Source organism: Mycobacteroides franklinii (assembly GCF_001853795.1).
GTDB classification, from domain to species: domain Bacteria; phylum Actinomycetota; class Actinomycetes; order Mycobacteriales; family Mycobacteriaceae; genus Mycobacterium; species Mycobacterium franklinii.
In genome coordinates this window covers 114,041-227,292 of sequence record NZ_MLIK01000019.1, presented here as the reverse complement: position 1 = coordinate 227,292, position 113,252 = coordinate 114,041, and the positions used below count along the sequence as shown (strand labels likewise).

Here is a 113,252-nt window from a genome sequence, read left to right as displayed (position 1 = left end):
TCTTTGGGGCCGCGATCGACGACGACGACACCGGCTTCGCGCTGACCGCCAAGCAGGTCAAGGATCAGCTCCCCAAGGCGGAGCTCGCCGATCCGGTGAGTACCGGCAGCTGCATTTCCGCGCCCGAGGCCAACAAGTCGCCGGAGCAGCCCGTCAACGGGCCGCAGTCACCGCCGCCCGGTAAAACGCCGTAGATGTTCGTTGACGGTCGCGGGGTCTTCCTCGTGGCCGTAATGACCCACCCCGCGTAGCGCCACGAACTGCCCGTTGGGTGCGTACGGCAGCGAGCGGTGTACCGGGTCGGCGAGTACGTACGGATCCGCCTCGCCGCGCATGTGCAGTACCGGGATGGACAGCTCACGATTCATCGACCGCATGAAGCGCCAACCTTCGCTGCGCAATTGGCTGCGTACCGCCCAGCGTTGGTACTCCAGCGCGCAGTGGGCCACACCGGGAATCGCGATAGCGGTGCGTAGGTGCTTGATGGTTTCTGCGAAATCCTCGGTGGTGGTCCACTGTGCGCCCGCGCGCGAGCGCATCAGGTTCTCCAGCTCGGCGGCGCGATGACGTGTCAGGGTGCGCTCGGGCAGGATCGGCACCTGGTAGCGCATCAGGGAAGGCAGCAGCGCACGGCCTTGGCCGGTCCCGCGGAATGTCGAAGTGCGCAGCGCGATCGGGTGCGGTGAGCTGACCACCGCGATGGCATCGACGAGGCGAGGATGCAGATTGGCGGTGGCCCAACAGACCAGTCCGCCCTCGGCATGGCCGACGAGTGTGGCCGAGGTGTGGCCCAGTGCGCGAATCAGTCCGGCGGTATCTCCGGCCAGCGTCCACCCGTCGTATCCGCGCGGGGGTTTGTCACTGCCCCCGTAACCGCGCAGATCCACGGCCACCACGCGGGCATCGGTAAGCGCCCCCAGCTGATGACGCCATGACCACCAGAAGGAGCCAAATCCGTGTAGCAGCAGTACCAGTGGCCTGCTGGTGACGGCCACGGTCCCCGCGTCGGGAGCCTCGGCTTCCACCACGTGGAACCGAATTCCGTTGGCGTGTACGTCAAAATGGCGCCATGGCCCGACGATGCGGACCACGGACGGATCAGGGTGTCGGGCCGTCTGGTCAAACAGCATGATGTGTCGGTATCGAGCCGACGGGGTCGGCTACCAGCCCGACGGGTCTGCGGGCTTGATGGCCTTGGGGCTCGAGGGTGCCTCGTCATCGCGGCTGAATACGTTGGCCGTTTCCTTGACGCTCTCGATGGTTGCCTGAGGCCCACGAATGCGTCTGACTTGGAGATAGCCGATCAGTACCGCGAGGATCGCGACGAACACCATGGCGCCGAAGATGATCAGGTACGCGGCCCAGGCGGGCAGCCAGATCTTGAGTACCTCGGCGGCGAAAAAGAAGAAGAAGAACGTCGAGTAGAACAGGACGACGAGAGCCGCGATGAAGAAGACGCTGCCCGCGACGCCCTTCTTGACGTCCCGGACGACCTCGGCGCGGGCGAGTTCCACTTCGGCACGCACCAGCGCGGAAACCTGGGCGGTGGCATCACGGACGAGATTGCCGATGGTGGGTTCGCCGGTGCCGGTCGCGTTCGGATCGGACAGCGGGATGGCGGCGACGGTGATCGGAACGCCATTGCTGTCCGTGCGGTAGTTGCGGCTTCCAGGGCTGCTCACTGTGCTCCCTCCGTGTCCCTTACGGGTCCGGTGTGATTCCGGTGAAAACTAGTGCGGCCTATGTTGCCACGTCGGCGGCGCGGCGGCTGCGGCGCGTCTGACCTGGGGGCGTTGTTACCCAATCGATAGCACTGTGACAGAAGTGACCAGTGTGAATCTTGATTAGAATGGGGATATGCGTGGCCGACGGGGGAGAGATGCGGCCGGAGTGAGAAAGGCTGCACCGATGAGCCGCATGTGCGGAGAAGCTAGAGCGCCGATGAGGTCGCCCCGGCGGCGGATCCGGTACGGGCTACCCATCCTGATAGCGCTGTTTGGCCTCGTCGCGGGCGCGATCCCGGCCACCGCGGCTCCCGCAGCCGGCGCCGATGACAAGGTGCCGATGGGCGGCGGCGCCGGGTTGATCATCAACGGTGACACCCTGTGCACGCTGACGACCATCGGTCACGACAACAAGGGCAATCTGGTGGGCTTCACCTCGGCGCACTGCGGTGGCGCAGGCTCGCAGGTGGTGTCGGAGGACTTCCCCAAGAAGGGTGTGCTGGGCAAGTTCGTCAACGGCAACGAGCAGTACGACTACGCGACCATCCAGTTCGATCCCGAGAAGGTCCAGCCGGTGTCGACCTACAAGGGATTCGCGATCACCGGAATCGGCCCGGATCCCCAGCCGGGCGACATCGCCTGCAAGCTGGGACGCACCACCGGCAACTCATGCGGGGTGACCTTCGGTGCCGGAGCCGAACCTGGCACGTTCATCAACCAGGTCTGTGGCCAGCCGGGTGACTCGGGTGCGCCGGTCACCGTGAACGGACAGCTGGTCGGCATGATCCATGGCGCCGCCACCAAGCTGCCCGTCTGCGTCATCAAGTACATCCCATTGCACACGCCGACCACCACGTACTCGATCAACACCGTGCTGGCCGATATCAACGCCAAGAACCGCACCGCCGGAGTGGGCTTCACCCCGGTCGGATAGGTCGGCTGTGGTGGGTCCTACTTGCTGGCTCTGATCGCCTCGAAGACGCTCGGATCGACCAGCGTGGAGGTGTCGCCCAAATCGCGGCCCTCGGCCACATCACGCAGCAGCCGCCGCATGATCTTGCCGCTGCGGGTCTTGGGCAGCTCCGGCACCACGTGAATCTCGCGTGGTTTGGCGATCGGCGAGATCTCCTTGGAAACCTGAGCTTTCAGATGCGACACCAGCTCGTCGCCCTCGACGGTGTGGCTGGCCTTCAGGATCACGAACGCCACGATGGCCTGCCCGGTCGTTTCATCGGAGGCGCCGACGACGGCGGCCTCGGCGACCCCGTCATGCCCGACGAGTGCGGATTCCACCTCGGCGGTGGAGATCCGGTGCCCAGAGATGTTCATGACGTCGTCGATGCGGCCCAACACCCAAATGGCGCCGTCGCTGTCATAACGTGCGCCATCGCCGGCGAAGTACCAGCCCTTCTCGGCGTAACGAGACCAGTAGGTCTCCTTGAACCGCTCCGGGTCACCCCAGATACCGCGCAGCATCGAGGGCCACGGCTTGTCGAGCACCAGGTATCCGGTGACCGGTTCGTCGCCGCTTGCGGGTTCCAGCTGATTCCCGTCGTCGTCAACGATTTTCGCGGAGATACCGGGTACGGCGCGCATGGCCGAACCAGGTTTGGTGTCGGTGACTCCCGGTAGCGGGGAGATCATCGCGGAGCCGGTCTCCGTCTGCCACCAGGTGTCGACGATGGGGGTGCGGTTGCCGCCGATGACCTCGCGGTACCAGCGCCACGCCTCGGGGTTGATCGGCTCGCCGACGCTGCCGAGTAGCCGCAGGCTGGACAGGTCGTGCGCGAACGGGATCTCGCGGCCCCACTTCATGAACGTGCGCACCAGGGTTGGGGCGATGTAATAGATGGTGACACCGTACTTTTCGATGATCTCGAAATGCCGGTGCTCGTTGGGCGATGTGGGCGTGCCCTCGTACACCACTTGGGTGGCGCCGTTGGACAACGGGCCGTAGACGATGTAGGTGTGGCCGGTGACCCAGCCGATATCGGCTGTGCACCAGTACACATCGCTCTCGGGCTTGAGGTCGAAGATGTTGAAGTGCGTGTATGAGGTCTGCGTCAGGAACCCGCCCGAGGTGTGCACGATGCCCTTGGGCTTGCCGGTGGTTCCGGATGTGTACAGCAGGAACAGCGGATGCTCGGAATCGAACGGTTCAGCGGTGTGCGTGGTGTCCGCCTTGTCTACCGTCTCGTGCCACCACAGGTCGCGGCCCTCGGTCCATTCGACGGGAATCTCGGTGCGGCGCACCACCAGAACATGCTCGACGGAGCTCGGCTCGCCGCCCAGCGCTTCATCTACACCGGCCTTCAAGGGGGCCGCGGCGCCGCGGCGCCATTGACCGTCGGAGGTGATCACCAACTTGGCCTGCGCATCGTCGATGCGGGCGCGCAACGCCGCAGCCGAGAACCCGGCAAAGACGACGCTATGCATCAGGCCCAGCCGCGCGCAGGCCAGCATCGCCACGATGGCCTCGGGCAGCATCGGCATGTAGATGGCCACCCGGTCACCGGAAACCAAGCCGAGTTCGGTCAGGTAGTTGGCGGCCTGGCTGACCTGAGCCAGCAGCTCGGCGTAGGTGATGGTGCGGGTGTCTCCGGGTTCGCCCTCCCAGTGGATGGCCACCCGGTCACCGTTGCCGGCCTCCACGTGCCGGTCGAGGCAGTTGTAGGAGACATTGAGCTTGCCGCCCACGAACCACTTCGCGAACGGTGCGTCAGACCAGTCGAGGACCTCTCCGAAGGGCTCGTGCCAGTGCAGGCGGCCCGCCTGTTGCGCCCAGAACCCGAGTCGATCTTCCTCGGCTTCCTGGTAGAGGTCGGCGGTCGCATTCGCTGTCGCTACGAATTCCGGCGACGGCGGATAGCTATCCGGCTCGATGCTGGTTTCGGTCATCTGATCTGGCCTTTCTGCCCTAGACAGGTCCGATGCAAAAGCCTAGTGGGCGCCCATGGTTACCGAGAAGTAATTGGGGCTGTCGTTCAGATCCGGGCACGCTGGTGTGTCGCTGGAGAGACATTGGCGCGTTCCCCGCCTATGGTTCGTCCTACCTGTTCAGCTACCGAGGGAAGGGTGAGGATGAGGTTTCGCCGACTGGCCGTCGCATTGCTTGTCGGCCTTGCCGCGATCCTGCCCGCCGGCTGCGGTGACCTTGTCACGCCGGCACCCCCGGGCTACTTCAGCATGTACATCACCGAACCCGAGCACACTCTGATACCGGGTAACACCACAGAGAATCAGGGTGGCCGAATCCTGCGCTCGCTGTTTACCGCGCTGGTCGAATTCAACAACGACACCGCCGCGGTGGAGTACACCGGTGTGGCTCAGTCGATCACCAGTCCCGACAACATCAACTGGACGATAAAGCTCAAGCCCGGGTGGACATTCCACGATGGTGAACCGGTCACCGCGCAGTCCTATGTGGACGCGTGGAACTACACCGCCTTGAGCACCAATGCCCAGGGATCGTCGAGCTTCCTGGCCAATGTCGACGGATTCGACGATCTGCAGGGAGATCCGAAGAACAAGATTCCGCCGCGGGCCACCCAGCTGCGCGGACTGCATGTCGTGGATGATGTGACGTTCACCGTGCGGCTCAACACCCCATTCGCGATCTATCCGATGACATTGGGGTACACCGCATTTCTGCCCTTGCCGAAGGCCTTCTTTCGGGATCCGGTCAAGTTCGGTGTGCACCCGATCGGCAACGGCCCGTTCAAGGCCGACGGTGATTGGGTGCGCGGTGTCGGGTTCACCCTGAGTCGGTACGACCAGTACGCCGGTGAGAAGAAGGCCAAGTCCAAGGGCTTGATCTGGCGGGTGTACACCGAAGGCCTGACCGCCTACACCGACATGCAGGCCGGGGCGCTGGACATCCAACTCGACCTGCCCGACGCTGCCTATGAGAACGCCAGGGCCGAGTTCGGCTCGGCGTTCCTGGAGCGGCCCCGCCCGGACATCACCTCGCTGGGTTTCCCGATGTATGACCCGCGGTATCGCGATGTGCGTGTGCGCCAAGCGATTTCCATGGCCATCGATCGAGAGGCGATCACCCAGGTGATCTTCTCCGGCACCCGCACTCCGGCCACCTCATACGGTTCGGCGGTGGTCTACGGGTACCGCAAGGGGGCGTGCGGCAAGCTTTGCGAGCTGCATGTCGACGAGGCCAACAAGTTGCTCGACGATGCCCACTTCGATCGGAGTAAGCCGATCGAGCTGTGGTACAGCTCGTCGAGCACCGGCGCACTGGCGTGGGTGCAGGCCATCGGCAATCAGCTGCAGTCGAACCTGAAGGTGCCGTACCTACTCAAGAGCCTGCCCTGGTCGCAGTTTCTCCCGCTGCAGGACAGTAAGGGGATGACGGGGCCCTTCCGGTCCGGCTGGGTGATGGATTATCCGTCGATCTACAACTTCCTGGAGTCGCTGTACGGCACGGTGGCCCTGCCGCCGAACGGCTCCAACTACGTCTTCTACAGCAACCCGGCGTTCGATGAGCTGCTGCGGCAGGGCAATAACCAGCCGACGGTAGAACTCGCCACCAAGGCGTATCAAAAGGCGGAAGACCTGTTGTTCAAGGATCTTCCGGCCGCGCCGCTGTTCTACGAGGTCAATCAGGCGGTGCATTCCAAGCGAGTGCGCAACGTCAAGATCGGCATCCAGGACTGCATCGAGTACGCCGACGTGGAGGTGGTGCAATGACCACCGCACTGGGCAATGTCCGGCGGTTCTGGCAGAACGCCGGGCTGTTCCGCTACGTCGTGAAACGGCTGCTGCTCGCGATACCGGTTCTTATCGGGACCTCACTGCTCATCTACAGCCTGGTGTATGCGCTACCGGGTGATCCCATCCGGGCATTGGCGGGTGATCGTCCCTTCACCCCCGAAGTGATGGCCCAGCTGCGCGAGCGGTTCCACCTCAATGATCCGTTCCTGGTGCGGTACGGCAAGTACATCGTGGGCTTCCTGCAGGGCGACTTCGGCACCGACTTCCAGCAACGCCCTGTCGCGCAGACTGTTTCGCAACGCCTGCCGGTGACCCTGCGGCTCACGGTGGTGGCCGTGGTGTTCGAGACCATTATCGGTATCACCGCCGGAGTGCTGTGCGCGGTGCGCCGGGGGTCGTTCTACGACAACCTGGTTCTGGTCACCACGACGCTTCTGGTCTCGATTCCGGTGTTCGTACTCGGGTTCCTGGCGCAGTACCTGTTCGGCTTCAAGCTGGGCTGGTTCCCCATCGCCGGAATCCGCGACGGCTGGTACAGCTTTCTGCTGCCCGGGCTGGTGCTGGCGTCGCTGTCCATGGCCTATGTCGCCCGCTTGACCCGGACCTCGATGCTGGAGACGATGGATGCCGATTTTGTGCGGACCGCTCGTGCCAAGGGCATCTCCGAATCGCGCATTCTGTTACGGCACACCCTGCGCAACAGCCTGATTCCCGTCGTTACCTTCATCGGTGCCGACGTGGGGTCACTGTTGGCCGGCGCCGTGGTCACCGAATCGGTGTTCAACATTCCCGGATTGGGCCGTGCGACATTCGACGCGGTGCGAAACCAGGAGGGTGCCGTCGTGGTGAGCATCCTGACGTTGATTGTGTTCTTCTACATCTTCTTCAATCTCGTCGTCGACATCCTGTACGCACTGCTCGATCCGAGGATTCGCTATGAGTGACCCCGTGCACGCACCCGGCCCGGTGTCCGGACCCGACGCCGCCGCCGAATCATTGGTGGAGCAGGCGGACCTATGGGGCAATGCCTGGAAGTACCTGCGTCGCAGCGGCTTCTTCATCACCGGGTCGATCCTGCTGACCGTCCTGGTGCTGATGACGTTGGCCCCGCAGCTGTTCACCTTCGGGAAGGACCCCCGCGACTGCGACCTCTACCAGGCGCGCAAGGGGATCAGCGCGGCCCACTGGCTGGGCACCGATCTGCAAGGGTGCGACTACTACGCCAACGTCGTCTACGGAGCGCGGGTTTCGCTGACGATCGGGCTCATCGCGATGGTGGGTGTGTTGATCATCGGGGTCATGGTGGGGGCCTTGGCCGGATACTTCGGTGGTATCACCGACTCCGCACTGTCACGCTTGACCGACGTGTTTTACGGCATTCCCACGATTCTGGGCGGCATGATCCTGCTGTCGGTGGTCGGGCATCGCACGGTGTGGAGTGTGGCGGGCGCGCTCATCGCTTTTGGCTGGATGACGGCGATGCGGTTGGTGCGCTCCAGCGTGATGACCATCAAGCAGAGCGACTACGTGCAGGCTGCCATCGCGCTGGGTGCGCCGACATGGCGAATCCTGCTGCGGCACATACTTCCCAACGCGCTGGCGCCGGTGCTGGTGTACGCGACCATCGCGATAGGCGGTTTTATCGCCGCCGAGGCCACGCTGACCTATATGGGTATTGGGCTGGAGCTGCCGGAGATTTCGTGGGGGTTGCAGATCAACGACGGACAATCCCGTTTCGCCACCACACCAAGACTGGTCATTGTTCCCGCCTTGTTCCTCTCGGCCGCCGTGCTGGGCTTCATCATGGTCGGCGATGCCCTCCGCGATGCCCTCGATCCGCGGAGGAGGTAGGCGGAGGTGTCCGTAGATTCTGTAGTCGAGATCAGGGATCTTTCTGTCGATTTCGAGGTTGACAAGCAGTGGATACCGGCCGTCAAGGGTGTATCGCTGACTGTCGCCAAGGGCGAGGTGCTCGCCATTGTCGGCGAATCGGGTTCCGGAAAATCCACTACCGCCATGGCGATACCGGCCCTGTTGCCGCCCAGCGTGCGCGTTGGCGGCAGCATCAAGCTCAACGGTGCCGAGCTGCTCGGCGCCACCAATGACGAGCTACGGGCGGTGCGCGGCAAGGATGTTGCCGTCATCTTCCAGGAGCCGATGACCGCACTGAACCCGGTGTACACCATCGGTTGGCAGATCGCCGAGGCCGTGTGTGCGCACAAGAAGATGACGCGCAGACAGGCGCGTGATCGTGCCATCGAACTACTTGAGCTGGTGGATATGCCAGAGCCGCAGAAGCGGGTCAAGCACTACCCGCACCAGCTTTCCGGAGGTCAGCGCCAGCGGGCGATGATTGCTCAGGCCCTTGCGCTGGATCCGGGGCTGCTCATCGCCGATGAGCCGACGACGGCGCTCGACGTGACCGTGCAGGCCGAGATTCTCGATCTCATGCGCGATCTGCGTCATCGCATCGACGCGGGAATCATTCTGATCACCCATGACATGGGTGTGGTGGCCGATATGGCCGACCGCATCATGGTGATGAAGGACGGTGAGGTCGTCGAAGAGGGAGACGCCGACGGCATCTTCCATCGGGCGCAACAGCCATACACCCAACAGCTCCTGGCCTCGGTGCCGCACCTGGGTGCGACGCTGCATGACGGCCACGAATCACCGGAACCAGCAACAGATCTGGCGTTGAACGTGGAACACGCGGTCATCGAGTATGCGGGCAAGGGTGGCAGCTTCCGGGCCGTCGACGATGTGTCCTTCACCATCGGCCGGGGCGAAGTGGTGGGGCTCGTCGGGGAGTCTGGGTCCGGGAAGTCCACCATCGGACGGGCTGCGGTCGGGTTGCTGAAGGTGGCATCTGGGGCCATTTATGTTGCTGGAAAGGATATTTCGACCGCAAACCGCAAGCAGCTGCGAGATATCCGGAGCAAGGTGGGGGTGGTGTTCCAGGATCCGGGATCCTCGCTGAACCCGCGGTGGCCGATTGGCCAATCGATTGCCGAACCGTTGACATTGCACACCGATATGGATCGCACCCAACGGGAGAGCAGGGTCAAGACGCTGCTGGAGCAGGTGCAGTTGCCTGCGACCATGCGAAACCGCTTCCCCCATCAACTCTCCGGTGGTCAGCGGCAGCGCGTCGGCATCGCGCGGGCCCTGGCGCTAGAACCCACGCTGTTGATCGCGGATGAACCGACCTCGGCGCTGGACGTGTCGGTGCAGGCGCGGGTGCTCGAATTGTTCGCCGAACTGCAGCGCGAGCACGGGTTCGCCTGCCTGTTCATCAGCCATGACCTGGCGGTGGTCGAATTGGTGGCGAGCCGTATCGCGGTACTCAACCACGGTCGATTGGCTGAATTCGGCTCGGATACACAGGTATTGACCGCACCGAAGGACGACTACACCAAGCGCCTGTTGGCGGCTGTTCCGGTTCCGGACCCGGAACAGCAGCGGATCCGTCGCGAGGAGCGTAAGGCGCTGCGATGAGCATGTGGGTACTGTTGATCGATCATGACTGACCCACTCGCGCCGTTGGCTTCCCTGCCGGGAGTATCCGAAGCCGCCGAATCTGCCCGCGATGCCTTGAGCAAGGTGCACCGTCACCGCGCCAATTTGCGCGGCTGGCCCGTGACCGCGGCGGAGGCAGCGGTACGTGCGGCCAGGTCTTCGTCGGCACTGGACGGCGGCACGATGAAGCTGAGTGCTGATGGGGCGGTGGAGGACCCGATACTGGCGGGGGCATTGCGTGTGGGGCAGGCGCTCGATGGCGACGCCCTGACTCAGCTGGCGGCGGTGTGGTCGCGTGCCCCGCTGCAGGCGTTGGCGCGTCTACATGTGTTGGCGGCCACCGGAATGGCGGACGAGGACACCCTCGGGAGGCCGCGCCCCGGTGTCGACACCAACCGGCTGGAGCTGATGGCGCAACTGATTTCAGGTGGCACTTCGGTGCCCGCGCCGATTCTCGCGGCGGTCACACATGGGGAGCTGTTGGCGCTTAACCCATTTGGCTCTGCCGATGGTGTCGTCGCGCGTGCCGCATCCCGTTTGGTAACGGTGTCACGAGGCCTCGACCCGCATGCACTCGGTGTTCCCGAGGTGATGTGGATGCGTCAGTCCGGGAGATATCGGGAGCTGTCTACCGCGTTCGCGGAGGGCACGCCGGACGCTATTGCCGCATGGATTGTCTTCTGCTGTCAGGCATTAACGGCGGGAGCGGCAGAGGCGGCGTCGATCGCGGACACCGCCGCCGGCTGACGAGAATACGGCTGGTTCGGGGCATAAAAACGGGCGACGGTCCGAATGAATCGGCCCGCCGCCCGTTAGCACGGATCCTCCGGTTACCAAGCGTGCATTATGGGTTGTGTGGGTGGCCTCGGCGCTTTCACGACGCTTCTAGCTCGGGCTTCACCCAAGAAGCCTGATGAGCTGTCTCTGTTCGCGATTACGCAGGCCCACAACGCTTCTGCCCTTGTCGCGGCGTGCTCCGCGTGGGTGCCGTGGTCCGTGCTGGGATTCCCGGTTCAGGAGATCGGTCCTTCTCTTCCGGATCGACCTTGGCCTCGTCGGGCTTCCGTACCTACTTTCTACACTGAGACAGCGGTCACATCAAGGGGTAATCGTCAAGGTCATTGCATTGTTACCTGCGCGCAGTAAGTGACACGTGTGCACTATTACGGGCGCAACTTGCGGATCAACGAATAGGTAAGTGCCCCAGCGGCTATCGCGCTCAGGCCAACGGCGGCCGTGGTGGCGGCCGCGGCGCCGGACGGAACGGGTATCCGGTCGCCGAGCGATACCGGCCGCGAGAAAGTCAGAACCGGCCACCCGCGCGCCATGGATTCCTTGCGTAGTGCGCGATCTGGATTCACGGCTGTCGGGTGACCGACAGATTCCAGCATCGGTAGATCGGTGATCGAATCGGAGTAGGCGTAGCAGTGTTCCAGCGGATAGCCCTCGCGTTTGGCGAGCTCCTGGATCGCGGCGACCTTGCCTTCTCCGTAGCAGTAGAAGGCGACATCGCCGGTGTACTTGCCGTCCTCCACGACCATGCGCGTCGCCATGGCGTGGGTGGCGCCAAGGGCACGCGCGATGGGCGCGACGATCTCCTCACCCGAGGCAGAGACCACCACCACATCGCGGCCGCAGAGCTTGTGATCGGCGATCAGATCCGCGGCCTCGGCGAACACCAAGGGGTCGACGATGTCGTGCAGCGTCTCTGCCACGATCGCCTTGACCTGTTCGACGTCCCAGCCCGTGCACATGTTGGTGATGTGCGTGCGCATGCGATCCATCTGGTCGTGGTCGGCGCCGGACAGCAAGAAGAAGAATTGGGCGTAACTCGATTTCAAGACGGCGCGTCTATTTATCAGGCCTTGGTCGAAGAAGGGCTTGCTGAAGGCGAGGGTGCTCGACTTCGCGATCACGGTCTTATCCAGATCGAAAAAGGCTGCCGTCCGGGGTGCCGACACGGTGTCCGTGGACTCGATGATGGCCTCGGTATCCCGGTCTTCAACAGACGGAGTGGATCCGGGTGCTGTTGCGTGATCGGTCACAGGTCGAGGATAGATCTCGCGGACACTATCGTCGGGTCCATCTGGAAAGTCCCAGTTCAGCCGGGGTAGTCTGGTAACACGGCTGCGCCAGAAGAAGGGTTGCCTTTCTTTCGCTTTTTTCGGCCGATTGGTCTTGCCACCCTCACCCGGTTCGTGTGTATAGTGGGGTTACTCGGCTATGCCGAGTGTGTCTCAGCCCGACCCCCCGGGGCTGAAGCACGACGACCCTCGCCTCCTCCCCCCCTGGCGAGGGTCGTCCTCTTTTCTGGGGACGTTTATCACCGATTTTTGCGGTTCACTTCGGATCTATCCACAGATTCGCGCCTATCCCCAATCTCAATGTGACCTCTGGCACCCCCGTGGCGCAACCTCGAGGGTGGAGCGCGTGGAGGGAAATGCGGGGGAGCCGATCGTGGTCGCCGTGGGCGATCGGCAGCTGAGCAACGAGATTGAACGGATCGTCGCCGCGACCGGCAGGCCGTTGATTCTCGCTACCGATGCCGGCTCGATCGGCCGGCAGGCCTGGACTCGAGCCGGCGCGGTGGTGCTCGATGGTGCGGACCCGTCAACAGATGCGGTGGCCGAGCTGCCGCGGCGACGGCGGGTCTTGCTTATCTGCAGGGCCGAGCCGACGAATGAGGTATGGCGCCGGGCGGTGGAGGTGGGCGCCGAGCTCGTTCTTGTCCTGCCCGAGGACGAGGGCAGGCTCATCGATGCCTGCTCGGCGATACCGCTCACCGCCTCGACGGGCCGCGCTCCGGTGATCGCCGTGATGGGTGGACGTGGTGGGGCAGGCACGTCTGTCTTGTGTGCGGCGATTGGTCTGTGCGCACCGAACGGCGCGCTGATCGTTGACGCGGATCCGCTTGGCGGCGGAATCGATCTGCTGCTCGGGTGGGAGGACGTCGATGGCCTGCGCTGGCCGGATATCGATATGCGCAGTGGTCGGGTGAGTTTCGATGCCCTCCGCCGCGCACTGCCGCACCGTCGCGGACTTGTTGTTCTGTCAGGGGATAGGACGGGTGGCGGAGGCAACGTTGAGACGATTGCCGGGGTAATCGACAGCGCTCGTGAGGCCGGAGTGCCTGTGGTCGTGGATCTTCCGAGGCGGCTAGGGGCGACAAGTGTGGCCGCGTTGGAGCGCGCTGACCTGGTGGTGGTGTTGACACCTGCGGAAGTCAGGGCCTGCGCCGCGGCAGCGCTCGTGGTGGCTGCGGTACAGGCCACCAACCCGAATGTCGGTGTTGTGGTGCGTGGTCCGGCTCCGGGCGGACTGCGTGCGGCCGAGGTGGCCGACATCGTCGGAGTACCCCTCATCGCCGCGATGCGGCCGGAACCGAATCTTGCCAGTCGCCTCGACAACGGTGGCTTGCGGCTATCGCGACGTTCCCCGTTGGTGGGCGCCGCGCAGTCGGTGCTGGCGCTTGTCTCGCATGAGGGAACGGCGACGGCGGCATGACCGGATCGTTGATCGACCGCGTCCGTGAGCGGCTTGCCATTGAGAATGTCGCGCTGCGCCCTACCGCGGTGGCCGCGGTGATACGTGCCGAATCCGGTGGAGTACTGGGTGATAGCGATGTGCTGCAGAACATAAAAGAACTCCAGAGTGAGCTGGCCGGTGCCGGCATCCTGGAACCACTGCTGTGCGCGGAGGGCACAACCGATGTCTTGGTCACCGCACCGGATCGAGTCTGGGTGGATGACGGTCAGGGATTGCGGCTCACCGCTGTGCGATTCGCCGACGAGGCCGCCGTGCGTCGCCTCGCGCAGCGCCTCGCTCTCGCGGTTGGGCGGCGCCTCGATGACGCGCAGCCCTTCGTCGACGGGCAGCTGACGGGTGTCGGTCCATCGCGCTCGGTGGTCCGTCTGCACGCTGTGCTCGCCCCCATCGCAGCAGGCGGGACATGCGTCTCGCTGCGTGTATTACTGCCTACCGCGAAGGGTTTGGAGCAGCTGATCGCCGACGGCACCGTCGCTGAAGAAGCCGGAAAGCTGCTCCACGGGATGCTGGCCGCGCGACTTGCCTTTCTGGTGACCGGAGGCACCGGCGCGGGCAAGACCACTTTATTGTCAGCCCTGCTCGGGGCCGTCGACCCGTCGGAACGCATCATTTGTGCCGAAGATGCCGCCGAACTCGCGCCGCGTCATCCGCATGTGGTCACGTTGGCCGCGCGCGCCGTCAACGTCGAAGGCGTGGGGGAAGTGACTCTGCGCCAGTTGGTACGTCAAGCATTGCGAATGCGTCCCGATCGAATCGTGGTGGGGGAGGTGCGTGGTGCGGAGGTGGTCGAGCTGCTCACCGCGCTCAACACCGGTCATGACGGTGGTGCGGGCACCGTCCACGCGAACGCCCCGGCGGAGGTCCCCGCGCGATTGGAGGCGCTCGGGGCGCTCGGCGGACTCGATCGCGCAGCACTGCATTCACAGTTCGCCGCGGCCATTCAATGTGTATGCCACATAAGGCGATTCGGAAATGTTCGGCGACTGACTGAGATTGCGGTGGTGCGCAAGGGTGAGGATGGGATCGCGCGGGTGATACCCGCGTGGAAGATCGACGGCGGGCAGTGTCCGGGCGCGGAGCAGCTAGCCGCGTTGATCGCCCGGAGCGTGGCATGACAACAGAGGCTCTGCTGCTGCTTTCCGCGGCGCTACTCATTGCACCGCAAAGGCGCTCGCGCCCGGGGCGGGGCGGAAAGAGTCCGATGCGGTGGAACTGGAAACTGGTGGCGACACCATTGGGCGGCCTGGTGCTGGCGGCCCTATGGCTGTTGCCCCTCTCCGTGGTGACGGCAGTGGGTGTAGTGGTCGCGACGATGGGCGTGCGCTGGCGCCGCCGTCGCCGATCGATCCTCGGATCGGAGGAACTGGCCAGCACGGAATCCGGACTCGATGTGATTGTCGGTGAACTCAGGGTCGGGGCGCATCCGGTGCGGGCGTTCGAGACCGCCGCCGCGGAGGTCGGCGGGCCGGTCGGCGAGGTATTCGCTGCCATCGCCGCTCGGGCCCGCTTGGGGGTGAATCTGGATCCGGCCGTGCCGAGGGCAGGGCCGGTGGTATCGCAATGGGATCGGATCAGCCGTGGGTGGACACTGGCGCAGCGCCACGGTCTTGCCGTTGCCGATCTTCTCGACGCATGTAGGACGGATTTGCAAGAACAACAACGGTTTACCGCGCGGGTGAACGCCGGCCTTGCCGGTCCGCGTGCGACAGCGGCCGTGCTGACGGGTCTTCCTGTTGCCGGAATCGGGCTCGGGCAGATGATCGGTGCCAAACCGCTCAGCGTGCTGTGTTCGGACGGTGCGGGTGGAGCACTGCTGGTCGTCGGCGTGATGCTGGCCTGCACCGGGTTGTTGTGGTGTGACGGGATCACCGGGAAGGCGTTGCGATGATCGCGGCCCTGCTGATGCTTGCGGCGGCGATATTGACCGCACCCGGGACATTGCGGGCACGAGCAGTGACACCACGTGGCAGACGGCCCGCGCCCAGGGATCGTGACGTCACCGAAAAGGGGCTGTTGGGAATGGCATTCAGCCTCGACATGCTCAGCGTGTGTCTGCGATCCGGGATGCCGGTTGCGACCGCGGCGCTGGTGGTGGCATCGTCGGCGCCGATTCAGCTGGCCCGGATTCTGAATCGCGCAGGAGAGATGCTTGCCTTGGGCGCACCGGCGTCGGCGGCCTGGACCGATACCGGCACACCGGATGATCCGGGATACGAACAGCGGCAAGCACTGACCAGATTGGCGCGGCGATCGGCTGATTCCGGGGCGATGATGGCCGACGGTATTGCCTCGTTGGCCGTGCAGTGCCGTCGGGATGCACTGGATTCCGCGGTGGCCACCGCGGAACGGGCCGGCGTGCTCATCGGTGCTCCGTTGGGACTGTGTTTTCTACCGTCATTCGTTTGCCTGGGCATCGTGCCCGTCGTCATGGGATTGGCGCGGGACGTGTTCAGTAGCGGTGTGCTGTGACCCGTGGACGAGCCGCGGGACCAATAGGGAGGGAATCCATTGATACGCAACATATTGACCAAGCTCCGTCGACAGCTGGTGGTGGTCGTCGAGTCGGAGGACGGCATGTCGACCGTGGAATATGCGATCGGGACGATCGCTGCGGCGGCGTTCGGGGCGATTCTCTACACGGTGGTCACCGGGGATTCGATTGTCAGTGCGCTCACCAACATCATCACCCGCGCGCTCAACACCAGCGTCTAGGCGACGACACCGGGGCCGTGACGGTCGAGGCCGCGTTCGGTATCGCGGCATTGGTGGCGGTACTGGTGATGTGTGCCAGCGGAATTCAGGCGGTGTCGATGCAGGTGCGTTGTGTGGACGCCTCTCGTGAGGCGGCACGGTTGGCGGCGCGTGGGGATGACGCCGACGCGCGATCGGCGGCGCACCGGATCGCTCCTCGGGGTGCAGTGGTTGAGGTTCGGCGCGAGGGTGGCTATGCGGTGGCACGAGTCACCGCGACGAGTCGGTTGTTGCCGACTGTTTCGATTGCCGCCGAGTCGGTTTCGGCGATGGAACCTGAGGGCTGATAACGGCTCGGCGACCATTGTTGCGGTGGCGATGATGGCGGTGCTGTTGGCGTTGACGGCTGGGGGCGCCGCGGTGGGCACAGCCGTGGTGGCGCGACATCGTGCTCAGGCCGTGGCGGATCTGTCGGCGTTGGCAGGGGCGCAACACGCTCTCTACGGCGTCGCGCCTGCGTGTGTGGAGGCTGCCGCGATTGCCCGGCGGATGGGTGCGGCCGTGACCCGCTGCGCGGTGGAAGACCTCGATGTTGTTGTTGCCGTGTCTGTTCCGGTGATGCTGGGCCGGTTCGGTGTGGGCTCGGCACGAGCGGCCGCCCGGGCGGGACCGGTCAGCTGAAGACGGTGACGGAGGTACTGATCAGCGTTTGGTTGTCGAGTGCGGTGCGTCGAGATAGGGCGCTACCGCGGCATAGAAGATTTCCACGTAGATGTTGACCATGTGTCGCCGGTCCAGGTCGGGACGGGATTGCCACCAAAGCCCAAGACGTTCCGCCGCCCCGGACATGGCGTGCGAGAGTCCTTCGGCGAACAGCTTGGGTATGCCGGGCTGATCCTTGGTGATCAGTGCGTAGATCGTCTCGATGTTGTCTGACCGCAGCGCGGAAAGCTCTTCACGCGACTCGGCGGGCAGCACCGCAGCGCTCCCATAGATGAGTTCCCACCGCTGCGGCTGAGTCTCCACGAGCGCAAAAAAGAGATCGGCGGCAGCGGCGAACTGCTCGCGCACCGTCAGCGAGGGATCCACGCGCTGCACCAGGGCCTGCGCGAAGTCGACATGGGCCCGACGGGCGCAGGCCACGTACGCCCCGTCCTTGGTTTTGAAGTGGCGGTAGGCAATCGGCTTGGTGACACCTGCGGCGTGGGCAATGTCACTCAACGACACAGCGGCGAATCCGCGCTCGAAAAACAGCTGTTCGGCGGCGTCCAACAGGTGCGCATGGCGCTCCACCCACGGTCGACGCGACCCTGCGCCGGACGTCGGGCTTGCCTCCATGAGTCAACAGCCTAGCCGACTTGTTACTGTTGGTAACAAGAGTTATGTTACCAACAGTAACAACGAGATGTGCGCTGCCAATCCTGAGGAGGATCGCGTGTTCGCTGTCCATGCCGTTCTAGCCAGGTGTGCTCAGTGACGAGCCGACGCAGACGGTCAAAAGGCCAGGCCGGGCGAATTCTCGGCACGTTGTGGATGCCGTTGGTGGCGCTACTTGTCATCGCGGTCGTTGGCTTCGGGGTGAATCGCATTCGGGAGAAGTCGCAGGCGATCAGCCACCCGCCGTCCACGCGGCCGATTCCGGCCACGGTTGTGCAGATCAATCCCAAGAACGTCACCTACGAGGTGTTCGGCAATTTGGGAACTAGCGGGAAGGTGTCCTATGCCAACCTCAATAGCGAACCTGTCGACGTCGTGCTGACGTCGCTGCCGTGGTCGGTCTCTGAAACCACGATGTCGTCGGCGGCCTCGCTGAGCCTGGTCGCTCAGGTCGACGGGGACTCGTTGGGATGCCGGATTCGGGTCAACGGCGAGGTCCGCGAGGAACAGGTCGTGAATCATCCCAGCGCCGCGGTTGCGTGCACGGTGACGGCAGCATGACATCGGGTCAGCAGCCGCCGGAGGACGAGACCACGGGTCCGGTACTGGTACCGCCCGCACCGCCGATAGCGAAGGAGCCCGAAAAGCGCCCTGGGCCAGTGCGATTGCTCCGCGTGCTGGCGATCCCGGTGGTGATTTTCTGGGTGGCGGCCGCCGCGGCACTGAACATCTTCGTGCCCACCCTGGAAGAAACGACGGCGGCCAACGCCAAGGCCATGATTCCGCGCGACGCGCCCTCGTCGGCCGCTGCCATCACGCAGGGCCAGGACTTCCAGGAGTCCGACTACACGAGCATGGCGGTGATTGTTCTCGAGACACAGGGCCGCACGCTCGGCGAGCAGGACCACAAGTACTACGACGAGATGGTTCGCCGTCTGCTCGATGACAAAGAGCACGTGCAGTCGCTGATGGATCTGTGGGGTGACCCGGTCACGAGGTCGGGTCAGCAGAGCGCAGACGCGCAAGCCGCGACGCTGACCGTGCGGCCCGCAGGCGATCTGGGCGACGCCGACTCGAACAGGTCGATCAAGGCCATCCGGGGCATCATCGACCAGCTGGACAAGGAGAAGCCCGAGGGGCTCAACGTGTACGTGAGTGGTCCGGCGCCGTTGGCCTCGGACACTCTCAATGCCGCCGACGAGAGCATGGTTACGTTGACGGTCGTCACGGTCGTGGTGATCATCGCGATGCTGCTCATCGCCTACCGCTCCATCACCCGGGCAATCATCCCGCTGTTCGGAGTCCTGATCACGCTGGCCACAGCCCGCGGTGTGGTCTCGCTGCTGGTCGAAAATCACATCATCGGGATCTCGTCGTTCGCGATGAACATGGCCGTATCGCTTGTCCTGGGTGTGGCCACCGATTACGGCATCTTTTACCTGGGCCGTTTCCAGGAGGCGCGGCGCGCCGGAGAGGATCGGGAGTCGGCGTACTACACCTCGGTGCGCAGTGTGGCCCACGTTGTTCTGGGCTCGGGTATTGCGATATCCGGTGCGTGCCTGTGCCTTAGTCTCACCACGCTCGACTACTTCCGGACCTTGGGCCCGCCGTGCTTCGTGGCGATGGTTGTCGCCGTTATCGCGGCGCTGACCCTGGGGCCTGCGCTGCTGACGCTGGGCAGCAAGGTGCCCTGGTTGTCTGCGCCGGCCAAGACCAGTCCGGTCTGGCGCAAGCTGGGCACGGCGATCGCCAAGTGGCCTGCCGCGATGATCGCCGTTGCGGCGCTGGTGATTCCGCTGTGTATCGCGAACCTGGCCAACTACACGGTGAGTTATAACGATCGCGATTACGCGCCGAAGAGTGTGGAATCGTCACGAGGCTATGACGCCGCGGACCGGCATTTTCAGCCGAGCCAGCTGTCCATCGACACGCTGTACATCAAGGCCGATCACGATATGCGCAACACCACCGACATGATCAGCCTGGATCGCGTCGCCAAGAATATTGTTCGTACGCCGGGTATTTCGATGGTGCAGAGCATTACCCGCCCGAACGGACGGCCGCTGGAACATGCCTCGCTTCCTTATGCGATGGGGTCGATGGGCACCAAGATCGGCCAGAACCTCGGGTTCTTGAAGGACCGGGTCGCCGATATCGACACCATGGCCGCGCGCATGGGCGACATGATGACCTCGACCAAGAAGATGGCCGAGATAACCGGCCAGCTCTCCGCGGGCACACAGATGTCCGTCGAGGCATCTCGTGGGTTGAAGGCCGCGATGGACAAGACCCGCGATAATCTGGCCAACTTCGACGACTTCTTCCGGCCACTGCGCAATTACATGTATTGGGAGCCACACTGTTTCGATATTCCCATCTGCTGGGCCATGCGCTCACTGAATGAGTCGATCGACAACATCGATGAAGCGACCTCACAACTGGGCCCGATGGTTGATGGGCTTAGCATGGTGGATGCGGCCACCCCGCAGATGATCACCCAACTCAATGCGATGGTGCAGAACATGGGTGTCATGCAGCAGTTGACGCTCACGATGCAAAGCCTGTTCCATGCCACCATCGCGCAGCTGGAGCCGATGATCGATCCGATGGTGGATATGGGGAAGGCCTTCGATAACGCCAAGAATGACGATTTCTTCTTCATGCCGCCGGAGTCGTTCAAGACCAAGGACTTCCAGACCGGTTTGAAATTCATGATGACCCCCGACGGCAAGGGTGCCCGGATCCTGATCTACCACCAGGGCGAGGCCATGAGCCCGGAAGGCATTGATCAGATCCAGCGCGCCGAAACCGCCGCGCATGAGGCCATCAAGGGGACGTCGCTGTCCAATGTTGATCTGCTGGTGGCCGGGGCATCTGCGAATTACCGTGATGTTCAGGCGTTTTCCATGAATGACATCTTGACGATGATGCTGGCCACGTTTGGGCTGGTGTTCCTTATCGTCATGGTCATCACCCGCACCCTGGCCGGTTCGGTGATTGTCTTGATCACTGTGGTGCTCTCTTTCCTGGGCTCCCTGGGATTGGCCGCCTTCATCTGGGAAACACTCATCGGCATTGAATTGCACTGGCTCACACTGCCGATCGCATTCATCGTGCTTGTCGGGGTGGGGTGCGACTACAACCTGCTGTTGCTTTCTCGGTATCGGGAGGAGTTGCACGCAGGTATCCGCACGGGCCTGATCCGCACCATCGCGGGTTCGGGCAATGTGGCGGTCACCGCGGCCTTCGTGTTGGCCGGCACCATGCTGGCGATGCTCTCCAGTGACGTGGTCAACATCGGGCAGGCCGGATCTACCATCTGCATCGGCTTGATCTTCGACATGATGATCGTCCGGCTGTTCCTGGTCATGCCACTGGCCAGAATCCTCGGACCATGGTTCTGGTGGCCCCAGAAACTGCCCGCACGGAAACACGCCACGTTCAGGGATGAGCCCGAACGGGGCCTGCAATCGGGCGAGTCGGAGACCACCCGGGTTTGACGGATTGCCCACATTCTTGACGTGATCACTTGCCGGTCGCGGGCCACAGGACGAACAGTGGCCCGCGACCGGCGAGTGTGGGGTAACCGCAAGGAGTTTCCTGCTTCATTGCCTACCAATGATGTATATGCAACAATGGTCTCATGGTCACAGGTGCTGTCGACGAGATCGCGAGTAACTGCCTGGCGGTCCGCGTCCGGCTGCTCGGCCGGGCCATTACGGGCGTCTACGATCGCGCCCTCGAGGGCCATGATGTGAGCATTGCGCAAATCAACCTCATGGCAGCTCTGGGCAAGATCGGTCCCTGCTCCCCGGCACGCATCGGCGAGGTCTTGCAACTGGAACGCTCGACCGTCAGTCGCAACCTGAGTCTGTTGATCAGGCGCGGCTGGGTAGAAGCCGTGTCGTCGGACGCCAAGGGAGTGCGCGAGGTCGCGTTGACTTCATCGGGTGGTGAAAAGGTCGAGACCGTGATGCCCGAATGGCGGCGAGCGCAAGAAGAGGCTGCGCAGCTCTTGGGATCCGGTGGGGTCAAAGCCGTCCGTACCCTGGCGACCAATATCGGTCTGCTGCCCGGCGATTAACGATCAACATGGTCCACCCATAGTCATCCCAAATGTTGCATATACACCATAAGGAGTACGTCGCAATGCCATCACATGCCACCTCAAAGATCTTCATGATCGGGGCCACGGGTGCCCAGGGCATTCCCGTCGCGCGGGCCCTCGTAGTCGACAAGCAGTATTCCGTCCGATTCCTCACCCGCGATGCCGCGAGTGCGCGGGCACGAGCGCTGCTGGAATTGGGAAATACTTCGGCCCTTGAGGGCACCTTTGCCGACGAAACCATTCTCCGAGAAGGGTTTCGCGGATGCGACGGTGCGTTCATCAACATCGACGGATTCAATACCGGCGAGAAAACCGAGATGTACTGGGCGATCCGCGCCTACGAGATCGCCATCGAGGAAGGGGTCAAGTTCCTCGTGTACGGAAATCTTGACTACGGGCTCAAGAAGGCAGGCTACGACTCCACGTACCGCGTCGGCCACTATGACGGTAAGGGGCGCATCGCAGAATGGATTCTGCTTCAGAATCAGACGAACGCCGAGCGGATGGGTGCGGCCATCTTCACGTCGGGTCCCTACATCGAGATGACGATCTCGCCGCTGACACCCATGGCGCCCACAGTGGAGGACGGCATCGTCACCTGGCGTGTTCCACTCGGCACCGGAGCGGTACCCCATGTCTCGCTTGAAGATTGCGGCTATTACGTCCGGTGGCTCTTCGACAACACCGACCGGTCCAATGGCATGGACCTCGAAGTGGCCATCGACCACATTCCGTACAGCGAGCTTGCCCGGGCGTTCGAAAAGGTCACCGGGCATCCCGCGCGGTACGTAGACACCGATCTGGACGCCTATTGGCAGGGGCCACTTGGCGGCATGGCTGATAGTCCCGCCGGATACAACGCGGACCCGCATGACCCAAGCACCATGACATTCCGCGACAACTTCACCGGCTTCTGGAATCTGTGGAAAGACGGAATCGTCACACGTGATTACGCACTGCTGGATGAAATCCACCCGAATAGGATCCGCACAGCTGAGCAGTGGTTCGCACGTGAGGAGGAATTGGGCAGGGAGCGCGGGCAGGGCAGCCTGTGGGAGCGGGTGCAACCGGAAAACTGGAGTCTGGACGCGGCCATTCTGAAGAGTAGTCAAGACCTGCGGACCGGCAAGCTGTGATAGTCATAGAACGTGATGGACTCTGTCGCGAAGATCTCGGATTCGACTGCACGATAAGAGAATCCCGACAGGCAGTAGCCCGTGCGGTAGCGACCGGTAAATAGGTTGTTCGCGCCCATAGGATGGCAACCATGGGTGAGATGGATGGTTGGCTAGGTGCCAATCGCGCCAACTGGAACGAGCGGGCCGCGATTCATGCGGCCCGTGACGGGTCCGGATACCAGGTTCAGGCGTTCGTCGAAGATCGGTTGTTGCTCTCCGAAGTCGTCCGTTTCGACCTGCCGGTGTTGGGCGATATCGCGGGCAAGAACGCGGTGCATCTGCAATGTCATATCGGTACCGACACCATTTCACTGGCCCGTCTGGGTGCCACCGTGACGGGGCTGGACTTCTCCGAAGATGCCATACGTGAGGCGCGGGTGCTGGCTGCTGAGGCCGGTGATGCCGTGACGTTCGTGCAGGCGGATGTCCATGATGCGGCAAAGGCATTACCGCGCAACAGTTTCGATCTTGTGTACACCGGAATCGGGGCACTGTGCTGGCTGCCGCGCGTCGCCGCGTGGGCCGAGGTGGTGTCGGCACTGCTCGCGCCCGGCGGATCTCTCGTCATACGTGAAGGACATCCCATCCTGTGGTCGATGGATGAATCCCCGGGCGACGAACCGCATCTGCGCTACCCGTACTTCGAGCAGGACCAGCCGCTGGAATGGGATGACGGTCAGACGTACGTCCCGACGGACAAGATCATTCAGTCATCCAAGACCTACGAGTGGAACCACTCGCTGGGTGAGATCGTGATGGCGTTGATCAATAGCGGACTTCGTATCGATCTTCTCCTCGAGCATGACAGTGTGCCGTGGGAGGCGCTACCCGGTCTGATGACAGCGCGGCCCGGTGGCGAATGGGCGCTGACCGAACGATCGGGGGTCATGCCCTTGACCTATACGATCCGAGCCACAAAGCCCGCCTAAGGTCTCCGAAATCTATTGCCCTGCAATCAAGATTAGACACCGACCGAGGTTGCGGAGTTGTGTCGCGATGCCAACCAGCGTGTGTAATTGCGCAATGCTCGGCGCTGGACGAGTTGATCCACTACCAGCGCTCAGGCTGGCCGCACCCGTGGAGACGGATTGTCGCCGTTGGCCATTCGGCGTAGCTGGTAGCGGACCATCGCCATGCTCGCGGCGGACGCCAGCTGCTTGTTTTTCCATGTGATGGGTCGTAATGCATCGGTGGCACCCTGCCCCTCGCGCCAGCGGAGCGGTAGGTCTGGGGTCACCGCGAGCGCCGTGCCCATCCCTACCGTTGCCACGTTGTTGGCCAGTACCTGTTCGGCAGTGTCACGCCGAGAGATGCCGCCGGTCAACATCAACGGAAGGGTGCTGGTCTTGGCCAAATCGGCGGCAAGGTCCAGGAAGTAGGCCTCGCGCGCGGCGGTACGGCCATCGGTGGGGCGGCCGGTCATCGCCGGGCTTTCGTAGCTTCCGCCGGATATCTCGATCAGATCGACGCCGACGGGCTCGAGCAATGCGATGACCTTGCGTGCGTCGTCGGCGTCGAAACCGCCACGTTGGAAGTCCGCGGAATTCAGTTTGACGGCGACGGCGAAACCGGGGGGCACCACCGCACGGATTGTTCGGACTATCTCGACCAGCAGGCGTGCCCGGTTCTCGAGCGAGCCTCCCCATTCATCGGTGCGGCTGTTGACCAACGGCGAAAGGAATTGCGAGAGTAGGTATCCGTGCGCGGCGTGGACCTCCACCCCGTCGAACCCTGCCTGCTCGGCACGCTGCGCTGTGGTGACGAAACGGGCGATGGTGTCTTCGATCTGGCGGTGGGTCATCGCGACCGGCCTGCCGAATCGCTTGGACTGGCTGCCGATGTCGACGGCGATATCGGACGGGCCCCACACCACACCCGGCATGTTCGCTTGAACCTGTCGGCCGGGGTGGTTGATCTGCATCCACATGCGGGCGCCCGCGGCTTTCCCCGCGTGTGCCCACCGCACGAAGGGATCCAGCGGCGCTTCGGCGTCGAGCACAATTCCGCCGGGACCGGTCAAGGCCTCCGCGTGCACCATCACGTTCCCGGTGATCAGCAGTCCTGTACCGCCGGCACCCCAGCGGCGGTACAGGTTGATCAGCCGATCGTCGGGGACCTGTCCGGCGCCTGCCATGCCCTCCTCCATGGCTGCTTTGGCGATCCGGGAGGGAAGGACCTGTCCGCTGCGCAGCTGAAGGGGTGCGAACAAGTCGTCCGCTCGAAGATTGCTTGTCACAAGAAATGCCCTCCAGGCCTGTAATGTAATCAGTGCTTACAATGTCTAGGCAATACGGTAGGCGTAGATGTAAGCACTGTCAACACTGGTTAGGTTTGAGGTATGGCCATCACGTCGGAGACGTACCACCATGGCGACTTGCCCAGTGCGCTGTTGCGCGCTGCCATGGAGCTCCTCGAAGAGAATGGGGCCAGTGAGCTTTCGCTACGCGCCGCCGCGCGTCGCGCCGGCGTATCGACCGCGGCCCCGTATCGGCACTTCGCCGACCGCAATGCCTTGGTGTCCGCGGTCGCGGCAATTGGCTACCAGCAGTTGGCGACTCAGCTTGCCTCGGCCAGTGCCGCACCTTCCACGGTGGATGACATTGCCGCCGTTGCGGTGGCATATGTGCAGTTCGCACTCGATCGGCCCGGGCTCTTCCGTGTGATGTTCGCCGAGCCCTGCGACCCGAACAATCCCGAACGGACCGCTGCTGCCGCGGCGATCGGTGAGTACTTGCAATCGATCGCCGGGAAGACGTTCCCGGCGTCAGATCCGGAGGCGGCGGCCACCGCGATGTGGGCGCTGGTCCATGGGCTGGCGTTCCTGCACCTCGACGGAAAATTCGAGACCCAGCCTCCCGAGCTAGTGGTGCAGCGCGTTCGCGCGGCCGTGCGCGCTGCGGTTGCGGCCGCCGATCACGAGCACTAGATCAGGCCAGCAGCTCGCAGATCACCACCGGGATTTCGCGCGAGGTCCGCCGCTGATAGCCGGCGTATCCGTTGTACGCCGCGACGATTTGCGGCCAGAGTTCTGCCCTCTCCTGCGTGTCGGCGGTACGGGCGCGCACGCGGTGCCGCCGTCCGTTGATGACCAGCTCGGCGTCGGGACGCGCCTGCAGGTTCAGGTACCACTCGGGGTTTCGGTCATCACCGCCCTTCGAGGCGACCAGGACGACGCGATCGGAGTCGTGGACCGGGGTGGTGAGGTAGCAGGATCGCGGCTGGCCCGACTTGCGTCCGACCGTGTGTAACTCCACCACCGGCATACCGAACGGTTCTGCCAGCAATCGGTTTCCGCTGACCGTGAGTACCACTCGATGAGCGAGATTCATCAACTTGGCGCCGCGGTCTTTCAACGCGTTCTTGCTCATTGCCTGCTCCTTGGGCTGAAGCTCACACTCGGGGACGGGCCTTCCGCGGGCGTGCCGCCAGGAACCGTGTTAACAGTGCAAACATACCAGCGGAGTGAGCGGTGTCAACATTGCATTCGGCACTGTTGAGCGGCCCCGCCGTGACCACCAAATACCTGGCGGTAGCGTGAACGGATGGTCGTCACCCTGCACCCCAAGTCGGGCCTCAAGGTCCGCTTGTCGTTCCTTTTTGTGCTGCTTTTCATCAAGCCGCTGCTGATCGTGTTCCCGGTCTTCGACTCGGCCCTCCGGCAGCTCAAGTGGCTGGACCGTGGCGCACTGCGCGGTCCTGACGCACCAGGCATCGAACGGACGCGGGTGGCATTGGCCAACAGGCCCACGGATCTGATGGTTTCGGCGGGGACGGCGGCTTCGGACTCCGACACCGCCATCCTCTATCTGCACGGCGGTGCGTTCATCGCGTGCGGGCCGGCCACACATCGCAAGATCACCGGCCTGCTGGCCCGCCAGCTCCGGGTCCCCGTCTATGTATTGGATTACCGGCAGCTGCCGGAGGTTGGTGTGGGTTCGTCGGTGGCGGACGCGGTGCAGGCCTACCGCGAGCTGCTGCAGGACTACGCCCGGGTGATCGTCGTCGGCGACTCGGCCGGCGGGTACCTGAGTGGCAAGGTCATCGAATACGCACATGCCCATGGACTGCCGAAACCCATTGCCTATGTCGGCTATTCACCACTGTTGGACCTTGACTTGGCTGCAAACCCGGCCAGCACCAGCCGTCACGACGCGTATCTGCCCAAGGGCAAGCTCAAGAAGCTGGCACCCAAGTTCGACAGGGGGCCAGTGGAATTCACTGGTGAACGACGGGTGATTTCGGTACCCGTCGAGGCGTATCCCCCCACGTTGCTCATCACCGCACAGGATGAATTCCTGGAGCCGGATGCCATCGAACTGGCCGAGAAACTCTCCGCCGCGGGTGTGGTCGCCAAGGTGCACAGCTACTCGTGGCAGTTGCACGCCTTCCCGGCCATCGCAGTCTCCCGCGATACGGCCGAGGCCGTGGTGCTCTCCGCCGATTTCATCCGCGAGGCGCTGTCCGCGGCCGATCAGGGGTCGGCGACCGAGCAGGCGGGCTAACCGGGCGCGGGAAGCATCCCGCGCGTGTATGCGTTGGATTGTGCCGGGCCCGCTCTGCTGGCCGTAGACCCGACGCGAGGAGCCTTCGCACCATGAGCCTGCTGTTCGAGCCATACCGGCTGCGCGACATCACCATTCCCAATCGGATCTGGATGTCGCCGATGTGCCAGTACTCTGCGGATCCGACTGGGCCTCTTGTCGGCGCCCCGAACGACTGGCACCGCACCCACCTGATCAGCCGCGCGGTCGGCGGAGCCGGATTGGTGTTCACCGAGGCCACCGCGGTGAATGCGCGAGGGCGGCTCTCGCCGTACGACACCGGGCTATGGAACGACACCCAGGAGCAGGCCTGGGCGGCCGTCGTGGAACGCATCAAGCATTTCGGTGCCGTGCCGGCCATACAGCTCGGCCATGCCGGGCGCAAGGCGTCGACCGTCGCGCCGTGGGACGGACACGCCTCCTTGGATCCGTCGGACCCGTTGAGCTGGGAGACAATTGGGCCCACCGACCTGCCCTACGGCGACTTCGTGCCGCCCGTGGAGGCCACCACCGCCGACCTCACGAAGATCGTCGAGGACTACGTCAGCACGGCGCAGCGCGCGTTGCGGGCCGGCTTCCAGGTTCTTGAGGTACACGCCGCGCACGGATATATCCAGCACCAGTTCCTTTCTCCGGCAAGCAATACCCGCACCGACGAGTACGGCGGCTCCTTTTCTGGACGGGCCAAGCTCACTCTCGACACCGTCGCCGCCGTTCGTACCGTCTGGCCCGAACATCTGCCGCTGTTCGTCAGGGTGTCGGCGACCGACTGGGTATCGGAGGAGCCGGGACTGGAGGCGGCCAGCTGGACACCCGATCAGACAGTCGAGTTGGCGCGGCTGCTGCAGCCACGCGGCGTGGACCTGATCGACGTGTCGACCGGGGGCAACGTGCCGCATGTGCGGATCCCGACCGGGCCCGGATATCAGGTGCGGTTCGCCCGGCGTATCCAGACGGAGACGTCGCTTCCCGCAGCGGCGGTCGGCATGATCACCGAACCGCACCAGGCCGAATCCATTCTTGCCGCGGGCGACGCATCCGCAGTGCTGCTGGGTCGTGAGCTGCTACGTGACCCGTACTGGCCCCGGCGGGCCGCGCGTGAGCTGGGCGCCGAACTGAGCCCCGCGGTACCCAGGCAGTACGCGCGGGCCTTCTAACCCGGTAGCCGGGACACCACCAGACGCAGCACCTTGACGGCCGCGGTCTTGTCCAGTGGAGAATTTCCATTGCCGCACTTGGGCGATTGCACGCACGACGGACATCCCGCCTCGCACTCGCAGGCATCGATGGCGGCGGCCGTCGCGCCCAGCCAGGTCGCAAGCTTCTCGTATCCCCGGGCCGCGAAACCCGCGCCGCCGGGATGGCCGTCGTACACGAAAACCGTCGGCAGATCCGTCTCGGGCTGAAGCGCGGTAGACACGCCGCCGATATCGCCACGATCGCAGCTGGCCACCAACGGCAGCAGGCCGATCGCGGCATGCTCGGCGGCATGCAGGGCCCCGGGGGTCGAGAGTGGATCGATATCGATGCCCGCCAATGCTTCCGGTGTGACGGTGTACATCACCGCCTTGGTGCTCAGTGTCGAGGAGGGCATGTCGAGCTCGACGAAGTCGAGGACCTCGCCGGTCGCCAGCTTGCGGAGATAACCGATCACCTGGTGGGTGACGTCCACCGGCACCAGCCCGATCTGCACGTCGCCGAGGTCGACCCGTTCACCCTCGCCGGTGATCGCGATATCGATGGTGGACCGGGCGAATGTCGAATAGTCGGGGCTGTCGTTGTGCACCAGGGCAATTCCGTCACCGAAATCGAGTGAATCGACAACATAGGTCTCGCCGGAATGCAGGTAGACGGCGCCCGGATGCACCGTCGCCGGTGCCCGGCCGGTATCGACGGTGCCCAGCACTCGTCCGGTGTCGGCCTCCAGGATCATGACCTGACCACCTATCGATCCACGGATATCCACCGCCGCATACGGATTGAGGCCCGGAGCCGCGAAATATCCGCCCGGACGCTTGCGTAGCAGCCCGTCGTCGACGAGATCGGCGACCACCTGTGCCGCGCCGAGAGAATGCACATCATCTTCGGTCAGGGGAAGTTCTGTTGCCGCGCAGAGCAGGTGAGGCCGCAGCACATGCGGATTGGTCGGATCGATCACGACCGCTTCGATCGGTTTGTCCAAGAGTGCGCCCGGATGGTGTACCAGATAGGTATCCAGCGGGTCATCGCGGGCGACCAGCACCACTAGCGAGCCCTGACCTCGGCGGCCGGAGCGGCCGGCCTGCTGCCAGAAGGAGGCCACGGTGCCCGGGAACCCTGCCACCACAACGGCATCCAGCCCGGCGATGTCCACGCCCAGCTCAAGAGCGTTCGTCGTCGCGGCGCCCGTCAATGTGCCCGTCGATAACGCCTGCTCCAGTGCCCGGCGGTCCTCTGGCAGATACCCCGCCCGATACGCGGCTACCTGGGATGCCAATGCCGGATCGACCTCGGCGAGCCGGTGGGCCGCACCAAGCGCTGTCATCTCGGCCCCACGCCGCGATCTGACGAAGGCCAGTGTCCGCGCGCCCTCCTGGACAAGATCGGCCAGCAGCCGGGAGGTCTCGGTGCTCACCGGGCGTCGTACGGGCGCCCCGTTCTCGCCGGTGATCGGCAGCAGTGGCGGCTCCCACAGCGCGACCGTGCGCATCCCGTGCGGCGATCCGTCGGCGATCACCTCTTGGACGGGCTGCCCGATCAGAGCCCGCGCGGCCGCGCCGGGATTTGCGGTCGTGGCACTGGCGAATACCACCGTCGGGTGCGAACCGTACCGTTCGCACAGGCGCAACAGCCGCTGTAGGACAAGTGCCACATTTGAGCCGAAAACGCCTCGGTAGTAATGGCATTCGTCCACCACGAGGTAACGCAGGCCGCGTAGGAACGCTGACCAGCGGGTGTGGTTGTGCAGCAGCGACACATGCATCATGTCGGGATTGGTGAAGATCCAGCGTGAGCTCTCGCGCGCGAACCGGCGCAGCTCGTTGGAGCTGTCGCCGTCATATGCGCAGGGCAGTACCCGCTCGAAATTGTCAATCCCCGTGATTAATTCGCGTACCGAGCGCAGCTGGTCATGGCCGAGCGCCTTGGTGGGCGCCAGGTAAAGGGCCCGTGCGCGGGACTCGGACGCCAGTGCGGTCAGGATCGGTAGTTGGTATGCCACCGACTTGCCGGATGCGGTGCCGGTGGCTACCACCACATGGCGCCCCGCGAAAGCCAGGGAAGCGGCGGCGACCTGGTGCGACCACGGAACGGTCACCCCCTGGGCCGCGAAAGCGGCTACCGCATCAGGATCGGCCCATCGCGGCCACGTACCCACCTCGGCATTTCGGGCAGGAATATCGCAAATATGCCGTACCGGGGTCTCGCCGCTGGGGGTGCCGGCCACGATCAGATCCAGTAGCTCACGGCCGTAGCCGACAGTCACCGCAAAACCCCTCGTGACCTGCACACTTGTGCCAAAACGGTGCCGAGTTCGTTACCGCATTTGGCCATAGTCCCAGGGTAAGGCAGGCCTAAAGGCGACCGAAGTTTCGCCACTGTTCACCGAACTTCCCGTCATTTATGTGGCACACCGCTATCGCCAACGCCCTAAACATGCTCTACTTAGGGCGGTCGCAGCTTCTGTGTTCGTGTTTTGCACTCGCAGGATCGACGTTGCGGTCGCGGTTCCTGCGAGGTTCATCTTCACGGGGTATGGCGGTCGGAACGGGGCCCGACGTACCGAACGGCGCGTCGCACCCGGTGTAAGAGAAGGAAAATCGAGAAATGCCACAGGGAACTGTGAAGTGGTTCAACGCGGAAAAGGGCTTCGGGTTCATTGCGCCCGAGGATGGCTCCGCTGACGTCTTCGTCCACTACACGGAGATTCAGGGCAACGGATTCCGTACCCTGGAAGAGAACCAGAAGGTTGAGTTCGAGGTAGGCCAGAGCCCCAAGGGCCCGCAGGCTACCGGCGTCCGCGCCGTCTGACCCACATCCGTCGTAGAAACGCCCCTGGCCATGTGCCGGGGGCGTTTCTCGTTCGATGAAATTGATCGCGGAGAAAGTACTGTCTGTGACTGTGAGCCAGCTGTCCTTCTTTTCCGCCGAATCGGTGCCTCCCGAGGTCACCGATTTGGCGGGGCTGCTGGCCGGACCGGGTCAGGTGGTGGTCAGTGGAGCGGGCGCGCGCATCTCGGTGGTCGTGGACCAGCCGTGGCGGGCGTTGGCGCTGGCCGAGATGATCACCGAGACCGGTCTGCAGGCGGAGGTTGGCCACACCGAGACCGGTACAGAGAACCATCCGCTGGTGCGTACTGCCGTGAGTCCGATTCTGCTCCCGGTGGCCGCAGCCTGGACCCGTGGCGCGGTGAAAACCGTGCCCGCACAATGGCTACCGGGTGCACGTGAACTGCGCGCCTGGGTACTTGCCGCGGGCTCGCCGGAGGCCGACAGATATCTGCTCGGGCTGGATCCCCACGCTCCCGATACTCATTCGGCGTTGGCTGCTGCGCTGATGCGTGTCGGCATTGCCCCGACCCTGATCGGAACACGCGGCGCCAATCCCGCGTTACGCATCAGTGGACGACGCCGGTTGGGGCGGCTATTGGAAAACATCGGAGAACCGCCCGGCGATACCGATGCATTCCGCGTCTGGCCGCGGGTCTAGCAGGGTTTTGACAGTGGGTGGGCGAGGACTCGGACACGCTTGTGGCCACCCTGACATCTGGAATACCGGCGCCTATATGCAAGGCTAGGTTTGCGCAATTGGCGTGGGGGTGTCATCTTGTGACCACGGTGAACCGCCCGTACACCGTACATATGCGGCTGAATGCGCAGGTAAGGAGACGAAGCAGTGCGACGGCTCGTCATCGTCGAATCACCGACGAAGGCCCGCAAGATCGCTGGCTACCTCGGCGACGGATACGTCGTCGAATCTTCACGTGGCCACATCCGGGACCTGCCCCGTGCCGCTGCCGACGTTCCGGCCAAATACAAGTCGGAACCCTGGGCTCGCCTCGGGGTGAACGTCGACGCGGACTTTGAGCCCCTCTACATCGTCAGCCCCGACAAGAAGGGCACCGTCACCGAGCTCAAGGGCCTCTTGAAGGACGTTGACGAGCTCTATCTCGCGACGGACGGTGACCGCGAGGGTGAGGCCATCGCCTGGCACCTGCTGGAGACTCTCAAGCCCAAGGTGCCCGTCCGGCGCATGGTCTTCCATGAGATCACCGAACAGGCCATCCTCGCCGCCGCTCAAGACCCCCGTGACCTCGACAACAACCTCGTCGATGCGCAGGAGACCCGCCGCATCCTGGACCGGCTCTACGGCTACGAGGTCAGTCCCGTGCTGTGGAAGAAGGTCGGGCGCAACTTGTCGGCCGGGCGCGTGCAGTCGGTGGCGACACGCATCATCGTCCAGCGCGAACGTGACCGCATGGCCTTCCGCAGTGCCGGGTACTGGGACCTGGGCGCCGAGTTGGACGCCGGGGGCGAGGCCAAGCCGCCGCGATTCAACGCCCGCCTGCTGAGTGTCGACGCCCTGCGGGTGGCCTCGGGACGCGACTTCGACTCTCTGGGACACGTCAAAAAGGCCGACGATGTGTTGGTCCTCGACGAGACCCGCGCCAACGCGCTGGTCGCCGGTCTGGCTCAGGCCACGCTGACGGTCGCCTCCGCCGAGGAAAAGCCGTACACCCGTAAGCCCTACCCGCCGTTCATGACCTCGACGCTGCAGCAGGAAGCCGGGCGCAAGCTGCGGTTCTCCTCCGAACGCACCATGAGCATCGCACAGCGGCTGTACGAAAACGGTTACATCACCTATATGCGTACCGACTCCACGACGCTGTCGGAATCCGCATTGACCGCGGCGCGCAGCCAGGCCGCGGAGTTGTACGGAAACGAATATGTGCACCCTTCGCCGCGGCAATACACGCGCAAGGTGAAAAATGCGCAGGAAGCGCACGAGGCTATTCGCCCGGCGGGTGAGACATTCAAAACTCCGGGTCAATTGCATTCATTGCTCGATAACGACGAATTCCGTTTGTATGAGCTGGTTTGGCAGCGCACCGTGGCCTCGCAGATGGCCGACGCGCGCGGCACCACGCTGAGCCTGCGGTTGGCGGGCACCGCCACCTCCGGCGAGCAGGTGGTGTTCACCGCCAGCGGTCGTACCATCACGTTCCCGGGTTTCTTGTCGGCATATGTCGAGACGGTCGACGAGCTGGCCGGTGGCGAGGCCGATGATGAGGAACGCCGTCTGCCGCAGCTCACGCAGGGACAGACGGTTACCGTCGCCGAGCTGTCCGCGGATGGACACACCACCAATCCGCCCGCCCGCTACACCGAGGCCTCGCTCATCAAGGCGTTGGAAGAGCTGGGAATTGGGCGTCCGTCCACCTACTCGTCGATCATCAGGACCATCCAGGATCGTGGTTATGTGCACAAGCGCGGCAGCGCGCTGGTGCCCTCGTGGACCGCCTTCGCGGTGATCGGGTTGTTGGAGCAGCACTTCGGCCGCCTCGTCGACTACGACTTCACCGCCGCCATGGAGGACGACCTCGACGAGATCGCTTCCGGCAACGAACGTCGTACAAACTGGTTGAACGCCTTCTATTTTGGTGGCGAGCACGGTGTCGAGGGCTCGGTTGCACGCGCCGGCGGACTCAAGCGCCTGGTGGGTGTGAACCTAGAAGAGATCGATGCGCGCGAGGTCAACTCGATCAAGTTGTTCGACGACGAGCAGGGGCGCCCCATCTACGTGCGGGTCGGAAAGAACGGGCCGTACCTGGAGCGCATGGTGGCCGATCCTGATGGTGAAGCCGGGACTCTCATCCCGCAGCGCGCCAACGTCAAGGACGGCGTCACCCCCGACGAGCTGACCGTCGAGATGGCCGAACAGCTGTTCGCGATCCCGCAGGAAGGCCGGACCCTGGGTGTTGATCCAGAAACCGGACACGACATCGTGGCCAAGGACGGACGTTTCGGTCCTTATGTGACCGAGGTGCTGCCTGCCCCGCCTGAGCCCGCCGAGGACGAGAAGCCCAAACGTGGCGCCAAGAAGGTCGAAGGTCCTAAGCCGCGGACCGGCTCGCTACTCAAGACCATGACGTTGGAGACGGTGACACTTGAGGATGCCCTCAAGCTGCTGTCGTTGCCGCGCGTGGTCGGTGTCGATCCGTCCAACAACGAGGAGATCACCGCGCAGAATGGCCGCTACGGCCCATATCTCAAGCGCGGCACGGATTCTCGGTCGCTGGCCACCGAGGATCAGATGTTTACCATCACCCTCGAAGAGGCCTTGAAGATCTACTCCGAGCCCAAGCGCCGTGGCGGACAGGCGGCTTCGGCCGCTCCGTTGCGCGAGCTCGGTGCGGATTCGGTCACCGGCAAGCCGATGGTGATCAAGGATGGGCGTTTCGGTCCTTACGTCACCGACGGTGAGACCAACGCCAGCCTGCGCAAGGGCGACGACGTGCTCTCGATCACCGACGAGCGGGCCTCGGAGCTGCTCGCCGATCGCCGCGCGCGTGGCCCGGTGAAGCGTGCCAAGAAGGCACCCGCGAAGGCGGCCAAGAAGGCACCTGCCAAGAAGGCACCTGCGAAAAAGGCTGCGAAGAAGGCGACTTAGCCGTGACGGGGGCGCGCCACCTGAGTTGACACGGTGCGCCCGCGCAGCTCAACGGTCTCGCCGACGTCCCAGCGCAATGCTTCCTCGTCGCGGGCTTCCATGACCGCGGAGGCCGACGCCAGCACGTTTCCGGGCTCGTTCTTGGCCAGCTCGGTCAGCCGGGCCGCTTCGTTCACGGGGTCGCCGATGACGGTGTACTCGAAGCGAGCCTGGGCGCCGATGTGGCCGGCGATGGCCCGTCCGGCGGAGACGCCGATGCCGAAGTCATTGGAACCCAAAACATTAGTGAGCGCGCCGGACAGCTCGCGGGCGGCCGCCAGCGCCGCGGCGGCACCATCGGGATGGTCGATGGGGGCGCCGAAGATGGCCAGCGCCGCGTCACCCTGGAACTTGTTGACGAAGCCGCCGTGCTTGTTGACGGTGTCGACGATGACCCGGAAGAACTCGTTGAGGACGCGTACGACCACCGCGGGCCCGCGGGTGGACGCGAGTTGTGTGGACCCCACCAGGTCCACGAAAAGCACCGCGACACTGCGCTCTTGACCTCCGAGCTCGGTGCCGTATTCGAGGGCCCGGCGTGCCACATCCTCGCCGACATAGCGACCGAACAGGTCGCGCAGGCGTTGCCGTTCGCCGAGATCGCGCACCATGTCGTTGAACCCGGCCTGCAACAGCCCTAGCTCGCTGGCGTCGTAGATCGGAACGTGCGCGTTGTAGTTTCCGCGCTGCACTTCGCTGAGGGCCCAACGCAACTGGCGCAGCGGATCGGCGATCGACGTCGCCACCAACAGCGTGCCCATCAGTCCGATGGCCAACGCGATGATCGCCAGGATCAGGATTGAACCGGTGAGGTTGTCGGCGTTGGACTTGAGATATCCGGCGCGCTGTCCCACGACGGTGAGCACGATCGCCAGGATCGGCACACCGGTACTCAGCGCCCAGGTGAGTACTTGGCGGACGATAACGCCTGGGGCGGTCACATTTTCGGGTACGCCACGGCGCAGGGCCTGAATGGCGACCGGGCGCAGGACGCGTTCGGACTGCAGGTACCCGATGATGCTGGTCGTGGTGGCGCCCAGCACGGTCGCGAACGCGGCGACCAGTACCGAGCTATGGGTGGACGACCAGGTGACGGCGACGAAGATCGCACCACCGACGAGCCATGTCGCGACGCTGATGACGGTCCGATAGAACGGCATCTGCAGGGCGCGGACGCGGACCCACTCAGAGCCCTCCGATTCGAAGTCGGGGGAGCTGTACTGCCAGCGCAGCACCGGCAGCAGCAGGTAGGTGCTGACGACGGCGCCGGCGATGAACAGGATGAACAGCGAGACGCCGAGGATGACGAGCCGCTCCGGGCCGAGCTCGGATAGTTCGACACGATCACTGGGCGGTAAGCCGAACCGCAGAAAACCCAACACGAACAGCGCGCCGACCAGGTTCGACTGGGCGATACCCATGATGAAGAGGGGCCATGGCGTCCGCATGACCCATCGGGAGTACCGGGCTGCGCGTGCGAGAGGGCGCTGGTCGGGCCTACCCTCCGCGCCAGTCACCCGTTAACCGTAGCTGTCGGCGGTGACGGAGGCGTTTCACACGCCTGAGCGGTGCCCTTGGGGTCGGTGCCGACGGCTAGGGTTGGGGACGATGAGCGGGGTTTTTGAGCGCCTGGTGGATCAGGGAGCGGTGGTTTCGACGCTCTCGTCCTCGGCATTGGCTGCTCGCGGTGGTGACGCGGGCCGGATGACCCATGCGTGGCTGTTTACCGGACCTCCGGGTTCGGGCAGGTCGGTGGCGGCTTTGTGTTTTGCCGCCGCCCTTCAGTGCGAATCCGACGGCGAATCCGTCGGCTGCGGCGAGTGTCGTGCGTGCACGACCACGATGGCCGGCACCCACGCTGACGTGCGCAGAGTCGTTCCTGAGGGATTGTCGATCGGCGTGGATGAGATGCGCGCCATCGTGCAGGCGGCGTGGCGCAGACCGAGCACCGGTCGTTGGTTGGTGGTGCTCATCGAGGATGCCGACCGGTTGACCGAGGGTGCCGGCAATGTGTTGTTGAAGGTCGTCGAGGAGCCGCCACCGCGGACGGTGTTCCTGTTGTGCGCGCCGTCGGTGGATCCCGAGGACATTTCGATCACCCTCCGATCGCGCTGTCGGCATGTGGCGCTCGTCACTCCCTCGGTGGCAGCCATCGCGCAGGTGTTGACGGACCGCGATGGCATCGATGCCGAGCAGGCCCAGTGGGCGGCTTCGGTGAGCGGTGGCCATGTGGGCCGGGCGCGCAGGCTCGCTACCGATGATCAGGCACGGGCCCGCCGGCTTCGGGCATTAGGGCTGGCCAGGGAGGCCGCGACCCCGACGCGGGCATACGCCGCCGCCGAGGAGCTGGTCATCAGCGCCGAGGCCGAGGCCAAGGAGCTGACGGCTGCCCGTAACGAGTCCGAAGAGGAAGAACTGAAGACGGCGCTGGGGGCGGGCGGCACCGGAAAGGGCGCCGCAACGGCGCTGCGGGGGTCCGCAGGAGTCTTGAAAGACCTTGAGCGGAAACAAAAATCCCGGCAGACCCGGGCGTCGCGAGATGCGCTGGACCGCACTCTTATCGATTTGGCGACCTACTTCCGAGATGCCCTGGTGCTTTCGTTCGGTGCCGCCGAGGAGGGGCGGGTGGCCTTGCATCATCCGGATATGGCCGACCGGCTGGAGCCGATGGTGGACAGGGTGCCGCCCGAACAGTTGTTGCAGTGCATCGAGGCGGTCCTGGCGTGCCGAGAAGCGCTGGCGGTCAATGTGAAGCCCAAGTTCGCAATCGATGCATTGGTCGCGACGGCAGGCCAAGCGCTGCGTCCGACGGAATGAGATTGGGCGTCGCGGCAGGGGTGCCGTAGACTCTCGGGCGCCGGGTTCGCCCGGCACGCTGCCCTAGCTCAGTCGGTAGAGCAATTCACTCGTAATGAATAGGTCGGGGGTTCGATTCCCCCGGGCAGCTCCATATCGATTACTCGGTAGCTTTCGCGGCGGCTTTTGCCATCGTTGCGTCCACCCGCTCGAACTCGGCACATGGGATACCTGCCATGGAGTTCTGATGCCCGCCGACCAGGGTGACTCCCGCGGAATCGAATCCCGGGCAGGCCGTGGATTGATCAAACCTTTGACATAAATCACGCTGGCGTCGGGGCCGTGGGCGCTCCTTCTGCTGTGCGCGATGTACCAGGTCGCTAGCATTACTGACCATGTGGTTTGCGCGACGCGGTGCCAGCGGTCATGGCGCGGTCGTTGCTGCTGTGGACCAGGTGCTCACTGTTAGCGGTGGTGGACAGGGATCGGTTGTCGACGTCGCGCGCAGTTGGGCGCAAGCCAATGGCCGCGTGATGGAGATCGAAGACGCGCCACTTGCGGCCGGTGTTTTTGGTCAGTGGGTCTCGTTTCCGGACCGCGACATAGTGCAAGTCGGTCATGGCGTTGTGGGCCGAGACCGCACCATCGCTCACGAGTTGGGGCACATGGTGCTGGGGCACCGGGGGCTACCGGTTGCTCAGTTTGCAGCAGAGCATGTCGAAGTCGTCGCACCGGAGCTTGTGGCCCGCATGTTGCAACGCAGTTGTGGCGGTGACGATCCGGCGCACGACGACAACCGTTGGCCGGAGGATGAACTGGCCGCCGAGCGTTTTGCAGGCTTGCTGATCCGCCGCATGCGATCTGGGCGGGGCGCGCATACGCGGTGGAGTCCGTACGTGGACGACGCACTGGGGTGATCAGTCCCTGGATCTGGCAGGTCATGCAGATCGCGCGCTTTGTGTTTCTGCTGTGCTTTCTGCCGGTTCTGGTGTACCGGATATGGCGATACCCGGCGACCGCTCCGGCGATTGCAGTCACCTGCTTCGGGGTGATCATGTGGTTCTGGCTGTTCACCTTCACCGACACGGTGTGGTCACTGATGCCGGTGCAGTTCCGCGCAGCCAGCATGGGTGGCTTGTTCGTCGCCACGGTGGCGATGTGCGCACAGGTGTTCATTCTCGGCGTTGCCGCGTCCGCTTCTCCGGATCGCATGCGGCGAGGAATGCGAATAATCCTTGGGGTAACCGCGGTGATCCTCGTCGTGGTCTCGGTGTCCGCGAGTCAGAGTCAAGTGCTGTTGGCTACCAAGGACTTACATGAGCTGACCAATGCGCTTCTGGACGGTGGGGACAGTAGCGCGATCGTTGCGTCGGTGGTGGGTAATGGATACCTGGCGGTGACGCTGGTCCAGTTGGCCTGGGTTGGGTTCCGGCATGCGGACCGCACACCGGTCGGTACCGGATTGGGGATATTGGCGGTGGCCTCGTCTTTCCAGTTTGTAGCGGTGGCTTCGGGGGGAATCTGGCGTCCGCTTACTGGGGGGCACGATCTCGTATCTGTTCGGTATGGGCTGGTGCTGCAGAGTCTGACGGGTAGCGTTGGTGTGACATTGTTGACCGTCGGTTTTCTTTGGCCTCCTGTCGTACTGCGTATTAAGGCGCGGCGGGATGAGCGGCGCCTCCGTCCGCTTCACGACGCGTTGGCGCGTGTGTTCCCACAGCTGTTTCCCCCTGAAGAGTCACGAATACGTCTATCCGACTTAGTTTTTGAATGGACGACGCATATTCAAGACGGGCTCACTCTCCTGGCGCAGCATCGGCAGACTCCGATGCATACCGAGGTTGAACTACCGCTGAGTAAGGCAGATCGTGCCGCGCAAGTTGCGAAATGGATGGCGGGAAAGGCACTTTCGGGATTTAGCTGCGAATGGCTCCTGGCCCCTGAGGGCCTCAGCGACGAGGAATGGGTGTTTGAGGTGGCCGACAGTTTCCGCCGGCTGGGTAGCCCGGGCGTCACGTGGCGGGATCAGGAGGCATCGCCTGTCCATTACACAAGTGGCGACGTAAATCGAACCCTCGAAACGGCTGATTGGGGTCGTCGTCGCCAGGGTGATGTCGGCGCACGATGAGCCACTCGTTCGGGGACAGTCTGCAAGTTCTGCGTATCGCGATTTTACTTTGCTTTCTGCCCGCCCTGTTGTACAGGATTTGGCGGCTGTGGCGGTATCCGACTTCGGTTCCGGCCGTTGCCGCCACGGGTTTCGCCGTGTTCGTGTGGTTGTGGCTGGTGGCGTTTACCGACTGGGCGTGGTCTGCGATGCCACCGGTGATACGAGCGATCAGCGCTGGTGGTTGGTGGATCGTTGCATTAGCGGGGTGTCTGCAAGTGTTCGTGGTTGGTATTCGTGGCGATGCATCTGCGGCGCGGATACGGCGAGGATTGCGAATTACGTTTGTAGTGACCGCCATCATTTCCGCCGTGGTTGCCGTGGCGGCCAGTCAGAGCGAGTTGCTGCTCACCACGAGGAACTTACCTGCGGTGATCGATGCACTTTTGGACGGTGCTGATCCTGCGAGTACTGGTGCGTTGGTGGTGAGCAGTGGATTCGCGGCCGTGGTGTTTGCACAGCTCTCGTGGGTGGGGATGCGGCATGCGGATCGCACACCGGTCGGCACCGGCCTGGGACTACTCGCGACCGCGTCGTTTTTCCAGCTCATTGCAACCGTTTGTGGGGGGATCTGGCGTCCCTTGGTCCATGGAGTGGGGTTCATGGGAAGCCGATATGGGCTGTGGATACAGACCTGGCCCGCGTGTGTCGCCGCGCTCCTGATGTTCATCGGATTTGTCTGGCCGCCTGTAGTACTCAACGTACAGGCGCGGAGCGACGTACGGAGGCTTCAACCGTTGCACGATGCTCTCGGTCAACTCTTTCCGAAGCTCTTTCCTCCAGAAGACCAACGAGTCCGATTATCTGACTTGGTCTTTGAATGGAGGACTCACATCCAAGATGGTCTTACTGTTTTAGCGCAGCATCGGCAGACTCCGATGCATACCGAGGTTGAACTACCGCTGAGTAAGGCAGATCGCGCCGCGCAAATTGCGGATTGGCTAGTGGGAGAGCTGGTTCCGGGCTTCAGCTACGAATGGTTGCGTTCACCAGATGGCGTGAGTGATCAGGACTGGGTACTCGCGATCGCCGACGCCTACCGGGGGCGTCAGGACGGCTTTGCGGCTCCGGCTTCTTTATCGGGTATGCCCTCTACCTTGCGAAGGTGATCGACCATATCGGCAATCGCCTGCCGACTGTGCTCGGATAGCGCGTAGCTGCGTTGCGCGATCTCACGCACCTTCGAGTCGCGCAACTGTACGAGCCAATCCAGATCGCGGTTCACCGATTCGGCGTAGTCGGCGTCATAGAAATAGGCGGGGCTCACCTGAAAAAACTCGGCCAGCGCTGTGACGATTTCGGGCGCGGGGTTCGACCGTTCGCCCTTGCGTAGGAGCGATAGATACGGCGACGACACCTCGACACCGCGCTCGCCGAGTGCGGCGACCACTTCATTTAGTGAGTAGGGGCCACGCCCGGCCGGATGCACGGTGGCAAACAGGTGGCTCAGTCGCCTCGAAAAATCTGGCATCACACCCCCTCGCGTACTTCCACTCTGCAGCCCAACCATACACGCCGATGCTGTGCTGCTCATCGTAGGTGCGCGGCTGTCTGGACGGTAGGCAACCTATCGAAAGGGTAAGTGATTGACAAGAGCTATTTACTGACAGTAATGTCTCGGGTGTTCGTTCGGCTAATCAAGTTGGTCGCGTTGGCTGATCACTCGTTGTGCTCATCGTGGGGTTGAGCACAGCGAGCGGTCAGCCGATTTTTAGAGGGGTCGCTGTCGCCTAGCGGAGTCCCAGTGCGCTGTGATGTACGAGAGCGCTGACGATGAGGACGACTCCGAGGCACAGGAAAATGACCCGGATCGCGGTGGGTCCGTAGCGCGTCACCGTACGCACCAGGCCGCGCTGCATTCGTCGTGCGAGTGGCGATCGCCGCGTCGAGAGCACCAGAATCAGCAGACTCGGAAGTATGGCAATCAGGCCGTAGCCGACCAGCAGCAGCGGCCACATTGTGGGCAGCGGGTGGCGGGAGGCCAGCATCGCCAGAGCGCTCAAATACGGCACCGACGTAGGGGCTTCGGCGTATCCCAGTGCGAGGCCGACAAAGGCGAGCAGCCACGGATGGCGCCGTGCCACGTTCCGGATCCATGGCGGTGTGACCGGCTCGGAGAACCATGTCAACGCCGCTACCGCGATCAGCAGGATTCCGATGACCAGCTGCGCCCAATACCGGGTCGACGGGGTGATATCGGATCCGGCGGCCACGTCGGTCAGCGAGCGCACACCCAGCACCGTCGCCAGTCCAAACGTGAACAGCGCCACAAACAATCCGGTGATGAAGCTCAGGCCACCGGGGAACACCGACCGGCGTTCCAGCCGGGTCACGTAGACGATCGTGGTGGCGATGCCGATGTTGAGCACGTTGAGGGCGTCCAGACAGGCGAATCCCGCGAACGCCAACAACAGGGTGAGCACGATTTCAGAACTTACGGGAAGGTCGATCGTGTTCCGGCTAACCCGGCCTTGTGGGCACTGCCACAGTGCCTTGGGCTCCGACGTGCAGGATGGCGCCATGACGTGGTCGGTACGACTGGATCACACTCTGAGCTGGGCTAACGAGAGCGCCGGTACTCTGGATCGGGTGCCTACTCAGACCACGGCCGCCGCTGCGCCGCTGCATGGATTGCGGGATATGCGCACGTACATCGATATCGCTGTCGTCGTCGCTGTTCTGGTCGCCACCAATCTGATTGCACACTTCACCACGCCGTGGGCCAATTTTGTCGTGGTCCCGGTTGCCGCTGCCGGACTGCTGGCTCTGATTCGCTATCGCGGTCACTCCTGGGCCGAGCTGGGGCTGGGTCGAGATCACTGGCGTTCGGGTGCCAAATATGCGGCCGTCGCCGTCGTCATCGTGGGTGCGGTGATCGGCATAGGGCTGTTGTTGCCCATTACCCGCCCGATGTTCCTCAACAGCAGTTACGCGACGACGGTTTCGGGTGCGCTGCTCGCCTCATTCGTCCTGATCCCACTGCAGACCGTGATTCCCGAGGAGCTCGCGTTTCGTGGCGTTCTGCACGGAACCATGGCACGGGCCTGGGGCTTCCGGGGTGTGGCGGCAGCCGGATCCCTGCTTTTCGGCTTCTGGCACATCGCTACCTCGCTGGGCCTCACCACCGGCAATGTCGGCCTCACGAGGCTCCTCGGAGTGGGCCTATGGGCGCAGATCGCGGGTGTCGCCGGAGCCGTGGTGGCCACTGCCCTCGCCGGATTTGTCTTCACCTGGTTGCGCCGCCGCAGCGGCAGCCTGTTGGCGCCCATTGCGCTGCATTGGTCGCTCAATGGGATGGGAGTGCTGGCCGCCGTTCTGGTCTGGCATCTGGTCTAGCTGAAAGCGACGGTTGTCGTCGCCGCGAGGAACAGCAGCTGTTCCGCGGTTCGCCAGCCCAGCGGCGTGGACAGCGGGTTGGACCGCTGGCTCGCGGCATACACGTTGGCCGGAAACATCACCACCAGCAGCACTCCCAGGCATCCCGCCGCCAACTCTCTCGTCGACGGAATCAGCACACCCAGCGCGCCGAGCAGTTCCAGTACTCCGGTCAGCGCCACCAGAAACCTGGGTGCCGGAATCTGCGGCGGCACGATCGCGATCATCGCCGCACGCATCGTGGGGACGAAATGCGCGACACCGGTCAGCGTGAACATTGCGGCCAGACCGACCGCCAGCGCGGCAGGCCAGGCATTGACGAGCGTGAGTCCCAGGGCGCCGGCAAGACGCGCCAACAGTGTCCCGACCACAAGGGCGATGAGCGGAGCCATGACGATTCTCCAATCTTGACAGTGACTAGATTGACGATACTCGAGAACTAGTCACTGTCAAGATCCGGGTTATGCTGGTGCGATGTCCTATCACCATGGCGATCTGCGGGCAGCGATACTGGCCAGCGCGGCCGATATGGTGGCCCGACGCGGCGCAACAGAACTGTCGCTACGGGAGTTGGCCCGCGAAGCCGGTGTCTCGCACGCCGCACCGGCCCATCACTTCGGCGACCGCCGCGGCCTGTTCACCGCATTGGCTGCCGACGGATTCAACCAACTTGCCGATGCCCTTGACGGCGCACACCCCGACTTTCATGTCGCGGCCCTGGCGTATGTGGAGTTCGCGCTGGCCAATCCGGGGCATTACTCGGTCATGTTCGAGCCGGCGCTGCTCGATGCCGCGGACGCGTCGCTGGCCACGGCACGTGATCGCGCCGGTGCCGCGCTCGACGCCGGGATAGCCACGCTGACACCCCGGCAGACATCGGCCGACAGGGTCACCGCCGCCCGCGCGGCGTGGTCGTTGGTACACGGGTTTGTGTCGCTGTGGACCAGTGGGGCGCTTGCCGATTCGCGCGATGACGCCGATCCGAAACAGATCGCCTCGCAGATCGCTTACGCGCTGTTTCCGCCTGTCGGCTAGCCGAGCAGCACCCGTGCGCCCTTGGAGTTGTAATCACTGTGAAGGTCGATCTCCTTGGGCACCGTGCCGTGCGGCACGTCGTAGACAAGCACCGACCGTTTCTGTGCGCCGGGCACAAGTTCTGCACCTGGTTCGAGCTGTTCGGCGTTGCGCGCCAAGATGTTCGCCATACTGTCGGGTGCGTATTCCTTGGCCGTCGCGTCCTTGAGCTTCTGCTCATCGCCGAGGAATGAATGCGTCGTCTGCCCGAGGTTCAGAACCTCGAGGTGTACGACGACGAACGTGCCGGACGCGGTGGCCTGCAGGGCGGGATTTGCTACGTCGCCGACGGTTCCGGCATCGCTCACCTGGGTGACCACGAACGCGAGATCGCCGTCATGCACCTGTTGGCCCATGGCACCGGGCTTGCCGTCTTCTGCCGTAACCACCTTGGTCTCGGCGCCTCCGCCGCCCGTGCCGCCGACATGGATGAGGGTCGGGTGACTTTCCGATGCGCCACCGCCCCCGCACGCGCTGATAAGCATTCCCGTAAAACCAAGGAAGCAAAGGTATTTCGTGATCATGAAGTGCGCAGCGCGGGAAGTGTCACGGAGGAGGGGCATTCCTTGTCATGACGTACCTCGAAGCGGATGGGAACCGTGCGGCTGGCGGTGGCAAGCGGCTCGCCGGAGCCGGTATTGCGGGCATGGTTCGGAAATCCGCCGCCGCTGACCTGCACTCGCAGCCGATGTCCTCGTGCGAAACGGTACCCGGTGGGATGCATGGTCACCTGCACGGGGGAATCGGTCGCGTCGCTCAGCTTAATGATTCCATCGGTGACATTGTGGGACAGTCCCTTTCGGTCAACATCGCAGAGCCTGACGAAGAGATCGCCCTGGCCACTGTCGGTGGTCACGTAGATGGAGGCCGAGACGGGGCCGATGAGGTCTAGGTCGCTCGTCAGCGCCTTGGTGGTGAACACCAGGACATCGGAGCGTTTCTCGATATGAGCATTGTCGCGCTGGCCGGCAGCCCTGGTGTCCAACAGCGGCCCGCCGACTGTTGGAGTGGGGTCGTTGGGGTCGTAGGTAAAAGTATCGACGGAGTTATCATCCTGCGGCGCTTCCCAATCCAGCTTGTGATCGGCCCGTAGATACAGCGGTGTGGGCGCGGAGTCCTTGGGCGGCCAATGCTCGAAGTCCAGCCATTGGCCGGCCTTCTGTAGATAGATGCGCACCGGAGCGCGGTGCGTCGATGAAGCGTCACCGTGCAGATGGGCCGCCAGCCACGAGAAGCTATCGGTGATCACCGCCTTGAGTGACTTCATGTGGTCCCACGGACCTATGGTGATCCGCCGCGGGCAGTCGGTTTTCTGCAGCTCTTCGTAGTCACGCAGCTGTCCGACGAGAAGCAAATCCCACCAACCGGTCACCATGCTCACCGGCGTCTTCAGCGTCGCCAGCGCCGGGGTGTGGTTGATCTCGTCCCAGTGGCCGTCGTCGGTGTGGTCGGTGACGGTGCGCCAGAAAGGCTCTGGCTTGCCGAGCGCGACGTTGTCGGCGTTGCCCAGGGGTAGGTGATCCATGGCCCGGCGCACCCGCTTGGCGTTGGTGCCGGCGCGCAGCAGCCCGGCCAGCTGCGAGGTCTCCGGTGAGCCGATCGAGAATGACCATGTCAGCAGGTTGTGAAGATTGAACGACCCGCCCGGATAGAAGAGCTCTTTGAAGTTACTGGTTGTGATGGCGGGGCACATGGCAGCCAACGGCGGTTCGATATAGGGCGCCACCGCCCACTGGGTATGCCCCAAGTACGACGGACCGGCGGTTGCCAGCGTGCCATCGCACCACGGCTGCTCCCGAACCCAGGTGGCGGTGGCCAGTCCGTCCGCGCGCTCCTGCCGAAACGCGTCGAATTTGCCCTGAGATGCGAACTGGCCGCGGGTGTCCTGCAGTACAACCTGAAACCCCTGACGTGCCAATAGTGTTGCCCATATTTGGCTCACCATGCCGCGCTTGTCGTACGGGGTGCGAAAGATGACGGCCGGCATCGGATCCTGCCCGGGTGGGCGGAAATGGTCGGTTGCGAGCCGTACGCCGTCGGGCATGGTGACCTCGATGTCCCGGCGCGTCTGGATCTCGGTGGTGAGTGGTTCCGGCAGGTCGAGCAGCTTTTCGAGGACGGGTGCAGAGAGTCGTCCGGTCCACGCCAAAGCCAGTTCTTCGAGCATGGCGCCCAATCTACCGGGGCGCGAGCGCCCCCACCGGCCCGACAGCGACGCACAGCGACAACGACTGGGTAATCGGTTGCAAGGTAAGCGAATTCCCCGAACCTGGGAGTCTGATGAACACCCGGTTGAGACCGGGGCGCACCGGCACTCTCACTTTCGGCCCGTTGGTGAATGATGCCCACACGGCGCCGTCGGTGTTGGCCAGATAGTTCAGCTCGACGATCCAGTCCGCGGGGAGCAGCGGCCCACTCAGCGGCATGGTGTGCGTGGACTGCACCAGATACCCGCAGCCGGGGACCGGCCCCTCGGTGATGGCACGCACCCACGTGACCTGGGCGTCCAGCAGGTGGCCGTAGCGGTCGAACATCCGTAACTGCGTTGTGGTGGAACCGATCTCTGGCCGGGGACGGACCAGGGCGAACATATGACTGAGCATGTTCTCCGGCCGCACTACATTCTGCAGAACCAGCGGGTCGACCTCCTGATCGAGTACCGCCGGGCCGGTCGCTACCGCGGCCAGCGACTCCTTCACATTCGCGATGTAGGGCGAGGCGGGATTGTTGCGCCAGCTGCGCAGATACGTGACCGTCGACACCATGCTGCTTCCCACGAACAACGTCAGGACCAGCGTGACGGCCGCGGTGCGCCGTGTAGAGCTGTCCAGGTACCCGCTACCCGGACGGTTGGGGGCGGTGAGTCCCACCGCCGCCAGCAGGGTGGCGACCACCACCAGATCCGGCAGATACCGCAGCGTCTGCGCGAGCAGCAATGCCGTGAAGGCCGATGAACGCATGAGATAGATCGGCACCTGGCTGGCCACCAAGTAGCCGAGCAGCGTCAGCCACACCAGCCCGAGCCGCTGCTTGCGGTAGCAGGTCAGCAGGATCGTCGCGCCCAGCCCGAACGCGCCCAGCCCGATCACCAACGACGAGGGCTCGGCCCAGGGCGAGCTCGGCACCCAGCGGTCCCACCGCCACGGCCCGCCCACCAAACCGGGCAGGACCCCGTGCGTGAAGGAACGTTGCAGCAGCGACCACGTCATGGACAGATCGGTGCTCCAGCGCTTCTGGTTCACCACCACCAGATACAACGCGATCCATGCCGCGGTGAGCGCCCCTGCCGGGATCCAGAGCATCGCGCCCCGCCACCATGTTCGGGTCACTGCCGACCAGCCGTCCCCACGCAGATAGGCCAGGAGCGCGACCACTGCGAACGCTACGAACGGAATGACCACCGACTTCTCGAAGAACAACAGCCCGCCCAGGAACGCCGCCAGTGCCGTGGCGGCGTATTTACGGTGTCCGGTTCGATCCAACAAGATCGCGTCGGCCACGAACCAGCACATCGCGGTCAGCATCGGCAGAGAGTTCAAGGCTGCCGACCACCAGGTGAAACCGGGCACGGCCAGTGGCGTGAACAGTGCGAACGTGAGCGGAACCAGCAGCACCGGCCGCCAGCCGACTATCGCCCACAACGCGCGCAGCAGCGCCAGTGATGCCAATGCCTGCAGTACCACCAGGCTCAGCGCGGGCCAAAACCAATTCAAGGGGGCGAGCTTGGTGATGATGCCTGCCAGCAGGAAGGCCGCCGGCATGACATGCCCGTCGTGATCGTCGAATAGGTACGACGGCGAGAACAGGCCCTGCGTCCCGGCGCGGCCCACCAGGATCAGGTCGTCCCAATAGAAATCGCCCCCGAACGCCAACACGCCACGGACTGCCAGCTGCACCGCGATGAGAACCGCCGCAGCAGCGGCAACGCGGTTCACCTGGGGGAGTTGGGCTCGCACTGCAGAAGACATTTGGGCCAGACCCTATCTGTAGGGTGGGGCCGAATGCCGTGAGCTATGCGAACACAGAGGGAGTAGCCAGGTGCGGGCAATGGTTACCGGAGCTGCAGGATTCATCGGATCGACGCTGGTCGACCGGCTGTTGGCGGACGGGCACGAGGTAACGGGACTGGACAACCTGGCCACTGGCAAGGTGGCCAACCTGGAGACTGCCGAGGTGCATCGCGCGTTCACCTTCGTCAAGGACGACATCGTCGAGGCTGATCTGGAGGCCGTTGTCGCCGAATACTCACCTGAGGTGATCTTCCATCTGGCCGCGCAGATCGATGTGCGTCACTCGGTGGCCGACCCTCAGTTCGATTCGTCCGTGAATGTCGTCGGTACGGTCCGGCTCGCCGAGGCCGCACGCAAGGCGGGCGTACGCAAGATCGTGCACACCTCGTCGGGCGGGTCGATTTACGGCACTCCGGAGCAAATCCCCACCAGCGAGGCCGTCCCCACCGACCCGCATTCGCCGTACGCGGCGGGCAAGGTGGCCGGCGAGATCTACCTCAATACCTTCCGGCACCTGTACGGGCTGGAGTGTTCCCATATCGCGCCGGCCAATGTGTATGGGCCACGGCAAGATCCGCACGGCGAGGCGGGCGTCGTCGCCATCTTCGCGCAAGCTCTGCTGTCGGGCCGCCCCACCAAGGTGTTCGGCGACGGCGGTAACACCCGCGATTACGTGTTCGTGGACGATGTCGTGGACGCCTTCGTGCGCGCCTCCGGTCCGGACGGTGGCGGACAGCGTTTCAATGTCGGCACCGGTGTGGAAACCAGTGACCGGCAACTGCATTCGCTAGTGGCCGCGGCCGCGGGAGCGCCGGATGATCCTGAGTTTCATCCACCACGGCTCGGCGATCTGCGTCAGTCCTGCCTGGACGTCGGCCTGGCCAAGAACGTGCTGGGCTGGGAACCGAAGGTGCAGTTAACGGCCGGAATTGGCCGGACTGTCGAGTTCTTCCGGAGGCTCGGCGCCGCGTAACGCGACGGCCCGGGCCAGTCTCGAGTAACGCAGTTCAAGGTCCTTGAAGCGCAGGTAGGTGCTCAAGGTGGTGAACGCGAACGCGATGATCAGCACGTACAGCATCAAGTCTGTGCCGCGGCCCAGGCCGAGCCAATGTGCCAGTGTGGTGGTGTCATTCGGGCGCAGGATGGCGTAGATACCGGCGATCACAAAGACCACGAACCCGAGCTTTACCCAGGCCTTGGCCTGTGCGGTGCTGCGCGAACGCAGCAGATACACCAACAGCAGCAGAACGGCGACGATCAGCAGCGGCTGTATCCAGGTGATCACGGCAACCTCCGGCGGAACGCGGTGTCGAACAAGATGTTGACCCCGTTGATCAGCGACTGGCCCTTGGCCATCGAATACTCGGTGTACAGGATGTCCACCGGCTGTTCGGCCACCCGCCAATGATTTTCGGAGATCATCGCGATCAACTCACTGGCGTGGCCCATGCCGTTCATGGTGATGTTGAGTCCATTGGCGACGGTCCTGTTGAACACACGCAGACCGTTATGGGCGTCGGTCAGATTGAGGCGGCGAGTCCGGGGGCTCAGCAGCACAACAGTTTTCAGCACGATACGCTTGATGAGGGGCACATGATCTGGTGTGGAGCCCGCACCGAAACGAGTGCCGACGATGATGTCGAGTGGTTCCAGCCGCAGCCGGTCCACCATCGCCACCACATCCTTGACCTGGTGCTGGCCGTCGGCGTCGAACGTCACGAAGATCTGTGCACCCGGTTGTGCGCGGGCGTACTCCACGCCGGTCTGAATCGCCGCACCTTGCCCGAGATTGACGGGATGGCGCACCACGTGCGCACCGGCGCCATGGGCGAGTGCGGCGGTTCGGTCGGCGCTGCCGTCGTCCACGCAAACGATGTTGGGGAAGGTGCCGAGCGCCGCGGCGATGACGTCGGCGATGACTGGCCCCTCGTTATAGGCGGGGATGACCAGCCAGGTATCAGCATTGGCGCTGTTGCTCCCTGGGATGCTCACTGGGATCAAGGTAGCACCGGCGCCACCTGTATGACTGCTGTGCGCGTCCTGTGTAGGTTCTACCGGCGTGACTGATACCCATGACCGTCAGAGTTTGGCGGAGATCTGGCAGCGACGGTTCGACTTCTTTGACCGATACGGCCTCCCTGCTTCCAGTCCCGAATCCAAGGCCGCCTTCAAGGCAATACCCTTCGGCAGCCGGTTTCGGCTGACTGCGAACTTCCCCGCGTTTTTCTTCGGTCCGATCTACTTCTTCGTCAAGGGCATGTGGCAGAAGGGCCTCACGTTGGTCGGTGTGTGGGTCGTTTTCTACGCGGTGTTCGCGCTGCTGAACCTCCCGGACGGTGCGGCCCGGGGTGCCGGTATCGGGCTGTCCGCGGCGATCATGAGCATCGCCAACTACGCGTACTACCTGCACTACGTCAAGGGCAGTCAGTCATGGAATCTGTTCGAGGGCTTCGGCAAGCGACGCTGATCGGATCAAGATCCAACGGTTCGCTGCATTCCTCACAGATGGAAAGCGGTCGGGGCTAGTGTTTCCGCCATGCAACGGCTGTCTGGGGTAGACGCGGCGTTCTGGCACGCCGAAACGGCGGGCTGGCACATGCACATTGGGGGACTGTCGATTTACGACCCCACCGATGCGCCGGACTACAGCTTCGAGCGGGTGCGTGCCCTCATCGTGGAGCGGCTCCCGTCGATGCCGCAGCTGCGCTGGCGGGTCACCGATGTCCCACTGGGACTGGACCGGCCGTGGTTCGTCGAAGACGAGGAGCTTGATCCCGACTTTCACATCCGGCGGATCGGCGTTCCCGCCCCCGGCGGCCGCAAGGAACTGGAAGAGCTTGCCGGACGGCTGATGTCGTACAAGCTCGACCGGTCGCGTCCGCTATGGGAGTTGTGGGTCATCGAGGGTGTCGAGGGTGGCCGGGTGGCCACGCTGACCAAGATGCATCACGCCATCGTCGACGGTGTCTCGGGCGCGGGGTTGGGTGAGATCCTGCTCGATATCGCACCCGAACCACGCCCCGCGCCGGATGACACCGTCGGTTCGCTGGTGGGGCTCGGGCTACCGAGCCGTGAGCGCATCCTGCTCAGCGCGCTGGTGAACGTCGGTGTCAAGACTCCCTATCGGGTGGTCCGGCTGGTGCAACAGACGGTGCGCCAACAGCTGGCGGTCTTCGGCATGGAACGCAAATCGCCCGGGTATTTCGAGGCACCGCACACCCGATTCAACGCGCCGGTATCGCCGCACCGGCGGATATCCGGGGCGCGTCTGGACCTGGCGCGTGTCAAGGCGCTCAAGGGCGCGTTTGGCGTCAAGGTCAACGATGTGGTGCTGGCGATCGTCGCGGGTGCGGTTCGTGACTATTTGGCCAAGCGCGACGAGCTGCCGGACAAGCCGCTGATCGTCCAGATCCCGGTATCGGTGCGCACCGAGGAAACCGACGGGGTGGTAGGCAATCAGGTCAGTTCGATGACCGTCTCGCTGGCGACCGATATCGACGATCCGGCCGAGCGGATCAGGGCGATCTACGAGGGGACGCAGGGCGCCAAGGAGATGGCGCGGGCCATGTCGGCGCATCAGATCATGGGGCTGACCGATACGACGCCGCCTGGGCTGCTGCAATTGGCGGCACGTGCGTACACCGCCAGCGGGCTATCCCGGAATCTGGCACCCATCAACCTGGTGCTGTCCAACGTTCCTGGGCCGTCGTTCCCGCTCTACATGGCCGGGGCGCGATTGGAGTCGATGATTCCGCTTGGCCCACCCGTCATGGATGTGGCGCTGAACATCACCTGCTTCTCCTACCTGGAGCACATGGACTTCGGGTTTGTCACCACACCGGAAGTGGCCGCGGACATCGACGAGATGGCTGACGGTCTCGAAGCCGCGCTGGTGGAGTTGGAGCACGCCGCGGGAATCTGAGCGCAGCTCAGTCGATGATGTCCTCGGCAGTCGCGGGGTCCCGCCACAACGCGAGAGCGGCCAAGTGCACCACGATTCCGACGACGGGTCCGCCGAGCAATGCGATGACCGTGCGCTCCTCCAGGCCGAGCGGCAGCAGTAGCAGAAGTGCCGAAACCACCGTCGCTCCAACCCATCCCGCGGAGTAGGCGAGGTGACGGGCGTGTGCCACGGTGGCCGCGCCGGTCAGCGTCAACAATGCGATCATGACCGCGCCGGCGGTGAGCCACCCCAGCAGCGGCCCGCCCGCCTGATACGCCGGATCGAACACCGTGCGCAGCAGCCAGGGACCGATGGATGCGGCGAGAGCGATCCCCACCGCGCCGACTCCGACGATGATCGCGGCGGGGGTGATCAGCGCGCTGAGACGCCGCTCCCGCTCGTCCACGAAATGGGCGATGAGATTGCCCTGCAACGCCGTCAGCGGAACCAGCAAGGGCGCACGGGTCAGCGTGACGGCCAGAATCACCACGCCGCCGGTGGTGCCCAGATCGCCCGCCGTCGACTGCAAGAGCACGGGGAATCCCATCACCAGGACGGCGCTGGCGGCCGCGGCAGCGATCGAATGCCGGGCGCCACGTAGGAACGCCATGGTGTCGACGAGCGCCGGCACCCTGAGCGCCTCGCGGGTCGGTTTCGAGAGCAGCGTGAGCAGTAGCCATGACATCGAGCCCGCCACCGTTGCCCAGAGATAGCCGACGAGCCCGAGGGTGGCCGCGAAGGTGACGACGGCGACCACCAAACGGATTCCCGCATCGGTCACCATCAGAACGCCGTACTGCGTCCAACGGCTCGACCCGGCGAGTGCGCCCAGGGTGGTCGCGTGCATGCAGAAGCCGGCAAGCCCGCCCGCAAGCAATGCCACGCTGAGCCAACGGAATTCGGTGAACACGTGCGATGCCCACAGTGGCGCGGTGCCGACGATCCCGACAGCAGATGCGATCGCGAAGGCGAACGCGATCCTGATCGGCAGGGAGGAGCCGCTTGGGTGAAGCCCATCGGGCAGGGGGGCGGACAGGGGGGATCGGTCGCGCTGCGCCAGTGACAGCCGCACTTCGCGGGTCGTCTCCTGCAGCAGCCCGTTGGCGGCCCCTGTCACCAAACCGAACGCGCCCCAGAAGACTCCGAACACCGAGAACAGGGCGGGGCCCAGCTCGCGGGCCGCCAGGTACAGCACGGTGTAGCCGCATATCGCGCTGACTGCGGTGGCAGCACCGATACGCGCGACGCTGGAGCGGGTGCTGGGTCCGGCGTCAGTCACTTCCGGTCCAAGGGAGGGAGCTGCTTCTCGTAGAGCCATGCTGTCCACAGCGGGCGCAGCGATTCGTCGGAGTATCCGGCGGCCAGGCCCGTGAAGTCATCGGTGATTACCGTGCTGTGCCGGTATCGGGTTGTCCAGTCTTGCAGTAGTGTAAAGAATTTCGTGTCGCCCAGGCGCAAACGCAAGGCATGCAGTGTCAGCGCTCCGCGCTTGTACACGCGATCGTCGAACATCAGCCGTGGGCCCGGATCGGCCAGAATCAAGTCTTGGGGAAGGTCTTTCAGTTTTTGGTGGTAGTGGCGCGCCCGGGCATCGGCCGAGGGACCGCCGGACTCCTCTGACCACAGCCATTCCGCGTAACAGGCAAATCCTTCGTGCAACCAGATGTCACGCCAGCGCCGCGCCGTGACGCTGTTGCCGAACCACTGGTGTGCCAGTTCGTGCGCCACCAGTCGCTCGGAGTGTCTCGCGCCATCGCAATGATTGGCGCCGAATACCGAAATTCCTTGTGCCTCAAGTGGAATATCGAGTTCGTCATCGGTCACCACCACGGTGTATCCGGCGGCGAATGGGTAGGGGCCGAACTGTTTGATGAACAACTTCATCATCTGCGGCTGTCGGCCGAAGTCGTGCTCGAACCGGTCACGTAGCCGTGAGGGCAGTGCGGCGTTCATGGCGATCGGGCTCTTGGCGAGTTTGACCAGTTGGTAGTCGCCGATCTGGAGCGTTGCCAGATACGGTGCCATCGGCTCGGGCTGTTCGTATGTCCAGGTCGTGTGTGCGGACCGGACTCGTCGGGATATCAACTCCCCATTAGAGATAACGCAGTACGGACTGTCGCTGCTGATGACAAACCGATAGCTCGCCTTGGAGCTGGGGTGGTCGTCGCAGGGGAACCAGGATGCCGCACCGTTCGGCTGCCCGGCCACCAGCACCCCGTTGGACAGCTCCTCGAACCCGACGTCCCCCCACATGCTGTTGATGGGGCGTGGTGATCCGCCGTACCGAATCGCGATGGTCATTGCCGCTCCCGCCGGAATGGCAGAGACCAATTTGACGGTGATCTTGCCGGCGCGATGCCCGAAATGTGTTGGACGCCGCCCATTCACCGTCACCTTCGAAACGCCGAGGGTATCGGCCAGATCGAGGGTGAACTCCTTGAGGGTGGCGAGGGTGACGGCGGTGATCGTCGCGCTACCGGTCAGCCGGTTGATGGCCACCTTGTATTCCAGGTCCAACTCATACCGGGACACCCGGTATCCGTAGTTGCCGTTTTGTGGCAGGTAGGGATCGATGATCGGAGGCCGTGGGGGGAGCCGTTTGGCTGCCTTCTTGCCTGGTTTGGTCATGCGGCCCCGGAACTCTTACTCGGGGAAACCTTGCCGCCTTTGGTCTTCTTCGGTGCCATCGGGTCCAGCTTGCCCCATGGCGAAATGGGATTGCCCTGCCACCTGGTCGACGGGGGGACGACGTCGCCGCGGACCACGAGGGAGGCGGGACCGACGGTGGCGCCGGACCCCAGTTCGGCGGCCGGCAGCGCCACACAGTGCGGCCCGAGGGTGGCCCCCTCGCCGAGTACCACGGTGTCCATCCGCATGATCCGGTCGTGGAACAGATGTGTCTGTACCACGCAGCCCCGGTTCACGGTGGCACCCTTGCCTAAGGTCACCAGATCAGCCTCGGGCAGCCAGTACGTCTCGCACCACACACCGCGGCCGATCTTGGCGCCCAGACCGCGAAGCCACCAGTTCTGCATGACGGTTCCCGACGCCGCACGCGCGAACCACACGGCGGCAACGGTTTCCACGAAAGTGTCGGCGACCTCGTTGCGCCAGACGAACGACGACCAGAGCGGCTTCTCGACGGCCTTGGTGCGACCCACCACCAACCATTTCGCCACCACGCTGACCACCCCGGCCACGGCGCCGGCGATCAGCAGCACCACACCACTGAGCGCTCCGGCCACCCAGAAGTTGAACCGGATGGCGATGTTCTGCAGGGCCAGAAGGACCCCGACGCCGATTCCGAAGGTCACGATGATCGGGATGATCCGGCAAGTCTCCACGATGCCTCGCATGACCTTGAGGCGGAACGGAGGCGCGAAGGTCAGTGCGGAGTCTGCACCATCGGCCTTGCGGCGCAGCCGCTTTGGCGGACTGCCGATCCATGAGGATCCCGACTTGGCCTTGTGTGGCGTCGCAGATAGAACGGCGACCAGCGCATCGTTGGGCACCCTGCGCCCCGGCTGGGTGATCCCGGAGTTCCCCAGGAATGCGCGCTTGCCGATTCGGGCCTTGGCGATGTGAATCCAGCCGCCGCCCAACTCGTAGGACGCGACCATGGTGTCGTCGGCCAAAAACGCGCCGTCGTCGACCTCGGTGAACTTCGGCACCAGCAGGGCCGTCGAAATCTCAGTGTCCTTGCCGATTTTCGCGCCCAGAATACGCAGCCACCATGGAGTCAGCTGGCTGGCATAGATGGGGAACAGATAGTTGCGGGCCGCGTCCATCAGGCGCTCGGTGGCCCACAACTGCCATCCTTGCCGACTGCGAACGGGGTGGTAGCCCTCGTGGAGGCCGAGCGATAGCAGCCGCACCAAGACGACGGTGATACCGGCGTACACGATCACGCTGACCAGAGCCGCTGCCGGTGTCCAGATAAGAGCGGGCACAACGGCTTCACAGATTGTGGCGGCATTCCGGATGCCATACGCGACCACGGCCAGACCTGCTGCCAGCGCGAGCAAGGGAAGTCCGCCGAGCAGAATCGACGTCAGCCCGTAGATGGGAACCCATTGTCCGGCCCGGGGCGGGCGGTAGTCGGGCCACGGATGACGGGCCTTCCCGGATTTGACCGCCGGCGAGCCCTTCCAGTACTGCCCGTTCTTGACCCTGCCGACGACACCGGAAGCCGGTGCGACATCGGCGTTCTTACCGACAACGGCTCCCGGTAGCAGGGTGGTCCGGGCACCGACGGTGGCGTCATCGCCGATGACGATGGGGCCGACATGGAACTTGTCGCCATCAACCCAATGTCCCGAGAGGTCAACTTCTGGTTCGACGGAACTGCGGTCACCGAGATCGAGCCAGCCCGTCACGGGCGGCGAGGAATGCAAATCGACGCCGTTGCCGACCCGTGCACCCAGCGCCCTGGCGTAGTACACCATCCATGGTGCGCCGGAAAGGTTCTCGGCACCACTGGCGGTGGCGAGCCGGTCCGCGATCCACACCCGCAGGTGCACGCTGCCGCCGCGTTCGTATATGCCGGGCTTGACTCCGGACAGCAGCAGCCGCGCCCCGATGACGGTGATACTCATGCGGCCCAGGGGAGTGATGAAGAGCAGGAAGGCTGCCAACAGCACCCACCAGTTGACGGTGACCAGCCACGGCACGTTGCTGAACATTGCGAACACATTGTTGGCCAGGGCAAGCCAGGTCGCCCACTGCAGACCCGTGAGCGTGGTGAGCGGAACCGTCGCCGCCAGCTGAACCAGCTCGGCACGTCGGGGCACCGGCTTGACGATCCGGGGTTCGACGTCGACGGGAGGCGCGAGCTCATCCAGATAGGTGGCCAGCGATCCCAGTCGCGGCTGGTCGTACAGGTTGGCGACGGTCACCTGCGGGTAGCGTTGCCGCAAGGCCGCGACCAACTGGGCTGCGGAGAGCGAACCACCACCAAGGGCGAAGAAATCGGCCCCGGGCCCGTCGATGGGTGCTGCCAGGATGTCGCGCCACAATCCGGCGAGCCAGCCCATGGTGCCGCCGAGTTCGGTTGCGTCATCGTCGGGACCCGCACCCGGGGGCGGCCACGGCAGCGCGTTGCGGTCGACTTTTCCTGATGTGCGGGTGGGTAGTTCGTCCAACTTGACCAGTCGTGGCACCAGCGCCGCGGGAAGCGATTCGGCCAGGCTCGCGCGGGCAGCGGCGATATCGAAGTTGGGGTCGGCGCTGGCGATGTAGCCGACCAGCACCGGGGTGCCGCTGGCGGTCTTGCGCACCGCGGCCGCGCCGCCGCTCACGCCGGGCAGGTTGACCAGCGCCGCGTCCACCTCGCCGAGTTCGATGCGGCGGCCACCGACCTTCACCTGGTCGTCGGCGCGGCCCTGGAAGTACAACCCGTCGGGTTCCAGGCGCACCAGGTCGCCGCTTCGGTAGGCCCGCGACCAGCCCAGAGTGTCGAGAGGAGCGTACTTTTCGGCATCCTTCTCGGGGTCGAGGTACTTGGCCAGACCGATACCGCCGATGACCAGCTCGCCGATCTCGCCATAGCCGACTTGGTTGCCCTGTGCGTCCACGACCGCCAAATCCCAACCAGGAAGCGGCAATCCGATGCTGACGGGGCTCACCCCGTCGAGCCTGGCCGCGCAGGCCACCACGGTGGCCTCGGTGGGGCCGTAGGTATTCCACACTTCGCGTGCGGCACCGTCCTCACCGGTGGCCAGCCGCTCGGCCAGATCGGGCGGGCAGGCCTCGCCGCCGAAAATCAGCAGGCGCACCGCCTCCAGCGCCTCCGCCGGCCACAGTGCGGCCAGGGTGGGCACCGTCGAGACCACGGTGACATCGCGGGACACCAGCCACGGCCCCAGATCCATGCCGCTGCGCACCAGCGAGCGCGGTGCGGGCACCAGGCAGGCGCCGTATCGCCAGGCGAGCCACATCTCCTCGCAGGAGGCGTCAAAGGCCACGGATAGCCCGGCGAGCACCCGATCATCGGGTCCGATCGGGTTGTCCTGCAAGAACATCTCGGCTTCGGCATCCACAAAGGCGGCGGCGTTGCGATGCGTCACCGCCACGCCCTTGGGGGTGCCGGTGGACCCCGAGGTGAAGATGATCCACGCGTCATCGCGCGGTGTCGGTTTGGTGGCGCGCCAGCCTCGCGAGGAGCCTGGCCCGCGGACGAGTCCGTCGGGGGTGATCACGGCCGCCACCTGGGCCTCGCCGAACACGAGCGCCGCGCGTTCTTCGGGGTCGTCGGCGTCGACCGGAACGTACGCGGCTCCCGCGGCCAGGGTCGCCAGGATGGCCACGTACAGCGAGTAGCTGCCCGAGGGCATCCGGATACCGACGCGATCACCGCGCCCGATTCCGCGGGTACCGAGCCATTCGACGCTCGATTCCACGTCGACAATCAGCTCGGAGTAGGTCAGCTGGATGGTGCCGTCATCGATGGCCGGCGCGTCGGGGTGCTCCGCGGCGGTCGCGTAGAGGATGTCGATCAGGGTGCGTGCGGGAGGTGCCGACCTACCGAGGAGATATTGCGGAGGTACCGGGTGCGCCGGGGCTTCCTGCGCGGCGGGTTGAGGCGCGTCCTGAGGCGCCGGATCCGGTGCCTCCTCGTGCGCGCGGCTCGTGGGTGACTCGTCAGGGCCGGTCACGCTTCTCCTCGGGCGGTTGGTGGGCTGCCGCAGCGAAGCCTATCGGTCCGGATGCGACGAGGCTCGTCGCCGCGCAGAGTCGCCCCGTTTGGGAGCGTGATGCCCCGAGTCGTCATCTCGGCGGGTTGGTTCGCTAGAGTTCCCAGCTTTCGCTTCCGTGGGTGCGGATGGCTATTGAACTGGTGCGATGCACTCACTGCTCTTTACGGAAGGTTCGGGTCTTGTACAGGCTGGCAACGGTGGTGATCAGCAGCGTCACCACAATCACAGCAAGACTTGCCAGCGTGGGGATCTCGGGCACGTGGACCGGCTCGCCGCCATTGATGAAGGGCAGCTCGTTCTCATGCAAGGCATGCAGGATCAGCTTGACCCCGATGAAGAACAGGACGAACGCCAGTCCCTGTGACAGGTACACCAGGCGCTTGAGCATGTCGCCGAGCAAGAAGTAGAGCTGCCGCAGACCCATGAGCGCGAACACGTTGGCGGTGAACACCAGGTAGGGCTCTTTGGTGAGTCCGTAGATGGCGGGGATCGAGTCGAGGGCAAAGAGCAGGTCAGTGGTGCCCAGCGCGACGATCACCAGGAACATCGGCGTGATCAATCTGGCGCCGTTCGCGCTGCCGTCCCGGATCCACAACCGCAGCCCGTCCCACTTGTCGGTGGTGCGCAGGTGCTTGCGGGCGAATTGCACTACGGCGTTGTCCGCGTCGTCATCGTGCTCGGTGTCACGCGCCAGATTGATGGCCGTGTACACCAGGAACGCGCCGAAAAGATAGAAGATCCAGGAGAACTGTTCGATGGCGACCGCGCCCAGGGCGATGAAGATGCCGCGGAAGATCAGCGCCAGGATGATGCCGACCAACAGGGCCTCTTGCTGGTAAACCCGGGGCACTTTGAAGCTGGCCATGATGATCAAGAAGATGAACAGGTTGTCCACCGACAGGCTGTATTCGGTGAGCCAGCCTGCGTAGAACTCCAGCCCGTACTGGCTGCCGTGGAAGAACCACACCCACAGACCGAACGCCACCGCGAGTCCCACATAGATACTGAGTGCGGTGGCGCTTTCGCGTGTCGAGGGCTCGTGAGGTCGTCGGCCGATCACCACGACGTCGACCAACAGGATCGCGACCGTGACGGCCAGGGTGATGATCCATTCGAGCTGAGAAACCTGCATTGATTCGATCCTCCGGTCGCCAAAACGCCGGAGGTCTCTTCCGCCGACGGATGACCGGCCCGCGGTACCGACCGGTCCGACAATGGCCGATGTGATGACGACACCGCAGCGAAGGAATACTCCCCTCCAGTACCCAGTCTGCCCTACGCCGCGGTTATCGGAAAGTCGGGTCGGCCGCGGGGGTGAGGTTGCGGGTTTGAATCACCGTGCGCAATGTGCTTGACGGTGACCTCGGACGACGGGCACACTGCCGACAGGTCATGAGTACCAGCGATAAGCCCTGGCTAGCTGGTCGGCAACCCTCCTCCATACCGTTTGTCTTCGCGCAGGCGGCTCATCCACGGCGGGGTGCTCCAGGTGACGACCTGGCCGCGCTCAACCGTGCGCGGCAAGCGTGGACTCGCCGGGCGGGTCCGGTGAGATGGGATGTCGCATGTCAGCGTCACAAGAATTCGGGTCCGAGCAGCCGACCGCGCGCGTAGTGGGCGCTGATACCAAAGTTCCACTGGCCCAAGGTGGCTGGATCAGATACGCCAATTTCGATTATGCGGCCAGTGCACCTGCGCTGCGCGATGTCGCGGACCGTGTCACTGAGCTACTGCCGTATTACGCCAGCGTGCATCGGGGCGCGGGGTACGCCTCGCGCGTCTGCACGAGGCTCTACGAGGGGGCCCGGGACGTTGTGGCGCGTTTCGTCGGCGCCACCGACGATCAGAACGTGATTTTCACCCGCAACACCACGGACTCATTGAATCTACTGGCGTCCGCGGTGCCGGGCGAGGTGGTGGTGCTCGATATCGAACATCACGCAAATCTGTTGACCTGGCAGCGATATGGTGCTCGGGTGGTGGCGCATCGAGCCACCGTCGCGGACACCGTTGCCGCGTTGGATGAGGAGCTGGCGCGCAGCCCCGCAGCACTGCTGGCCGTCACCGGCGCCTCCAATGTCACCGGTGAGGTGTTGCCCCTGGCCGAGCTCGCCACCGTGGCGCACCGCCACGGGGCGAGAATCGTCGTGGACGGGGCGCAGTTGGCGCCACACCGCCGAATCGATCTGGCGGCCTGTGGAATTGATTACCTCGCATTCTCTGGGCACAAGTTGTACGCGCCATTCGGCGTGGGAGTCCTTGTGGGCCGGGCTGACTGGCTCGACGCCGCGAGGCCCTATCTCGCGGGTGGCGGGGCGGTGCGCAACGTGGGTATCGACGGGGCCGAATGGTTCACCGGACCGCAGCGGCATGAGGCGGGTACGCCCAATGTGGTCGGTGTCGCCGCGGTCGTCGCGGCGTGCGAGGCATTGACTGCTCTCGGCGATGTCGGACATGTCGAGGCCGCGCTTACCGCGCAACTGCGCGACGGGCTCGATGCGATCGATGGCGTTGACACCCTACGTATCTGGGACAGCGGTCGTGATGTGCTGGGCATCGTGTCCTTCACCGTCGCCGGGTATACGCCGTCGGTTGTCGCGGCCTATCTGTCGGCCGAGCACGGTATCGGGCTGCGCGACGGCCGATTCTGCGCGCACCCGCTGTTGGCCAGGCTCGGCGCCCCCGGCGGCGCGCTGCGCGCGAGCATCGGGCTGGGAACCACCGCGGGTGACATCACGAGGCTCCTGGACGCGATCGACGAGCTCGTCGAGCACGGACCGGCTTTGACCTACGCCGAGATCGACGGTCAGGTCGGGCCCGTGAACGATCCACGTCCGCTCCCGGATTTTCTGGTGGCCTGAGTCCCCGTTCTCATATCCGTAACTTTGAATACGTGATACTTTCAGTCCGACACATAACGGGTCGGACTGACAAGGACGTCGAATGACTAGTGCGCGTGTGCGGGGTAGCGGGGCCAGCGAGCGTGAGCAGGGTGTTCCCGACCATGAGGTCGTGATCATCGGGGCCGGCTTCGGGGGTATCGGGGCTGCGGTGGAGCTCACCAAAAGGGGAGTCCACGACTTCGTGATCCTGGAGAAGTGGGGGGCCGCCGGCGGCACCTGGCATGCGAACAAGTACCCGGGTGTGGCCGTCGATATCCCGACCTTCATCTACAGCTTCTCCTACGACCAGAAGACCACCTGGTCGAAGTTCTTCACACCGGGCGATGAACTCGAGCAGTACGCCAACGAACTCGTCGACAAACATGAACTGCGCGGCAAGATTCGATTCAACACGCGTGTGGTGCGTCAGGAATTCGATGAGGGACAAAACATTTGGGTGCTCACGCTGGATGACGACAGCGTGATCACCGGCCGGCATGTGGTTGCCGCGACCGGTGGGCTCGAGCAACCCAAACTCCCCGAGATAGAAGGTATCGATTCCTACCAGGGCGTCCTGATGCATACCGCTTTGTGGGACAAGGGTGTTCAGCTTGCCGGGAAGCGGGTGGCCGTCATCGGAACCGGTGCCACATCGCTGCAGCTGGTTCCGGAGATCGCTCCGGAGGTTGGCCATCTCACCGTCTTTCAGCGCACACCCATCTACGTGGGGCCCAAGCCCGACTGGAAATACAACGGGTTCTGGCGGGCGCTTTTCGGGTTCCCCGGCGTCGCCAAGGGCATTCGGCACGCCATCAACCTCAGCACTGCGTACATCCCGGATGCCGTGTTCAAGCTCGACTCCAAGTATGCCGAGTCCGCGTCGATGGCCCTTGCCAACCGGATCCGGCGCTGGATGCGTACTCAGGTCGACGACCCGGTGACTCGCGAGAAACTGCTGCCCTACTACGGATTCGGCTGTAAGCGCCCGTCGTTCTCCAACAGCTATCTCAAGACCTTCAATCGCCCGAATGTCGCCTTGGTGACCGAACCGATTCAGCGGATCACCGAGAAGGGTCTGCTGACGGCGGATGGCGTCGAGCATGAAGTGGATGTACTGATCTGCGCCACCGGATTCGCCATCTGGGATCATATGCCCGCCTTCCCGACGGCGGGCCGGGGCGGCAAGGACCTGAAGCAGTTCTTCCAAGAGAATCGTTACCAGGCATATCAGGGTGTTTCGATCCCCGATTACCCCAACTTCTTCCTCGTGCTCGGTCCCTACGGATACGTGTTCGGGCCGTATCACATGCTGATCGAGTCGACGACCGCGCACGCGGCCCGCGTCATCGCGGAGACGAAGAAGCGCGGTGCTACCACCGCCGAGGTGAAGCCTGATGTGCACCAGGCGTATTTCGACAAGATGCACGAGCGCAACAAGAATCACCTGTGGCTCTCGCCGGCATGCTCGACCGCCAACACCTACTACATAGACAACCACGGCGATTCCCCCTTCCGCCCAGGCGGTTTCGGTGAAATGTACTTCCACAACAAGTACTTCCGGCTGGACAACTACCGCTACGGCACCGAGACGGCTGCGCCGGTCGTGAAGGCGGCGTCGAAGCGTAAGCGCAACAAGGAGGTTGTGGGATGAGACTGTGGCCTGGACGCAAACCAGAACTCGTCGTGGTGACCGGCGCCGGCAGCGGCATCGGGCGAGCCATCGCAATCCAATTCGCAAACGGCGGCGCGGAGGTGGTGGCCTCCGATCTGGATCTGAACACGGCCCAGGAGACGGCGGAGATCATCCACAACAAGGGGCAGCGGGCGGTGGCCTTCCAGCTCGATGTCACCGATCCGGCGGCCTGGGAACGGTTCGCCGAGCAGGTGCGGGCGGAATACGGTGTGCCTGATGTCCTGGTGAACAACGCGGGCATCATGGTCGGCGGCCGTTTCTTCGACCTGGAGCAGGAGCATTGGGAAAAGCAGTTCCGGGTCAACGTCTTTGGTGTCGCCTATGGTGGCCGAGCCTTTGGCAAGCAGATGGCCGAACGCGGGCGCGGCGGTCAGATCGTCAACATTGCCTCGGCGGGGGCAATCACCCCTACGCCGGTCTTCCCTGCCTACTCGGCCTCGAAGGCGGCGGTGAAAATGCTGAGCGAGTGTATGCGGATGGAGCTGGGGCCCAAGGGGATAGGGGTTTCGGCGGTATGTCCCGGATTCATCAACACCAATATCGGGGTAAATGCCACGATTGCCGGTCTGGATGTTCGCGACGATGTGCGTGAGCGTGCGAACAACATGATGCGGGCCTTCCAGTCGTCTGCGCCGATGCGGGTTCTCGACCAGCTGATCGGTCCCCCGCAGGTGGCGCGCGCGACGGTACGCGCGGCACGCTACAACTTCGCGGTGGCTCCGGTACGCCCCGAGGCGTGGCTGGGCTACTTCCTGAGCAGACTCCTGCCCGGCCTCAATCGGCACTTCATGTATCCGATTCCGTACTGGCTGGGACTCGATATCGACACGCTCATGCCCAGGGTGCAACGCGTCATCGATAACCTGACCGAACGCACCCAGACATCAGCGGTGGCGGAGCAGTCGCCCGTCTGATCGGTACCGATCCGCTCAGCGGGAATTCAACGATGGCCCACAGCTGCTCGCGTAGGTACCGTTGCGACTGTGGCGACGCAACATCAAACGTTTCGGGTCTTCACTGACGATGCTGCCGGTTGGCAGGAGCTGACCAGCGGAACGGGTGTTACCGCACGCGTCAACGCGCCCGACCTCAAGCAGGCGCAGCGGGCCCGACACTCCCTGCGCGCCGCGCACAAGGACGCCCCCGCGGTGATCCTGGACGTGTACGTGCACATCGAGGCGGATTCGCGATCGGCGCGTAAGCATTTCGCGAGCTTGCGGGTGCCGGCCGCGGTCTCGTACGCAGGCACTCCCGAAGGGCTGGCGGGTCTGATCGCGGACATCTATCTGGCCGGGGTGGCCGATGGGGTGACCCTGATTCCGGCATCGCCGAACACAGATATCGATTGTGCTGCACGACGGGTGTTCGCCCTGCTACCGCAGCGGGTCCCGCTGGCCGCCTAGCGCAGGCCGTGGCAGCCCGATCACCAGTTGTCGTAGCCGCCCTCGGGGCCCAGCATGCGCTCCAACCGGGTGCGGTTGATCTTCGCGAGTTCATTGCGGGTCACCTTGCGTTCGGTGTCCGCGTCGTGATGCATCCGATCGGAGATCGCCCGCAGTACCGAGGCCCCGTCCTGACCACACAGGTGCATGACGAAACGGTGGCCGAAATGATGTTCGTATCTGTGGGCGGCGGCTCGCAGCGCTGCCATCATCCCCGGCGTCTCATCGCGGATCGCGCACTGTTCGGCATGTGATCGCACGCTGCCAGGCCGTTTGCCCAGCGGAGGATAGGCCGTCAGCATCTCGTCCAGCGATTGCTCCGACAACGCGAACAATTCGTTATCTGCGCACCGGAACAGCGAATCGTGGTCCGCGAACGGACGTGTCGCGGCGATCTTCCTGGCCCAGGTCACACTGCCACAACACTCATACAGCGCGTGGACCGCTTTGGTGTCGGGCATCTGGTTGAACGTGTCGCGGCCGATGCCCTGATGCATCAACATATGACCATGATTCGACGGATGGCCGCTGTTCGCTAGAGGGGGACCGTTGATTTTGCAGGAGCTTAACGCGACGTAACATTGCACCGAGCAGGACTGGGGAAGGAGTGGGGGACAGTGACCGATCCGGCCTGGCAGGAATACCCGCAGGAGCCGTGGCCACCCGATGAGGTGATCCCGTATCCCGAGGATCCGAAGCCTCCGAAATGGCCGTGGATAGTCGCCGGCGTCAGTGTGTTGGCGGTGCTGGCGATAGCCCTGACCTCCATCTTGGTCATAACCCGCCGAACCGAGGTGGCCGCGCCGACCACGGTCACCGTCACCCCGTCGACAACCTGGACCGGGCCCAATGACGTCCCGCTGCCATCGACGACCGAGCCGCCTCCGACGACAACAGAGCCACCGCCGCCGCCGAACCCCAGTACCGGTGTCCAGACCACGCCGACGACCACCGAGGCGCCTCCGGTTCCCACCACCACCGAGGCACCGAAACCGGTGCCGACGACGGGTGAGGGCCCTGGTGGTTCGGGGCATGGCGGCAAGAGCGTGACGTACAGCGCGTGGGGCTCGGGCGCCGACCCGATGCCGCCGCATTTCGGCTTGAAGGTCAGTTATTGGACCGGCACTGAGTTGGTGACGATCCAAGACATCAAGCTGCCCTGGGGTGTGTCGGTGACGATAACCAACTCGGCGGCGTCACCGCGCATGGTCGTCGACTGGGGTGAGGCCAGTTGCTCCATCACCATCGACGGTGACGTGGTTGCCACGAACAGCGGCCCCATGGGCGCCGTCTGTGTTGCGCCCTGACGCTTAGTGCCCCTGGGTCTTGAGGCGCTCGAACGACGCAAGCACCTCGGCTTCTGCCTCGGCGCGGCCCACCCAGTCGGCGGCCTTGACGAACTTGCCGGGCTCCAGGTCCTTGTAATGCACAAAGAAGTGCTTGATGGCGTCCAGCTCGAAGCTCGAGACGTCACCGATGTCCTGGATGTGATCCCAGCGCTTGTCGCCGGCGGGCACACACAGCACCTTGTCGTCACCACCGGCCTCGTCAACCATCTTGAACATGCCGACGGGCCGCGCCTCGACGATCACGCCGGGGAAAACGGACTCGGGCAGCAGCACCAGCGCGTCCAGCGGATCGCCGTCCTCGCCGAGGGTGTTCTCGATGAACCCGTAGTCGGTGGGATAGGCCATGGGCGTGTAGAGGTAACGGTCCAGGCGCACTCGGCCGGTCTCGTGATCGACCTCATACTTGTTGCGCTGGCCCTTGGGGATCTCGATGGTGACGTCGAACTCCACACCCGCTCCTTGAATGTCGGTGGTACTTAACAGTCGGTCTTCGCGCAAGCGCTCATCCAGCGCGCACCAGGATAGCGATACCCTGCAGAGCATGGTCACCGCCAGGGCACTTGATCCGCGTCGCTGGCGGCGCTCTACCCATGTCCTGCTCGCCGTCGCTGTCGTGCTGGCGATTGCCGCTCTGGTACTGGCGGTGTCGCTGACCACCGGCGCCTCCACCGCTCACCAGTTGCAGAGCGATGATCCGGAACCGGCGCTGGTCACCCCGAAGCCGGGTGTGGTGCCGGTTTCCGATTCCGCGCCGATTCCGACGGCGGACGGCCTGGCACAGGCCCTGGACAAGACGCTGGCCGATCCGGCACTGGGCATGTTCACCGGGCGGGTAACCGACGCGCTGACCGGCCGTGAACTGTGGCAGCAGGGTTCCACGGTGCCGATGGTGCCCGCGTCCACCAATAAGGTGCTGACCGCGGCGGCGGCGCTGCTCACCCTCGACCGCGACGCCAAGCTCACCACTTCGGTGGTGGCCGATACCGCGGGACAACGAGGACTGGTGACGTTGGTCGGCGGTGGCGACCCGATCGTCAGCGCGGCCCCGGCGGATACCGACACCTGGTACCGCGACGCCGCACGCATCAGCGATCTGGCCGACCAGGTGCGCAAGTCGGGAGTCGCCGTCACATCAATCACGGTGGATATCAGCCGATTCGGCGGGCCGTCGATGGCGCCAGGATGGGACCCCGGCGATATCGACGGCGGAGATGTCGCGCCCATCCAGGCTGTGATGCTCGATGCCGGACGCACCCAGCCGACCGACTACGACTCACATCGTTCCGTCACCCCCGCATTGGACGCCGGTCGCGCGCTCGCCACGGCACTCGGAGTCGACCCCGACGCGGTGCGACTGGACGCGGCGTCTCCGGCTGCGAAATCCATTGCGTCCGTTCAGTCTGCACCGCTGATGGAACGGCTGCGGGAGATGATGAACGCCTCGGACAACGTCATGGCGGAATGCATCGGACGCGAAGTGGCGCTGGCCTCGGGCCGCCCGCAGTCCTTCGCGGGCACCGTCGACGCGGTGACGAGTCAATTGCGCAGTGCGGGAATTGATCTGACGGATTTGACGCTACGCGATTCGAGTGGACTGTCCGTGGACGACCGGGTAACCGCGCGTACCCTCGACGAGGTCATCGGAGCCGCCGCCGGTCCCGACAAGCCGAAGCTGCGGCCGCTGCTGGACGTGCTGCCCATCGCCGGTGGCAGTGGCACGCTGTCGGAGCGGTTCATCACGCAGAACCAAGCGTCGGCGGGCTGGTTGCGCGCCAAGACGGGATCGCTTACCGGTGTGAACACGTTGGCCGGAGTGGTGACCGATGTCAGCGGGCGGGTGCTCACCTTCTCGCTGATGCAAAATCACGCCACCGCGCCCACCGCGCGCAATGCGGTGGACAACACCGCTGCGGTGTTGCGGTCTTGCGGATGTAGCTGATGGTCGATTCGGGTCGGGCCGCGCGGGGCGACGTGGGAACCGAGAGCCCCGAATTGACGGTTGGCCGCATGGTCAACTGGGAGTTCGCCGCGACCGTGGGCGCAAAGTTGACGCGGCCTGCGCCACCCACCACCGAGTACACCCGTCAGCAGGCCATCGCCGAGCTGTCGGAGGCGGCGCGGCGAGCGGAGGCGCCGGTGCGTGAGCTCACCGGCCTGGCCGACGGTCTGCTGGTGCCGGAGGCGCGGATCATCGACCGCCCAAGTTGGGTCGCGGCCGCGGCAGAGTCCATGCGTTTGATGGCCGGCGGCGGCGAGGGGGCCACCGGATTCTTGTCCGGCCGTATCACCGGGGCGCAGACCGGCGCGGTGCTGGCATTCGTTTCGTCGGGAATTCTCGGGCAGTACGACCCGTTCACCGCCGACGGCGCGGGTGCGCTACTGCTGGTCTACCCGAACATCATTGCCGTCGAGCGTCAACTTCGGGTGGTACCAAGCGATTTCCGGACGTGGGTATGTCTGCACGAGGTGACGCACCGTGTGCAGTTCTCCGCCAACCCGTGGCTGGCCGGCTATATGTCGGGCACCCTGGCGACGCTCGCCAATGAGCAAGAGGAAGATGTGGCAGGCATGCTCGGCAGGCTGGCCGAGTTTGTTCGCTCACCGAAGACTCAGGGCGAGAACGGAATCGTCGATCTGCTGCGCGCCATGCAGTCCGAAAGCGGCAGGGATGCATTGGATCGCCTGTTGGTACTGGGCACGCTCCTGGAAGGGCATGCCGACCACGTGATGGATGCGGTGGGGCCGGCGGTTGTCCCGTCGGTGTCGTCCATCAGAGCCCGCTTCGAGGCGCGGCGCTCACGGAAGCAACCCCCGCTGCAACGGATCCTCCGTGCGCTCATCGGCATGGATGCCAAGATGCGTCAGTACACCCGTGGCAAGAAATTCGTCGACCATGTGGTGGGAAAGGTGGGGATGGAGCGCTTCAACACCATCTGGCGTGATGCGGAGACCTTGCCCAAGCCTGCCGAGATCGAGGATCCGGACCAATGGATCGCCCGAGTTCTTTAGCGCTCCGCGGCGCGGTCAAAATATTTGGTGCTCAATATCTTCCGGGCGCAGCGGAAGTGGCGGTAGCCCTTTCGGGCGGCGCGGATTCGCTGGCGCTCGTGGCGGCCGCCGTCGCGCAGGACTGGGCGGTGACGGCGCTCATTGTGGACCACGGGCTGCAGCGGGACTCTGCCGAGGTCGCTGCCCAGGCCCGGGGCCAGGCGCTGGCCCTGGGATGTCGTGATGCGTTGGTTCTTTCGGTGATCGTCGACGGTGTGGGTGGTCTGGAAGCGGCGGCACGCAACGCGCGATATGCCGCGCTAGAGCAGTCCAGGGGTGGGCTGCCGGTGCTCCTTGCCCATACTCTCGATGACCAGGCCGAGACGGTGCTGCTGGGGCTCGGGCGCGGATCCGGCGGGCGTTCCATCGCCGGCATGCGTCCTTGGGATGCTCCGTGGGGCCGGCCCCTTCTGGATCTTCGCCGGACCGAGACACGTTCGGCATGTGCGGAATTGGGTCTTACTCCGTGGGAAGACCCGCACAACGTGGACTCCCGCTTCGTCAGGGTTCGTCTGCGTCACGAGGTACTACCGCTGCTGGAGCAGGTTCTCGGCGGTGGTGTCGCCGAGGCACTCGCACGCACCGCCACATCGTTGCGAGATGACGGGGATGCCCTCGATGCGCAGGCCCGCGCCGCGTTCCCGGCTTCGGAGGGCCTGGCGATCGCGAATCTGCGCGGCTTGACGCCCGCGATCCGTCGCCGGGTGATCAGGCTCTGGCTGCTGGCCGGTGGCGCACAGGACCTGAACGACAATCAGATTCGCGCGGTGGACGCGCTTGTCATGCAATGGCGCGGGCAGGGCGGCGTTGCCGTGGGCGCCGATCTGCCGTACCAGCGATTGGTGGCATCCAGGTCAGGGGACGAGCTAGTGCTATCGGTTCACGACGTCGCTAGGTAATCGTCGCTAGGTGATCGCGAAGTCCTCGGGTATCGGGGAGGTGAGCGTGCGCCGGTATTCGACCGGCGGCCAGGGCCACAGTTCGGGTACGCCGTCGGCTCCCAGATACCAACTGTCGCATCCGGTCGACCACACGGTGTTGGGCATTGCCCGGCGCACCTCGGCGTTGAATGTCTCCGCGGCATGCGCGGTGGGTGCCACCGATTGCACGCGGCCGGAACGGATCTTGTCGATCCAGTGCATCGCGAATTTGACCTGTGTTTCGGCGATCGAGATGAGCGAGTTGTTGCCGATCGGGCTGTTTGGCCCGATCAAGAGGAAGAAGTTCGGAAACCCGGCGAGCCCCACGGCACGGTAGGCGCGCGGCCCGTCGCTCCACGCATCGCTGAGCTTGATGCCCTCGCGCCCGATGACCTCCATGGGACGTAGATATGAATGTGCGTCGAAACCGGTGGCGCACACCAAGATATCGAGCTCGTGCAGGACTCCGTCCTTGGTGATGACGCCCTGTGGCACGATGCGGTCGATTCCCTCGGTGAGTACCGAGACATTGGGCCGCTGCACCGCTGTGAAAAATGGCACCGACATCACCAATCGTCGGCACAGCGGTTCATAGTCGGGATGCAATTTCTCGCGTAGCGCCGGGTCGCGGATGAGCAGTCGGTGTGACGCCCGCACGAATCCCTGGATGAGCTTGCGGCGTGCGCCGGGGCTCACCACCGAGCCGCCCACTCCGCGTTCAAAGTAGAAGCGCCACAATCGATAGGAGAATCTGTTGAGGACGGGTACGCGTGACCAGATGGATTTGGACAGCGCGGAGTAGGTGAAGTTGGGAACCGGAGCGACCCACTGCGCGGAGCGCTGGAATACCGACAGGTGCTGTACCTGATCGGCGAGTGCGCTGATGATCTGCACCCCCGAGGAGCCGGTGCCGATGAGTCCGACCCGTTTCCCGGCATACGGCACCGTGTGATCCCAGCGCGCGGAGTGAAAGCACGGGCCGGCGAAGCTGCGCAATCCGTCGATCTCGGGAAGGCGTGGCAGGTGCAACACACCGGTGGCGCTCACCACGACGTCGGCGCTATCGCGACTGCCGTCGGAAAGCTCAAGCTCCCAGTGGGATTGACCGGGTTCGTCGACCCATTCGGCGCGCGTCACGGCAGTGCCGAAGCGGATGTTGCGGCGCAGATCCTGCTTGTCGGTGAATCTGACAAAGTACTGGTGAATCTCCGAACCCGGTGAAAATCCCTTGCTCCAAGCGGGATTCGGGGCGAAGGAGTACGAGTAGTAACGCGAAGGCACATCGCATTGCAGGCCCGGGTAGGTGTTGTCTCGCCAGGTGCCGCCGACCTCGTCGGCCTTCTCGTAGACGGTGAAGTTGGTGATGCCACGGTGCCGGAGGGTGGAGGCCATGCAGAGGCCCGACATGCCCGCGCCGATCACCACCACGCGGATATCGCGGGATCGTGGCATTTCAACCGCTTCGTAAGCGCCATTGCTCACGTTTCCATAGTGGCCTATTTCGTAAACAAAGTCACTAGGCAATTGGGATGAGCCGCTTGCGCGAAGACCGTCCGGGGAGGTCGGCTTGGATTGCTCGTGTCGTCCATGGCACGCTGTCGGTCGTGACCTGCGAACAGGATCAGGCATGCGGCGAGCAATACAGCGGCGACGTGAAATCGGTGCTGCTCACCGAGGAGCAGATTCGCGCCAAGACGCTGGAGCTCGGTGCCGCCATCGGCGAGAAGTACCGGGACATCCCGGGTGATCTGCTGCTGGTGACGGTGCTCAAGGGTGCCGTCATGTTTGTGTCGGATTTGGCCCGCGCCATTCCGATCCCCACCCAGATGGAGTTCATGGCCGTCAGCTCGTACGGCTCGGCAACCTCGTCCTCCGGGGTGGTGCGCATCCTGAAGGACCTGGATCGGGACATCCAGAACCTCGATGTTCTGATCGTGGAGGACATCATCGATTCCGGGCTGACCCTGAGCTGGCTCATGCGCAATCTCGCCTCACGCGGGCCGCGCTCGCTGAACGTGGTCTCGCTGCTACGCAAGCCCGAGGCCAAGAAGGTCGACGTCGACGTGGCTCTCGTCGGATTCGAGATTCCCAACGAGTTCGTCGTCGGTTACGGGCTCGATTACGGCGAGCGCTACCGCGATCTGCCCTTCATCGGCACGCTGCATCCGCGTGTCTACACCGACTGATCAACTCAGTTCCCACACCACCGTGATGGCGGCGGTCACCGTCTGCTGACCGGCCTCCACCGGCGGGCCGCCGGCGGCACGCAACATCGCGAACTCGGCCCGCGGCTGCGAGGTGCCTCCAGTCTCGTCGACGCGCAACACCTTGCCCAGGGTGGCGCCCGCCAGCGCGGCGTACTGCTCGGCCCGGGCCTTGGCGTCGGCGAACGCCCGTTCGCGTGCCTGGGTGGACAGCTCGGTGCTGTCCTGCAGATCGAAGCTCACCCCGGACAGTTGTGCCGCCTCACCTCCCGCGGTGACCGCCTTGTCCAGTACATCGGAGACCTTCGAGAGATCGCGAACGGTGATCCGCACCGAATTGTCGGCGGCGTAGCCGGTGATCCGGTTGCCGTCGAACTGCGGGTGCACCGACATCCACGCGGTGCGGACATCCTCGGCGGCCACCCCGGAGTCGAGCACCGCGTCGATCACCGCGCGGGCCTTGGCTTTCACCTCGGCCATCACCCCGGCGATGCGGCGGGACCGTACCGACACCCCGACGGTCGCCTGGAACACGTCGGGGCTGCCGCTGGCCTCACCGTGGCCGACAACCGTGATGTCGCCCATGGCCTAATTCAGCTCCCAGATGACACTCACCTGGAAGGTCACCGTCTGCTGTCCCGGTTCCAACGGCGGAGCAAACGAGGCGTCGGCCTGCATGGGGGCGCGCTTACCCATCATCGGAGCGGGCGGAGGCACCGAGCCGTGAGATTCGTCGATGCGCAGCACCTTGCCCAGTTGGGAGCCCGACAGACCCGCGTACTGCTCGGCGCGGGCCTTGGCGTCGTTGAAGGCACGCTCGCGGGCGCTCTTCATCAGATCGGCGTCGTTGTCGAGATCGAAGCTGACGCTGGACAACCGTGCGGCATCTCCGCCGGCCCGCACGGCCTTGTCCAGTACGTCGGAGGCCTTCTTGAGGTCGCGGACATTGATGCGCACCGAGTTGGTGGCGTTGTAACCGGTGATGTGCGGCGGACCGCCCGGGGGGTATGTCTGTTCCGGCTGGATGGACAGCTCGTTGGTCTGTACGTCTTCGCGGGACACCCCGGCCCCGACCACAGCGTCGATGACGGCCTGCGCCTTCTCACTCGCCTGCGACAGCGCGCCGGATACGTCCATAGCGGTCACCGATACGCCGACATCGGCGCGCAGTACATCGGGTGCGCCCCTGACCTCGCCCTTGCCCACCACCGTCACGTTCCGGGTGGATTCCGGGCTTCCGCTGGAATCGTCACCGCAGCCGGCGAGGAGTACCGCCATCGTCGCGGCGCCAACCAGGGCGGTTGTCCGCGTCAACGTGTTCCGTTTTAGTGCCCGCATGTCACTTCCTGTCCTCCCCAACCATTACGGCACCACCAAAATCTTGCAGTGGCGCTCCGGATCACCGAGATCGGCAAAAGCCGAACCGACGTCTTCCAGACCTACCTCACCGGTGACGAGCGGCGCAACGTCGATCTCACCGTCTGCGATTCGCCGGAGCGTCTCGGAGAACTCGGTGGGGTCGTAGGCGAGGACGAATTGCACCGCAACTTCCTTGGCGATCCCGAAGTAGGGGGTGATGGCATCGGGCTCCATGCAGACGCCCACCACCACCACACGTGAGCTGTGCGGAGCGTCGCGCAAGACCTCATTGAGGATGCCCGGCACCCCGACGGCCTCGAAGATCACCGGTGCGCCCTTGCCGATCCGGGACCAGGCTTCGAAGGTGGGCTCGATCGTGGGGTCGACGACCTCGTGCGCGCCCATGTGCCGCGCCAGCTCACGCCGGGCGGGCGAGAAATCCGCGGCGACAATCGGCTCGATGCCCAGGTGGTGCAGGGCGGCGATCACGGCTATTCCGACGGGCCCGCATCCGATGACGATCGCTCCGGTGCCGGGTTGGATTCCCGATTTGTTGACCGCGTGCAGACCGACCGCCATCGGCTCGGTCAGGGCGGCGTGCCGGGGATCGAGACCGTTGGGGATGGGCAGCAATAGCGGCGCGCTGAGCAGCATCCGCTCGGCATAGGCGCCCAGGGTGCTGTTGCTGTAGACGATGGGTTCGAGTCCCTTGGCGGACAGCAGGATCGGAATCGAGGTCACCGCGGTTCCGGGCGCGGGCGCTTGGGTCCCCGGGCCGGCCTCCATCACCTCGGCCGCGAACTCGTGCCCCATGAAGACATCGGCACCCAAGTCGACGCCGTCGGTGAGGCTCGGCATGCCCGCCATCTGTTTGGACAGTTCGATGGCCTGGGCGCCGTGCTTGGCGAAATGCAGGTCGGATCCGCAGATTCCGCAGGCAGAGACTCTGACCAGCACCTGGCCCTCGCCGGGAACCGGCTCCGGCACATCGTCGCGATAGATCATTGCGCCGTCGCGTAGCACCGATGCCCGCATTAGTTGGCCGCCTTCTGCGCTCGATCGTCCTGATGTTCCCCGATGGCCTTGGCGACCGCGTCCCCCGCGCGTCCCAGTAGCTCGCCACGCTTGGCCTGCGCCCAGTCGTGGGAAGCCTGGGCGGCGGTGAGCTGACCGGTGAAGTGTGGAATCACCGTGCGGGCGAACAGTTCGTAGGACTTGAATGTCGCCGCCGGTGACGCCCAGTCGTGGCCGAGCATGAGGAAGGTGCCGAATCCGCCGGACTTGTCGAGTAAGTCCTGGATGTATTCGATGGCGTCCTCGGGCGTGCCGATGCAGCAGTTGCCTTCGTCCACATAGGCTTTGACGAATTCATGCGGGTCGATGGTGCCGTCGGCACCGTCCGTGCTGTTGGCCAGCGGGAGTACCCCAACCGCCCCGAAGTAGTGCGCGTAGTCGGGCAGTCCGTAGGTGCAGTCCTCGATGGCCTGTTCGCGCGTGTCGGCCAGGTGCATGATGCCGAGCACTCGCCAGCTGGACCGGTCCGGTTCGGGATGGCCGTGGACTTCCGCCTGCTCGCGGACCACTTCCCATGCGTTCTCCAGCGCGGCGAATCCGCCCGGGATCGACGCCGACAAGGACAGCAGTCCGGCGCCCAGCTTGCCGGCCAACCGTGGCCCGGAGGGTGAAAACATGGCAGCGGTAAGGATTTCCGGATATGGATGGGTGTAGGGACGTAGTTGAAGTTGCGCGTCGCGGAGGGTGAACCAGGATGTTTCGCGGCTGATGCGTTCCTCCGGCGCCGCGCGCAGCAGGGCCAGGATCGCCTCCAGGGACTCTTCCTGCATCTGTCGCTGGTCGACCGGATCGATGCCCATCATGTAGGCGTCGGTCGGCAGCGCGCCCGGCCCGGTGCCGAAGATGACGCGGCCCCGGGTGATGTGGTCCAACAGGATCCAGCGATCCACCACCATCAACGGGTGGTGATAGGGCAGTGACACCACCCCGGTGCCCAGTCTGATGTGCTTGGTGCGCTCGGCCGCGGTGGCGATGAAAACCTCAGGGCAGGAGATCAATTCGTATCCACCGGAGTGGTGTTCACCGAACCATGCCTCGTGGTAGCCCAGGCGGTCCAGCGCGACCACGCGATCCAGGTCGTATTCCAAAGCGGTGGTGGGATTTTGGCCGACAGGATGAAACGGGGTGATGAAGGCGCCGAAGCGCAGAGGTGCCGCGGGCATCAGTGCGCAACCTCTTGCAGGAATTTCAGCAGCGCGGCATTGACTTCTTCTGGCCGCTCTTGCTGAATCCAGTGTCCAGCCCCGTCGATCAGGAGATCTCCCCGATTGTCGGTGCGGTACTTCATGCTCCCCGCATGGTCGGTGAATCCGAGTACCGGATCGGCGGCACCCGCGATGAACAGCGAGGGCACCACCACATTCGCGCCCGAAAGGCGTTCGGTGAGGGCCCAGTTGCGGTCGAAGTTCCGGTACCAGTTCAGGCCGCCGGTGAATCCGGTGCGGGTGAATTCGGCTATGTAGTGCTCCAATTCGGCTTCGCTGAGCCACTCGGGTAGTGCACCGGGGTCGGGCATGCGCTCGACGAATCCGGCCGGGCCGGGCGCGATCATCGCGGCGCCGTCGATGCGGGCCATCCCTGCCATCATGCGGCGCATCGTGGCGGCCGGGTCGCGATTGAGGTCGGCGTCGGCGACTCCAGGTTCCTGGAAGTACAGGATGTAGAAGAAGTTGTCGCCGAACAGTTTGTTCCATGCCTGTGTGGGAGGTACCTGGCTGCGCCGGGTGAAGGGCACCGACAGGCCGGCCACTCCCGCGACGCGCTCGGGGACGGCGAGAGCGGTGTGCCAGGTGACGACGGCGCCCCAGTCGTGCCCGATGAATGTCGCCTTGCCGGCCCCCACTTCGTCGAGGATCCCCAGCAGATCGTCGGAGAGCGCCTCGATGTTGTAGTCGTCGATATGTGCGGGCACGCTTGATCTGCCGTAACCCCGCTGATCCGGGGCGATGACGTGGTATCCGGCAGCGGCGAGTGCAGGGATCTGATGGCGCCAGGAATACGCCAGTTCGGGGAAACCATGGGCCAGGACGACTGCCGGTTGGCCGGGTTCACCCGCCTCGACGATGCGAAGGTGCACCCCGTTGGTGGCGATGTCACGTTCCCGGATATCCACTGCGGCGTCGGTCATGAGCGCATTCTCACCTTCCGAGGGCGGTCAACAGCCTTGTTGTCGCGCGTTCTGATTGCCACTAAACCACAACGCGCAATCGCCGACCAGAGACCGCGGCCGTCGGTCACACTGGGGCGATGGAGTTCACGGCCACCGAGATCGCGGCGGACGTGCGTTCCGGCGCGATGGATCCGGTTGCCGTGGTCAAGCATGCACTCGCTCGAATTGTTGAGCGGGACAAGGAAATCTGTGCCTTCGCCAAAGTGCGGTCCGATGCGTCGGTGCGCGAGGCCGAGCAGCTGGCCCTTCGGAGCGACTTAGCCCGGTTACCGCTGGCGGGAGTGCCCGTGGCCATCAAGGACGTCATACCGGTCGCCGGTGAGCCCATGCGGATCGGTTCGTTGGCCACCTCCGCAGAGCCGCAGCCACACGATCACCCGCTGATCACCAGGCTACGGCGCGCGGGGGCGATCATCGTCGGCCTTACCGCCGTACCTGAATTATCGCTGTGGCCGAACACGGACGGTGTACACGGAATCACCAAGAACCCGTGGGCAACCGGGCGTACCGCGGGCGGGTCTTCGGGTGGATCCGCTGCCGCGGTTGCCGCGGCGATGGTGCCCGTAGCCGTCGGATCTGATGGATTTGGCTCGTTGCGGGTGCCGGCCGCCTGCTGTGGTCTGGTAGCGCTCAAGCCGGGGATCGGGGTGGTTCCGGCGGAACTCGGGGTGACCTCGTGGGGCGGCGTTGGAGTCAATGGTCCGATAGCGGCAACCGTCGCCGATACCGCGCTGCTCTTCTCGGCGCTGGCCGACGATCCGCGGCTCGCGGTAGTGGAAGCGCCGCCGTCGCTGCGGGTGGTAATACCCACCAACGAACCGGTCCCGCACGTATGGGCAGACGAGGCCGCGCGTGGGGCAGTGTCCGCCGTCCGGGAGACGCTGACGGATATCGGGCACTTCACGGCGACCGCGCATCTGCCCTACCCGCGCAATCTCCTGCCTGTCTTCGCGCGCTGGTTCAGTACCCCGGCCGCCGACGTCGAGGCCTGTGTGGTGGATCGTTCGGCGCTGCAGCGCAGGACTGTTCGGCATCTGCGACTCGGCCACCTGATGCGCGGCCGCGTTTCTGATGAACAGATCGCGGAGGCGGCGCAACGGGCCGAGAGGTTCTTCGACGACCATGCCGCCGATGTGGTGATGACGCCGACCTCGCCCAGAATGCCGGTCAAGGCCGCGGGCTGGTCGCGGCGCGGCTGGCTCGCCAACGTGGCGGCCTCATCGATGTCGACCACCTACACCCCGTTCTGGAGTCTGGCCGGTTGGCCCGCCATCACCGTTCCGGCGGGTATTCACCCCATCTCGGGCACCCCGGTGGGTGTTCAGTTCGCCGCACGCCCTGGCAGTGAGACGCTGCTCCTCGCGCTCGCCGGTCAGGTGGAACGGCACCGACCGTGGGAGCGGGTCCCCGCGCGCTACGCGTAGCGACAAGAGCCCGAAGACAAACGGGGCGCCACCGTCTATGGCGGCGGTGGCGCCCCGCACCGGTACGGGTCAGGGGGTGACCACCCGGTTGGCATGGTGTGCGAGTGAGATATCGAGGGGTTCGCACACCACGCCTGATTATGTGCATACGCTCGTGCTCAGAATATTAGACACTCCGGCAGTCTTGTCAACAGTCGTATCCGCCTCGGCTGGCGCCGGCTCTGTCTGGAATTTCTGTCACCCTCCCCGGTCGAAGATCACCGCCTGGTCGAAGCCGGCGGCCTGAGGGGTCGAATTGTGCTGAGCCGGTGAATGTTCAGGCGGCGATGGGCCCGGCGGCCAGGATGCGCTCGTAGTTCCACGGGGTGGGTGGCGTGATGGATGGCGGCGTCCATTCGGTGGTCCATCTGCCTTGTGGATGCGCCACCTCGACCGAGCTCACGCCGAGAATCGACTGGACCTCGCGGTAGGGCAGTTCGAGCAGCTCTTCCCAGGGGGCGGCCATCAGCAGGTCGGCACGGCGGCCACGCTCAACCGCCTGCCGGTAGTAGCGAAGTTTGAAGCGCACAGACGCGCCGGGCAGGGTGAGGGCTCCGAACAGTCCGAGCTTTTCCAGAGGGCCCGCGGGTTCCATTTGTCCGCAATGAAATCCGATGTTGGCCATTTCGCCGGCGATATCGGGGCCGTAGCCGCCGATGGTGTGAAACATGTCGTGCAGAGCGGTGCCCCGAATGATCATGTAGTAGAAGTCCTCATCCCAGTTGTTCTTCTCGGCGATCGGCCTGATGATGTCGGACTCGCCGAACACGCCGGCGTCGAGCTTGTTGGTGTTCAGGAACGAGAGGTAGGCGTGGCCCAGGCTGCCGAATGGCAGCGAGCTCAGATACTCCACGTCATTCAGCGTGGTGAGTAGATCTGGTTTGTGCTTGAACAGCTTTCGGCCGTTCGGATGGGATCGCACCTGGTAATAGGCGCGTGCGAAGACCGGCGCTTCCATGCCGAGGAACGCCTCGTAGATATCGCCGTGGTATTTGACGTCGATCAGCATGCGCCAGGCTTTGAGCCAGGGAGTCCACGTCGCGCGGTCGGGTACGGCACCGTCCGGATTAGAGTATTTGGCCAGGTTGATGGGCATGAAAATAATAATAGGCAGATTAATCAAAGTGTCAATATATTGCGTGAGGAGGCAGCGAGGGGATGGCTCGCAAGAGTGAGGCCGAGGGCAGGGCTCCCCGAGGTCGGGGCAGGCCTCCGGGCGGTGGAAACACGGCACAGCAGGCGCAGGCTCAACTGCTCGATGCCGCGGAGCGTCTCTTCATCGCGCGCGGATACGGCGCCTCCACCATGGATGCCATCGCGCGGGAGGCCGGCTACAGCCGGGCCGTGGTGTACCGCCATTTCCGGAACCGCGACGATCTGATGGACGCCTTGGTGGTCCGCTCGACGATGAGTGAGATCACCAAGATGGTCGGTCGCCTGATGGCATTGAATGGCCTCGCCGAGATCATTCCCGAGTCGATGGTCATCGTTTCGGTGGAGGTCGGCGCCAATCCGCTGCTAAAGGTGCTCGCCGATCGTGACGATCATGGCACAGTGGCGTCGCTGATTGTCAACGCCCCCAATCTTATTGACCTGTTGACGGCCATGTATGCGGGCGTCTTCAGCACCCGGATGACGGAGGTACGTCAGGGGGTTCGGCCGGAGGACGCGGCGCGATACGTGCTCTCCGTCGCACTGTCCCTGCTGCTCGGACTGATCCCGGGAACCGACAATCCCGAGCAGGTTCGGCGCTACGTCCGGGTTTTCATGTTGCCCACGCTGCTGGCGAACCCGCCGGAACCCGAGGCCGTCTTCATCTAGCGTGCCGCGGTTCGCGCCTTGATGAGGTCGGTGACGATGTTGGGGATCTCGTCCGCGTTCCGCGCGACTCTGCTGCCGCCACCCGGTGTGGCATCCGAAATCTGTTTGAGCACAGCGGCATCGGCATCTTCGGTGATTCCGAGGGTGATCAGGACGACGGGGCGTGCCGGGTCCTGCTCCTTCTTCAAGGTCGCGAGCAGCTGGTCCAGTGTCAGGCCATTGGGCTTTTCGTTGGATCCGTCGGTGATGATCACGACGCTGTTGACGTAGTGCGGGTCGTAGGTCGACTGCACCTTGCGAAATGCCGCGAGCGTGGTGTCATACAAACCGGTCCCACCGCCGACGAGTGCGTCCAGGCCGTGGCCTTCGTCGGCCAACAGCTGACGTTGGGTCTTATCGCCCACCTTCTCGCCGAGCGTGCGGATGGGCAGCAGGTCCTTCCAGTCCTGGCCGGGCCCGCCCTTGTCGATCGAGAATGCCCACAGGCCGATCTGTGCGTTCTCGGGGAACAGCGGGAGACCGTTGTCGATTGCCTGGCTCAGCAGGCCCACCCGGGTGGTGGGCCCGGCGGTGAACTTCATCGAGCCGGACACGTCGAGCACGGCAAGCATGCGGGAAGGCAAGGCCAGCACCGCGTATCGGCGCATCGCCGTGTCGAATGCCGTGAGGTCGTTCACGGTGAGCGTCTCGACGGCGCCGACACCGTTTCCGTTCAGCGGCGCGAAATCCGGCGCGCGGAACCCGGAGCGCGCCAGGGCATCCTTACCGTCGTCACCCGAGAAACGTTCGGCGAGTATCTCGCCGGAGCGTTTGGCGCTGGGATGCCGATCGTTGGCTGGTTCGGTCACCGCGATCGGATAGTTCAGGGCGGGCGTTCCTGTCGCGGGAACGACGGCGGTGAGCTTGGTGTCCGGGTGCCTTGCGTTGTAGTCGATGAGCTGTTGTTCGGTCGATACCGCCAGCCCGCCGGTCTTGGCCACCTCGCCGAGACGTTCCTCGGCGCTGCTCTGCTTGGTGTTGATCAGTTGTGCCTGCGCGATGGGAACGAGCGCCGCGGTAATCGCGTTGGGATCGCTCTTTCCTTGCTCGGCCTCGGCGAGCGCGCCCAGCACCGGGCCGGCCGCGACGGTGTCCTCCAGCGGATTGCCGATTCGCAGGCCTGGCTGCTTCAACACGCTCAGCCACGAATCGAACGTCGGCGTCTCGCCTTGCTTGGCCACCACCACGACGGGTGTTCTGGCCACCGACTGGCTTGCTGAATCCAGTGCGGCCCCGGTGGCGCGCATCTGCCTGGCCAACCAGATAGACGAATCGGGGAGCCACAGCGCGGGCGCACCGCCGGGCTTGCCGATGGTCGCGGCTGTCGCCGCGGAGGGCTTCGCGGTCACGGTGAATTTTGCGCAGCCGAGCTCTTTGGCGCCGGCGCCGTCAACCACCTTCGACACCGCAGGCGCGATGGCCGGATCGGCGGCGACGGCGAAGGTGTCGACGTCCGAGCACCGCTCGGACAGTTTCTTGTAGGCGAAAAACCCGAGCCCACCGAGCAGGAGGGCGACGACTGCCAACGCAATCCACTTGGGCCGACTCGATGCGCCCGAACGTTGTCTTCTGCGATGACGTTCACTGTGGCGACCAGGCATGACTGGACCTCTTCGTTCTCCGCCGCACGCAGACCTGATGCCCGCGTCGTGAGGCTCGCGCGATAGTACCGTGAACAAGATCACGGTTTTTCTCGACGAAGGTGCGTATCACGCCGTTTTTGGGCCGCAAATCATCGTGAAACGTGGACTCGGCACCACCGGAGCGGATGGTCACGCCACCTCCGCGTTCGCCCGCAGCGTAGTGCGCGCCACAGATGCGAACATGCAGGTGAGGTAGCCTGAAGGTTCTTATGTCTTCCCCCATGTCTACGGAAGGACCGGGCCGCTGACCGCGGCCGACGCTGTATGAACCGGACAAACGTGTTTCGCACCCTGGGCGTCATCGTGGTGGTGCTGCTGCTGGGGTGGTCGTTCTTCTATTTCAGCGACGACACCCGCGGATATAAGCCCGTGGACACCTCGGTCGCGATCAAGCAGATCGACACCGACAACGTCAAAAGTGCCCGCATCGATGACCGCGAGCAGCAGCTGCGACTGGACCTGAAGGCGCCGAACGGTGATACCGAGGGCAAGGACAAGGTCATCACCAAGTACCCGACCGGGTACGGGGTGCCACTGCTGGAAAAGCTGAACAGCAAGGGCTCGACCGTCAACACCACGGTGAACCAGGGCAGCATCCTGGGATCGCTGTTGCTGTACCTGTTGCCGGTGATCCTCTTGGTAGTGCTGTTCTTCGCGTTCAGCCGCATGCAGTCCGGCGGCCGGGGCATGGGCTTCGGTTTCGGTAAATCGCGTGCCAAGCAGCTGTCCAAGGACATGCCCAAGACCACCTTCGCCGACGTCGCGGGGGTCGATGAGGCCGTCGAAGAGCTCTATGAGATCAAGGACTTCCTGCAGAATCCGTCGCGGTACCAGGCGCTGGGGGCCAAGATTCCACGCGGCGTGCTGCTCTACGGTCCGCCCGGAACCGGCAAGACCCTGCTGGCCCGCGCGGTCGCCGGCGAGGCCGGGGTGCCGTTCTTCACGATCTCCGGTTCGGACTTCGTGGAAATGTTTGTAGGCGTTGGCGCTTCACGTGTGCGTGACCTGTTCGAGCAGGCCAAGCAGAACAGCCCCTGCATCATCTTCGTCGACGAGATCGATGCCGTCGGGCGCCAACGTGGCGCCGGTCTGGGTGGTGGACACGATGAGCGTGAGCAGACCCTCAACCAGCTGCTGGTGGAGATGGACGGCTTCGGTGATCGGCAGGGTGTCATCCTGATCGCCGCGACCAACCGCCCCGACATCCTCGACCCGGCGTTGTTGCGCCCAGGTCGTTTCGACCGCCAGATCCCGGTGTCCAGCCCGGACTTGGCAGGTCGCAAGGCCGTACTGAAGGTTCACTCTGCCGGTAAGCCTTTCGGGCCCGACGTCGATTTCGATGGTTTGGCCAAGCGCACCGTGGGGATGTCTGGCGCAGACCTGGCCAATGTCATCAACGAATCCGCACTGCTCACCGCCCGCGAGAACGGCACGGTGATCACCGCCGCCGCGCTCGAGGAATCGGTGGACAGGGTGGTCGGCGGTCCCCGTCGCAAGGGACGCCTCATCAGCGAACACGAAAAGAAGATCACCGCGTATCACGAGGCCGGGCATACCCTGGCCGCTTGGGCCATGCCGGATATCGAGCGGGTCTACAAGGTCACCATCTTGGCGCGTGGGCGCACCGGTGGGCACGCCATCGCCGTTCCCGAGGACGACAAGGGCCTGGCCACCAGGTCGGAGATGATTGCGCAACTGGTCTTCGCGATGGGCGGCCGGGCTGCCGAGGAACTGGTGTTCCGGGAGCCGACCACCGGCGCGGTCTCCGATATCGAGCAGGCCACCAAGAAGGCTCGTGCCATGGTCACCGAGTTCGGTATGAGCGCCAAGCTCGGTGCGGTGCGGTACGGCACCGAACACGGTGATCCGTTCCTTGGCCGCACGATGGGCACCCAGGCCGACTACTCCCATGAGGTCGCCCGCGAAATCGATGAGGAGGTGCGCAATCTCATCGAGGCAGCGCACACCGAGGCCTGGGCCATCCTCACCGAGTACCGAGATGTGTTGGACACGTTGGCCGGTGAGCTGTTGGAGAAGGAAACCGTGGTCCGCAAGGAACTCGAGGAGATCTTCAAGGACGTCCAGCGCCGTCCGCGACTGACAATGTTCGACGACTTCGGCGGCCGCATTCCGTCGGACAAGCCCCCCATCAAGACCCCGGGCGAGCTTGCCATCGAGCGCGGTGAGCCCTGGCCTCCGCCGGTGCCCGAGCCCGCGTTCAAGAAGGCTATCGCCGAGCAGGCGGGCGATGCCGCGCCCGCCAACGGTGTTCCGTCGGTGCCCGCCGGTCCGCATGGACATGTGCCCAATGGCCAAGGTGGGCAACCTGTTCCGCCAGGAACCAACTACGGCGCACCCGCCGGCTGGTACGCGCCGGGTTGGCCTCCTCCGGGGCAGGCGACCCACCCGCAGCCGGGTTATCCGCCGCCGGGCTACCAGCAGCACCCGCCGCAGCCGTATCCATATCCGGTGCCGACCCCGCATCAGCAGCCGGGCCCGGCTCCGGACGAGGGCAGTGAGAGCAAGAGCTGATATGAACTCGCCCGAGACGGCCGAGCGCAACGGCCATCCGACCGTTCACGTCTTCGATCAGGCGCGTGCCGAGGCCGCGGTCCGCGAACTGCTCTACGCGGTTGGTGAAGACCCGGATCGGAACGGGTTGGTCGATACCCCGGCCCGGGTGGCGCGCGCCTACCAGGAAATATTCGCCGGGTTGTACACAGATCCGGACACCGTGCTGAACACCACATTCGATGAACAGCACGATGAGCTGGTGTTGGTGAAGTCGATACCGATGTACTCGACGTGTGAGCATCATCTGGTGTCGTTCCACGGTGTCGCACACGTCGGATACATCCCCGGGGAACACGGTCGGGTCACCGGGCTGTCGAAAATCGCACGCTTGGTTGACCTTTACGCGAAACGGCCACAGGTACAGGAGCGGTTGACCGCGCAGATCGCCGACGCGTTGGTGCGCAAGCTGGAGCCGCGCGGGGTGATCGTTGTGGTCGAGGCCGAGCATTTGTGTATGGCCATGCGTGGCGTACGCAAACCCGGCGCGACGACTACCACGTCGGCGGTGCGAGGTCAGTTCAAAAGCGACGCGGCTTCTCGGGCTGAGGTTCTCGACCTGATGATGAGGGCATGATCGCCGGCGTGACGGATACTCCCGCACTGACCCACATCCTGGGAGTCGTCAATGTCACCGACGACTCCTTCTCTGACGGTGGACAATTCGTCAGGCAATCGGACGCGGTGGCGCACGGCCTGGCACTTGCCTCCGCCGGCGCGGACATCATCGATGTCGGTGGCCAGTCGACTCGGCCGGGCTCGGCACCGATCAGGCAGAAGATCGAGATGCAACGGGTCATCCCGGTGATCAAAGAGCTTGCCAGCCATGGGATCAACATCAGCGTGGACACCATGCGCGCGGAGGTCGCGGCTGCCGCGATCGACGCGGGCGCAAACATGGTCAACGATGTTTCGGGTGGCCGGGCTGATCCGGAGATGGCCCCGCTGGTAGCCGAGCGGGGTGTGCCGTGGATCTTGATGCATTGGCGTTCAAAGGATTTCATACATACTCCGGCCACACGAAACTATGGCGATGTGGTGGCCGATGTCTCGCGTGAGCTGATGGAGTCGGTCGAAGGCGCAATCAAGGCCGGCGTCGCCCCGGAAAAACTGATCCTGGATCCCGGCCTCGGTTTTGCCAAGACCGCACACCACAACTGGCTGCTGCTGCAGTCGATCCCTGATCTGCAGGAGCTGGGCTACCCGATCCTGATCGGTGCGTCCCGGAAGCGGTTCCTGGGCTCGCTGCTTACCGATTTGAAGGGTGTGGAACGGCCGCCTGACGGGCGTGAAACCGCAACCGCCGTCATTACCGCGCTGGGCGCGCTGCATGAGGTGTGGGGTGTGCGCGTGCATGACGTGACCGCGTCCATGGATGCGCTCAAGGTGGTGCGCGCCTGGGAAACCGGGGGCGCCGAAACCGTTGAGGAAGACGAGGAAGAAAGTCAACAGGCAACCTCGCCGAAACCGCAGCCCACGCCGGAGCCCGTACCCACGGTCACTGCGCCGGACGAGGTGACCACCGAGGTGACGGTGCGGACGGTGCGACCCGAGCCCAGTAAGACCGCGGGCGGCAAGTGGCGTCGTGAGGTTGCGCAGCGTGGCACCAAGGGTGCGAAGAAATGACCGACCGTATCGAGTTGCGCGGCCTGAAAGTCTTTGGCTATCACGGAGTTTTCGAGCATGAGCGCCGCGACGGCCAAGAGTTCTCGGTCGATGTCACCGTCTGGATCGACCTGGATACCGCCGCGGACACCGATGAGCTGGCCGACACGCTTGACTATGGAGATCTGGCTCAGCGCGCGGCCGCGATCGTGGCGGGGCCGCCGCGCAATCTCATCGAATCGGTCGCGGGTGCTATCGCCGATGACGTGATGACCGATTCTCGCGTGCATGCGGTGGAGGCGGTGGTGCACAAGCCGAACGCGCCAATTCCGTTGACATTCAGCGATGTGGCAGTGGTAGCCCGCCGCTCCCGGCGATCTCGGTCCGGGGCTCAGTAGCAGTGCGTGCCGTGCTTTCCGTCGGATCCAACCTTGGTGACAGGCTTGCGCACCTGCAATCGGTAGTGGACGCGCTGGGTGCGGATGTGGTTGGCGTGTCGCCGGTGTATCAGACCGCACCGTGGGGGCCGGTTCCGCAGCCAGATTTCTTCAATGTTGTCGTCATCGCGGACGGGCGTGAGCCTCGCGAGTGGCTCGCGGTGGCGCACCGCCTGGAGCAATCCGCGCAGCGAGTGCGCGCGGAGCGGTGGGGCCCCAGGACTCTCGATGTCGATGTGATCAGCTGCAGGCAAGCTGCCGCTGGCACCGAGATCCTTTCTGACGACCCGGATCTGACGCTGCCGCACCCGCGCGCGCATCAACGCGCGTTCGTGCTGGTGCCGTGGCTGGCATTGGACCCCGGCGCGGAGCTGACCGTAGAGGGCCGGGTCCGCCCGGTATCCGACCTGCTGGCCGGGCTGGACGCGGCCGAACGTGAGGGTGTGCGACGGGTAGACGACGCCCTGACCGGTCCGGTGACGTAGTGGGAACCACCCGGATCCGCGATCTGCTGATCGCGGGCACGGTGACGGCGATCCTCGGCTATTTCTTTGTGTTGATGGCCTACGGCTCCCTGCCGCCGATCCCGTTGCTTGCCGGCGTTTCGCTGTTGGTACTGGCGATCGCCGAAGGCGGGTGGGCGTTCTACATCCGTAGCAAGGTCAACGACGGTCAGATCGGAGTGGGCACTGGACGTTTGCCCGCGCTTGTGGTCGCGCGTTCGGTTGTGGTCGCGAAGGCGTCGGCGTGGCTCGGCACGCTGATGACCGGATGGTGGATGGCGATGCTCGTCTACATCCTGCCGCGGCGCGCGCATCTGGCCGCGGCCGCGGCGGACACCCTTGGTGTGGTGATCGCAACCGGATGTGCGCTGACGCTCGCCGTCGCCGGGCTGTGGCTCCAGCATTGCTGTAAGTCGCCGCCAGACCCGCCCGCGACCCCCGCCAGATAGCACCGACGCATGTCGAATCGCCGATTCGAGGTCGGCCAGCACACTGCACTGTCCAGGTACAGTCACCTCCATGACGATGCCCACCCGCGCGGCGAAGCCCCGGCGTGGCAGTCGACGCCCCGGATGGGCGTTGCTGACCGCGTTGCTGGTGTTGGCTATCGGGTCCGGGATTGCGCTGGTTTTCACCGATAAGGCCATCTATTTGCGCGTCGGCTTGTTGCTGGCGCTATGGGCTGCAGTCATCGCGTCGTTCGCCGCACTGACCTACCGTCGACAGAGTGACACCGATCAAGCCAAGGTTCGCGACCAGAAGCTGGTCTACGACCTGCAATTGGAGCGGGAGATCTCGGCACGACGCGAGTACGAGCTGACGGTCGAGAGCAAGCTGCGCCAGCAGCTGGCGGGGGAGATCGAGGCGCAGGCCGCGGATGAGATCGCGACGCTGCGGGCCGAGCTCGCCGCATTGCGCACCAATTTGGAAATCCTCTTCAATACCGAACTCAGTGACCGCCCCGCGATCGAGCACGACCCGATTCGGGCGCTGGGCCCCTGGCCCGGGGCGGAGCCGCAGCCCGTATCGAACACGAACGCTGCCGCGTTCACCCGTTCCGTTCGCGAGTCGGAGCCTGCTCCTGCGGCCGAGTATCAAGATGTCACCGCGGTCGAGGAGGACGGGCGGACATCGGAGTACCCGATCATCGATGTCGCCGAAGATCCCCATCACGAAGACGAAGCGCCACCGACGCCGCCCTATCCGGCTCCGCCGTACTACGGGGCCGCTCAACCTCACGAGCCCGAGCCGTATCAGCAGCCGGTGTCTTCGGGCACGCATTGGCGTCCGCAGCCTGAACCGTATGTGGCACAGCCTCCGATGCCCGGGCATCAACCGCAGTTCCCGGCGCCCGCGCCGGCCGTGGAGGCCCCGCAACAAGCATATTGGGCTGCCAGGCAAGAGGATTGGGATGCGGCGGCCGACGGTGAGGATTGGGACCCGGTGCCTGTACCGATGGCCCCGCCCGAGCAACCTGCGCCCCATCCTGCGTGGAACGCGCCGCCGCAGGAATGGAATGCACCCCCGCCACCGCCACCGCCGCCCAGTGCCTGGGCACCGGCACCTGCCGAGGGCCAGTGGTTACCTCCCGGAACGACCGGCAGCAATTGGGCCGCCAACGAACCTGTAGCACCCCCAAGCCCTTACCCGGCCGAACCTGCGGGCGGCGGGCGCCACTCCGGAATTCCGTCACGGCACCAGGCACCGGCCGCACCCGAGACCGCGGGCGGGGGGCATTGGGCTCCGGAGCCGTCGTATCCGCCACCCCCGGCGCCCGAACAGCCGAGCTATCCGGAGAGCTCGGGCGGTCACCGCGCGCCGGAGCAGGACCCGGAGCCGGAGGAAAAGCGTGGAAAGCGTCGGGCCCCGGAGCCCGAGGAATCTGAAGAAACCCGTGGTCGGCGTCGCGCGGAGGACACCGGCGGCTTTTCAGTCGCCGACCTCCTGGGACGTATGCAGAGCGATCCTTCGGAGTCCAGTGGCGGCCGTCGGCGTCGCCGTGAGGACTGATGTAGGCGGATTTCGTCACCGTGCGTGAAAGTGAGCAATCTAACGGCCCAGGCCTCTGCCGATAGCGCAGCCCGGGGATTACTCTGCTGGTGACCGTCCGGTACCTGCGCGGCAGGACTGGAACGTATCTAATCTGCGAGGTGTCTCGTTCAGCATGTCTGAGGCTTTCAATGTCGATGGCCCAGCCGGGAACCGTTCGGGTGACCAATCCGACGGCCCGCTGGACGGCATGCGGCCAGCCCGCCTGGCCGTCGGAATCATTTCTGCCGGTCGCGTCGGCACCGCGCTGGGCGTCGCACTGGAGACGGCCGGGCACTTCGTCGTCGCCTGCAGCGCGGTATCCGATACTTCGCGACGACGGGCTGAGCGGCGACTGCCGGAAAGTCAGGTACTGCCCGCCCAAGAAGTAGCTCCGCGCGCCGAGCTGTTGATCCTCGCGGTACCGGACCACGAGTTGGCGGCACTGGTCTCGGGGCTTGCCGCCACCGGTTCGGTGCGGCCCGGAACGATCGTGGTGCACACCTCGGGCGCCAACGGCGTTGCGATCCTGGAACCGCTGACCGCCCTCGGATGCGTCGCGCTGGCCATTCATCCGGCCATGACCTTTGCCGGCGGCGATGAGGACATCGAGCGACTTCCCAACTGCTGCTTTGGAATTACTGCTGCGGATGAGACCGGCTACGCCATCGGTACGGCTCTGGTGCTGGAGATCGGCGGCGAACCGGTGCGCGTGCGCGAGGATGCCCGCACCCTCTATCACGCGGCGCTGGCACACGGAAGCAACCATGTGGTGACCCTGGTGCTGGATGCGGTTGAGGCGTTGCGCTCCGCGCTCTGGGGGCAGGAGCTGTTGGGGCAGGAGACAATTGGCGACGGACCCGGCGGGCTGCCCGAACGGATGCTGGCGCCGCTGGTGCATGCCGCCGTCAACAATGCGCTCGATCGCGGGCAGGCGGCCCTGACCGGCCCGGTGGCGCGGGGAGACGGTGCTGCCATTACGCGCCATCTCGAGGCGCTCGCCGAGACGGACCCGGCGTTGGCCGAGGCCTACCGTTGCGACGCGCGTAGGACGGCGCAGCGCGCGCACGCCCCTAAGTCGGTTTTCGCCGCACTGGAACCCCGAGATGCTGGCTAAGGCAAGGTAAAGGCACTGAGATGACGAGTTTGTACGGACAGAAGGGGCCCAAGGGCTACCTTCGTGGAGAACTCACTGTTCACCATGATCCCGACACCATGTACGACGTGTCCAAGGCGTTGCGGCATACCGGACGCCGGATCATGCTGGTGCCGACCATGGGTGCGTTACATGAGGGCCACCTGACGTTGGTCCGGCACGCCCGCAAGGTGCCCGGCGCGGTGGTCGTGGTGTCGATCTTCGTCAACCCCTTGCAATTTGGCGCCGGCGAGGACCTCGATGCCTATCCGCGCACGCTGGATTCCGATGTGGAGAAATTGCGCGAGGAAGGCGTGGAGCTGGTGTTCGCGCCGAGCGTGGAGGCGATGTATCCCCAAGGTCAACGCACTACCGTCCAGCCCGGACCGCTGGGTGCCGAGCTTGAGGGTGCCTCCCGGCCAACGCATTTCGCCGGGATGCTGACGGTGGTACTCAAGCTGCTGCAGATCATCGCGCCCGACCGGGCCTACTTCGGTGAGAAGGATTACCAGCAGCTGGTGCTCATCCGGCAGATGGTCGCCGATCTCAACATCAAGACTCGGATCGACGCGGTGCCGATCGTTCGTGAGGCGGACGGACTGGCGATGTCCTCGCGGAACGTCTACCTCAGCCACGAGTATCGTGAGCAGGCAGGGGCGTTATCTGCCGCGCTCCTCGCCGGAATCTATTCAGCCTCGGCGGGTACGGAAGCGGCGTTGGATGCGGCCCGCGCGGTACTCGATGAGGTACCGGCGATCGAGGTGGATTACCTCGAAGTGCGCGGCGCCGATCTAGGCCCCGCCCCCGCACATGGACCCGGTCGCATGCTGGTGGCGGCCAAGCTGGGGGCCACTCGGCTGTTGGACAACGTTCCCGTCGAGATCGGGCCGGCGGTGCCGTCGGACCCTGATCACGAACTACCCTGGCGAAACTGACTGGAGGACCTGATGTTCCGCACGATGATGAAGTCAAAGATCCATCGCGCCACCGTGACGCATGCCGACCTGCACTATGTCGGCTCGGTCACCATCGACCCCGATCTCATGGAAGCCGCGGACCTGCTGGAGGGTGAGCAGGTCACCATCGTCGACATCGACAACGGTGCCCGGCTGGAGACCTACGCGATTACCGGTGCGCGTGGCAGCGGCGTCATTGGGATCAACGGTGCCGCAGCACATCTGGTACACCCGGGGGACTTGGTGATCATCATTGCCTATGGCGTGATGAGCGATCAGGAGGCCCGCGCCTTCACACCGCGCGTGGTATTCGTCGACTCGGACAACAAACAGGTCGATCTGGGCGAGCACGCCGGCGACCCGGCCTACGTGCCCGAAAACTTCGGCTTGGTGTCGCCGCGCGGTCTGGTGTAGCCGTGCTGCTGGCCATCGACGTACGCAACACCCACACCGTGTTGGGGCTTGTCTCCGGCACGGGCGAGCACGCGAAGGTCGTTCAGCACTGGCGGATTCGCACCGAGCCCGAGATCACCGCCGACGAGCTGGCACTCACCATCGACGGACTGATCGGTGACGACAGTGAGACGCTGACCGGAGTTGCGGCACTTTCCACAGTGCCTTCGGTGCTGCACGAAATGCGCGGGATGTTCGACCAGTACTGGTCGTCGGTTCCGCAGGTTCTCATCGAGCCCGGCGTGCGCACCGGACTGCCGCTGCTGGTGGACAATCCCAAAGAGGTAGGCGCCGACCGTATCGTCAATTGCCTTGCCGCACATCACAGATTCGGATGCGCGTGCATCGTGGTGGATTTCGGGTCCTCGATTTGTGTGGATGTGGTGTCGGCCAAGGGCGAGTTTCTCGGGGGCGCGATCGCGCCGGGCGTACAGGTGTCCTCCGATGCCGCCGCCGCTCGCAGCGCTGCCCTGCGCAGGGTGGAGCTGACCCGCCCGCGCTCTGTCGTCGGAAAGAACACGGTCGAGTGCATGCAGTCCGGAGCGGTTTTTGGGTTCGCCGGATTGGTGGACGGACTGGTGGGGCGGGTGCGTCGCGATATCGACGGCTTCGGCGGCACCGGAGTGACGGTGGTGGCCACCGGCCACACCGCGCCGTTGATCCTGCCCGAGATCAACACCGTCGACCGTTATGAGGAGCACCTCACCCTCGACGGTTTGGCGCTGGTGTACGAACGCAACCGGGCTGACCAGCGCGGTAAGGCGCGGGCGACCAGGTAGGTACAAACAAAACAGAATCGTACGGGCGAGGCAGTACCGCTAAGCTGCCGAGACGTGACTGATCCTGACGCGCAGACCAGCTTGCCGGAACAATTTCGCATCCGGCAGGCCAAGCGCGAGAAGCTGCTCGCCGAAGGTACCCAGCCGTATCCGGTGGAGGTGCCCAGAACCCACAGCCTTAAGCAGATCCGAGATGCCTACGCGGATCTGGAAACCGACACCAGCACCGGCGTGCTGGTGGGTGTCTCGGGCCGGGTCATCTTCTCCCGCAACACCGGCAAGCTCTGTTTCGCGACGCTTCAAGAGGGCGACGGCACCTCGCTACAGGTGATGATCAGCCTGGCGGGCGTCGGCGAACAGTCGCTCGCCGACTGGAAGACCGATGTGGACCTCGGCGACATCGTGTTTGTTCACGGCGAGGTCATCAGCTCGCGTCGCGGTGAGCTGAGCGTCTTGGCGGACGGCTGGCAGATGGCGTCGAAGTCTCTCCGCCCGCTGCCCGTTGCTCACAAGGAGATGTCCGAAGAGACCAGAGTGCGCCAGCGCTACGTTGACCTCATCGTGCGCCCAGAGGCGCGGCAGACCGCGCGGCAGCGTGTCGCGGTGATGCGCGCTATTCGTGATGCGCTGCACCGGCGTGATTTCTTGGAGCTGGAGACGCCCATCTTGCAGACCCTCGCCGGAGGTGCCGCGGCGCGCCCGTTCATTACGCATTCAAACGCGCTTGATATCGACCTGTATCTGCGTATTGCGCCGGAACTTTTCCTGAAAAGGGCACTTGTTGGTGGTTTCGACAAGATTTTCGAACTCAACAGAGTTTTCCGAAATGAGGGTGCGGATTCCACACATTCGCCCGAATTCGTGATGTTGGAAACATACGAGACCTACGGCACATACGACACCGCCGCGACAATGATCCGTGAGCTCATCCAAGAGGTAGCCGACGATGCAATGGGCACCCGGCAGGTGACGTTGCCGGATGGATCGACCTACGACTTGGATGGTGAGTGGACAACGGTGGAAATGTATCCGTCGTTGTCTGCGGCTCTTGGCGAGGAGATCACGCCTGATACGCCAGTTGCCGCGCTATGGAAGATCGCAGATCAGGTGGGCGCCGAGATTCCCACCGACCGCGGATACGGGCACGGAAAACTGATCGAGGAACTGTGGGAACACCAGGTCGGCGATAAAATGTTCGCGCCGACTTTTGTCAGGGATTTCCCAGTCGAGACGGCTCCGTTGACCCGTCAGCACCGCAGTATCGCCGGTGTGACCGAGAAGTGGGATTTGTATGTGCGTGGCTTCGAATTGGCGACCGGATACTCGGAGCTGATCGACCCGGTCATTCAGCGCGAAAGGTTCGTTGACCAGGCGCGATTGGCGGCTGCCGGTGATGACGAAGCCATGAGCCTGGATGAGGATTTCCTTGGGGCGATGGAGCATGCGATGCCGCCGGCCGCCGGAACCGGGATGGGTATTGACCGGTTGTTGATGGCGCTTACCGGCTTGGGAATTCGAGAAACGATCTTGTTCCCGATTGTCAGGCCCACACTCTGATCTACGCGTTCGAATTTTTGTCACATTTTTCAACTATGAGTGTAGTGAAAGGCTTGCCTTGAGCCGAACACGCGCAGCCTTGCGCGTATGTTGAACTTTGCGGCAATCCGTGGCATGTTTGAGGTGGACCAACGGGGGTTCCGCATTTGGAAGGAAAAAAGGAATGGCTAAGAAGGTCACGGTCACGCTTGTCGACGACGTCGATGGCGAAGCGCCTGCCGACGAGACCGTTGAATTCGGTGTTGACGGTGTGACTTACGAGATCGACCTTTCTTCCAAGAATGCGGAGAAGCTGCGCAATCAGCTCGCCACATGGGTTGAGCACGCGCGTCGTGTCAGCGGACGTCGCCGTGGGCGGGGGAGTTCGGGCTCGACTCGTGGCCGTGCCAGCATTGACCGCGAGCAGAGTGCGGCGATCCGGGAGTGGGCGCGTAAGAACGGGCACAATGTGTCATCGCGTGGCCGCATTCCGGCTGAAGTTGTCGACGCGTTCAACGCGGCCAACTAGTACGTTCCCCGGCAATTTCGCTTACGGCGAAGCCCGGCCAAAATCGGAAACGTTTTCACCGCATCTGGCGTTGTTTCGGTTGCCTAACAAGCACCGCCGGGTGCGGTGATTTCGTGTAGTGGAGCCATCTCCAGGTATGCGAACACCGCACCGACTACGGCCGACCACTAGAGTGGCGATTAGGTCCTAGTGCCAGCGGGGATGAGCCGTTTGGGGGGAGCCCCGAGCGGCACCATCTACCGCTCGCGCAAAGGCCGGACGAGGAAGCGAGGGAGACCGATGTTCGAGAGATTCACTGACCGCGCACGGCGGGTGGTTGTGCTGGCCCAAGAAGAGGCCCGCATGCTCAACCACAACTACATCGGTACCGAGCACATCCTGCTGGGTCTGATTCACGAGGGCGAGGGCGTTGCCGCCAAGTCGCTCGAGTCGTTGGGCATCTCCCTGGAGGGGGTGCGCAGCCAGGTCGAGGAGATCATCGGCCAGGGCCAGCAGGCGCCGTCCGGGCACATACCCTTCACTCCGCGCGCCAAGAAGGTGCTGGAGCTGAGCCTGCGCGAGGCACTGCAGCTCGGCCACAACTACATCGGCACCGAGCACATCCTGCTGGGCCTCATCCGTGAGGGTGAAGGCGTCGCGGCTCAGGTGCTCGTGAAGCTGGGCGCTGAGCTGACCCGGGTGCGTCAGCAGGTCATCCAGCTGCTGAGCGGTTACCAGGGCAAGGAGACCGCTGAGTCCGGTACCAGCGGCCGCGGTGGCGAAGCAGGCACGCCGTCGACCTCGCTGGTGCTTGACCAGTTCGGCCGCAACCTGACTGCCGCCGCCATGGAGGGCAAGCTCGATCCGGTCATTGGCCGTGAGAAGGAAATCGAGCGGGTCATGCAGGTGCTGAGCCGTCGCACCAAGAACAACCCGGTGCTGATCGGTGAGCCCGGTGTCGGTAAGACCGCCGTCGTCGAGGGCCTGGCGCAGGCCATCGTCCATGGCGAGGTGCCCGAGACACTGAAGAACAAGCAGCTGTACACCCTGGACCTTGGGTCCCTGGTGGCCGGCAGCCGCTACCGCGGTGACTTCGAAGAGCGCCTCAAGAAGGTGCTCAAGGAGATCAACACCCGCGGCGACATCATCCTGTTCATCGATGAGCTGCACACCCTGGTCGGTGCGGGCGCGGCCGAGGGCGCGATCGACGCGGCCTCGATCCTGAAGCCCAAGCTGGCCCGCGGTGAGCTGCAGACGATCGGCGCGACCACCCTCGATGAGTACCGCAAGTACATCGAGAAGGACGCCGCCCTGGAGCGCCGGTTCCAGCCGGTGCAGGTGGGTGAGCCGACCGTCGAGCACACGATCGAGATCCTGAAGGGTCTGCGCGACCGCTACGAGGCGCACCACCGGGTGTCCATCACCGACGGCGCGCTGGTGGCGGCGGCCACCCTGGCCGACCGCTACATCAACGACCGGTTCTTGCCCGACAAGGCGATCGACCTGATCGACGAGGCCGGTGCCCGCATGCGCATCCGCCGGATGACCGCTCCGCCAGACCTGCGCGAGTTCGACGAGAAGATCGCCGATGCGCGCCGGGAGAAGGAATCGGCCATCGATGCCCAGGACTTCGAGAAGGCCGCGCGGTTGCGTGACTCCGAGAAGCAGCTGGTCGCGCAGCGTGCCGACCGCGAAAAGCAGTGGCGTTCAGGTGATCTGGATGTGGTTGCCGAAGTTGACGATGAGCAGATCGCCGAGGTGCTGGGCAACTGGACCGGTATCCCCGTGTTCAAGCTGACCGAGGAAGAGACCACGCGGCTGCTGCGCATGGAGGACGAGCTGCACAAGCGGATCATCGGGCAGGAGGACGCCGTCAAGGCGGTCTCCAAGGCGATCCGTCGCACCCGTGCCGGTCTTAAGGACCCGCGGCGCCCCTCGGGTTCGTTCATCTTCGCCGGTCCGTCGGGTGTCGGTAAGACCGAGCTGTCGAAGGCGCTGGCCAACTTCCTGTTCGGCGACGACGACGCGCTCATTCAGATCGACATGGGTGAGTTCCACGACCGCTTCACGGCCTCAAGGCTTTTCGGCGCGCCTCCGGGATACGTCGGCTACGAGGAGGGCGGTCAGCTCACCGAGAAGGTCAGAAGGAAGCCGTTCTCGGTTGTCCTGTTCGATGAGATCGAAAAGGCTCACCAGGAGATCTACAACACCCTGTTGCAGGTTCTCGAGGATGGACGTCTCACCGACGGCCAGGGCCGCACAGTCGATTTCAAGAACACCGTGCTGATCTTCACCTCGAACCTGGGCACGTCGGACATCTCGAAGGCCGTGGGTCTCGGGTTCTCCGAGGGTGGCGGCGGCTCGAACTACGAGCGGATGAAGCAGAAGGTCAACGACGAGCTCAAGAAGCACTTCCGCCCGGAGTTCCTCAACCGCATCGACGACATCATCGTCTTCGAGCAGTTGACGCAGGAGCAGATCATCGAGATGGTCGACCTGATGATCGGCCGGGTGGGCAAGCAGCTCAAGGCCAAGGACATGGAGATGGAGCTCAGCGACAAGGCCAAGTCGCTGCTCGCCAAGCGCGGGTTCGACCCGGTGCTGGGCGCGCGGCCGCTGCGTCGGACCATCCAGCGCGAGATCGAGGACACCCTCTCGGAGAAGATCCTCTTCAACGAGGTGGGCCCCGGCGAGCTGGTCACGGTCGACGTCGAAGGCTGGGACGGCGAGGGTGCCGGCGAGGACGCGAAGTTCACCTTCGTCGGCCGTCCGAAGCCTGCACTGGTCACCGGCGAGGAGCCGGCCGCCGACTTGGCGGCCTCGGCCTCGGAGTAAGTGAGTTCTGAAAGCGCCGGGTGCGAGCAGCAATGCTCACACCCGGCGCTTTTTGCGCGCTGGCTGGGGCTTCGGCATTTCCGGGCGCGGAACATGGTGCGGCAGTAGTGTCCCCCGCATGGACACGATCAGCGGCTTGCCTGCACACGTGCTGTTGGTGCATTTCGTTGTCGTGCTTGCGCCGTTGACGGCGATCCTGGAGATCCTGTGTGGGGTTTCCGTCGCCATTCGGTCGCGGCTGGTGTGGCTGGTTGCCGTGCTGGCAGCGGTGACGCTGATACTCACCCCGCTGACCACCTCGGCAGGGGAGTGGCTGTTCGATCGTGAGAAGAGCCCCAGCGCGGCCCTGTTGACGCACGCCGAGCGTGGCGACTGGATGCTGGTGTTCTCCAGCGCGTTGGTGCTGGGGGCGGTCGTGCTGGCGATCGCTCATCGGCTCGGCCTGTCACCGGCTCGGCTCGGGCCGCACCTGACCGTTGCCGTGTTGGTACTGATTCTCGGGATCGTGTCCATCGTCGGCGTCATCCGGATCGGGGATTCCGGCGCCCGGGCGGTCTGGGGCACGGAACTGACCGGCGACGGCGGCTAGATTCGCGGCCCTTCCCCGCCTACAGCTATGGTCGGGAAGTAATTGTCTGGAATTTCAGACGCGCAGCAGTGGCCTCACTTCTTGGCCGAGGGTGCGGATGTATTCGATGAGGTCGGGTTCGTTTCCGGTCGGGGATGCGATGAAATCGGTGACGCCGAGATCTCGTAGCGCGTGGAGCTTCCCGGCGACCTCGGTGGCATCTCCGCCGATACTCGCCGAAGCGTCGAAGGAGATCCCGGGGTAGTGGCCGGGGTCGTTCGCGATGAGTTGGGCGGCACCGGGGCCGATGCTGATGGTTCGGCTCAGGAAGATCCGGTGGTCGGGGCCGGGTTCGATCAGAGCGCAGTGCGCGGCGACGGTATCGGCGGGAACCATGCTGGTTAGCAAGGTGCCATCGCCGAGGTGGCCGGCCAGGCGCAGCGAGCGGGGCCCGTTCGCGCCGATCATGATGGGCAGTTGTTCCACGGGCGGCCAGTCCAGCCGAACCTCGTTCAGCCGCACATAGCGTCCGTTGGCACTGACCTCCTTGCCTGCCAACAGATCCCGCAGCGCGGTCACGTACTCCTGGAGCAGGGTCAAGGGCGAGCCGACCTTGGCGCCGATTTGCGCCATGTGAGGCTGCCAGCCGTGCCCGATTCCGGGCAGCACCCTGCCGGGAAAGTTGCGGGCCAGGATGCTGTAGTCCATTGCGGCCGTGACGACATTGCGTACCGGTGCCGAGAGGAAACCGGTACCCACACTGATCCGTTCGGTAGCAGCAAGGGCCAGGGAGGCATACGCGATCGACGTGGTGGCGAAACAGTCCTCGCACACCCACAGATGATCGAGACCGGCGGAGTCGGCTGCCCGTGCGATCTCGAGAAGCCGTTCCGGTGGAACGGAGGGAGGCACCATCAAGCCGAGCGTTGGAAATTCACTCATGTCTTTCACCATAGCCATGCCAACATGTCGTCCGCCGCCGCTAAATCTAGAATCCCTTACTGCGCAGGTAGTTCGCCAGAGTGACGATGGCATCCGGGTTGCGTGGCCCCTCGACAAGTGCGGCGTAAGGCAGCACGATGAAGTTCCCGTCGCGTACCGCCTGGGTGTGCCTCATCAGTGGTTGCGCCTTGAGGAGGTTGATCTTTGCCTCGGCCGTGTTGTTGGGCCCCACTCCGTAATCGCAGATGATGATCACCTGCGGGTCCCGCTGGGCCGCGGTTTCCCAGGCGGCGGTGGTCCAGCTGTCATCGAGATCGGAAAATACATTGCGGCCACCGGCCTTCTCGATGATTTGTTGTGGCGCTGCGGTTTTACCCGATGTGAACGGCTGGGCTTCCCCGCTGTCGTACAGGAAGACACGTGCGGTTGGCTGCCCGTGTGGAATACGTGACTGCACGCCGTCAATGATTGTGCGGTAGTTCGCGATCAGGTCCCGCGCGCGATCCTGGACACCAAAGATGGTCCCCAGGTTGGTGAGGTCTTCATACAGGGCATCGAGGGGAGCCTTGATGCCGCGCCGTACGGTTCCGGGCTGTCGGCATGCCTCGGTGAGCTGATACGGCACCGCTCCGATGGACCGTACCCACTCGGGTGTCAGCCCCGAGGTTTCGTTGAATCCGTAGCTCCATCCGGCGAACACAAGATCGGGGCGAGCGGCCTGTACGGCTTCACGCGTGAACCCCTGACCCAGGTTCGTGGTGGAATCGAATTGCGCCTTCCACGGGGAGGTCTTGACGTCCCGGTCCTGTCCGGAGTCCAGGAAGTAGCCCGCCATCCGATCCTGCAGACCGAGTGCGAACAGGAGCTCGGTGACCCCGGTGTCATTGGTGACGGCTCGGGTCACCGGGACCGGAACATCAAGGGGGGCGGCACAATTATCGACGGATACCCGCTCGGATCCGGGGCTTTTCTCCTCGATCGTCGCGCAGCCCGCCGAGAGCAACGACACCACCACCGTCACGCCGATGAATGCCTTCATACCTTCTCCTGCCTTTCTGGTTCAGCGTCGAAGATGATCTGCGGGACGCCGCTGCGTGGATGCGCGATGACATGGCAGCCGATACCAAACCACCGGCCGACGGACTCGGCGGTGATGACCTCGTGCGGTGTTCCGGAGAGCACCACGCGACCGTTGGCCATGACATGGATCGCGTCGCAGTACTGTGCCGCAAGGTTGAGGTCATGTAGTGCGGCGATGATCGTAATGCCCAGTGAACGAACAGAACTGAGTATCGAATACTGATGCCGAACGTCCAGGTGATTGGTTGGCTCGTCGAGTACCAGCACGCGCGGCTGCTGCGCGAGGGCGCGCGCGATGAGCACTCGCTGCCGCTCGCCGCCGGAAAGTGAACTGAACTTGCGGGCGGCAAGTGCCGTCACATCCGCTGTCTCGGTGGCTTGCGCGCAGAGCTGTCGATCCCGATCGGAGGTGCCACGCAGCGATGTACCGTGCGGTAGCCGGCCGGTGGCGACCACCTCGGCGGCAGTGAAGTCGAAGTCCAATGACATGTCCTGCGTCAGTGCCGCGACCTGGCGGGCGTTCTCCCGCATACTGATTGCCCGTATCGACACGCCGTTGACCGCAACGTCACCGCAGTCGGGGGCGAGTGCGCGATACAGGCAGCGCAGGGTTGTCGATTTGCCGCTGCCGTTGGGCCCGACTATGCCGACGAAGCCGCCGTCCGTGACGTCCAAGTCGATATCCGAGACGATCCGAGCACCCGCGATGTTGACCGACACGCCTCGATAGGTGACGTCCATCAGCCGACCGCCCCCGCTGACATCGCACGGCGACGCATCAATCCGACAAACACCGGCACCCCGACCGCTGCGGTGATCGCCCCGAGCGGCAGCTCCTGCGGTGGAATCGCGGTTCGCGCGACAAGGTCGGCGGCCACCAGGAAGCATGCGCCCAGCACCGGAGCCACGATCAAGACCCGGCGATGATCCGCCCCGACCAATAGCCGCGCCGCGTGTGGAATGACCAATCCCACGAATCCGATTGCCCCGCAGATAGATACAAAGCATCCGGTCATGACGGCCGACAGCACGAACAGTGCTACCCGGAACCGCCCGGCGTGTAGACCCAGCGACGCGCTCACCTCGTCGCCCATGGCGAGGGCGTTGAGCTGGCGGGCCAGACCCGCAACGCAGATGATTCCGATCACGGTGGCCGCCAGAGCCACCGGCACCTTGTCCCAGGACGACGCGCCCAGGCTGCCCAGTAGCCAGAACATGACGCTGCGGGCAGCCTCGCCGTTGGGGGCCAAGAACACCAGGACTGTTGTCACCGCGGACAGGCCGTAACCGACGGCAGTTCCTACCAGGATCAGTCGTAGCGGCACCAAACCCTGCGGAGTGCGCGCAATGTGATAGACCAGGGCGGTCGCGGCCAAGGCGCCCAGTGATGCCGAAAGCGACAGTGCATAGGCGCCGAGGGTGCCGAGCACGCCGTAGACGACCACTGCCGTCGCACCTACCGAAGCCCCCGACGAGATGCCGAGAACATACGGATCGGCCAGGGCGTTGCGGACCATTGCCTGCACGACCACGCCCACCACGCTCAGCCCCGCGCCGACGAGGATCGCGAGGATCACCCGCGGCAGTCTGGATTCGACGACGATGCGGTAGTTCGCGGCGTCCGCGGCGCGGACGGAGCCGCCGGTCGCGCCGGACCAGAGGAAGTGCAGACAGTCGCGCCAGGGCACATCGGCGGTCCCGAAGGCAAGGGCGGTCACCGAGAGCAGTACCAGCGCCGCCAGGCCGACCATGACCGCAAGGCTCAGAGACCGTGCGTGCTGCGCTGTGGGCATCGACATTCCTGCGTCGTCGGGTTGCCGGCACCAGGGCATGACGGATGCGCCGTACAAGCGCTACCCGCCAGGCGGTCCCTCGGCACTGGCGAATGACCGCACCTGATGGTGTGGTCGCGGTGGCAGGTCTTCGGACTCGCGGACACGAGGCACGTTCCGGGCCTCACCTACCAGCGGCTGCTTCCCGGGCCTGGGACCCAGTGCTGTAGTGCCGCCGTCGTTTCCACTCACCGCTGCGGGGCAGCTCCGGATTCTCACCGGATTCCCTCTTGCGATCCCCGAAGACACTTCCCAACGCCTCGGAGAAACCAACGCGGGCCAAAACTATCACTCGAACGCGCAGACCAGTCACGTCGACTAAGCTCAATCCGTCCTTCGACAGGACGGGAACCTGGTGTGATTCCAGGACGGTCGCGCCACTGTGAGAGTCAGACCCCGTCGTCGATAAGAACAGATCGGGACGCGGTATCTCGAAAAGGAGCAACATGGCACACACAACGTCCGCCAGCCATCCGGTTGCGGTGTCGATCCCCCAGGCTGCACTGTGGCTCAGCATCACCGCGTTCCTCGCGCTGCTGACCTACTACTTCGTCGGCGTCGACCAGGGCGCCGTATCGGTCTTCGGTAGCGATATGCATGTGCATGAGTTTGTGCACGATGCTCGCCACTTCCTCGGCTTCCCCTGCCACTGAGTCGGCCCGCATCCAATGAATAAGTCAATAGCGTCGATTATTTTGCGTGCCTTGGGGTTTGGCGCCCTTGGTGGAGTGGTTGCGTTCGTATTCGGCCGCATCGCGGTCGAACCGGTCATCACCAGGGCAATCGGGTATGAGGAGGGCCGCGGCGAGGCGCAGCACACTCTCGACGAGGCCGCCGGTGTGCATCATCACGGCCATGAGGGCGCCGAGCTGTTCACCCGAACCGTTCAGGAGAACGTGGGTTTGTTCTTCGGGATGTTGCTGTTCGGGCTGGCGATGGGCGCCCTGTTCGCTGTGGTGTACACGGTCACGATCGGCCGGTTGGGCAATCTCACGGCGCGGAATCTGGCCCTCGTGGTGTCCGGCGGGATGTTCTTAGCGTTCTATGTCACGCCGTTCCTGAAGTACCCACCGAACCCGCCGGCGGCGAGCGCGGAGGAGACGATCAAGGAGCGCACGGGCCTGTACCTGCTGATGGTTGTGGTGTCGATAGTCGCACTTGTCGCGGCGATCTGGCTGAGTCGCAGGCTGGCCGACCGTTATGGGAACTGGACAGCGAACATCATCGCCGGCAAGGCCTACATCATCGTGACGGTGCTGATCATGCTGGTGCTGCCGAATATCGCGGAGACTCCGGGACCACTGCTCGACGCGGCGGGAAACATGGTGTTCCCCGGTTTCCCGGCGCAGGACCTGTACTTGTTCAGGCTGTACTCGTTCATCGCGCAGGCCCTGATCTGGGCGACGATCGGGATTGGCTTCGCCACCGTGATCGAGCGTAAGCCGGTCGATGCCGAGGCTGCCGTCTAGTTGGTTGTCGAACTTGGGCCTCACGATGCTTTCTGCCTCGAAACCGTCGTGAGGCCCAGGATTCGTCAGGAACAGGGCCGGGCGTTCATCACTCTTCGCGCGAGCGCTCATCCCCTGTTGACGGTCTTCGCGCGAGCGCTCATCCCAGCTTCTTGAAGACACCCTTGGCCAGGCCGATGACCCACCCGGCCGCGCCGGGGCCGAAGGCGCGATCCCAATTCAGTTGGAAACTCACCACATACGGCTGGCGATTGCGATCTTCGGCGTACCAGCTGAATGTCAGGTCGCCCGGCAGATTGCCGCCCTTGGCGCCGATATAGCGCCAGTTTTCGCTGTGCAGATCGATACCGGGTTCTGCTGCGAGGATGTCGCGGACCGGCGCTGCCGGACCGACGGCGACCTTTTGCAGGGCCGCGTGCACACGGCAGATGTCCTCGGCGCTGCCGTACCACTCGATGCCGTACTTCGATGCGGGCGTGGTGGTCCGATCCGGGTCCAGCTTGTAGTCGCGGGTATCGGCCTCGGCGAGCATCTGGCCGCGCTGCTCGGGGGTGGTGGTGTCCTTCCACTGCTGGCGGAGGTCCGGTATGCCCCAGCCGATGTTGAACAGCTCGTGCATGGTCGGGAAGGGAGTCATCGATGCCGGGTCATGATGGCCGGCGTCGGCCAGCGCCTTTTCGATAGCGTGCCGACCGAGGCGGTTGATCAGCATGTCGGTGCCCATGTTGTCGCTCACCGAGATCATCTTCTGGGCGGCGGTCCGTACCGAGACTGTCGAGCCCGTCCGAAGCTTGTCCATCGAGCTGCCGAGCGCCTTGCCGCGATCGGTGACGGTGAGTTGGTCATCCCATGTGAGGGTGCCCGCGTTGATGGCGGTTCCGGTGGCTAGCAGCACGTAGAGCTTGAAAACCGAAGCGAGCGGCATGGATTGGGTTGTGTTGGTGCCGGCGATCTGCTGGCACTGTCCATTGACGATTTTGGAGGCCCGGTAGGAGTACCGGCCCCCGGAGGCCGACAGTGCGGCGTCGACGTCGGACCACCCGGCGATGGTCGGCGGTTGCTGGTACGGAACAAGCCTGTCGACATCGCCCTTGTCGTTGGTGCGCAGCCCGATGTCCACATTGGCGCCGTAGGGCGCGATCAGGTGGACGGTGGAGCTGTTCGCCCCGAGATCCACCGAGCTGACCTTGTACGGACGGTCGACCCACAGCTTCGTCATGATCTCGGTGTAGTCGTCGACCTTGTTGGCGGTGGCCAACGTCGCCACGCCCTGCTTGCCGATGGGCCAGTTCGAGTTCAGCATGTCGATCAGCTGTTGCGACCGCAGCCCGGGCGGCGTGCTGGTATCCACGTCTCCGTGCGGCACCTGCCGCAGCTTGATGCCGCACCCCACGGTGTTGCCCAGTGTCACGGCCACCGCGACCACCGTGCACACGGAAAAGGCGCGCGTCATCCGCGCGCGTAGCGAACCCTCGTTCACGCCTTGGCGGCGGCCCCGGTCACGTCGAGCACAACCTCGAACTCCAACAGGTGGGCGCCCTTGGCCACGGGCTTGGCCTGCTGCCCGGCATGTGCTTCGACCGCCGGACCGGTGGCCCAGGCCTGGAAGGCCTCCTCGGACTCCCACTGCGTGACCACGAAGTAGCGGTCCTCGCCCTTCACGGGGCGAAGCAGCTGAAAGCCCAGGAATCCGGGCTGGTTCTCCACGGCACCGGCGCGGTGAGCGAACCGCTTCTCCAGCTCCGGACCTGCACCCTCGGGGATCTCGATTGCGTTGATCTTCACCACGGACATGGGACAAGGCTACCGGTCGGGCCAAATGATGGAGGCAGGCATCATGGGTGACATGCACGGCGACCACATCACCGATCACGGCGGGCGCGCCGACGGCCCGGCGCTGGTGCTCGTGCACGGCCTCATGGGCCGGGGCAGCACCTGGTCCCGGCAGCTGCCGTGGCTGCGCGAGCTGGGCCGGGTCTACACCCACGACGCGCCGTGGCATCGGGGCCGTGATGTCCTTGATTCACAACCCGTTTCGACGGAACGGTATGTGGACGTGCTGGCCGATTCGGTTCGGTCCGTGGGCGCTCCGGTGGTGCTGATCGGGCACTCCATGGGCGGGCTGCACTCCTGGTGCCTGGCCGCGCAGCACCCCGAGCTGGTATCGGCCCTGGTGGTGGAGGATATGGCGCCCGATTTCGTGGGCGGGACGACCGGCCCGTGGGAGCCGTGGCTGTACTCGTGGCCGGAAGTGTTCACCTCGGTCGAGGAGTTCACCGTGCGCTTCGGAGAGATTGCGGGCCAATACTTTCGGGAGGCATTCGACCACGGCGACGATGGTTGGCGACTGCACGGCCCGATCGACAAATGGATTTCCACGGCTGCCGAATGGGGGACTCGCGACTTTTGGGACCAGTGGCGGGCTGTTCGATGTCCGGCGCTGCTGCTGGAGGCCGACGATACGGTGACGCCACCCGGGCAGATGCAGAAGATGGCCGAAATGGGGCAGCGAACAACGTATTTCAAGATCGCGGGGTCGGGACATTTGATGCACGACGATTCACCGAACCTTTACCGCAGTGCCGTGTCCGACTTCCTCGCGGCGACGGGTGTGACGGGAGGGACGGTCGTAGCCTGAACCTATGAGCCCGCTAACCCGTCGCCGCCTCCTCACGTCGGCGGCAGGCGCCGCCGCGTTCAGCGCGGCTGTTTCGCTCATGCCCTCGAACGTCCAGCGGGCGCTGGCCCAGCCCGCACCCAGGGCGGGCTCGCTCAAGGATGTCGAACACGTCGTGGTGCTGATGATGGAGAACCGGTCCTTCGACCACTACTTCGGCACCCTGTCCGGTGTCCGGGGCTTCGATGACCCGACCGCGATCACTCTTTCGACCGGGAAGTCGGTCTTCCATCAGCCCGATGCGCAGAACCCCGACGGTTATCTGCTGCCCTTCCATCTGGACACGTCGGTGAACAGCGTGCAGCAGATCCCGACCACCAGCCACGCCTGGTCGGTGCAGCACGACTCGTGGAACCACGGCAAAATGGACAACTGGATGGCCGCCCACCGGAAGGCCGACGGCGAGCACTATCCGTATGTGATGGGCTATTACGAACGTGCGGACATTCCCTTCCACTTCGCACTTGCCGAGGCGTTCACCGTGTGCGACAACTTTCACTCCTCGGTGTTGGGGCCGACCTGGCCCAACCGGATGATGTGGATGACCGGAACCATCGATCCCGATGCCACGCACGGCGGACCCATCACCTGGAACACCCCGGTGCCCGGCGGATACCGCTGGACCACCTACGCCGAACGCCTCGAGGCCGCCGGCGTGAGTTGGCGGGTGTACGCCGAGGAGGACGACTTCGGCGGCTGCAATGTGTTGAAGCTGTTCAGCCGCTTTCAGCAGAGTGGGCCCGGAGACCCCTTGTACGACAAGGGGATAGCGCCCGTGAGCGCGACACAGTTCGAGGATGACGCGCGGGCCGGCACGCTGCCTGCGGTGTCCTGGCTCGTCATGACCAGCACTGCGAGTGAGCATCCCGCATATCGGCCGGCCGATGGTGCGGCATATATCGCGAGCAAGATCGACGCGGTCGCGGCCAACCCCGAGGTCTGGGCCAAGACGGTATTCATCCTCAATTACGACGAGAACGACGGGTTGTTCGACCATGTGGTGCCGCCGACTTCGCCGGCCGGCACCGCGGGAGAGTGGATCAAGGGTGCGCCGATAGGCGGCGGATTCCGGGTACCGGCGATCGTGATATCGCCATGGTCGGTCGGTGGATGGGTGGCCAGCGAGCCCTTCGACCACACCTCGGTACTGCGGTTTCTCGAAGAGTTCACGGGTGTGCGTGAGCCGAACATTTCGTCGTGGCGGCGCAAGACCTTCGGGAACATGTTGTCGGCCTTTGGTTTCAACGGCCCGGTGCGATCTGCGCCGGCGCTGCCGGGTATCGCGGCGGTGGTGGCGGCGGCAGACCGCACGGACACCTTGCCGCCCCCGGCATTGCCTCCCGCGCCGCAGACCGCACCGGCTCAAGAACCGGGCTCACGTCCCCGGCGGTAGCCGTATCGCTAGGAGCGCGACCGGATGGCTTCCATCTCGTGCAGCTGCCGCTGCAGATCGCGGTCGTCGGCGAAGGTGCCACCCAGCGGCGCGGCGACCCGGAACTGGTCGAGGTGGATTCGGAAGGTCTTGTTTCGACGGGCGATCCAGCTGAGCGTGATGGTCAGTGCGAACGGAGATATCAAGACGAGGGTGGCGACGAAGATGGCCATGGCGTTAATTGTGTTCAGATAAATATCGCGCCAACAGTGGCGGAATTGACGACCTTCGATAATATTCAGCCATGTTGCATTCGGTGGCCGCGCTGGTCCTGGACCGGGTGGCTGTATTCGAGTTCGGCGTCCTCTGTGAGGTCTTCGGGTTGGATCGCACCCGCGACGGCGTCCCCAACTTCGACTTCCGGGTCTGTGGGGTGGAACCCGGCGTGCCCGTGCGGACCACTGTCGGGGCGGCGCTGATTCCAGAACACGGACTCGACGGGCTGGCCGATGCCGACTTGGTGGCGCTTCCGGCGCGGCCGTTCACCAAGGAGTACCCGCAGGAGGCGCTTGACGCGGTGCGGGCCGCATCGGAGCGGGGAGCGACCATCCTCACGGTCTGTTCGGGTGCCTTCATCGCGGGCGCGGCAGGGTTGCTTGACGGCCGCCGCTGCACCACGCACTGGATGTACACCGAAGAGCTTGCCCGTAGATACCCGACGGCGACGGTGGACCGCGACGTGCTGTTCGTCGACGACGGTGACCTCATCACCAGCGCGGGGACCGCCGCGGGCATAGATGCCTGTCTGCATCTGGTGCGCCGCGAGCTGGGCAGCGAAATCACCAACAAGATCGCTCGGCGCATGGTGGTGCCGCCCCAGCGCGCCGGTGGCCAGCGTCAGTTCATTCCGCGGCCGGTCCCAGAGGTGGATGCCATCGGCTTTGGCGGGTTGTTCGATTGGCTGGTCGAAAACATCGACCAGTCCCACACGGTGGCGGATCTTGCCGCACGCGTTCACATGTCGACCCGCACATTTGCACGCAAGTTCACCGACCAGACCGGTGTGACGCCCATGCGCTGGATCATCGACCAGCGGGTGTTACTGGCCCGTCGCCTGCTGGAGGAGACGGAACTGGATATCGATACCGTGGCGGCGCGCAGCGGTTTTGGCACTGCGATCCTGCTGCGCCATCACTTCCGGCGCGGGGTGGGCATCACGCCCACCGACTACCGCCGGACCTTCGCGATGGCCGCGGACTAGCCGCCCTCACCGGCAAGTGCGAACCGGCCGTCTGCCGTCTGCTCCACCAATCCGTCGACCAACAATGAGTCCAACGCTCGATCTCGCTGCGCGATATCGGAGAGCCACACCACGTCGAGCTGTGCCCGCGTTACCGGAATGCTGCTGCCGCGCAAAACATCTAGCAGTCGTCCGCGCACCTGACGATCGGTTCCGGCGTACTTCTGCACCGGCCGTGCCGGAGCATCCAGTTGAGGATGTCCGGCCTCGTGCCATGTGCATGAGCTCAGCGGGCACACCGGGCATTGCGGCGCACGGGCAGTACATACCAGGGCGCCCAACTCCATGAGCGCCGCGGAGAACCTGGCGCCGTTGTCCGCCGGCAGCAGCTCCTCGGCGTCGCGCAGGTCCCGTGTCGACGGCGCCGAGTCGGCTACGCCGTGTATCACTCGCGCGATGACGCGGCGAACATTGGTGTCCACCACCGGAACTCGCTGCCCATACCCGAAGCAAGCGATGGCACGGGCTGTATACGCACCGACACCGGGGAGCGTCAGGAGTGTCTCCACGTCATCGGGTACCTCGTCGCCGTAGTCGCGGGCCAACACTGTCGCACATTCATGCAAGCGCATGGCGCGACGCGGATAGCCGAGCTTTCCCCAGGCTCGCAGTACTTCTGCCACAGAGGTTTTCGCCATCGCGGACGGAACAGGCCAACGCGCCACCCATTCGCGCCACACCGGCTCCACCCGGGATACCGGAGTTTGCTGCAGCATTACCTCGCTAATCAGGATGTGCCACGGTGTCGCCTCGGGGTGTCGCCACGGCAGGTCCCGCTCGGCGACATCAAACCAGTCCAAAAGTTCGTCAGGGCACAATGACGGGTATGACAGCTGATCCGAGGTCCGCCTGGAAGGCACTCAAAGAGGGTAACCAGCGTTTTGTGGGTGGTTTTCCGCAGCACCCGAGCCAGAGCATTACGCGTCGGGCCGAGCTGGCCAATGGCCAGAACCCCAATGTGTTGTTGTTCGGTTGCTCCGATAGCCGGGTGGCCGCGGAGATCATTTTCGATCAGGGCCTGGGTGACATGTTCATCGTGCGTACCGCTGGTCAGGTGATCGACTCGGCGGTGTTGGGTTCTATCGAGTACGCGGTGGCGGTGCTGGGGGTGCCGTTGATCGCGATCCTGGGCCATGACTCCTGTGGTGCGGTGGGTGCCACGGTCGCGGCCCTGGACACCGGAGAAGTGCCCGGCGGGTACATCCGGGACTTGGTGGTGCGGGTGATGCCCTCGATCCTGGGCGGCCGCAAGGACGGGTTGTCGCGCATTGATGAGTTCGAGGCCCGTCATGTCGAAGAGACCGGTAGCAAGCTGTTGCAGCGTTCGCAGGTGGTGGCCGATGCGGTCAAGGCCAACAAGCTCGCGCTGGTGTATCTGACCTACAAACTGGCCGACGGCCGCGTCGTGCTGCATGGCCACGTCGGCGATATCGGCGAGTAATCACGCAAAACCCCAGTTCACGATGCATTCGGCAAACATCACATGGCATCTCGGTGCCGGTAATGGGAGAATTAGACTGAATGCAGATTTCTCTGGGGGAGGGATGGGTAGTTCGGTGTATATGTTGCTGCCACTCGGGGGTGGCGACGGATGAGCCGCGACGCTGGTCGCAGGCGGCCAAAGCACGCACTACCTAAATCGAATAAGCGCTGGTCAATCAACAAAACCGTGGCGGGCCGTGTCCTCTTCGCGCTGCTGGCCTGCGGCAGCTTGGTGGTAACGGGCGCGGGCTGGCAGGTCTTCTACAAGGCGTTCAGCCATGTGCCCACCTCTGGTGCCGAGGCCGAGGGTGGCAAGTCAAACGACGGCTCCATGAACATGCTGCTGATCGGTCTGGACTCCCGGAAGGACCAGGACGGAAACGACCTACCCAGGGCGGTCCTGAATCAACTCCACGCGGGCGATTCGGACGCCGGTGGATACAACACGAACACGCTGATCCTGGTGCACGTGGGTGCCGACAACAAGGTCACGGCGTTCTCGATTCCCCGCGACGACTGGGTACCCGCCGACGGCATCCCCGGCTACAAGCACATCAAGATCAAAGAGGCCTATGGCCTGACGAAGGCCAATGAGGCGGACAAGCTCGTCGACCAGGGCATCACCGATCAGGCGACATTGGAGCAGCAGAGCCGCGAGGCCGGCCGCCGCGCCACCCTCAACGCCGTGCACCGGCTGACCGGTCAGCCCATCGACTACTTCGCCGAGGTCAATCTGGTCGGCTTCTACGATCTGGCCTCCGAACTCGGTGGCATCACCGTCTGCCTGAACAGTGCCGTCTACGACAGCTACTCGGGTGCCAATTTCCCGGCCGGCGAGCAGTCCCTCAACGCCTCCCAGGCATTGGCGTTTGTGCGTCAACGTCATGGTCTGGAAAACGGTGACCTGGACCGGACCCATCGTCAACAGGCGTTCCTGATCTCGGTGATGCAGCAGCTTCGCAACGCGGGCACTCTCACCGACATCACCAAACTGAACGGTTTGATGAACGTCGTCCACAAGGACGTGGTGCTGTCCAAGGGATGGACCGAGAAGCAGTTCCAGCGCCTCGGGCAGATCGCCGATGGCAACGTGAACTTCCAGACGCTGCCCGTGGTGCGATACGACAACATCAACGGTGCAGACGTGAACATCGTCGACCCGGTCGCGATTCGCGCCAAGGTAGCCGCCGCATTCAAGGGCGAGGATTCGGCGCCGATATCCACCACGGGGACACCCACCAGCACCGTCGACGTGGTGAATGCGACCTCGACGTCCGGCCTGGCGTCGACGATTTCGTCCGCGCTGGTTAGCCGTGGTTACACCAGGGGTGATGTGCGGGATCCGCTCAGCGGCGAATCCACCGGCACCGCCATCGATTACGGCGTCGGCGCCGATGCTGACGCCAAGGCGATGTCCAGCATGTTGGGTATCGAGGCGGAGCCCAGCGCGGATCCGACGTTGGCGCCCGGACGAATTCGGGTCATGTTGGGCACCGGGTACTCCGCGCCAAGCGATGTCATGAGCGCCGAAGACAGCGGTACCGCAAGTTCGATGGCGAATTCGTCGAGCTCGGGATCGTCCGGTGACTATGCGCCGCCGGACTCGGGTAAGCCGGTGGTCGGCAGCAGTAGCGGCGTCCCCTGCGTGAACTAGCCGCCCGCCTGTGGCGCCTGATTACCCTCCCAAATAGCACTGTGAAGTCTGTGTAGCTCGCCGACACGCCGAGCGAGGTCGGCCATCCTATGGTGACCTGCGCTTACCGTGGAATCGTGATGGACATGCACCCCTCAGGCCCGCTGCCTTCTGAGATCTATTGGCGGCGCCGCGCCCTCGCGATCGGCGTGGCGGTGGTCGTGGTCGCCATCGTTGCGGCGGTGATCTTTGCGCTGGTCGGTGGCAGTGCTGGAGCCGATACGAAGGCCGCCGACAAGCCCGCCGAAACGGCAGCCCCCGCCGGTAAGCCGGTCATCCTGCCGCCCAACGAAATCAACAAGCCTGCCGACAAGCCCGCGGATGCTCCCACGCACGATGGGCCGCCAATCGCCAAGCCTGAGTTGGTGCCCCCGGTGGCATTGAACCCCGGCGACGACTGCCCGGACGCGACACTTGCGGTGAAGGCCTCCACCGACAAGGCCAGCTACCTGGCCGGTGAGCAGCCCAAGTTCACCATGGTGGTCACCAATATCGGTCTGGTGCAATGCAAGCGGGATGTGGGCGCCGCCGTGCTGGCCGCCTCGGTTTTCAGCGTGGACAACAAGCGGATCTGGGCCAACCTGGACTGCGCCCCGTCACAAGAGTCGTCGATCAAGAGCTTCAACCCGGGTGAGCAGGTGACCACCGAGGTCACCTGGACAGGAATGGGTTCCGCACCGAACTGCCCGCTGCCGCGTCCGGCCATCGGGCCGGGGACCTACTCGCTGGTGGTGCAGCTTGGTGATCTGCGCAGTGCGCCGGTGCCGTTCATCATCGGCGAGAAGCCCGCGGACGCGCCGCCGCCGGCCGCGCCACCCGCCTAGCCGGTCTGTTCGGTAAGCGTCGACTCGGCCAGCCGGGAGAGGCCCTCCCGGATGTGGCGGGCCCACATCGCACCGATGCCCTCCACCGACTGTAGGTCTGTCGCGCTGGCCGCCAGGAGCCCCTGGAGGGACCCGAAGGCCCTGACCAGCCTGTCGATATGCGCGAACTGCAGCCGGGGAATGTGCGTCATCACCCGGTAGCCGCGAGAGCTCATCGCGGTGTCTTGAGCTTCGACGGTGGACGGGTATCCGAACGTGCGTGACAGCACCGTCAGGTCCAGCAGATCGGTGTCCGAGAGCGCGTCCAAATCCTCGAGTGTCGAGGCGATCTGCGCCTGTGTCGGTGGTTCGGGGTTGGCGTGATAATCCCGGACCAGCAGCTCACGTTCGGTGTCGTTGTCACC

108 protein-coding genes, 1 tRNA gene, 1 pseudogene and 2 riboswitches (2 of these 112 running past the window's edge) are annotated in these 113,252 nt (G+C 64.4%); of the genes and pseudogenes, 70 read left to right on the top strand and 40 right to left on the bottom strand.

The window, feature by feature from the left end; translation table 11 throughout:
• Positions 1-194 carry the final stretch of an acid resistance serine protease MarP gene (gene marP / locus BKG76_RS08925; RefSeq protein ID WP_070937338.1) on the top strand. The gene continues 1,072 nt to the left of window position 1, outside the view, so only the last 194 of its 1,266 coding nucleotides appear in the window; its start codon lies off the left edge, out of view; its stop codon occupies positions 192-194.
• On the opposite strand, the gene BKG76_RS08920 is transcribed toward marP, so the two are convergent.
• Both BKG76_RS08920 and BKG76_RS08915 read right to left on the bottom strand, forming a co-directional pair.
• Complete coding sequence (locus BKG76_RS08920; RefSeq protein ID WP_070937337.1) at positions 168-1,130, bottom strand: alpha/beta fold hydrolase; 963 nt, start codon at positions 1,128-1,130, stop codon at positions 168-170. The genes marP and BKG76_RS08920 overlap by 27 nt on opposite strands.
• A 30-nt stretch (positions 1,131-1,160) precedes the next feature.
• Complete coding sequence (locus BKG76_RS08915; RefSeq protein WP_070937336.1) at positions 1,161-1,682, bottom strand: phage holin family protein; 522 nt, start codon at positions 1,680-1,682, stop codon at positions 1,161-1,163.
• A 280-nt stretch (positions 1,683-1,962) separates the two neighbouring features.
• On the opposite strand from BKG76_RS08915, the gene BKG76_RS08910 reads away from it, so the two are divergent.
• Positions 1,963-2,658, top strand: a complete 696-nt coding sequence (locus BKG76_RS08910; protein ID WP_109420820.1) for a chymotrypsin family serine protease — start codon at positions 1,963-1,965, stop codon at positions 2,656-2,658.
• A 17-nt stretch (positions 2,659-2,675) separates the two neighbouring features.
• Here BKG76_RS08910 and acs read toward each other — a convergent pair whose 3' ends face one another.
• Positions 2,676-4,622: an acetate--CoA ligase gene (gene acs / locus BKG76_RS08905; RefSeq protein ID WP_070937334.1), complete on the bottom strand. Its 1,947-nt coding sequence runs from the start codon at positions 4,620-4,622 to the stop codon at positions 2,676-2,678.
• A gap of 183 nt (positions 4,623-4,805) precedes the next feature.
• Between acs and BKG76_RS08900 the strand changes: the two genes are divergently transcribed.
• The 5 genes from BKG76_RS08900 to BKG76_RS08880 are packed head-to-tail and all read left to right on the top strand — an operon-like array spanning position 4,806 to position 10,715.
• On the top strand, positions 4,806-6,425 hold the full coding sequence (locus BKG76_RS08900; RefSeq protein ID WP_070937333.1) for a peptide ABC transporter substrate-binding protein: 1,620 nt from the start codon (positions 4,806-4,808) through the stop codon (positions 6,423-6,425).
• A complete protein-coding gene (locus tag BKG76_RS08895; protein WP_070937332.1) occupies positions 6,422-7,393 on the top strand; it encodes an ABC transporter permease in 972 nt (323 codons plus the stop codon). Before BKG76_RS08900 ends, BKG76_RS08895 begins: the two co-directional genes overlap by 4 nt.
• Positions 7,386-8,300, top strand: coding sequence for an ABC transporter permease (locus BKG76_RS08890; protein WP_070937331.1), 915 nt, complete (start codon positions 7,386-7,388; stop codon positions 8,298-8,300). Before BKG76_RS08895 ends, BKG76_RS08890 begins: the two co-directional genes overlap by 8 nt.
• 6 nt (positions 8,301-8,306) lie before the next feature.
• Positions 8,307-9,947: an ABC transporter ATP-binding protein gene (locus BKG76_RS08885; RefSeq protein WP_070937330.1), complete on the top strand. Its 1,641-nt coding sequence runs from the start codon at positions 8,307-8,309 to the stop codon at positions 9,945-9,947.
• Positions 9,948-9,971: 24 nt separating this feature from the next.
• Positions 9,972-10,715, top strand: a complete 744-nt coding sequence (locus BKG76_RS08880) for a Fic family protein (protein ID WP_070937329.1) — start codon at positions 9,972-9,974, stop codon at positions 10,713-10,715.
• A 416-nt stretch (positions 10,716-11,131) separates the two neighbouring features.
• Here the strand turns inward: BKG76_RS08880 and BKG76_RS08875 are convergent, their stop codons facing one another.
• Positions 11,132-12,013 (bottom strand): HAD-IB family hydrolase, encoded by an 882-nt coding sequence (locus BKG76_RS08875; RefSeq protein WP_109420668.1) that lies wholly within the window; start codon positions 12,011-12,013, stop codon positions 11,132-11,134.
• A gap of 385 nt (positions 12,014-12,398) precedes the next feature.
• Here BKG76_RS08875 and ssd point away from each other — a divergent pair, with 385 nt between their 5' ends.
• The 7 genes from ssd (at position 12,399) to BKG76_RS08840 (ending at position 16,886) form a co-directional block, all read left to right on the top strand.
• On the top strand, positions 12,399-13,472 hold the full coding sequence (gene ssd / locus BKG76_RS08870; RefSeq protein WP_070939070.1) for a septum site-determining protein Ssd: 1,074 nt from the start codon (positions 12,399-12,401) through the stop codon (positions 13,470-13,472).
• Positions 13,469-14,629: a TadA family conjugal transfer-associated ATPase gene (locus BKG76_RS08865; RefSeq protein ID WP_070937328.1), complete on the top strand. Its 1,161-nt coding sequence runs from the start codon at positions 13,469-13,471 to the stop codon at positions 14,627-14,629. The genes ssd and BKG76_RS08865 overlap by 4 nt, the downstream gene beginning before the upstream one ends.
• A complete protein-coding gene (locus tag BKG76_RS08860; protein ID WP_070937327.1) occupies positions 14,626-15,402 on the top strand; it encodes a type II secretion system F family protein in 777 nt (258 codons plus the stop codon). Before BKG76_RS08865 ends, BKG76_RS08860 begins: the two co-directional genes overlap by 4 nt.
• Positions 15,399-15,983: a type II secretion system F family protein gene (locus BKG76_RS08855; RefSeq protein WP_070937326.1), complete on the top strand. Its 585-nt coding sequence runs from the start codon at positions 15,399-15,401 to the stop codon at positions 15,981-15,983. The genes BKG76_RS08860 and BKG76_RS08855 overlap by 4 nt, the downstream gene beginning before the upstream one ends.
• Positions 15,984-16,034: 51 nt before the next feature.
• The gene (locus tag BKG76_RS08850) at positions 16,035-16,226 is read left to right on the top strand and encodes a DUF4244 domain-containing protein (RefSeq protein ID WP_070939069.1); all 192 of its coding nucleotides are present in this window, start codon (positions 16,035-16,037) and stop codon (positions 16,224-16,226) included.
• A 68-nt stretch (positions 16,227-16,294) separates the two neighbouring features.
• Complete coding sequence (locus BKG76_RS08845) at positions 16,295-16,552, top strand: TadE family type IV pilus minor pilin (protein WP_109420819.1); 258 nt, start codon at positions 16,295-16,297, stop codon at positions 16,550-16,552.
• Positions 16,461-16,886 carry an Rv3654c family TadE-like protein gene (locus BKG76_RS08840; protein ID WP_083337982.1) on the top strand — a complete coding sequence of 142 codons (426 nt, stop codon included), beginning with the start codon at positions 16,461-16,463 and terminating at the stop codon, positions 16,884-16,886. The genes BKG76_RS08845 and BKG76_RS08840 overlap by 92 nt, the downstream gene beginning before the upstream one ends.
• 21 nt (positions 16,887-16,907) lie before the next feature.
• On the opposite strand, the gene BKG76_RS08835 is transcribed toward BKG76_RS08840, so the two are convergent.
• Positions 16,908-17,543, bottom strand: a complete 636-nt coding sequence (locus BKG76_RS08835) for a TetR/AcrR family transcriptional regulator (protein ID WP_070937325.1) — start codon at positions 17,541-17,543, stop codon at positions 16,908-16,910.
• A gap of 195 nt (positions 17,544-17,738) precedes the next feature.
• Between BKG76_RS08835 and BKG76_RS08830 the strand changes: the two genes are divergently transcribed.
• The 5 genes from BKG76_RS08830 to BKG76_RS08810 all read left to right on the top strand — a co-directional run bounded on the left by BKG76_RS08830 (position 17,739) and on the right by BKG76_RS08810 (position 23,797).
• The gene (locus BKG76_RS08830) at positions 17,739-18,143 is read left to right on the top strand and encodes an MmpS family transport accessory protein (RefSeq protein WP_070937324.1); all 405 of its coding nucleotides are present in this window, start codon (positions 17,739-17,741) and stop codon (positions 18,141-18,143) included.
• On the top strand, positions 18,140-21,082 hold the full coding sequence (locus BKG76_RS08825; protein WP_070939066.1) for an MMPL/RND family transporter: 2,943 nt from the start codon (positions 18,140-18,142) through the stop codon (positions 21,080-21,082). Before BKG76_RS08830 ends, BKG76_RS08825 begins: the two co-directional genes overlap by 4 nt.
• A 143-nt stretch (positions 21,083-21,225) precedes the next feature.
• The gene (locus BKG76_RS08820) at positions 21,226-21,666 is read left to right on the top strand and encodes a MarR family winged helix-turn-helix transcriptional regulator (RefSeq protein ID WP_070937323.1); all 441 of its coding nucleotides are present in this window, start codon (positions 21,226-21,228) and stop codon (positions 21,664-21,666) included.
• Between the two features lie 65 nt (positions 21,667-21,731).
• On the top strand, positions 21,732-22,826 hold the full coding sequence (locus BKG76_RS08815) for an NmrA family NAD(P)-binding protein (protein WP_070939065.1): 1,095 nt from the start codon (positions 21,732-21,734) through the stop codon (positions 22,824-22,826).
• 131 nt (positions 22,827-22,957) lie between these two features.
• A complete protein-coding gene (locus BKG76_RS08810; RefSeq protein ID WP_236737549.1) occupies positions 22,958-23,797 on the top strand; it encodes a class I SAM-dependent methyltransferase in 840 nt (279 codons plus the stop codon).
• A gap of 32 nt (positions 23,798-23,829) precedes the next feature.
• Here the strand turns inward: BKG76_RS08810 and BKG76_RS08805 are convergent.
• Positions 23,830-25,077 (bottom strand): annotated as a pseudogene (locus BKG76_RS08805) (NADH:flavin oxidoreductase/NADH oxidase family protein).
• A 129-nt stretch (positions 25,078-25,206) separates the two neighbouring features.
• Between BKG76_RS08805 and BKG76_RS08800 the strand changes: the two are divergent.
• The gene (locus tag BKG76_RS08800) at positions 25,207-25,794 is read left to right on the top strand and encodes a TetR/AcrR family transcriptional regulator (RefSeq protein WP_070937322.1); all 588 of its coding nucleotides are present in this window, start codon (positions 25,207-25,209) and stop codon (positions 25,792-25,794) included.
• A gap of 1 nt (position 25,795) precedes the next feature.
• On the opposite strand, the gene BKG76_RS08795 is transcribed toward BKG76_RS08800, so the two are convergent.
• Positions 25,796-26,236 (bottom strand): nitroreductase family deazaflavin-dependent oxidoreductase, encoded by a 441-nt coding sequence (locus BKG76_RS08795; protein ID WP_070937321.1) that lies wholly within the window; start codon positions 26,234-26,236, stop codon positions 25,796-25,798.
• 174 nt (positions 26,237-26,410) lie between these two features.
• Between BKG76_RS08795 and BKG76_RS08790 the strand changes: the two genes are divergently transcribed.
• The gene (locus BKG76_RS08790) at positions 26,411-27,370 is read left to right on the top strand and encodes an alpha/beta hydrolase (RefSeq protein WP_070937320.1); all 960 of its coding nucleotides are present in this window, start codon (positions 26,411-26,413) and stop codon (positions 27,368-27,370) included.
• A gap of 92 nt (positions 27,371-27,462) precedes the next feature.
• Positions 27,463-28,566 carry an NADH:flavin oxidoreductase/NADH oxidase gene (locus BKG76_RS08785; RefSeq protein WP_070937319.1) on the top strand — a complete coding sequence of 368 codons (1,104 nt, stop codon included), beginning with the start codon at positions 27,463-27,465 and terminating at the stop codon, positions 28,564-28,566.
• Here the strand turns inward: BKG76_RS08785 and BKG76_RS08780 are convergent.
• Entirely contained in the window at positions 28,563-30,872 is a 2,310-nt protein-coding gene (locus tag BKG76_RS08780; RefSeq protein WP_070937318.1) for a DEAD/DEAH box helicase, read from the bottom strand. The two genes, BKG76_RS08785 and BKG76_RS08780, sit on opposite strands and share 4 nt — an antisense overlap.
• A 341-nt stretch (positions 30,873-31,213) precedes the next feature.
• On the opposite strand from BKG76_RS08780, the gene BKG76_RS08775 reads away from it, so the two are divergent.
• The 3 genes from BKG76_RS08775 (at position 31,214) to topA (ending at position 35,057) form a co-directional block, all read left to right on the top strand.
• Positions 31,214-31,417, top strand: coding sequence for a cold-shock protein (locus BKG76_RS08775; protein WP_005064941.1), 204 nt, complete (start codon positions 31,214-31,216; stop codon positions 31,415-31,417).
• Positions 31,418-31,508: 91 nt separating this feature from the next.
• A complete protein-coding gene (locus tag BKG76_RS08770) occupies positions 31,509-32,096 on the top strand; it encodes a hypothetical protein (RefSeq protein ID WP_070939063.1) in 588 nt (195 codons plus the stop codon).
• Between the two features lie 186 nt (positions 32,097-32,282).
• Positions 32,283-35,057 carry a type I DNA topoisomerase gene (gene topA, locus BKG76_RS08765; RefSeq protein WP_070937317.1) on the top strand — a complete coding sequence of 925 codons (2,775 nt, stop codon included), beginning with the start codon at positions 32,283-32,285 and terminating at the stop codon, positions 35,055-35,057.
• Here the strand turns inward: topA and BKG76_RS08760 are convergent.
• The gene (locus tag BKG76_RS08760; RefSeq protein WP_070937316.1) at positions 35,054-36,544 is read right to left on the bottom strand and encodes an adenylate/guanylate cyclase domain-containing protein; all 1,491 of its coding nucleotides are present in this window, start codon (positions 36,542-36,544) and stop codon (positions 35,054-35,056) included. The two genes, topA and BKG76_RS08760, sit on opposite strands and share 4 nt — an antisense overlap.
• A gap of 160 nt (positions 36,545-36,704) precedes the next feature.
• Here BKG76_RS08760 and BKG76_RS08755 point away from each other — a divergent pair, with 160 nt between their 5' ends.
• From BKG76_RS08755 to BKG76_RS24315, 5 genes are all read left to right on the top strand, one after another.
• Positions 36,705-37,913, top strand: a complete 1,209-nt coding sequence (locus tag BKG76_RS08755) for a DNA polymerase III subunit delta' (RefSeq protein ID WP_070937315.1) — start codon at positions 36,705-36,707, stop codon at positions 37,911-37,913.
• Positions 37,914-37,970: 57 nt separating this feature from the next.
• Positions 37,971-38,046 (top strand) — tRNA-Thr (locus BKG76_RS08750).
• A gap of 241 nt (positions 38,047-38,287) precedes the next feature.
• Positions 38,288-38,809: a hypothetical protein gene (locus BKG76_RS08745; protein ID WP_070937314.1), complete on the top strand. Its 522-nt coding sequence runs from the start codon at positions 38,288-38,290 to the stop codon at positions 38,807-38,809.
• The gene (locus BKG76_RS08740) at positions 38,806-40,020 is read left to right on the top strand and encodes a hypothetical protein (RefSeq protein ID WP_070937313.1); all 1,215 of its coding nucleotides are present in this window, start codon (positions 38,806-38,808) and stop codon (positions 40,018-40,020) included. Before BKG76_RS08745 ends, BKG76_RS08740 begins: the two co-directional genes overlap by 4 nt.
• On the top strand, positions 40,017-41,168 hold the full coding sequence (locus BKG76_RS24315) for a hypothetical protein (RefSeq protein WP_083337980.1): 1,152 nt from the start codon (positions 40,017-40,019) through the stop codon (positions 41,166-41,168). The genes BKG76_RS08740 and BKG76_RS24315 overlap by 4 nt, the downstream gene beginning before the upstream one ends.
• Here BKG76_RS24315 and BKG76_RS08735 read toward each other — a convergent pair.
• Together BKG76_RS08735 and BKG76_RS08730 are read right to left on the bottom strand one after the other, a co-directional pair.
• On the bottom strand, positions 41,108-41,530 hold the full coding sequence (locus BKG76_RS08735; protein ID WP_070937312.1) for a helix-turn-helix transcriptional regulator: 423 nt from the start codon (positions 41,528-41,530) through the stop codon (positions 41,108-41,110). The two genes, BKG76_RS24315 and BKG76_RS08735, sit on opposite strands and share 61 nt — an antisense overlap.
• 259 nt (positions 41,531-41,789) lie before the next feature.
• Positions 41,790-42,482: a GAP family protein gene (locus BKG76_RS08730; RefSeq protein ID WP_070937311.1), complete on the bottom strand. Its 693-nt coding sequence runs from the start codon at positions 42,480-42,482 to the stop codon at positions 41,790-41,792.
• A gap of 217 nt (positions 42,483-42,699) precedes the next feature.
• Between BKG76_RS08730 and BKG76_RS08725 the strand changes: the two genes are divergently transcribed.
• Positions 42,700-43,395, top strand: coding sequence for a CPBP family intramembrane glutamic endopeptidase (locus BKG76_RS08725; protein WP_070939062.1), 696 nt, complete (start codon positions 42,700-42,702; stop codon positions 43,393-43,395).
• On the opposite strand, the gene BKG76_RS08720 is transcribed toward BKG76_RS08725, so the two are convergent.
• Positions 43,392-43,826: a DoxX family protein gene (locus tag BKG76_RS08720; protein ID WP_070937310.1), complete on the bottom strand. Its 435-nt coding sequence runs from the start codon at positions 43,824-43,826 to the stop codon at positions 43,392-43,394. The genes BKG76_RS08725 and BKG76_RS08720 overlap by 4 nt on opposite strands.
• Before the next feature lie 82 nt (positions 43,827-43,908).
• Between BKG76_RS08720 and BKG76_RS08715 the strand changes: the two genes are divergently transcribed.
• Positions 43,909-44,469 (top strand): TetR/AcrR family transcriptional regulator, encoded by a 561-nt coding sequence (locus BKG76_RS08715; protein ID WP_070937309.1) that lies wholly within the window; start codon positions 43,909-43,911, stop codon positions 44,467-44,469.
• Here BKG76_RS08715 and BKG76_RS08710 read toward each other — a convergent pair.
• The 3 genes from BKG76_RS08710 to BKG76_RS08700 are packed head-to-tail and all read right to left on the bottom strand — an operon-like array spanning position 44,466 to position 48,476.
• A complete protein-coding gene (locus BKG76_RS08710) occupies positions 44,466-45,032 on the bottom strand; it encodes a DUF4352 domain-containing protein (RefSeq protein WP_070937308.1) in 567 nt (188 codons plus the stop codon). The genes BKG76_RS08715 and BKG76_RS08710 overlap by 4 nt on opposite strands.
• Positions 45,029-46,675: a CocE/NonD family hydrolase gene (locus BKG76_RS08705; RefSeq protein ID WP_070937307.1), complete on the bottom strand. Its 1,647-nt coding sequence runs from the start codon at positions 46,673-46,675 to the stop codon at positions 45,029-45,031. Before BKG76_RS08705 ends, BKG76_RS08710 begins: the two co-directional genes overlap by 4 nt.
• A 10-nt stretch (positions 46,676-46,685) precedes the next feature.
• The gene (locus BKG76_RS08700) at positions 46,686-48,476 is read right to left on the bottom strand and encodes a hypothetical protein (RefSeq protein WP_109420665.1); all 1,791 of its coding nucleotides are present in this window, start codon (positions 48,474-48,476) and stop codon (positions 46,686-46,688) included.
• Between the two features lie 70 nt (positions 48,477-48,546).
• Here BKG76_RS08700 and BKG76_RS08695 point away from each other — a divergent pair, with 70 nt between their 5' ends.
• Positions 48,547-49,491, top strand: coding sequence for an NAD-dependent epimerase/dehydratase family protein (locus BKG76_RS08695; protein WP_070937306.1), 945 nt, complete (start codon positions 48,547-48,549; stop codon positions 49,489-49,491).
• On the opposite strand, the gene BKG76_RS08690 is transcribed toward BKG76_RS08695, so the two are convergent.
• Positions 49,435-49,803: a DUF2304 domain-containing protein gene (locus BKG76_RS08690; protein WP_083337979.1), complete on the bottom strand. Its 369-nt coding sequence runs from the start codon at positions 49,801-49,803 to the stop codon at positions 49,435-49,437. The two genes, BKG76_RS08695 and BKG76_RS08690, sit on opposite strands and share 57 nt — an antisense overlap.
• Entirely contained in the window at positions 49,800-50,510 is a 711-nt protein-coding gene (locus BKG76_RS08685) for a glycosyltransferase family 2 protein (RefSeq protein ID WP_070937305.1), read from the bottom strand. The genes BKG76_RS08690 and BKG76_RS08685 overlap by 4 nt, the downstream gene beginning before the upstream one ends.
• A gap of 67 nt (positions 50,511-50,577) precedes the next feature.
• Here BKG76_RS08685 and BKG76_RS08680 point away from each other — a divergent pair, with 67 nt between their 5' ends.
• Both BKG76_RS08680 and BKG76_RS08675 read left to right on the top strand, forming a co-directional pair.
• Positions 50,578-50,985, top strand: coding sequence for a DUF2628 domain-containing protein (locus tag BKG76_RS08680; protein WP_070937304.1), 408 nt, complete (start codon positions 50,578-50,580; stop codon positions 50,983-50,985).
• Positions 50,986-51,054: 69 nt separating this feature from the next.
• Positions 51,055-52,440, top strand: a complete 1,386-nt coding sequence (locus tag BKG76_RS08675) for a WS/DGAT/MGAT family O-acyltransferase (protein WP_070937303.1) — start codon at positions 51,055-51,057, stop codon at positions 52,438-52,440.
• 7 nt (positions 52,441-52,447) lie between these two features.
• On the opposite strand, the gene BKG76_RS08670 is transcribed toward BKG76_RS08675, so the two are convergent.
• The 4 genes from BKG76_RS08670 to BKG76_RS08655 all read right to left on the bottom strand — a co-directional run bounded on the left by BKG76_RS08670 (position 52,448) and on the right by BKG76_RS08655 (position 60,288).
• A complete protein-coding gene (locus BKG76_RS08670) occupies positions 52,448-53,740 on the bottom strand; it encodes a polysaccharide biosynthesis protein (RefSeq protein ID WP_070937302.1) in 1,293 nt (430 codons plus the stop codon).
• Positions 53,737-55,089, bottom strand: coding sequence for a M1 family metallopeptidase (locus BKG76_RS08665; RefSeq protein ID WP_070937301.1), 1,353 nt, complete (start codon positions 55,087-55,089; stop codon positions 53,737-53,739). The genes BKG76_RS08670 and BKG76_RS08665 overlap by 4 nt, the downstream gene beginning before the upstream one ends.
• Entirely contained in the window at positions 55,086-59,114 is a 4,029-nt protein-coding gene (locus tag BKG76_RS08660) for a Pls/PosA family non-ribosomal peptide synthetase (protein WP_070937300.1), read from the bottom strand. Before BKG76_RS08660 ends, BKG76_RS08665 begins: the two co-directional genes overlap by 4 nt.
• Positions 59,115-59,307: 193 nt before the next feature.
• The gene (locus BKG76_RS08655) at positions 59,308-60,288 is read right to left on the bottom strand and encodes a TerC family protein (protein ID WP_070937299.1); all 981 of its coding nucleotides are present in this window, start codon (positions 60,286-60,288) and stop codon (positions 59,308-59,310) included.
• A 256-nt stretch (positions 60,289-60,544) separates the two neighbouring features.
• Positions 60,545-60,689: riboswitch (SAM riboswitch) on the top strand.
• A 32-nt stretch (positions 60,690-60,721) separates the two neighbouring features.
• On the opposite strand from BKG76_RS08655, the gene BKG76_RS08650 reads away from it, so the two are divergent.
• The 4 genes from BKG76_RS08650 (at position 60,722) to BKG76_RS08635 (ending at position 65,134) form a co-directional block, all read left to right on the top strand.
• Complete coding sequence (locus BKG76_RS08650) at positions 60,722-62,017, top strand: aminotransferase class V-fold PLP-dependent enzyme (RefSeq protein ID WP_070939059.1); 1,296 nt, start codon at positions 60,722-60,724, stop codon at positions 62,015-62,017.
• An 82-nt stretch (positions 62,018-62,099) separates the two neighbouring features.
• On the top strand, positions 62,100-63,689 hold the full coding sequence (locus BKG76_RS08645) for a flavin-containing monooxygenase (RefSeq protein ID WP_070937298.1): 1,590 nt from the start codon (positions 62,100-62,102) through the stop codon (positions 63,687-63,689).
• Positions 63,686-64,645: an SDR family NAD(P)-dependent oxidoreductase gene (locus tag BKG76_RS08640; protein WP_070937297.1), complete on the top strand. Its 960-nt coding sequence runs from the start codon at positions 63,686-63,688 to the stop codon at positions 64,643-64,645. Before BKG76_RS08645 ends, BKG76_RS08640 begins: the two co-directional genes overlap by 4 nt.
• 69 nt (positions 64,646-64,714) lie before the next feature.
• Positions 64,715-65,134: a hypothetical protein gene (locus BKG76_RS08635; RefSeq protein ID WP_070937296.1), complete on the top strand. Its 420-nt coding sequence runs from the start codon at positions 64,715-64,717 to the stop codon at positions 65,132-65,134.
• 20 nt (positions 65,135-65,154) lie between these two features.
• Here the strand turns inward: BKG76_RS08635 and BKG76_RS08630 are convergent, their stop codons facing one another.
• Positions 65,155-65,676: a 2-oxo-4-hydroxy-4-carboxy-5-ureidoimidazoline decarboxylase gene (locus BKG76_RS08630; protein WP_070937295.1), complete on the bottom strand. Its 522-nt coding sequence runs from the start codon at positions 65,674-65,676 to the stop codon at positions 65,155-65,157.
• A gap of 114 nt (positions 65,677-65,790) precedes the next feature.
• Here BKG76_RS08630 and BKG76_RS08625 point away from each other — a divergent pair, with 114 nt between their 5' ends.
• Positions 65,791-66,480, top strand: coding sequence for a hypothetical protein (locus BKG76_RS08625; RefSeq protein ID WP_070937294.1), 690 nt, complete (start codon positions 65,791-65,793; stop codon positions 66,478-66,480).
• A 3-nt stretch (positions 66,481-66,483) separates the two neighbouring features.
• On the opposite strand, the gene BKG76_RS08620 is transcribed toward BKG76_RS08625, so the two are convergent.
• Positions 66,484-66,972: an inorganic diphosphatase gene (locus tag BKG76_RS08620; protein WP_070937293.1), complete on the bottom strand. Its 489-nt coding sequence runs from the start codon at positions 66,970-66,972 to the stop codon at positions 66,484-66,486.
• 91 nt (positions 66,973-67,063) lie between these two features.
• Here BKG76_RS08620 and dacB point away from each other — a divergent pair, with 91 nt between their 5' ends.
• The 3 genes from dacB to tilS are packed head-to-tail and all read left to right on the top strand — an operon-like array spanning position 67,064 to position 70,469.
• The gene (dacB, locus tag BKG76_RS08615; protein ID WP_070939058.1) at positions 67,064-68,461 is read left to right on the top strand and encodes a D-alanyl-D-alanine carboxypeptidase/D-alanyl-D-alanine endopeptidase; all 1,398 of its coding nucleotides are present in this window, start codon (positions 67,064-67,066) and stop codon (positions 68,459-68,461) included.
• The gene (locus tag BKG76_RS08610) at positions 68,461-69,531 is read left to right on the top strand and encodes a zinc-dependent metalloprotease (protein ID WP_070937292.1); all 1,071 of its coding nucleotides are present in this window, start codon (positions 68,461-68,463) and stop codon (positions 69,529-69,531) included. Before dacB ends, BKG76_RS08610 begins: the two co-directional genes overlap by 1 nt.
• Positions 69,532-69,587: 56 nt before the next feature.
• Positions 69,588-70,469 (top strand): tRNA lysidine(34) synthetase TilS, encoded by an 882-nt coding sequence (gene tilS / locus BKG76_RS08605; RefSeq protein WP_070937291.1) that lies wholly within the window; start codon positions 69,588-69,590, stop codon positions 70,467-70,469.
• 6 nt (positions 70,470-70,475) lie between these two features.
• Here the strand turns inward: tilS and BKG76_RS08600 are convergent, their stop codons facing one another.
• Positions 70,476-71,972, bottom strand: a complete 1,497-nt coding sequence (locus BKG76_RS08600; protein ID WP_070937290.1) for a flavin-containing monooxygenase — start codon at positions 71,970-71,972, stop codon at positions 70,476-70,478.
• Positions 71,973-72,094: 122 nt separating this feature from the next.
• Between BKG76_RS08600 and hpt the strand changes: the two genes are divergently transcribed.
• On the top strand, positions 72,095-72,676 hold the full coding sequence (hpt, locus tag BKG76_RS08595) for a hypoxanthine phosphoribosyltransferase (protein ID WP_070937289.1): 582 nt from the start codon (positions 72,095-72,097) through the stop codon (positions 72,674-72,676).
• Here hpt and BKG76_RS08590 read toward each other — a convergent pair whose 3' ends face one another.
• From BKG76_RS08590 to BKG76_RS08570, 5 genes are read right to left on the bottom strand one after another with little or no spacing between them, the layout of a single operon-like run.
• A complete protein-coding gene (locus BKG76_RS08590) occupies positions 72,677-73,279 on the bottom strand; it encodes an SIMPL domain-containing protein (RefSeq protein ID WP_070937288.1) in 603 nt (200 codons plus the stop codon).
• Positions 73,280-73,282: 3 nt separating this feature from the next.
• Complete coding sequence (locus tag BKG76_RS08585; protein ID WP_070937287.1) at positions 73,283-74,032, bottom strand: SIMPL domain-containing protein; 750 nt, start codon at positions 74,030-74,032, stop codon at positions 73,283-73,285.
• 24 nt (positions 74,033-74,056) lie between these two features.
• Complete coding sequence (locus tag BKG76_RS08580; RefSeq protein ID WP_070937286.1) at positions 74,057-75,088, bottom strand: zinc-binding dehydrogenase; 1,032 nt, start codon at positions 75,086-75,088, stop codon at positions 74,057-74,059.
• Positions 75,088-76,290, bottom strand: coding sequence for an LLM class flavin-dependent oxidoreductase (locus BKG76_RS08575; RefSeq protein ID WP_070937285.1), 1,203 nt, complete (start codon positions 76,288-76,290; stop codon positions 75,088-75,090). The genes BKG76_RS08580 and BKG76_RS08575 overlap by 1 nt, the downstream gene beginning before the upstream one ends.
• The gene (locus BKG76_RS08570; protein ID WP_070937284.1) at positions 76,290-77,255 is read right to left on the bottom strand and encodes an alpha/beta fold hydrolase; all 966 of its coding nucleotides are present in this window, start codon (positions 77,253-77,255) and stop codon (positions 76,290-76,292) included. The genes BKG76_RS08575 and BKG76_RS08570 overlap by 1 nt, the downstream gene beginning before the upstream one ends.
• Positions 77,256-77,374: 119 nt before the next feature.
• On the opposite strand from BKG76_RS08570, the gene BKG76_RS08565 reads away from it, so the two are divergent.
• Positions 77,375-78,721 (top strand): amidase, encoded by a 1,347-nt coding sequence (locus BKG76_RS08565; protein ID WP_070937283.1) that lies wholly within the window; start codon positions 77,375-77,377, stop codon positions 78,719-78,721.
• 316 nt (positions 78,722-79,037) lie between these two features.
• Here BKG76_RS08565 and BKG76_RS08560 read toward each other — a convergent pair whose 3' ends face one another.
• Positions 79,038-79,856, bottom strand: a complete 819-nt coding sequence (locus BKG76_RS08560; protein WP_070937282.1) for a Coq4 family protein — start codon at positions 79,854-79,856, stop codon at positions 79,038-79,040.
• A gap of 62 nt (positions 79,857-79,918) precedes the next feature.
• On the opposite strand from BKG76_RS08560, the gene BKG76_RS08555 reads away from it, so the two are divergent.
• Entirely contained in the window at positions 79,919-80,581 is a 663-nt protein-coding gene (locus tag BKG76_RS08555) for a helix-turn-helix domain-containing protein (RefSeq protein WP_070937281.1), read from the top strand.
• Here the strand turns inward: BKG76_RS08555 and BKG76_RS08550 are convergent.
• Positions 80,578-82,146, bottom strand: coding sequence for a substrate-binding domain-containing protein (locus BKG76_RS08550; RefSeq protein ID WP_070937280.1), 1,569 nt, complete (start codon positions 82,144-82,146; stop codon positions 80,578-80,580). The two genes, BKG76_RS08555 and BKG76_RS08550, sit on opposite strands and share 4 nt — an antisense overlap.
• A gap of 145 nt (positions 82,147-82,291) precedes the next feature.
• Between BKG76_RS08550 and BKG76_RS25120 the strand changes: the two genes are divergently transcribed.
• From BKG76_RS25120 to BKG76_RS08475, 16 genes are all read left to right on the top strand, one after another.
• The gene (locus tag BKG76_RS25120; protein WP_165611511.1) at positions 82,292-82,459 is read left to right on the top strand and encodes a hypothetical protein; all 168 of its coding nucleotides are present in this window, start codon (positions 82,292-82,294) and stop codon (positions 82,457-82,459) included.
• Between the two features lie 68 nt (positions 82,460-82,527).
• Positions 82,528-84,795 carry an ATP-dependent zinc metalloprotease FtsH gene (gene ftsH / locus BKG76_RS08545; protein WP_070937279.1) on the top strand — a complete coding sequence of 756 codons (2,268 nt, stop codon included), beginning with the start codon at positions 82,528-82,530 and terminating at the stop codon, positions 84,793-84,795.
• A gap of 1 nt (position 84,796) precedes the next feature.
• Positions 84,797-85,411 (top strand): GTP cyclohydrolase I FolE, encoded by a 615-nt coding sequence (folE, locus tag BKG76_RS08540; protein WP_070937278.1) that lies wholly within the window; start codon positions 84,797-84,799, stop codon positions 85,409-85,411.
• Complete coding sequence (folP, locus tag BKG76_RS08535; protein ID WP_070937277.1) at positions 85,408-86,460, top strand: dihydropteroate synthase; 1,053 nt, start codon at positions 85,408-85,410, stop codon at positions 86,458-86,460. Before folE ends, folP begins: the two co-directional genes overlap by 4 nt.
• Positions 86,457-86,837, top strand: a complete 381-nt coding sequence (gene folB, locus BKG76_RS08530) for a dihydroneopterin aldolase (RefSeq protein WP_070937276.1) — start codon at positions 86,457-86,459, stop codon at positions 86,835-86,837. The genes folP and folB overlap by 4 nt, the downstream gene beginning before the upstream one ends.
• An 11-nt stretch (positions 86,838-86,848) precedes the next feature.
• Positions 86,849-87,361: a 2-amino-4-hydroxy-6-hydroxymethyldihydropteridine diphosphokinase gene (gene folK / locus BKG76_RS08525; RefSeq protein WP_083338101.1), complete on the top strand. Its 513-nt coding sequence runs from the start codon at positions 86,849-86,851 to the stop codon at positions 87,359-87,361.
• Entirely contained in the window at positions 87,361-87,828 is a 468-nt protein-coding gene (locus BKG76_RS08520; protein ID WP_070937274.1) for a DUF3180 domain-containing protein, read from the top strand. The genes folK and BKG76_RS08520 overlap by 1 nt, the downstream gene beginning before the upstream one ends.
• A 70-nt stretch (positions 87,829-87,898) precedes the next feature.
• Positions 87,899-89,389, top strand: a complete 1,491-nt coding sequence (locus BKG76_RS08515; RefSeq protein ID WP_070937273.1) for a DUF6779 domain-containing protein — start codon at positions 87,899-87,901, stop codon at positions 89,387-89,389.
• A gap of 154 nt (positions 89,390-89,543) precedes the next feature.
• Positions 89,544-90,524, top strand: a complete 981-nt coding sequence (locus tag BKG76_RS08510; protein ID WP_083337977.1) for a Rossmann-like and DUF2520 domain-containing protein — start codon at positions 89,544-89,546, stop codon at positions 90,522-90,524.
• Between the two features lie 20 nt (positions 90,525-90,544).
• Complete coding sequence (gene panC / locus BKG76_RS08505; protein ID WP_070937272.1) at positions 90,545-91,477, top strand: pantoate--beta-alanine ligase; 933 nt, start codon at positions 90,545-90,547, stop codon at positions 91,475-91,477.
• Positions 91,478-91,489: 12 nt separating this feature from the next.
• Positions 91,490-91,912, top strand: a complete 423-nt coding sequence (panD, locus tag BKG76_RS08500) for an aspartate 1-decarboxylase (RefSeq protein ID WP_070937271.1) — start codon at positions 91,490-91,492, stop codon at positions 91,910-91,912.
• A 2-nt stretch (positions 91,913-91,914) separates the two neighbouring features.
• Positions 91,915-92,730, top strand: coding sequence for a type III pantothenate kinase (locus tag BKG76_RS08495; RefSeq protein WP_070937270.1), 816 nt, complete (start codon positions 91,915-91,917; stop codon positions 92,728-92,730).
• Between the two features lie 54 nt (positions 92,731-92,784).
• A complete protein-coding gene (gene lysS / locus BKG76_RS08490) occupies positions 92,785-94,287 on the top strand; it encodes a lysine--tRNA ligase (protein ID WP_070937269.1) in 1,503 nt (500 codons plus the stop codon).
• 163 nt (positions 94,288-94,450) lie between these two features.
• Positions 94,451-94,795 (top strand): histone-like nucleoid-structuring protein Lsr2, encoded by a 345-nt coding sequence (lsr2, locus tag BKG76_RS08485; RefSeq protein ID WP_070937268.1) that lies wholly within the window; start codon positions 94,451-94,453, stop codon positions 94,793-94,795.
• 279 nt (positions 94,796-95,074) lie between these two features.
• Positions 95,075-97,609 carry an ATP-dependent protease ATP-binding subunit ClpC gene (gene clpC1, locus BKG76_RS08480; protein WP_070937267.1) on the top strand — a complete coding sequence of 845 codons (2,535 nt, stop codon included), beginning with the start codon at positions 95,075-95,077 and terminating at the stop codon, positions 97,607-97,609.
• Between the two features lie 118 nt (positions 97,610-97,727).
• Complete coding sequence (locus tag BKG76_RS08475) at positions 97,728-98,198, top strand: DUF2231 domain-containing protein (protein ID WP_070937266.1); 471 nt, start codon at positions 97,728-97,730, stop codon at positions 98,196-98,198.
• A gap of 54 nt (positions 98,199-98,252) precedes the next feature.
• On the opposite strand, the gene BKG76_RS08470 is transcribed toward BKG76_RS08475, so the two are convergent.
• From BKG76_RS08470 to BKG76_RS08455, 4 genes are read right to left on the bottom strand one after another with little or no spacing between them, the layout of a single operon-like run.
• Positions 98,253-99,119: an LLM class flavin-dependent oxidoreductase gene (locus BKG76_RS08470; RefSeq protein WP_070939056.1), complete on the bottom strand. Its 867-nt coding sequence runs from the start codon at positions 99,117-99,119 to the stop codon at positions 98,253-98,255.
• Positions 99,120-99,165: 46 nt separating this feature from the next.
• Positions 99,166-100,158 (bottom strand): ABC transporter substrate-binding protein, encoded by a 993-nt coding sequence (locus BKG76_RS08465; protein ID WP_070937265.1) that lies wholly within the window; start codon positions 100,156-100,158, stop codon positions 99,166-99,168.
• The gene (locus BKG76_RS08460) at positions 100,155-100,940 is read right to left on the bottom strand and encodes an ABC transporter ATP-binding protein (protein ID WP_070937264.1); all 786 of its coding nucleotides are present in this window, start codon (positions 100,938-100,940) and stop codon (positions 100,155-100,157) included. The genes BKG76_RS08465 and BKG76_RS08460 overlap by 4 nt, the downstream gene beginning before the upstream one ends.
• Positions 100,940-101,998 carry a FecCD family ABC transporter permease gene (locus BKG76_RS08455; protein ID WP_070937263.1) on the bottom strand — a complete coding sequence of 353 codons (1,059 nt, stop codon included), beginning with the start codon at positions 101,996-101,998 and terminating at the stop codon, positions 100,940-100,942. Before BKG76_RS08455 ends, BKG76_RS08460 begins: the two co-directional genes overlap by 1 nt.
• A 98-nt stretch (positions 101,999-102,096) precedes the next feature.
• A riboswitch (cobalamin riboswitch) is annotated at positions 102,097-102,320 on the bottom strand.
• 157 nt (positions 102,321-102,477) lie between these two features.
• Between BKG76_RS08455 and BKG76_RS08450 the strand changes: the two genes are divergently transcribed.
• Complete coding sequence (locus tag BKG76_RS08450; RefSeq protein ID WP_070937262.1) at positions 102,478-102,684, top strand: CbtB domain-containing protein; 207 nt, start codon at positions 102,478-102,480, stop codon at positions 102,682-102,684.
• Between the two features lie 15 nt (positions 102,685-102,699).
• Positions 102,700-103,500: a CbtA family protein gene (locus BKG76_RS08445; RefSeq protein WP_070937261.1), complete on the top strand. Its 801-nt coding sequence runs from the start codon at positions 102,700-102,702 to the stop codon at positions 103,498-103,500.
• A gap of 139 nt (positions 103,501-103,639) precedes the next feature.
• On the opposite strand, the gene BKG76_RS08440 is transcribed toward BKG76_RS08445, so the two are convergent.
• Both BKG76_RS08440 and mhuD read right to left on the bottom strand, forming a co-directional pair.
• On the bottom strand, positions 103,640-104,953 hold the full coding sequence (locus BKG76_RS08440) for a serine hydrolase (protein WP_070939055.1): 1,314 nt from the start codon (positions 104,951-104,953) through the stop codon (positions 103,640-103,642).
• A gap of 23 nt (positions 104,954-104,976) precedes the next feature.
• The gene (mhuD, locus tag BKG76_RS08435) at positions 104,977-105,294 is read right to left on the bottom strand and encodes a mycobilin-forming heme oxygenase MhuD (protein ID WP_046252406.1); all 318 of its coding nucleotides are present in this window, start codon (positions 105,292-105,294) and stop codon (positions 104,977-104,979) included.
• 52 nt (positions 105,295-105,346) lie between these two features.
• On the opposite strand from mhuD, the gene BKG76_RS08430 reads away from it, so the two are divergent.
• Positions 105,347-106,138, top strand: coding sequence for an alpha/beta fold hydrolase (locus BKG76_RS08430; RefSeq protein WP_070939054.1), 792 nt, complete (start codon positions 105,347-105,349; stop codon positions 106,136-106,138).
• A gap of 4 nt (positions 106,139-106,142) precedes the next feature.
• A complete protein-coding gene (locus BKG76_RS08425; RefSeq protein ID WP_070937260.1) occupies positions 106,143-107,570 on the top strand; it encodes an alkaline phosphatase family protein in 1,428 nt (475 codons plus the stop codon).
• A gap of 8 nt (positions 107,571-107,578) precedes the next feature.
• Here BKG76_RS08425 and BKG76_RS08420 read toward each other — a convergent pair whose 3' ends face one another.
• Positions 107,579-107,782: a hypothetical protein gene (locus BKG76_RS08420; RefSeq protein ID WP_070937259.1), complete on the bottom strand. Its 204-nt coding sequence runs from the start codon at positions 107,780-107,782 to the stop codon at positions 107,579-107,581.
• 71 nt (positions 107,783-107,853) lie between these two features.
• On the opposite strand from BKG76_RS08420, the gene BKG76_RS08415 reads away from it, so the two are divergent.
• On the top strand, positions 107,854-108,810 hold the full coding sequence (locus tag BKG76_RS08415) for a helix-turn-helix domain-containing protein (protein WP_070937258.1): 957 nt from the start codon (positions 107,854-107,856) through the stop codon (positions 108,808-108,810).
• Here the strand turns inward: BKG76_RS08415 and BKG76_RS08410 are convergent.
• Complete coding sequence (locus tag BKG76_RS08410) at positions 108,807-109,649, bottom strand: HhH-GPD family protein (RefSeq protein ID WP_109420662.1); 843 nt, start codon at positions 109,647-109,649, stop codon at positions 108,807-108,809. The two genes, BKG76_RS08415 and BKG76_RS08410, sit on opposite strands and share 4 nt — an antisense overlap.
• A 26-nt stretch (positions 109,650-109,675) precedes the next feature.
• Here BKG76_RS08410 and BKG76_RS08405 point away from each other — a divergent pair, with 26 nt between their 5' ends.
• From BKG76_RS08405 to BKG76_RS08395, 3 genes are all read left to right on the top strand, one after another.
• Positions 109,676-110,290, top strand: coding sequence for a carbonic anhydrase (locus BKG76_RS08405; RefSeq protein ID WP_070937257.1), 615 nt, complete (start codon positions 109,676-109,678; stop codon positions 110,288-110,290).
• Positions 110,291-110,440: 150 nt separating this feature from the next.
• Entirely contained in the window at positions 110,441-111,985 is a 1,545-nt protein-coding gene (locus BKG76_RS08400) for an LCP family protein (protein ID WP_070937256.1), read from the top strand.
• Positions 111,986-112,104: 119 nt separating this feature from the next.
• The gene (locus tag BKG76_RS08395) at positions 112,105-112,848 is read left to right on the top strand and encodes a hypothetical protein (RefSeq protein WP_070939052.1); all 744 of its coding nucleotides are present in this window, start codon (positions 112,105-112,107) and stop codon (positions 112,846-112,848) included.
• Here BKG76_RS08395 and disA read toward each other — a convergent pair.
• Positions 112,845-113,252: the final stretch of a DNA integrity scanning diadenylate cyclase DisA gene (disA, locus tag BKG76_RS08390; protein WP_070937255.1), read on the bottom strand. It continues 678 nt past the right edge of the window; only the last 408 of its 1,086 coding nucleotides appear in the window; its start codon lies beyond the right edge, outside the window — the gene reads right to left on this strand; its stop codon occupies positions 112,845-112,847. The genes BKG76_RS08395 and disA overlap by 4 nt on opposite strands.

What these genes read in the sequence shown, in the direction of transcription:
- BKG76_RS08920 (WP_070937337.1), bottom strand. Translation starts at nt 1,130, where the DNA reads ATGCTGTTTGACCAGACGGCCCGACACCCTGATCCGTCCGTGGTCCGC.
- acs (WP_070937334.1), bottom strand. Translation starts at nt 4,622, where the DNA reads ATGACCGAAACCAGCATCGAGCCGGATAGCTATCCGCCGTCGCCGGAA.
- BKG76_RS08900 (WP_070937333.1), top strand. Translation starts at nt 4,806, where the DNA reads ATGAGGTTTCGCCGACTGGCCGTCGCATTGCTTGTCGGCCTTGCCGCG.
- BKG76_RS08895 (WP_070937332.1), top strand. Translation starts at nt 6,422, where the DNA reads ATGACCACCGCACTGGGCAATGTCCGGCGGTTCTGGCAGAACGCCGGG.
- BKG76_RS08890 (WP_070937331.1), top strand. Translation starts at nt 7,386, where the DNA reads ATGAGTGACCCCGTGCACGCACCCGGCCCGGTGTCCGGACCCGACGCC.
- BKG76_RS08880 (WP_070937329.1), top strand. Translation starts at nt 9,972, where the DNA reads ATGACTGACCCACTCGCGCCGTTGGCTTCCCTGCCGGGAGTATCCGAA.
- BKG76_RS08865 (WP_070937328.1), top strand. Translation starts at nt 13,469, where the DNA reads ATGACCGGATCGTTGATCGACCGCGTCCGTGAGCGGCTTGCCATTGAG.
- BKG76_RS08860 (WP_070937327.1), top strand. Translation starts at nt 14,626, where the DNA reads ATGACAACAGAGGCTCTGCTGCTGCTTTCCGCGGCGCTACTCATTGCA.
- BKG76_RS08855 (WP_070937326.1), top strand. Translation starts at nt 15,399, where the DNA reads ATGATCGCGGCCCTGCTGATGCTTGCGGCGGCGATATTGACCGCACCC.
- BKG76_RS08845 (WP_109420819.1), top strand. Translation starts at nt 16,295, where the DNA reads ATGTGTGCCAGCGGAATTCAGGCGGTGTCGATGCAGGTGCGTTGTGTG.
- BKG76_RS08840 (WP_083337982.1), top strand. Translation starts at nt 16,461, where the DNA reads ATGCGGTGGCACGAGTCACCGCGACGAGTCGGTTGTTGCCGACTGTTT.
- BKG76_RS08835 (WP_070937325.1), bottom strand. Translation starts at nt 17,543, where the DNA reads ATGGAGGCAAGCCCGACGTCCGGCGCAGGGTCGCGTCGACCGTGGGTG.
- BKG76_RS08830 (WP_070937324.1), top strand. Translation starts at nt 17,739, where the DNA reads ATGCCGTTGGTGGCGCTACTTGTCATCGCGGTCGTTGGCTTCGGGGTG.
- BKG76_RS08825 (WP_070939066.1), top strand. Translation starts at nt 18,140, where the DNA reads ATGACATCGGGTCAGCAGCCGCCGGAGGACGAGACCACGGGTCCGGTA.
- BKG76_RS08820 (WP_070937323.1), top strand. Translation starts at nt 21,226, where the DNA reads ATGGTCACAGGTGCTGTCGACGAGATCGCGAGTAACTGCCTGGCGGTC.
- BKG76_RS08815 (WP_070939065.1), top strand. Translation starts at nt 21,732, where the DNA reads ATGCCATCACATGCCACCTCAAAGATCTTCATGATCGGGGCCACGGGT.
- BKG76_RS08810 (WP_236737549.1), top strand. Translation starts at nt 22,958, where the DNA reads ATGGGTGAGATGGATGGTTGGCTAGGTGCCAATCGCGCCAACTGGAAC.
- BKG76_RS08800 (WP_070937322.1), top strand. Translation starts at nt 25,207, where the DNA reads ATGGCCATCACGTCGGAGACGTACCACCATGGCGACTTGCCCAGTGCG.
- BKG76_RS08795 (WP_070937321.1), bottom strand. Translation starts at nt 26,236, where the DNA reads ATGAGCAAGAACGCGTTGAAAGACCGCGGCGCCAAGTTGATGAATCTC.
- BKG76_RS08790 (WP_070937320.1), top strand. Translation starts at nt 26,411, where the DNA reads ATGGTCGTCACCCTGCACCCCAAGTCGGGCCTCAAGGTCCGCTTGTCG.
- BKG76_RS08785 (WP_070937319.1), top strand. Translation starts at nt 27,463, where the DNA reads ATGAGCCTGCTGTTCGAGCCATACCGGCTGCGCGACATCACCATTCCC.
- BKG76_RS08775 (WP_005064941.1), top strand. Translation starts at nt 31,214, where the DNA reads ATGCCACAGGGAACTGTGAAGTGGTTCAACGCGGAAAAGGGCTTCGGG.
- BKG76_RS08760 (WP_070937316.1), bottom strand. Translation starts at nt 36,544, where the DNA reads ATGCGGACGCCATGGCCCCTCTTCATCATGGGTATCGCCCAGTCGAAC.
- BKG76_RS08755 (WP_070937315.1), top strand. Translation starts at nt 36,705, where the DNA reads ATGAGCGGGGTTTTTGAGCGCCTGGTGGATCAGGGAGCGGTGGTTTCG.
- BKG76_RS08745 (WP_070937314.1), top strand. Translation starts at nt 38,288, where the DNA reads ATGTGGTTTGCGCGACGCGGTGCCAGCGGTCATGGCGCGGTCGTTGCT.
- BKG76_RS24315 (WP_083337980.1), top strand. Translation starts at nt 40,017, where the DNA reads ATGAGCCACTCGTTCGGGGACAGTCTGCAAGTTCTGCGTATCGCGATT.
- BKG76_RS08735 (WP_070937312.1), bottom strand. Translation starts at nt 41,530, where the DNA reads ATGCCAGATTTTTCGAGGCGACTGAGCCACCTGTTTGCCACCGTGCAT.
- BKG76_RS08725 (WP_070939062.1), top strand. Translation starts at nt 42,700, where the DNA reads ATGCGCACGTACATCGATATCGCTGTCGTCGTCGCTGTTCTGGTCGCC.
- BKG76_RS08720 (WP_070937310.1), bottom strand. Translation starts at nt 43,826, where the DNA reads ATGGCTCCGCTCATCGCCCTTGTGGTCGGGACACTGTTGGCGCGTCTT.
- BKG76_RS08715 (WP_070937309.1), top strand. Translation starts at nt 43,909, where the DNA reads ATGTCCTATCACCATGGCGATCTGCGGGCAGCGATACTGGCCAGCGCG.
- BKG76_RS08710 (WP_070937308.1), bottom strand. Translation starts at nt 45,032, where the DNA reads ATGATCACGAAATACCTTTGCTTCCTTGGTTTTACGGGAATGCTTATC.
- BKG76_RS08705 (WP_070937307.1), bottom strand. Translation starts at nt 46,675, where the DNA reads ATGCTCGAAGAACTGGCTTTGGCGTGGACCGGACGACTCTCTGCACCC.
- BKG76_RS08700 (WP_109420665.1), bottom strand. Translation starts at nt 48,476, where the DNA reads ATGTCTTCTGCAGTGCGAGCCCAACTCCCCCAGGTGAACCGCGTTGCC.
- BKG76_RS08675 (WP_070937303.1), top strand. Translation starts at nt 51,055, where the DNA reads ATGCAACGGCTGTCTGGGGTAGACGCGGCGTTCTGGCACGCCGAAACG.
- BKG76_RS08665 (WP_070937301.1), bottom strand. Translation starts at nt 55,089, where the DNA reads ATGACCAAACCAGGCAAGAAGGCAGCCAAACGGCTCCCCCCACGGCCT.
- BKG76_RS08655 (WP_070937299.1), bottom strand. Translation starts at nt 60,288, where the DNA reads ATGCAGGTTTCTCAGCTCGAATGGATCATCACCCTGGCCGTCACGGTC.
- BKG76_RS08650 (WP_070939059.1), top strand. Translation starts at nt 60,722, where the DNA reads ATGTCAGCGTCACAAGAATTCGGGTCCGAGCAGCCGACCGCGCGCGTA.
- BKG76_RS08645 (WP_070937298.1), top strand. Translation starts at nt 62,100, where the DNA reads ATGACTAGTGCGCGTGTGCGGGGTAGCGGGGCCAGCGAGCGTGAGCAG.
- BKG76_RS08640 (WP_070937297.1), top strand. Translation starts at nt 63,686, where the DNA reads ATGAGACTGTGGCCTGGACGCAAACCAGAACTCGTCGTGGTGACCGGC.
- BKG76_RS08630 (WP_070937295.1), bottom strand. Translation starts at nt 65,676, where the DNA reads ATGTTGATGCATCAGGGCATCGGCCGCGACACGTTCAACCAGATGCCC.
- dacB (WP_070939058.1), top strand. Translation starts at nt 67,064, where the DNA reads ATGGTCACCGCCAGGGCACTTGATCCGCGTCGCTGGCGGCGCTCTACC.
- BKG76_RS08610 (WP_070937292.1), top strand. Translation starts at nt 68,461, where the DNA reads ATGGTCGATTCGGGTCGGGCCGCGCGGGGCGACGTGGGAACCGAGAGC.
- BKG76_RS08590 (WP_070937288.1), bottom strand. Translation starts at nt 73,279, where the DNA reads ATGGGCGACATCACGGTTGTCGGCCACGGTGAGGCCAGCGGCAGCCCC.
- BKG76_RS08585 (WP_070937287.1), bottom strand. Translation starts at nt 74,032, where the DNA reads ATGCGGGCACTAAAACGGAACACGTTGACGCGGACAACCGCCCTGGTT.
- BKG76_RS08580 (WP_070937286.1), bottom strand. Translation starts at nt 75,088, where the DNA reads ATGCGGGCATCGGTGCTACGCGACGGCGCAATGATCTATCGCGACGAT.
- BKG76_RS08575 (WP_070937285.1), bottom strand. Translation starts at nt 76,290, where the DNA reads ATGCCCGCGGCACCTCTGCGCTTCGGCGCCTTCATCACCCCGTTTCAT.
- BKG76_RS08570 (WP_070937284.1), bottom strand. Translation starts at nt 77,255, where the DNA reads ATGACCGACGCCGCAGTGGATATCCGGGAACGTGACATCGCCACCAAC.
- BKG76_RS08565 (WP_070937283.1), top strand. Translation starts at nt 77,375, where the DNA reads ATGGAGTTCACGGCCACCGAGATCGCGGCGGACGTGCGTTCCGGCGCG.
- BKG76_RS08560 (WP_070937282.1), bottom strand. Translation starts at nt 79,856, where the DNA reads ATGCCCATCAACCTGGCCAAATACTCTAATCCGGACGGTGCCGTACCC.
- BKG76_RS08555 (WP_070937281.1), top strand. Translation starts at nt 79,919, where the DNA reads ATGGCTCGCAAGAGTGAGGCCGAGGGCAGGGCTCCCCGAGGTCGGGGC.
- ftsH (WP_070937279.1), top strand. Translation starts at nt 82,528, where the DNA reads ATGAACCGGACAAACGTGTTTCGCACCCTGGGCGTCATCGTGGTGGTG.
- folE (WP_070937278.1), top strand. Translation starts at nt 84,797, where the DNA reads ATGAACTCGCCCGAGACGGCCGAGCGCAACGGCCATCCGACCGTTCAC.
- folP (WP_070937277.1), top strand. Translation starts at nt 85,408, where the DNA reads ATGATCGCCGGCGTGACGGATACTCCCGCACTGACCCACATCCTGGGA.
- folB (WP_070937276.1), top strand. Translation starts at nt 86,457, where the DNA reads ATGACCGACCGTATCGAGTTGCGCGGCCTGAAAGTCTTTGGCTATCAC.
- BKG76_RS08515 (WP_070937273.1), top strand. Translation starts at nt 87,899, where the DNA reads ATGACGATGCCCACCCGCGCGGCGAAGCCCCGGCGTGGCAGTCGACGC.
- BKG76_RS08510 (WP_083337977.1), top strand. Translation starts at nt 89,544, where the DNA reads ATGTCTGAGGCTTTCAATGTCGATGGCCCAGCCGGGAACCGTTCGGGT.
- panC (WP_070937272.1), top strand. Translation starts at nt 90,545, where the DNA reads ATGACGAGTTTGTACGGACAGAAGGGGCCCAAGGGCTACCTTCGTGGA.
- panD (WP_070937271.1), top strand. Translation starts at nt 91,490, where the DNA reads ATGTTCCGCACGATGATGAAGTCAAAGATCCATCGCGCCACCGTGACG.
- lsr2 (WP_070937268.1), top strand. Translation starts at nt 94,451, where the DNA reads ATGGCTAAGAAGGTCACGGTCACGCTTGTCGACGACGTCGATGGCGAA.
- clpC1 (WP_070937267.1), top strand. Translation starts at nt 95,075, where the DNA reads ATGTTCGAGAGATTCACTGACCGCGCACGGCGGGTGGTTGTGCTGGCC.
- BKG76_RS08475 (WP_070937266.1), top strand. Translation starts at nt 97,728, where the DNA reads ATGGACACGATCAGCGGCTTGCCTGCACACGTGCTGTTGGTGCATTTC.
- BKG76_RS08470 (WP_070939056.1), bottom strand. Translation starts at nt 99,119, where the DNA reads ATGAGTGAATTTCCAACGCTCGGCTTGATGGTGCCTCCCTCCGTTCCA.
- BKG76_RS08465 (WP_070937265.1), bottom strand. Translation starts at nt 100,158, where the DNA reads ATGAAGGCATTCATCGGCGTGACGGTGGTGGTGTCGTTGCTCTCGGCG.
- BKG76_RS08460 (WP_070937264.1), bottom strand. Translation starts at nt 100,940, where the DNA reads ATGGACGTCACCTATCGAGGCGTGTCGGTCAACATCGCGGGTGCTCGG.
- BKG76_RS08455 (WP_070937263.1), bottom strand. Translation starts at nt 101,998, where the DNA reads ATGTCGATGCCCACAGCGCAGCACGCACGGTCTCTGAGCCTTGCGGTC.
- BKG76_RS08450 (WP_070937262.1), top strand. Translation starts at nt 102,478, where the DNA reads ATGGCACACACAACGTCCGCCAGCCATCCGGTTGCGGTGTCGATCCCC.
- BKG76_RS08445 (WP_070937261.1), top strand. Translation starts at nt 102,700, where the DNA reads ATGAATAAGTCAATAGCGTCGATTATTTTGCGTGCCTTGGGGTTTGGC.
- BKG76_RS08440 (WP_070939055.1), bottom strand. Translation starts at nt 104,953, where the DNA reads ATGACGCGCGCCTTTTCCGTGTGCACGGTGGTCGCGGTGGCCGTGACA.
- mhuD (WP_046252406.1), bottom strand. Translation starts at nt 105,294, where the DNA reads ATGTCCGTGGTGAAGATCAACGCAATCGAGATCCCCGAGGGTGCAGGT.
- BKG76_RS08430 (WP_070939054.1), top strand. Translation starts at nt 105,347, where the DNA reads ATGCACGGCGACCACATCACCGATCACGGCGGGCGCGCCGACGGCCCG.
- BKG76_RS08425 (WP_070937260.1), top strand. Translation starts at nt 106,143, where the DNA reads ATGAGCCCGCTAACCCGTCGCCGCCTCCTCACGTCGGCGGCAGGCGCC.
- BKG76_RS08420 (WP_070937259.1), bottom strand. Translation starts at nt 107,782, where the DNA reads ATGGCCATCTTCGTCGCCACCCTCGTCTTGATATCTCCGTTCGCACTG.
- BKG76_RS08415 (WP_070937258.1), top strand. Translation starts at nt 107,854, where the DNA reads ATGTTGCATTCGGTGGCCGCGCTGGTCCTGGACCGGGTGGCTGTATTC.
- BKG76_RS08405 (WP_070937257.1), top strand. Translation starts at nt 109,676, where the DNA reads ATGACAGCTGATCCGAGGTCCGCCTGGAAGGCACTCAAAGAGGGTAAC.
- BKG76_RS08400 (WP_070937256.1), top strand. Translation starts at nt 110,441, where the DNA reads ATGAGCCGCGACGCTGGTCGCAGGCGGCCAAAGCACGCACTACCTAAA.
- BKG76_RS08395 (WP_070939052.1), top strand. Translation starts at nt 112,105, where the DNA reads ATGGACATGCACCCCTCAGGCCCGCTGCCTTCTGAGATCTATTGGCGG.